Source organism: Streptomyces sp. NPDC014894 (assembly GCF_043080985.1).
Taxonomy (GTDB): Bacteria; Actinomycetota; Actinomycetes; order Streptomycetales; family Streptomycetaceae; genus Streptomyces.
The window spans coordinates 703,668-815,447 of the sequence record NZ_JBIBWD010000001.1 but is presented as its reverse complement, the minus strand read 5'-3'; the positions used below and the strand labels follow the sequence as shown (position 1 = coordinate 815,447).

103 protein-coding genes and 1 pseudogene (2 of these 104 running past the window's edge) are annotated in these 111,780 nt (G+C 73.6%); 33 read left to right on the top strand and 71 right to left on the bottom strand.

Annotated elements, in window-relative coordinates; all coding sequences use genetic code 11:
• From cobT to ACF089_RS03490, 6 genes are all read right to left on the bottom strand, one after another.
• A protein-coding gene (gene cobT, locus ACF089_RS03515) for a nicotinate-nucleotide--dimethylbenzimidazole phosphoribosyltransferase (protein WP_392021166.1) crosses the window boundary here: on the bottom strand, positions 1–1,940 show its start. It extends 1,984 nt beyond the left edge of the window; the window shows 1,940 of its 3,924 coding nt (coding positions 1–1,940); it begins with the start codon at positions 1,938–1,940; its stop codon lies off the left edge, out of view.
• Positions 1,941–2,280: 340 nt separating this feature from the next.
• Entirely contained in the window at positions 2,281–3,522 is a 1,242-nt protein-coding gene (gene cbiE, locus ACF089_RS03510; protein WP_392021164.1) for a precorrin-6y C5,15-methyltransferase (decarboxylating) subunit CbiE, read from the bottom strand.
• Positions 3,523–3,806: 284 nt separating this feature from the next.
• Positions 3,807–4,442: a GNAT family N-acetyltransferase gene (locus tag ACF089_RS03505; protein ID WP_392021162.1), complete on the bottom strand. Its 636-nt coding sequence runs from the start codon at positions 4,440–4,442 to the stop codon at positions 3,807–3,809.
• A gap of 146 nt (positions 4,443–4,588) precedes the next feature.
• Entirely contained in the window at positions 4,589–5,416 is an 828-nt protein-coding gene (locus ACF089_RS03500; RefSeq protein WP_392021159.1) for a MetQ/NlpA family ABC transporter substrate-binding protein, read from the bottom strand.
• A 116-nt stretch (positions 5,417–5,532) separates the two neighbouring features.
• The gene (gene metI, locus ACF089_RS03495; RefSeq protein ID WP_392021157.1) at positions 5,533–6,345 is read right to left on the bottom strand and encodes a methionine ABC transporter permease MetI; all 813 of its coding nucleotides are present in this window, start codon (positions 6,343–6,345) and stop codon (positions 5,533–5,535) included.
• Positions 6,342–7,406 carry a methionine ABC transporter ATP-binding protein gene (locus ACF089_RS03490; RefSeq protein ID WP_392021154.1) on the bottom strand — a complete coding sequence of 355 codons (1,065 nt, stop codon included), beginning with the start codon at positions 7,404–7,406 and terminating at the stop codon, positions 6,342–6,344. The genes metI and ACF089_RS03490 overlap by 4 nt, the downstream gene beginning before the upstream one ends.
• A 611-nt stretch (positions 7,407–8,017) precedes the next feature.
• On the opposite strand from ACF089_RS03490, the gene ACF089_RS03485 reads away from it, so the two are divergent.
• Both ACF089_RS03485 and ACF089_RS03480 read left to right on the top strand, forming a co-directional pair.
• On the top strand, positions 8,018–8,377 hold the full coding sequence (locus ACF089_RS03485; RefSeq protein WP_392021151.1) for a hypothetical protein: 360 nt from the start codon (positions 8,018–8,020) through the stop codon (positions 8,375–8,377).
• 2 nt (positions 8,378–8,379) lie between these two features.
• The gene (locus tag ACF089_RS03480; protein ID WP_392021148.1) at positions 8,380–8,934 is read left to right on the top strand and encodes a hypothetical protein; all 555 of its coding nucleotides are present in this window, start codon (positions 8,380–8,382) and stop codon (positions 8,932–8,934) included.
• Here ACF089_RS03480 and ACF089_RS03475 read toward each other — a convergent pair.
• Positions 8,931–9,437, bottom strand: coding sequence for a GNAT family N-acetyltransferase (locus ACF089_RS03475; RefSeq protein ID WP_392021145.1), 507 nt, complete (start codon positions 9,435–9,437; stop codon positions 8,931–8,933). The two genes, ACF089_RS03480 and ACF089_RS03475, sit on opposite strands and share 4 nt — an antisense overlap.
• Before the next feature lie 359 nt (positions 9,438–9,796).
• A complete protein-coding gene (locus tag ACF089_RS03470) occupies positions 9,797–11,005 on the bottom strand; it encodes a glycerophosphodiester phosphodiesterase (RefSeq protein ID WP_392021142.1) in 1,209 nt (402 codons plus the stop codon).
• Positions 11,006–11,260: 255 nt separating this feature from the next.
• Between ACF089_RS03470 and ACF089_RS03465 the strand changes: the two genes are divergently transcribed.
• Positions 11,261–11,923, top strand: coding sequence for a lysophospholipid acyltransferase family protein (locus ACF089_RS03465; RefSeq protein WP_392021140.1), 663 nt, complete (start codon positions 11,261–11,263; stop codon positions 11,921–11,923).
• A 56-nt stretch (positions 11,924–11,979) separates the two neighbouring features.
• Here ACF089_RS03465 and ACF089_RS03460 read toward each other — a convergent pair whose 3' ends face one another.
• Entirely contained in the window at positions 11,980–13,521 is a 1,542-nt protein-coding gene (locus ACF089_RS03460; RefSeq protein ID WP_392021137.1) for an MFS transporter, read from the bottom strand.
• Positions 13,518–14,072, bottom strand: coding sequence for a TetR/AcrR family transcriptional regulator (locus ACF089_RS03455; RefSeq protein ID WP_392021134.1), 555 nt, complete (start codon positions 14,070–14,072; stop codon positions 13,518–13,520). The genes ACF089_RS03460 and ACF089_RS03455 overlap by 4 nt, the downstream gene beginning before the upstream one ends.
• 777 nt (positions 14,073–14,849) lie before the next feature.
• Between ACF089_RS03455 and helR the strand changes: the two genes are divergently transcribed.
• Positions 14,850–16,997: an RNA polymerase recycling motor ATPase HelR gene (gene helR / locus ACF089_RS03450; protein ID WP_392021619.1), complete on the top strand. Its 2,148-nt coding sequence runs from the start codon at positions 14,850–14,852 to the stop codon at positions 16,995–16,997.
• A gap of 26 nt (positions 16,998–17,023) precedes the next feature.
• Here helR and argH read toward each other — a convergent pair whose 3' ends face one another.
• Positions 17,024–18,451 carry an argininosuccinate lyase gene (gene argH, locus ACF089_RS03445; protein ID WP_392021131.1) on the bottom strand — a complete coding sequence of 476 codons (1,428 nt, stop codon included), beginning with the start codon at positions 18,449–18,451 and terminating at the stop codon, positions 17,024–17,026.
• Positions 18,452–18,558: 107 nt separating this feature from the next.
• Positions 18,559–19,752, bottom strand: a complete 1,194-nt coding sequence (locus ACF089_RS03440) for an argininosuccinate synthase (protein WP_190124371.1) — start codon at positions 19,750–19,752, stop codon at positions 18,559–18,561.
• Between the two features lie 194 nt (positions 19,753–19,946).
• Between ACF089_RS03440 and ACF089_RS03435 the strand changes: the two genes are divergently transcribed.
• Complete coding sequence (locus ACF089_RS03435; protein ID WP_392021128.1) at positions 19,947–20,534, top strand: pyridoxamine 5'-phosphate oxidase family protein; 588 nt, start codon at positions 19,947–19,949, stop codon at positions 20,532–20,534.
• A 104-nt stretch (positions 20,535–20,638) separates the two neighbouring features.
• Here the strand turns inward: ACF089_RS03435 and ACF089_RS03430 are convergent, their stop codons facing one another.
• From ACF089_RS03430 to ACF089_RS03405, 6 genes are all read right to left on the bottom strand, one after another.
• Complete coding sequence (locus ACF089_RS03430) at positions 20,639–21,175, bottom strand: arginine repressor (protein WP_392021125.1); 537 nt, start codon at positions 21,173–21,175, stop codon at positions 20,639–20,641.
• A gap of 7 nt (positions 21,176–21,182) precedes the next feature.
• The gene (locus tag ACF089_RS03425) at positions 21,183–22,346 is read right to left on the bottom strand and encodes an acetylornithine transaminase (protein ID WP_392021617.1); all 1,164 of its coding nucleotides are present in this window, start codon (positions 22,344–22,346) and stop codon (positions 21,183–21,185) included.
• Positions 22,347–22,381: 35 nt separating this feature from the next.
• A complete protein-coding gene (gene argB / locus ACF089_RS03420; protein ID WP_392021122.1) occupies positions 22,382–23,308 on the bottom strand; it encodes an acetylglutamate kinase in 927 nt (308 codons plus the stop codon).
• Positions 23,305–24,459: a bifunctional glutamate N-acetyltransferase/amino-acid acetyltransferase ArgJ gene (gene argJ, locus ACF089_RS03415; RefSeq protein ID WP_392021119.1), complete on the bottom strand. Its 1,155-nt coding sequence runs from the start codon at positions 24,457–24,459 to the stop codon at positions 23,305–23,307. Before argJ ends, argB begins: the two co-directional genes overlap by 4 nt.
• The gene (gene argC, locus ACF089_RS03410; protein WP_392021116.1) at positions 24,456–25,484 is read right to left on the bottom strand and encodes an N-acetyl-gamma-glutamyl-phosphate reductase; all 1,029 of its coding nucleotides are present in this window, start codon (positions 25,482–25,484) and stop codon (positions 24,456–24,458) included. The genes argJ and argC overlap by 4 nt, the downstream gene beginning before the upstream one ends.
• A gap of 329 nt (positions 25,485–25,813) precedes the next feature.
• Positions 25,814–26,137, bottom strand: coding sequence for an ArsR/SmtB family transcription factor (locus tag ACF089_RS03405; protein ID WP_392021113.1), 324 nt, complete (start codon positions 26,135–26,137; stop codon positions 25,814–25,816).
• Between the two features lie 122 nt (positions 26,138–26,259).
• Here ACF089_RS03405 and ACF089_RS03400 point away from each other — a divergent pair, with 122 nt between their 5' ends.
• Positions 26,260–27,459 (top strand): MFS transporter, encoded by a 1,200-nt coding sequence (locus ACF089_RS03400; RefSeq protein ID WP_392021111.1) that lies wholly within the window; start codon positions 26,260–26,262, stop codon positions 27,457–27,459.
• A gap of 41 nt (positions 27,460–27,500) precedes the next feature.
• Here ACF089_RS03400 and ACF089_RS03395 read toward each other — a convergent pair whose 3' ends face one another.
• Positions 27,501–28,076, bottom strand: a complete 576-nt coding sequence (locus ACF089_RS03395; protein ID WP_392021108.1) for a CGNR zinc finger domain-containing protein — start codon at positions 28,074–28,076, stop codon at positions 27,501–27,503.
• 82 nt (positions 28,077–28,158) lie between these two features.
• On the opposite strand from ACF089_RS03395, the gene ACF089_RS03390 reads away from it, so the two are divergent.
• Positions 28,159–29,331, top strand: a complete 1,173-nt coding sequence (locus ACF089_RS03390) for an epoxide hydrolase (RefSeq protein WP_392021106.1) — start codon at positions 28,159–28,161, stop codon at positions 29,329–29,331.
• 86 nt (positions 29,332–29,417) lie between these two features.
• On the opposite strand, the gene ACF089_RS03385 is transcribed toward ACF089_RS03390, so the two are convergent.
• Entirely contained in the window at positions 29,418–29,942 is a 525-nt protein-coding gene (locus tag ACF089_RS03385) for an ATP-binding protein (RefSeq protein ID WP_392021103.1), read from the bottom strand.
• 235 nt (positions 29,943–30,177) lie between these two features.
• Between ACF089_RS03385 and ACF089_RS03380 the strand changes: the two genes are divergently transcribed.
• A complete protein-coding gene (locus tag ACF089_RS03380) occupies positions 30,178–30,789 on the top strand; it encodes a hypothetical protein (RefSeq protein ID WP_392021100.1) in 612 nt (203 codons plus the stop codon).
• 779 nt (positions 30,790–31,568) lie between these two features.
• On the opposite strand, the gene ACF089_RS03375 is transcribed toward ACF089_RS03380, so the two are convergent.
• Positions 31,569–31,964, bottom strand: coding sequence for a DUF5997 family protein (locus ACF089_RS03375; RefSeq protein ID WP_392021096.1), 396 nt, complete (start codon positions 31,962–31,964; stop codon positions 31,569–31,571).
• Positions 31,965–32,022: 58 nt separating this feature from the next.
• Between ACF089_RS03375 and ACF089_RS03370 the strand changes: the two genes are divergently transcribed.
• Positions 32,023–32,802 (top strand): LysR substrate-binding domain-containing protein, encoded by a 780-nt coding sequence (locus tag ACF089_RS03370; protein WP_392021093.1) that lies wholly within the window; start codon positions 32,023–32,025, stop codon positions 32,800–32,802.
• 94 nt (positions 32,803–32,896) lie between these two features.
• Here ACF089_RS03370 and ACF089_RS03365 read toward each other — a convergent pair whose 3' ends face one another.
• On the bottom strand, positions 32,897–33,535 hold the full coding sequence (locus ACF089_RS03365; RefSeq protein WP_392021090.1) for an SAM-dependent methyltransferase: 639 nt from the start codon (positions 33,533–33,535) through the stop codon (positions 32,897–32,899).
• A gap of 157 nt (positions 33,536–33,692) precedes the next feature.
• On the opposite strand from ACF089_RS03365, the gene ACF089_RS03360 reads away from it, so the two are divergent.
• Complete coding sequence (locus ACF089_RS03360; RefSeq protein WP_392021088.1) at positions 33,693–34,295, top strand: helix-turn-helix domain-containing protein; 603 nt, start codon at positions 33,693–33,695, stop codon at positions 34,293–34,295.
• Between the two features lie 39 nt (positions 34,296–34,334).
• On the opposite strand, the gene ACF089_RS03355 is transcribed toward ACF089_RS03360, so the two are convergent.
• A complete protein-coding gene (locus ACF089_RS03355; protein ID WP_392021085.1) occupies positions 34,335–34,595 on the bottom strand; it encodes a DUF6225 family protein in 261 nt (86 codons plus the stop codon).
• Between the two features lie 380 nt (positions 34,596–34,975).
• Here ACF089_RS03355 and ACF089_RS03350 point away from each other — a divergent pair, with 380 nt between their 5' ends.
• Positions 34,976–35,263, top strand: a complete 288-nt coding sequence (locus ACF089_RS03350; protein ID WP_392021081.1) for a hypothetical protein — start codon at positions 34,976–34,978, stop codon at positions 35,261–35,263.
• 15 nt (positions 35,264–35,278) lie between these two features.
• Here the strand turns inward: ACF089_RS03350 and ACF089_RS03345 are convergent, their stop codons facing one another.
• On the bottom strand, positions 35,279–36,109 hold the full coding sequence (locus ACF089_RS03345; RefSeq protein ID WP_392021080.1) for a S1 family peptidase: 831 nt from the start codon (positions 36,107–36,109) through the stop codon (positions 35,279–35,281).
• Positions 36,110–36,419: 310 nt separating this feature from the next.
• Here ACF089_RS03345 and ACF089_RS03340 point away from each other — a divergent pair, with 310 nt between their 5' ends.
• Positions 36,420–36,773, top strand: a complete 354-nt coding sequence (locus ACF089_RS03340; RefSeq protein ID WP_392021078.1) for a YciI family protein — start codon at positions 36,420–36,422, stop codon at positions 36,771–36,773.
• Positions 36,774–36,924: 151 nt separating this feature from the next.
• On the opposite strand, the gene ACF089_RS03335 is transcribed toward ACF089_RS03340, so the two are convergent.
• Entirely contained in the window at positions 36,925–37,836 is a 912-nt protein-coding gene (locus ACF089_RS03335) for an NAD(P)-dependent oxidoreductase (RefSeq protein ID WP_392021075.1), read from the bottom strand.
• Between the two features lie 64 nt (positions 37,837–37,900).
• On the opposite strand from ACF089_RS03335, the gene ACF089_RS03330 reads away from it, so the two are divergent.
• Positions 37,901–38,335: a MerR family transcriptional regulator gene (locus ACF089_RS03330; RefSeq protein ID WP_392021072.1), complete on the top strand. Its 435-nt coding sequence runs from the start codon at positions 37,901–37,903 to the stop codon at positions 38,333–38,335.
• A gap of 119 nt (positions 38,336–38,454) precedes the next feature.
• On the opposite strand, the gene ACF089_RS03325 is transcribed toward ACF089_RS03330, so the two are convergent.
• The 3 genes from ACF089_RS03325 to ACF089_RS03315 all read right to left on the bottom strand — a co-directional run bounded on the left by ACF089_RS03325 (position 38,455) and on the right by ACF089_RS03315 (position 41,613).
• On the bottom strand, positions 38,455–39,360 hold the full coding sequence (locus tag ACF089_RS03325; RefSeq protein WP_392021070.1) for an LLM class F420-dependent oxidoreductase: 906 nt from the start codon (positions 39,358–39,360) through the stop codon (positions 38,455–38,457).
• A 143-nt stretch (positions 39,361–39,503) separates the two neighbouring features.
• The gene (locus tag ACF089_RS03320) at positions 39,504–40,640 is read right to left on the bottom strand and encodes an acyltransferase (protein ID WP_392021069.1); all 1,137 of its coding nucleotides are present in this window, start codon (positions 40,638–40,640) and stop codon (positions 39,504–39,506) included.
• A complete protein-coding gene (locus ACF089_RS03315; RefSeq protein WP_392021067.1) occupies positions 40,633–41,613 on the bottom strand; it encodes an alpha/beta hydrolase in 981 nt (326 codons plus the stop codon). Before ACF089_RS03315 ends, ACF089_RS03320 begins: the two co-directional genes overlap by 8 nt.
• A gap of 979 nt (positions 41,614–42,592) precedes the next feature.
• On the opposite strand from ACF089_RS03315, the gene ACF089_RS03310 reads away from it, so the two are divergent.
• Entirely contained in the window at positions 42,593–44,026 is a 1,434-nt protein-coding gene (locus ACF089_RS03310; RefSeq protein WP_392021066.1) for an NAD(P)/FAD-dependent oxidoreductase, read from the top strand.
• Between the two features lie 197 nt (positions 44,027–44,223).
• On the opposite strand, the gene ACF089_RS03305 is transcribed toward ACF089_RS03310, so the two are convergent.
• Entirely contained in the window at positions 44,224–46,443 is a 2,220-nt protein-coding gene (locus tag ACF089_RS03305; protein ID WP_392021063.1) for an NADP-dependent isocitrate dehydrogenase, read from the bottom strand.
• A 402-nt stretch (positions 46,444–46,845) separates the two neighbouring features.
• Positions 46,846–47,286: a hypothetical protein gene (locus ACF089_RS03300; protein WP_392021060.1), complete on the bottom strand. Its 441-nt coding sequence runs from the start codon at positions 47,284–47,286 to the stop codon at positions 46,846–46,848.
• A 94-nt stretch (positions 47,287–47,380) separates the two neighbouring features.
• On the opposite strand from ACF089_RS03300, the gene ACF089_RS03295 reads away from it, so the two are divergent.
• Positions 47,381–47,836 carry a carboxymuconolactone decarboxylase family protein gene (locus ACF089_RS03295; protein WP_392021058.1) on the top strand — a complete coding sequence of 152 codons (456 nt, stop codon included), beginning with the start codon at positions 47,381–47,383 and terminating at the stop codon, positions 47,834–47,836.
• Here ACF089_RS03295 and ACF089_RS03290 read toward each other — a convergent pair.
• Positions 47,802–49,202, bottom strand: a complete 1,401-nt coding sequence (locus ACF089_RS03290; RefSeq protein WP_392021056.1) for an MFS transporter — start codon at positions 49,200–49,202, stop codon at positions 47,802–47,804. The genes ACF089_RS03295 and ACF089_RS03290 overlap by 35 nt on opposite strands.
• A gap of 56 nt (positions 49,203–49,258) precedes the next feature.
• On the opposite strand from ACF089_RS03290, the gene ACF089_RS03285 reads away from it, so the two are divergent.
• Entirely contained in the window at positions 49,259–49,924 is a 666-nt protein-coding gene (locus tag ACF089_RS03285; protein ID WP_392021053.1) for a CGNR zinc finger domain-containing protein, read from the top strand.
• A 10-nt stretch (positions 49,925–49,934) separates the two neighbouring features.
• Entirely contained in the window at positions 49,935–50,345 is a 411-nt protein-coding gene (locus ACF089_RS03280) for a PPOX class F420-dependent oxidoreductase (protein ID WP_392021051.1), read from the top strand.
• 4 nt (positions 50,346–50,349) lie between these two features.
• Here the strand turns inward: ACF089_RS03280 and ACF089_RS03275 are convergent, their stop codons facing one another.
• Positions 50,350–50,925: a histidine phosphatase family protein gene (locus ACF089_RS03275; RefSeq protein ID WP_392021049.1), complete on the bottom strand. Its 576-nt coding sequence runs from the start codon at positions 50,923–50,925 to the stop codon at positions 50,350–50,352.
• Between the two features lie 197 nt (positions 50,926–51,122).
• Positions 51,123–52,565 (bottom strand): PLP-dependent aminotransferase family protein, encoded by a 1,443-nt coding sequence (locus ACF089_RS03270; RefSeq protein WP_392021046.1) that lies wholly within the window; start codon positions 52,563–52,565, stop codon positions 51,123–51,125.
• Between ACF089_RS03270 and ACF089_RS03265 the strand changes: the two genes are divergently transcribed.
• Both ACF089_RS03265 and ACF089_RS03260 read left to right on the top strand, forming a co-directional pair.
• Positions 52,564–53,475, top strand: coding sequence for a DMT family transporter (locus ACF089_RS03265; protein WP_392021043.1), 912 nt, complete (start codon positions 52,564–52,566; stop codon positions 53,473–53,475). The genes ACF089_RS03270 and ACF089_RS03265 overlap by 2 nt on opposite strands.
• 143 nt (positions 53,476–53,618) lie before the next feature.
• Positions 53,619–53,810 (top strand): DUF1918 domain-containing protein, encoded by a 192-nt coding sequence (locus ACF089_RS03260; RefSeq protein ID WP_392021040.1) that lies wholly within the window; start codon positions 53,619–53,621, stop codon positions 53,808–53,810.
• A gap of 156 nt (positions 53,811–53,966) precedes the next feature.
• Here ACF089_RS03260 and ACF089_RS03255 read toward each other — a convergent pair whose 3' ends face one another.
• The gene (locus tag ACF089_RS03255; protein WP_392021039.1) at positions 53,967–55,214 is read right to left on the bottom strand and encodes a glycoside hydrolase family 10 protein; all 1,248 of its coding nucleotides are present in this window, start codon (positions 55,212–55,214) and stop codon (positions 53,967–53,969) included.
• A 171-nt stretch (positions 55,215–55,385) separates the two neighbouring features.
• On the opposite strand from ACF089_RS03255, the gene ACF089_RS03250 reads away from it, so the two are divergent.
• A complete protein-coding gene (locus tag ACF089_RS03250; protein ID WP_392021036.1) occupies positions 55,386–56,246 on the top strand; it encodes a 3-hydroxybutyryl-CoA dehydrogenase in 861 nt (286 codons plus the stop codon).
• A gap of 31 nt (positions 56,247–56,277) precedes the next feature.
• On the opposite strand, the gene ACF089_RS03245 is transcribed toward ACF089_RS03250, so the two are convergent.
• The 10 genes from ACF089_RS03245 to infC all read right to left on the bottom strand — a co-directional run bounded on the left by ACF089_RS03245 (position 56,278) and on the right by infC (position 67,945).
• Positions 56,278–56,808 carry an NUDIX hydrolase gene (locus ACF089_RS03245; RefSeq protein WP_392021035.1) on the bottom strand — a complete coding sequence of 177 codons (531 nt, stop codon included), beginning with the start codon at positions 56,806–56,808 and terminating at the stop codon, positions 56,278–56,280.
• 97 nt (positions 56,809–56,905) lie between these two features.
• On the bottom strand, positions 56,906–58,246 hold the full coding sequence (locus ACF089_RS03240; protein ID WP_392021032.1) for a transcriptional regulator: 1,341 nt from the start codon (positions 58,244–58,246) through the stop codon (positions 56,906–56,908).
• A gap of 291 nt (positions 58,247–58,537) precedes the next feature.
• Positions 58,538–59,656: a PP2C family protein-serine/threonine phosphatase gene (locus ACF089_RS03235; RefSeq protein WP_392021029.1), complete on the bottom strand. Its 1,119-nt coding sequence runs from the start codon at positions 59,654–59,656 to the stop codon at positions 58,538–58,540.
• A gap of 675 nt (positions 59,657–60,331) precedes the next feature.
• Positions 60,332–62,866, bottom strand: a complete 2,535-nt coding sequence (pheT, locus tag ACF089_RS03230) for a phenylalanine--tRNA ligase subunit beta (RefSeq protein WP_392021026.1) — start codon at positions 62,864–62,866, stop codon at positions 60,332–60,334.
• Complete coding sequence (gene pheS, locus ACF089_RS03225) at positions 62,866–63,987, bottom strand: phenylalanine--tRNA ligase subunit alpha (RefSeq protein ID WP_392021024.1); 1,122 nt, start codon at positions 63,985–63,987, stop codon at positions 62,866–62,868. The genes pheT and pheS overlap by 1 nt, the downstream gene beginning before the upstream one ends.
• Before the next feature lie 212 nt (positions 63,988–64,199).
• On the bottom strand, positions 64,200–65,321 hold the full coding sequence (locus ACF089_RS03220) for an ATP-binding protein (protein ID WP_392021021.1): 1,122 nt from the start codon (positions 65,319–65,321) through the stop codon (positions 64,200–64,202).
• 140 nt (positions 65,322–65,461) lie between these two features.
• Complete coding sequence (locus ACF089_RS03215; protein ID WP_392021018.1) at positions 65,462–66,298, bottom strand: TrmH family RNA methyltransferase; 837 nt, start codon at positions 66,296–66,298, stop codon at positions 65,462–65,464.
• Positions 66,299–66,426: 128 nt separating this feature from the next.
• Complete coding sequence (gene rplT / locus ACF089_RS03210) at positions 66,427–66,813, bottom strand: 50S ribosomal protein L20 (RefSeq protein ID WP_190124401.1); 387 nt, start codon at positions 66,811–66,813, stop codon at positions 66,427–66,429.
• 119 nt (positions 66,814–66,932) lie between these two features.
• A complete protein-coding gene (gene rpmI, locus ACF089_RS03205; RefSeq protein WP_153480691.1) occupies positions 66,933–67,127 on the bottom strand; it encodes a 50S ribosomal protein L35 in 195 nt (64 codons plus the stop codon).
• A 125-nt stretch (positions 67,128–67,252) separates the two neighbouring features.
• Positions 67,253–67,945, bottom strand: coding sequence for a translation initiation factor IF-3 (gene infC, locus ACF089_RS03200; RefSeq protein WP_392021614.1), 693 nt, complete (start codon positions 67,943–67,945; stop codon positions 67,253–67,255).
• Positions 67,946–68,250: 305 nt separating this feature from the next.
• Here infC and ACF089_RS03195 point away from each other — a divergent pair, with 305 nt between their 5' ends.
• Complete coding sequence (locus tag ACF089_RS03195; RefSeq protein WP_392021014.1) at positions 68,251–68,649, top strand: DUF1844 domain-containing protein; 399 nt, start codon at positions 68,251–68,253, stop codon at positions 68,647–68,649.
• An 18-nt stretch (positions 68,650–68,667) separates the two neighbouring features.
• On the opposite strand, the gene ACF089_RS03190 is transcribed toward ACF089_RS03195, so the two are convergent.
• The 3 genes from ACF089_RS03190 to ACF089_RS03180 form a co-directional block, all read right to left on the bottom strand.
• Positions 68,668–69,396 (bottom strand): SseB family protein, encoded by a 729-nt coding sequence (locus ACF089_RS03190; protein ID WP_392021013.1) that lies wholly within the window; start codon positions 69,394–69,396, stop codon positions 68,668–68,670.
• A 125-nt stretch (positions 69,397–69,521) separates the two neighbouring features.
• Positions 69,522–70,700 (bottom strand): type VII secretion-associated serine protease mycosin, encoded by a 1,179-nt coding sequence (mycP, locus tag ACF089_RS03185; protein ID WP_392021011.1) that lies wholly within the window; start codon positions 70,698–70,700, stop codon positions 69,522–69,524.
• Complete coding sequence (locus tag ACF089_RS03180) at positions 70,697–71,674, bottom strand: hypothetical protein (protein ID WP_392021010.1); 978 nt, start codon at positions 71,672–71,674, stop codon at positions 70,697–70,699. Before ACF089_RS03180 ends, mycP begins: the two co-directional genes overlap by 4 nt.
• A gap of 1,567 nt (positions 71,675–73,241) precedes the next feature.
• On the opposite strand from ACF089_RS03180, the gene ACF089_RS03175 reads away from it, so the two are divergent.
• Positions 73,242–74,444, top strand: a complete 1,203-nt coding sequence (locus ACF089_RS03175; RefSeq protein WP_392021008.1) for an amino acid deaminase/aldolase — start codon at positions 73,242–73,244, stop codon at positions 74,442–74,444.
• Between the two features lie 89 nt (positions 74,445–74,533).
• On the opposite strand, the gene ACF089_RS03170 is transcribed toward ACF089_RS03175, so the two are convergent.
• From ACF089_RS03170 to ACF089_RS03155, 4 genes are all read right to left on the bottom strand, one after another.
• Positions 74,534–74,992 carry a pyridoxamine 5'-phosphate oxidase family protein gene (locus ACF089_RS03170; protein ID WP_392021005.1) on the bottom strand — a complete coding sequence of 153 codons (459 nt, stop codon included), beginning with the start codon at positions 74,990–74,992 and terminating at the stop codon, positions 74,534–74,536.
• A gap of 73 nt (positions 74,993–75,065) precedes the next feature.
• Entirely contained in the window at positions 75,066–75,848 is a 783-nt protein-coding gene (locus ACF089_RS03165) for a 3-oxoacyl-ACP reductase (protein ID WP_392021002.1), read from the bottom strand.
• A gap of 6 nt (positions 75,849–75,854) precedes the next feature.
• Positions 75,855–77,243, bottom strand: a complete 1,389-nt coding sequence (locus ACF089_RS03160) for an aldehyde dehydrogenase family protein (protein ID WP_392020999.1) — start codon at positions 77,241–77,243, stop codon at positions 75,855–75,857.
• Between the two features lie 69 nt (positions 77,244–77,312).
• A complete protein-coding gene (locus ACF089_RS03155) occupies positions 77,313–78,677 on the bottom strand; it encodes a glutamine synthetase family protein (protein WP_392020997.1) in 1,365 nt (454 codons plus the stop codon).
• A 79-nt stretch (positions 78,678–78,756) separates the two neighbouring features.
• Here ACF089_RS03155 and ACF089_RS03150 point away from each other — a divergent pair, with 79 nt between their 5' ends.
• From ACF089_RS03150 to ACF089_RS03135, 4 genes and pseudogenes are all read left to right on the top strand, one after another.
• A complete protein-coding gene (locus ACF089_RS03150) occupies positions 78,757–79,479 on the top strand; it encodes a FadR/GntR family transcriptional regulator (RefSeq protein WP_392020994.1) in 723 nt (240 codons plus the stop codon).
• A 91-nt stretch (positions 79,480–79,570) separates the two neighbouring features.
• The gene (gene eat / locus ACF089_RS03145; protein WP_392020992.1) at positions 79,571–81,028 is read left to right on the top strand and encodes an ethanolamine permease; all 1,458 of its coding nucleotides are present in this window, start codon (positions 79,571–79,573) and stop codon (positions 81,026–81,028) included.
• Positions 81,029–81,036: 8 nt separating this feature from the next.
• Positions 81,037–81,756, top strand: coding sequence for a gamma-glutamyl-gamma-aminobutyrate hydrolase family protein (locus ACF089_RS03140; protein WP_392020989.1), 720 nt, complete (start codon positions 81,037–81,039; stop codon positions 81,754–81,756).
• A gap of 66 nt (positions 81,757–81,822) precedes the next feature.
• A pseudogene (locus tag ACF089_RS03135) lies at positions 81,823–82,586 on the top strand (IS5 family transposase); the annotation flags it as partial.
• A gap of 130 nt (positions 82,587–82,716) precedes the next feature.
• Here the strand turns inward: ACF089_RS03135 and ltrA are convergent.
• The 3 genes from ltrA to ACF089_RS03120 all read right to left on the bottom strand — a co-directional run bounded on the left by ltrA (position 82,717) and on the right by ACF089_RS03120 (position 86,477).
• Positions 82,717–84,147 carry a group II intron reverse transcriptase/maturase gene (gene ltrA / locus ACF089_RS03130; RefSeq protein WP_392020987.1) on the bottom strand — a complete coding sequence of 477 codons (1,431 nt, stop codon included), beginning with the start codon at positions 84,145–84,147 and terminating at the stop codon, positions 82,717–82,719.
• 676 nt (positions 84,148–84,823) lie between these two features.
• Complete coding sequence (locus ACF089_RS03125) at positions 84,824–85,414, bottom strand: dihydrofolate reductase family protein (RefSeq protein WP_392021612.1); 591 nt, start codon at positions 85,412–85,414, stop codon at positions 84,824–84,826.
• Positions 85,415–85,529: 115 nt separating this feature from the next.
• A complete protein-coding gene (locus tag ACF089_RS03120) occupies positions 85,530–86,477 on the bottom strand; it encodes a LysR family transcriptional regulator (RefSeq protein ID WP_392020985.1) in 948 nt (315 codons plus the stop codon).
• A gap of 71 nt (positions 86,478–86,548) precedes the next feature.
• Here ACF089_RS03120 and ACF089_RS03115 point away from each other — a divergent pair, with 71 nt between their 5' ends.
• On the top strand, positions 86,549–87,655 hold the full coding sequence (locus tag ACF089_RS03115) for a C4-dicarboxylate ABC transporter (RefSeq protein WP_392020983.1): 1,107 nt from the start codon (positions 86,549–86,551) through the stop codon (positions 87,653–87,655).
• Here ACF089_RS03115 and ACF089_RS03110 read toward each other — a convergent pair.
• The 4 genes from ACF089_RS03110 to ACF089_RS03095 form a co-directional block, all read right to left on the bottom strand.
• On the bottom strand, positions 87,576–88,340 hold the full coding sequence (locus ACF089_RS03110) for a helical backbone metal receptor (protein WP_392020981.1): 765 nt from the start codon (positions 88,338–88,340) through the stop codon (positions 87,576–87,578). The genes ACF089_RS03115 and ACF089_RS03110 overlap by 80 nt on opposite strands.
• Positions 88,341–88,344: 4 nt before the next feature.
• Positions 88,345–88,986 carry a helix-turn-helix domain-containing protein gene (locus ACF089_RS03105; protein WP_392020980.1) on the bottom strand — a complete coding sequence of 214 codons (642 nt, stop codon included), beginning with the start codon at positions 88,984–88,986 and terminating at the stop codon, positions 88,345–88,347.
• Between the two features lie 168 nt (positions 88,987–89,154).
• Positions 89,155–90,951, bottom strand: a complete 1,797-nt coding sequence (locus ACF089_RS03100) for an ABC transporter permease/substrate binding protein (RefSeq protein ID WP_392020978.1) — start codon at positions 90,949–90,951, stop codon at positions 89,155–89,157.
• A complete protein-coding gene (locus tag ACF089_RS03095) occupies positions 90,944–92,122 on the bottom strand; it encodes a glycine betaine/L-proline ABC transporter ATP-binding protein (RefSeq protein ID WP_392020976.1) in 1,179 nt (392 codons plus the stop codon). The genes ACF089_RS03100 and ACF089_RS03095 overlap by 8 nt, the downstream gene beginning before the upstream one ends.
• 245 nt (positions 92,123–92,367) lie before the next feature.
• On the opposite strand from ACF089_RS03095, the gene ACF089_RS03090 reads away from it, so the two are divergent.
• Together ACF089_RS03090 and ACF089_RS03085 are read left to right on the top strand one after the other, a co-directional pair.
• On the top strand, positions 92,368–93,273 hold the full coding sequence (locus ACF089_RS03090) for a 5'-3' exonuclease H3TH domain-containing protein (protein ID WP_392021609.1): 906 nt from the start codon (positions 92,368–92,370) through the stop codon (positions 93,271–93,273).
• An 87-nt stretch (positions 93,274–93,360) separates the two neighbouring features.
• A complete protein-coding gene (locus tag ACF089_RS03085; protein ID WP_392020975.1) occupies positions 93,361–94,203 on the top strand; it encodes a siderophore-interacting protein in 843 nt (280 codons plus the stop codon).
• Positions 94,204–94,445: 242 nt separating this feature from the next.
• Here ACF089_RS03085 and ACF089_RS03080 read toward each other — a convergent pair whose 3' ends face one another.
• Positions 94,446–95,087, bottom strand: coding sequence for a MerR family transcriptional regulator (locus ACF089_RS03080; protein WP_392020972.1), 642 nt, complete (start codon positions 95,085–95,087; stop codon positions 94,446–94,448).
• 104 nt (positions 95,088–95,191) lie between these two features.
• On the opposite strand from ACF089_RS03080, the gene ACF089_RS03075 reads away from it, so the two are divergent.
• The gene (locus ACF089_RS03075) at positions 95,192–96,184 is read left to right on the top strand and encodes a hypothetical protein (protein WP_392020970.1); all 993 of its coding nucleotides are present in this window, start codon (positions 95,192–95,194) and stop codon (positions 96,182–96,184) included.
• A gap of 83 nt (positions 96,185–96,267) precedes the next feature.
• Entirely contained in the window at positions 96,268–96,402 is a 135-nt protein-coding gene (locus ACF089_RS03070) for an ADP-ribosylglycohydrolase family protein (protein ID WP_392020967.1), read from the top strand.
• Positions 96,403–96,665: 263 nt separating this feature from the next.
• Here the strand turns inward: ACF089_RS03070 and ACF089_RS03065 are convergent, their stop codons facing one another.
• The 12 genes from ACF089_RS03065 to ACF089_RS03010 form a co-directional block, all read right to left on the bottom strand.
• Positions 96,666–99,494 (bottom strand): DEAD/DEAH box helicase, encoded by a 2,829-nt coding sequence (locus ACF089_RS03065; RefSeq protein WP_392021607.1) that lies wholly within the window; start codon positions 99,492–99,494, stop codon positions 96,666–96,668.
• Between the two features lie 186 nt (positions 99,495–99,680).
• Entirely contained in the window at positions 99,681–100,589 is a 909-nt protein-coding gene (locus tag ACF089_RS03060) for a diacylglycerol kinase (protein ID WP_392020965.1), read from the bottom strand.
• An 86-nt stretch (positions 100,590–100,675) separates the two neighbouring features.
• Positions 100,676–101,566 carry a twin-arginine translocase subunit TatC gene (gene tatC / locus ACF089_RS03055; RefSeq protein WP_392021604.1) on the bottom strand — a complete coding sequence of 297 codons (891 nt, stop codon included), beginning with the start codon at positions 101,564–101,566 and terminating at the stop codon, positions 100,676–100,678.
• Positions 101,567–101,673: 107 nt separating this feature from the next.
• A complete protein-coding gene (gene tatA, locus ACF089_RS03050; RefSeq protein ID WP_392021603.1) occupies positions 101,674–101,967 on the bottom strand; it encodes a Sec-independent protein translocase subunit TatA in 294 nt (97 codons plus the stop codon).
• 327 nt (positions 101,968–102,294) lie between these two features.
• On the bottom strand, positions 102,295–102,495 hold the full coding sequence (locus tag ACF089_RS03045; RefSeq protein ID WP_392020962.1) for a hypothetical protein: 201 nt from the start codon (positions 102,493–102,495) through the stop codon (positions 102,295–102,297).
• 9 nt (positions 102,496–102,504) lie between these two features.
• Positions 102,505–102,789, bottom strand: coding sequence for a hypothetical protein (locus ACF089_RS03040; RefSeq protein ID WP_392020959.1), 285 nt, complete (start codon positions 102,787–102,789; stop codon positions 102,505–102,507).
• A 97-nt stretch (positions 102,790–102,886) separates the two neighbouring features.
• Positions 102,887–104,050 carry a helix-turn-helix transcriptional regulator gene (locus ACF089_RS03035; protein WP_392020956.1) on the bottom strand — a complete coding sequence of 388 codons (1,164 nt, stop codon included), beginning with the start codon at positions 104,048–104,050 and terminating at the stop codon, positions 102,887–102,889.
• Positions 104,051–104,067: 17 nt separating this feature from the next.
• Positions 104,068–105,024: a helix-turn-helix transcriptional regulator gene (locus ACF089_RS03030; RefSeq protein WP_392020953.1), complete on the bottom strand. Its 957-nt coding sequence runs from the start codon at positions 105,022–105,024 to the stop codon at positions 104,068–104,070.
• A 233-nt stretch (positions 105,025–105,257) separates the two neighbouring features.
• On the bottom strand, positions 105,258–105,629 hold the full coding sequence (locus tag ACF089_RS03025) for an FKBP-type peptidyl-prolyl cis-trans isomerase (protein WP_392020951.1): 372 nt from the start codon (positions 105,627–105,629) through the stop codon (positions 105,258–105,260).
• Positions 105,630–105,728: 99 nt separating this feature from the next.
• The gene (locus ACF089_RS03020) at positions 105,729–106,664 is read right to left on the bottom strand and encodes an FKBP-type peptidyl-prolyl cis-trans isomerase (RefSeq protein ID WP_392020948.1); all 936 of its coding nucleotides are present in this window, start codon (positions 106,662–106,664) and stop codon (positions 105,729–105,731) included.
• Between the two features lie 241 nt (positions 106,665–106,905).
• Positions 106,906–108,267, bottom strand: a complete 1,362-nt coding sequence (gene pafA / locus ACF089_RS03015) for a Pup--protein ligase (protein WP_392020945.1) — start codon at positions 108,265–108,267, stop codon at positions 106,906–106,908.
• A 9-nt stretch (positions 108,268–108,276) separates the two neighbouring features.
• Positions 108,277–109,752, bottom strand: a complete 1,476-nt coding sequence (locus tag ACF089_RS03010; RefSeq protein ID WP_392020944.1) for an MFS transporter — start codon at positions 109,750–109,752, stop codon at positions 108,277–108,279.
• 154 nt (positions 109,753–109,906) lie between these two features.
• Between ACF089_RS03010 and ACF089_RS03005 the strand changes: the two genes are divergently transcribed.
• Both ACF089_RS03005 and ACF089_RS03000 read left to right on the top strand, forming a co-directional pair.
• Complete coding sequence (locus ACF089_RS03005; RefSeq protein ID WP_392020941.1) at positions 109,907–111,040, top strand: LacI family DNA-binding transcriptional regulator; 1,134 nt, start codon at positions 109,907–109,909, stop codon at positions 111,038–111,040.
• Between the two features lie 74 nt (positions 111,041–111,114).
• A protein-coding gene (locus tag ACF089_RS03000; RefSeq protein ID WP_392020939.1) for a hypothetical protein crosses the window boundary here: on the top strand, positions 111,115–111,780 show its 5' portion. Its footprint extends 408 nt past the window's final position; the window shows 666 of its 1,074 coding nt (coding positions 1–666); its start codon is at positions 111,115–111,117; its stop codon lies off the right edge, out of view.

The following is a 111,780-nucleotide window of genomic DNA, read 5'->3' as shown; positions in this document are numbered from 1 at the left end:
GCGACGGGAGCGGGGGCCTGCTCGGGGGCCGTCTGCCCGACGGGCTCGGGGGCCTCTTCCGCTGCGACGGCCTCCGGCTGCGCCTCGGCCGCGGGCGCGGGCACGGGCTCGGCGGCGGCGGGCTGTTCGGCCACGGCTTCCGAAGCTGCGGCTTCCGGGACTGCGGCTTCCCGGTCCGGGGCTTCCGGGACTGCGGGCGACGCCGCTTCGGTCTCGGTCGCCTGCGCGGGCTCCGGTACGGCCTCCGGCGCGGGAGCGGCGGCGGCCGGGGCCTCGGACGCGGGCTCCTCCGCAGGGATCTGCTCGGGCCGGTCCGCCTCGGCGGCCGGGACCTGCTCCGACGCGGCCTCGGGCTCGACGGCCTCGGGCGCGGGCGCGGGCTCCGGGGCCTCGGCGGGGGCGGCTGCCTCGGCCGGAATCTCCGCGGGGATCTCCGTCTGCGCGACGGGCTGAGCCTCGGGGGCCTCCGGAGCCTCGGGCTCGACAGCGACGACAGGAGCGGGCTGGCCGGCTTCGGCGGCCTCGGGCTCGGCGACCTCGACGGCCTCGGCCTCGGCGGTCTCCGGAGCCTCCGGAACCACGGCCGCGGCCTCCGCCGACGGCTCGACGGCCGCCGGGGCGGACTGCTCCGGAGCCAACGGCTCGGCGGCGGCCCCGGGCTGCTCCGCCCCGGCCGCCGGAGCCTGCTCGGACTCGGCGGCCGGGACCTGCTCGGGCGCGGTCTCGGGAGCCTCGGCCCCGGGAGCCGCCGCCTGGACCTCGGCCTCGATCTCGACCGGGACCTGAACCTCCGCGTCGGCCTCGGGAGCCACCGCCTCCGGCTCGGCCACGACGACAGGGGCGGGCTCGACGGCTTCGGCGACCTCGGCGGCCACAGCCTCGGGCTCGGGCTCGGCCTCCACGACCGGGGCCGGAGCCGCCTCGGGGGCCGCCGGGGCCGGAGCGGCCTCCGGGGCCTCGGCCACCGGTTCGACGGCCTCCGGGGGCTCGACAGCCTCCGGAACGAGGGCCTCCACCAGCTCGGTCATCACCGCCTCGGAGGGCAGCGCCACCCCCTCGGCCGGAGCCGGGGCGGCGGGCGCGGCGACGGTGCGCGGCGGCTGCGGGTCCCACGGCATGCCGGGCTGCGGCGGGATCTCGCCCAGCTGCGGCCCGGGCAGCACGGCGGCCGCGCTCTCGTGCGGCGTGTCCAGGTACTCCGGGCCCAGCACGGCGGCGGGCACCGGGTTGCTCGGCGCGACCGGCGGGTGCTGCGGCGCGCCCGCGGGACCCCGGTCGGCGAGGGAGCGCACCACTCCGCCGGAGGTGTCCGGCAGCGGCGGGCCCATGTGCAGCGGCCTGCGGGCAGGCGGCGGGGTCGGCGTGGCCGACGTCGGCGCGAACACCGGGGCGGGAGCGGGCTGCTCACCGGCGGCCTCGGGCGCGACGGGGCCCTGGGGCTGCTCCTCGGCGGCCGCGGCCACCGGGGGGACCGTGCCCTGCGCAGCCTGCTGCGCGGGCTGTTCGGTCGCCCCGGCTGCCGCGGCGGGCTGTATGCCGGACACCGGAGCGGCGAACTCCGGAGCGCCGAGATCGGTCGGCGCGGCCAGCTCGGGGGCGGGGACGACATCGGGCGCGCCGAGGTCCGCCGGGGCCTGGAACTCCGGCGCGGCGGGAGCGGCCGGCGGCGTGTACTGCTCGGGGATCGGCAGGCTCGCCGGCTGCTGGGCCGACTGTCCGGGCTGACCGGGCTGAGCCGGGTGCGGGTGGTGCCCGCCCGGCTGGCTCTCGCTCCACGCCCCCTGCGCGCCCGGCATCAGCAGCAGATCGTCCTCGACCGGGGTGTGCGCGCTGGGATCCAGGAAGGTGTAAGCACCGGTGCCGGGCATGCCCGGCTGCTGCTCCACCACGCCTGCGTTCCCCGGCAGCCCGTCGCCCGGGATCTGGCCGGTGTCAGTCATGCGTACCCCTCGCCCATCGATTGTGAATCCTTCGCCCATCGCCCCGGACGGCCGTTCGCGGCGGATCCGGCGCCCGTCCAGGAGAACGAGCGCGTGCGCCACGCGGCACGATCGCCCCACGGACTCCCAGCATTCTCGCGGCCGTCGGCGGCCATGGCGGGAAGATCCGCCACGGTCCGCTGTGGGCTGCGCCACGTCGCGCGACCCCCGGTTGCGACGTACCACATACCGGAGTCAAAGCGACACTGCTTTTCCGGCGCTCCCGGCCTCCTGGGAACGGACCGGCAGACGGCCGGGGTGCGGTACAACGATCGGCCAGCCTACCCCGGGCCACTGACAATCAGGGTCTCGGGGCGCGGTCCGGCTGCCGTCCGGAGAGCAGGAAGACCACCGACCGCTCGCGCTCGTCCCAGCCGCCGGGATCCAGCTCGACGCTCTGGAGCAGGGCGCATTCGACGGCGTATCCGCCGCCGCTCAGAGCCGCTCCGACGGCCTCGGCCTCGTCGCGGGTGGAGGCGTGGGCGACGATGCGTTCGGGGCGGCGGTCGGCGCAGGCGGTGACCACCTCCGGGCCCCCGCCCCCGATGCGTACGACGTCGGGTTCGGGCAGCCGCTCCAGCACATGCGGCGCGCGTCCGTGGACCACCTGGATGTGCGCGCCAGCGCGCCGGGCGGCGGCGTCGGTGCGGGCGCAGGCCGCCGGGTCGGCGTCCACGGCGATCACCGCGGCGCCGAAGCGGGCCGTGTCGACGGCGAACGCGCCGCTGCCGCAGCCGATGTCCCAGACCAGATCGCCGGTGCGCGGTCCGAGGCGGGCGAGCTGCACGGCGCGCAGGGGCTCCGACTCGCCCTCGCCGAGCGCCTCGGCGACCGGGCCGGAGCCGTACTCCTCCGGGGGCAGCGCCCAGCCGCGCGCCCCGGGGGGATAGCCGGTGTCGCGGCCGGCGATCCAGCCGCCGCCGGCCGCCGCGTGGCCGCCCGCGCCGCCGATCACGAGGACGACGTTGGGGTCGCGCCAGACGTGGTCGGCGACCTTGTCGGAGGTGAGGACGGAGACCTGCTCGCGGTCGGTGCCGAGTTCCTCGCAGATGACGAAGGTGCGGTGGACTCCTTCGAGCAGCAGCGCGAGTTCGGCGGGGCCCGCGCCGGGCGAGGTGAGGACGGCGACCTTGGGGTGGGCGCGGCAGACGTTGACGGCGCGGCGCAGCGTACGGCGGTGGGCGACGACGACCTGGGCGTCGTCCCAGGGCATTCCGGCGCGGGCGAAGGCGGTGGCGACGGAGGAGACCGCGGGGACGACCTCGACCTCCAGGCCGTGTTCGGGTGCGCGCAGGGTGCGGACGACGCCGAAGAAGCCGGGGTCGCCGTCGGCGAGGACCACGGCGGTGCCGCGGTGGCCCGCGATCCGGCGGGCGGCCAGGTCGACGCTGCCGAGGCGGACGCGCTCGGCGTGCGGGGGCAGCTGGGGCAGGGCGAGATGGTGGCCCGCGCCGGCCACGAGGGTGGCGGCGGAGAGGGCGGACGTGGCCGCTGCGGTCAGGGGCGACCCGTCCCAGCCGATCACCGTGACGCGGTCGGCCATCGTCGTCAGTCTCCCTGATGTCGTCGCAGGTGGGGCCGCCCACGGACGGGGCGGGCAGGCTGAGACTACCCGGAGCGGGCGGTCCGGGAGCCGGTGCGGGGAGAAGGGACGGGCGGACCGACGGCTTCCGGTCACCGCGACCGCTCGGCCCGGCCGGGCGCGGCCGTCTCTCGGCTCGGCCCGTCGCCGCGACCGCTCGGCGCGATCGATCGGTCACCGCTGGCGGGTCACCTCGGGCGGGTCACCTGGGGCGGGTCGCCTCGCGGCCCCGCGGCCCCCGGGCCTCAGCGCAGTTCGGTGAAGGAGGCGTACCCGAACTCGGCCATCCGGTCCGTGCCGCCCTCCAGATCCTCGGGCAGCAGGCTCCAGACGATCAGATCGGTGCGGATCTCGGTCCAGCGGCCGTCGTCGTTGAGGTTGCGGGCTATCCACGCGTTGCGCAGTACGCCCTCGCTGATCGCCCCGGCCTTCTGGGCGACCTGCTGGGAGGCGGTGTTCCCGGCGGCGGTGCGCAGTTCGAGGCGCTCGAAGCGCTGGTCGTGGAAGAGCCACTTGGCGGTGGCCAGCAGCGCTTCGGTGGCGTATCCCTCGCCGCGCGCCCAGGGCGCGGTGACATAGGAGGCCTCGGTGGAGCGGGTGCGCCAGTCGGTGGCGCGGAGCAGGACGACGCCGACGAGCCGCTGGGTGAGGAACTCGGTGACGGCCAGCGCGATGCCCCGGCCCCGGTTGTGCTCGGCGGGGGCGATCCGGCGGATCCAGTCCTCCGCGTCGGCGGTGGTGTACGGGTGGGGCGCGGTGGTCCAGGCGGTGACCTGCTCGTCGTTCATCATCTCGGTGTACGCCGGGACGTCGGCGTCCTCGAAGGGGCGCAGCACCAACCGCTCCGTGCTGATGGACACGTCCGGGAAGGTGGTAGTCATGCGCCGCTCCGTAACCAGGGGCCTGCCGAAAAACCCAGCATGCAGCATGGCCCGCCCGTGCCGCATCACAGGGTGGCGGAGGGGCGGCCGGGCGGCCGGGGGCCCCGGGCCCGCGCATCCGGCGGGGATGCGCGGGCCGGCGGGGATCAGAAGGCCGGGACGACCGAGCCGTCGTACTCGTCCTCGATGAACTTCTTCACCTCGGGCGAGTTCAGCAGCTTGGCGAGCTTCACGACCCGCTCGTCCTTCTCGTTCCCCTCCTTGACGGCGAGGAAGTTGCCGTACGGGTTGTCCGTGGCGGACTCCAGGGCCAGGGACTCGTTCTTGGGGCTGAGGTCGGCCTCGACGGCGTAGTTGCCGTTGATCACGGCGGCGTCGACCTCGCCCAGCGCGCGGGGCACCTGGGCGGCCTCCAGCTCCTTGAACGTCAGCTTCTTGGGGTTCTCGGCGATGTCCTTGGGGGTGGCCTCGTTGCCCGCGCCGGGCTTCAGCTTGATCAGGCCGTTCTCCTCCAGGAGCTTGAGGGCGCGCGCCTCGTTGGTGGTGTCGTTGGGCACCGCGACGGTCGCGCCGCTCTTGAGGTCGGCGAGGTCCTTGATCTTCTTGGAGTAGACGCCGAGCGGCTCCAGGTGAACGGTGGCGACGGGGACGATCGTCGTGCCGTTCTTCTTGTTGAAGTCGTCGAGGTAGGGCTTGTGCTGGAAGAAGTTGGCACCCACCTCGCCGCTCTGCGTCGCCGTGTTGGGCGTCACATAGTCGGTGAACTCCTTGACCTCCAGCTTGAGGTCTTCCTTCGCGGCCAGGTTGTCCTTGACGTAGTCGAGGATCGCGCCGTGCGGGACGGCGGTGGCGGCGACGACGAGCGGGCCGTCCGCGCTCGCCTTGGCGTCGGAGTCGGAGCCGCAGCCGGAGAGTCCGAGGGTGAGGGCTCCGGCGGCCAGGACGGCGGTGGTGATCTTGGCGGTGTTACGCACGAAAAGTGCCTTTCTCCATGAGTGGTGCGGGTGGTACGCCCCGGGCGGGGTCGGTCGGTGTCGGTCGGTGTCGGTCGGTGTCGGTCGGTACCGGTGTCGGTGTCGGTCGGTACCGGTCAGTGGGTCTTGGTGGGCGTCCCGGCGTCGGCGCTCCTCGCCCCGGGGACGGACGCGGGGTGCGCGCCGGTCCCGGGCTCGGCGTCGGCCGGGGAGCCGGCGGCGGGCTTCGGGTCGGCCCGGAGGAATCGGAGCCTGGGGGCGGGGCCGGAGCGGCCGCGCCGGTGCAGGCTCCGGGCGGCGAGGTCGCCGGCGAACTGGATGGCCGAGATGACGACGGCGAGGACGGCGACGGTGATCCACATCAGCTCGGTCTGGAAGCGCATGTAGCCGTAGCGGATGGCTATGTCGCCGAGTCCGCCCGCGCCGACCGAGCCGGCCATGGCCGAGTAGCCGATGAGCACGATGACGGTGGTGGTGGCGCCCGCGATCAGCGAGGGCAGCGCCTCGGGCACGAGCACCTTGCGTACGACGGTCCAGACGCTGCCGCCCATGGACTGGACGGCTTCGACGAGTCCGCCGTCCACCTCGCGCACGGCCGTCTCCACCAGCCGGGCGAAGAAGGGGATCGCGCCGATCGCCAGCGGGACGATCGCTCCCTCGCGGCCGATGCTGGTGCCCGCGATCGCCGTGGTGAACGGCACCAGGGCGACCATGAGGATGATGAAGGGCATCGACCGGGTGATGTTGACGAGCTGGCCGACGACCTTGTTCACCAGGACGTTGCTGAGCAGCCCGCCCCGGTCGGTGAGGACCAGGAGGACGCCGAGCGGCAGTCCGGCGACGACGGCGACGAGGCCGGACCAGCCGACCATGTAGAGCGTGTCCCAACAGGCCTGCTCCAGCAGGGGCCGCATCTCCGACCAGCTCACTTGGCACCTTCCTTGGCAAGGGCGACGCCGGCGGGGGCGACGGGGGCGGGAGCGGGGGCGGCCTCGGCCACCTCGACCTGGAGGCCGCGTTCGCGCAGGAAGCCGATCGGGACGACGTTCTCCTCGAAGGGGCCGGGCAGCTCGATGCGCATCCGGCCGACCTGGAGCCCGCCGACGGTGTCCATCGCCGCGCCGAGGATCGAGATGTCGATGTTGTACGTACGGGAGAGCTGGGAGATCACCGGCTGGGTGGCGGCGTCCCCGTGGAAGGTCACGTCCACCACCGTGCGGTCGGCGCCGGAGGGGTCGCCGCTCACCGGGAAGAGCGCGGCGGCCAGCTCGGAGCCGGGGGTGGCGAGCAGTTCGCTCACGGTCCCGGCCTCGATGATCCGTCCGCCCTCCATCAGCGCGGCGGAGTCGCAGACCGTCTTGACGACGTCCATCTCATGGGTGATGAGGAGGACGGTGAGTCCCAGTTCGCGGTTGAGGTCGCGCAGCAGCTGGAGGATGGAGCGGGTGGTCTCGGGGTCGAGCGCGCTGGTCGCCTCGTCGGAGAGGAGCACCTTGGGGTCCCCGGCGAGCGCGCGGGCGATGCCGACGCGCTGCTTCTGACCGCCGGAGAGCTGACTCGGATACGCCTTGGCCTTCTCGGAGAGGCCCACCAGGTCGAGCAGTTCGAGGGCCTTCCGGGAGCGCTCCCGGCCGGAGTGGCCGAGGATCTCCAGCGGGAGTTCGACGTTGTCCTGCACGGTGCGCGAGGACAGCAGGTTGAAGTGCTGGAAGACCATGCCGATACGGCTGCGGGCCTCCCTCAGCTGCTTGCCCGCGCGCGGTCCGCGCCCGGCGAGTGCGGTGAGGTCCCGGCCGTCCACGGTCACGGTGCCGGAGGTGGGGCGCTCCAGGAGGTTGACGCAGCGGATGAGCGAGGACTTGCCGGCGCCGCTCTGTCCGATGACGCCGTACACCTCGCCTTCTCTGACATGGAGATCGACGCCGTCCAGGGCGGTGATCTCGCGTCCTCGCGAGCGGTAGACCTTGGTGAGGCCCGTTGTGGTGATCACTGGGATGTCCGTCACTGTCGAGTGCGGGGCGAGCGTCCTCGCCGGGCACGGGGCGTTCGTCTTCCGGGCTTTCTGGTGGGAACGCGGCACGGTCGGCCGTCCGGGCGCACGGGGGCGTCGGGAGGGGATTCGGCTCATGCGCGGGGCAGCGAACGTCCGCGTCGTCGGGACGGACGGCTGCGCGGTCTCACTTCGGGGCGCGAGGTACAGGCAGGGGCCCTCAGAAGGCGCACATTCGACACATACAACGAGCACCGGGCGTCGTGATCGCCTCGGTCGCAAGGGTGCGGCTGCTCGTCGTGGTCATGTCGGCAAGTAAAGCAGACAGCCCCGCCGCCGGTTCAACGCTGTCCGCATAGCGGACGCTCTGGCTACGGCATACGGACGCGCCGGGGCCGGCCCGCCGACCCCGGTTCTCCGGGCTGACCTGCGTGGACGCAGCCGATCGGCCGGGTGCGGAGGTATCGGGCGAAGGGTTCGGAACGGCGGGATTCTGTGGTCAAGGCCACGGCGTCGGGGGCCGGACGGGGCCGGTCCGGTCCACTGGGGCCCTCCTCGCCCGCGCGGGGCCGCGCACATCGCGCCCACGGGTCCGTAATAGTCTCGGGGCCATGCTTGACGCCCTGACGGTCGTGGTCGGTGTGGCCGCGCTCGCCCTCGCAGCCTGGTGCGGTTTCGCCGCGTTCCGCGACCAGCCGACCAAGGACTGGCACTTCATCGGCATGGCCGTGGTGTCCGTGCTGGCACTGGCGCAGCTGGTGGTCGGAATCGTGCAGCTGGCGCGCGGCGAGCGGGCGCAGGACGGGACGACGACCTTCGTGGTCTATCTGGTCGGCGCGTTCGTCACGGTCCCCGCGGCGGCCTTTCTGTCGCTGACGGAGCGGACCCGCTGGGGTTCGGCGACCGTCGCGGCCGGTGCGGTGGTCCTCGCGGTGCTCGAGGTCCGGCTCTACGACATCTGGGGAGGCTGACGATGCCCGAATCCGCCGCCGAGACGGCCGGGACGGCCGACACGACCGGGGCGACGGGACCGGCCTCGCCGCGGACCCCGGCGGGGCCGGCCGCGGACGGCGCGGACGGGAAGGCGTCCGGGACGGCGCGCACCCGGCTGGTCGCGGGCCCCGGTCTGCTCCTGGTGTGGCTGTACTCGGTGATGTCGGTGGGCGCGGTGTCGCGCTCGGCCTACGAGATCGCGGTCCGTTTCGACACCGCGCCGCTCGCCCACTCGCTCTCCGCCGTCGCGGCCGTGGTGTACGCCTTCATCACGTACACCCTCGTACGCGGCGGGGAGACGGCCCGCCGGGCGGCGCTGGTGTGCTGCGCGGCCGAGCTGGCCGGAGTGCTGATCGTCGGCACCTGGACGGTGCTGGAGCCGTCCGCCTTCCCCGACTCCACGGTCTGGTCGGAGTACGGCATGGGCTATCTCTTCATCCCGGTGCTGCTGCCGGTGACGGGAATGCTGTGGCTGCGCCGCTCACGCGGTCCCGAGCCGGCCGGAAGCCGGCCCGGGAGCGGGAGCGACGCCTAGGCGCTGGTGACGAAGGCCCCGAGCGCGGCGGCCTCCTTCTCCAGCGTGACCAGGGTCAGCCGGGGGCCGACCTCCTCGCGGGCGACCGGGACATAGCCCCGGCTGCGGTAGAGCCGGAGATTGCCCTCGCTGCGGTGGCCGGTGAAGAGCCGGTACCGCTGGGCGGGGGACTCCGCGGCGAAGCGGACCTCGATCGCGTCGAGCAGCCGGCCGCCGAGTCCGTGGCGCTGCATCCGGGGGTGGACGATCAGCTTGGCGATCCGGGCGATGCCGTCCTCGCCGACCCGGCCCCGGACCGAGGCGACCACTTCGTCGCCGAGCAGCGCCACCAGGGCGTGCCCTTCCGCGATCTCCGCGCGCAGGTCCTCGAGTGACTGGGTGAGGGGCTCGATGGCGTAGTCGCCGTACAGCTCGGCCTCGTTCTGATAGCACAGATACTGCAGCTTGAGGATGTGCTCGGCATCCTGTGCCCTCGCCGCTGAGATGGTCACGCTCATGCCCATGCGCGCATGCCTCCCGCTCACCTGTTCGCTCCGGTTGTCTTATCGCTCCATTCCCCCATGTTCAGGAGCTGCAACCTCTGTCGGGAGCATTCTGCGCAGGCATCCCAGGCGACGGGAACTCACCGGCCCCAGACTTCGTTGTGATATTCCCAACTCTCCTGTGATTTCGCGGCAAGTGGGCCGCTCGGGCGGCGACATCGCAGTCAGGAGCCGGATACACACTCCCGGTGTACGGGTGGCCGGACGCGACGGCCCGTCACCGTCCGGTTCCGCGGACCACCCGTTCGGGGCACGATCGCCGTCCGGGGCCCGGCGCGCCGCCGGCCCCGGGCGTCCGGGGCCGGCGGCGGCCGTACGGCTCAGTCGCGGAAGTCCGCGGCGGCGAGCAGCCCGGTGTCCGGGTGGTCGGTGAAGATTCCGTCGATCCCCGTCGCGAGATACCGGCGGTACGCGCCGAAGACATCGCCGTACTCATTGGCCGCGGCGGCCGGGTCGAGTCCGTGGTCGCGGCGGAAGTCGGCGGGCAGGAAGCTGTTCTCGTTGCGCAGGGTGTAGGGGTGGACGAGCAGGTCCTCGCGGTGGGCGTCGCGGACCAGCGTCGTCGGCCGGCCGAGCGCCCCGTCCGCGCCCCGGGGGACGACGAGGTCCAGGGACGGCCCGATGCCCTGCGCGAAGGAGGAGATCCACCCGAGGCCCTCGGGGGTGATCAGATCGGCGACCGTGCGCGGGTCGCCCGCCTCGACGAAGTCCCAGGGCCGGTCGGCGGGGGCGGAGAGCAGGACGACGCGCGGCGAGGAGACGAGCCGGGCCATCCGCCGCATGCTGCCGGGCTCGAAGGACTGGAGGAAGACCGGGGAGTCGGCGCGGTGCCGGCCGTACCGGCGCAGCAGCCGGGCGAGCGGCTCCTCGAGGCCGAGGCCCAGCCCGCGGAAGTAGGTGGGGTGCTTGGTCTCGACATGGAGCCAGACGGGGCGGCCCCGGCGGCGGCCCTCCCGCTCGGCCCAGCGCAGCACCTCCTCGAAGGCGGGGACGGGCCAGCGGCCGTCGTAGAGCGTGTTCTTGGGGCGGTTGCGCGGGATGCGCTCGCGGGTGCGCAGGGTCTTCAGCTCGGCGAGGGTGAGGTCCTCGGTGAACCAGCCGGTGAGCGTGGCGCCGTCGACCCTCTTCGTGGTCCGGCGGTCGGCGAACTCGGGACGGTCGGCGACATCGGTGGTGCCGGTGATGTCGTTCTCGTGACGGCATACGAGATGGCCGTCCCGGGTGGGCACCAGATCCTGCTCGATGACGTCGGCGCCCATGTCGAGCGCGAGCCGGTACGCGCCGAGGGTGTGCTCGGGCCGGTAGCCGCTGGCGCCCCGGTGGGCGATCACCGTGGGCCGGGGCAGATTCCGGTACGAACCGCCCGGGCGGCCGTGCCGGGCATCGGCCGCGGCGGCCGGGGCGGCGGACGCGACGCCGAGCGCGGCCCCGCCCAGCACCGCCGCGCCGAGCACCGTCCGCCGTCCCGGCGCGCCGTCCCCGCCCCGGTCCCCGAGGCGCTCCACCCCGCCCTGCGCACCCTGTGTCATCGGGATTCCTCTCTGCTGTTCGGTGATGGCCCGTGACATCCCGTGTCCGGCGGCCGATTCCGACGCTAGGGAAGGAGCCCTTCCGAGGGGAGGACCCCGGGCGAACGTGGCGCGAACACAGGTCAACAGGGCGTATCCGAAACGTGAACCCGATGTGCGATCGGACGTGATCCGCGAGTATCGTCCTCACCTGCGCAGAACCAGGCCGCCCACCGCCGCCGTCCGTCCATGACACCGGAGGACCCGTTGTCCCGCTTGTCGCTCATCAAGGCCGTTCTAGGACCTTTCCTGCGCCTGATGTTCCGCCCCCGTGTGGAAGGCGTGGAGAACATCCCGGGCTCCGGTCCGGTCATTCTGGCCGGAAACCATCTCACCTTCATCGATTCGATGATCATGCCGCTGTCGTGCTCGCGGCCGGTCTATTTCATCGGGAAGGACGAGTACGTCACCGGAAAGGGCCTCAAGGGCCGGGCGATGGCCTGGTTCTTCATCGGGGTCGGCATGATCCCGGTGGACCGCGACGGCGCGAACGGCGGAGTGGCGGCGCTGATGACGGGCCGTCGGGTGCTGGAGGAGGGCAAGGTCTTCGGCATCTACCCCGAGGGCACCCGCTCCCCCGACGGCCGGCTCTACCGGGGCCGCACCGGGATCGCCCGGCTGACCCTGATGACCGGCGCGCCCGTGGTGCCGTTCGCGGTCATCGGCACGGACAAGCTCCAGCCGGGCGGCGCGGGGCTGCCGCGCCCGGGCCGGGTGACGCTCCGCTTCGGCGAGCCGATGGAGTTCTCCCGGTACGAGGGCATGGACCGCGACCGCTATGTGCTGCGCGCGGTCACGGACTCGGTGATGACCGAGGTGATGCGGCTGTCCGGCCAGGAGTACGTGGACATGTACGCCACCAAGGCGAAGGCTGCCTGAACCCCGCACGCCGAAGGGCCGGACCCGATGGGGTCCGGCCCTTCACGCGTTCTCGGTCAGGGGTGCTCGACGCCGTCCTCCAGACGCTGGCCCTTCAGCAGGAACCAGGCCGCGACCGCGGTGATCAGCAGCACCGCCGAGCCGACCGCGCCGGCCACGTGGAACCCGTCCGCGAACGCGCTCTGCGCCGAGGAGAGCAGCGCCTCCCTCTGCTCCTGCGGGAGGCCCTGGGTCGCCTCCGCCGCGCCGCCGAGCGAGTCCCGGGCCGCGTCCGCGACCTCGGCGGGCACCCCCTCCGGCACGGTGAAGCCCCGGTAGACCCCGGTCAGCACCGAGCCCAGCAGGGCGATGCCGAGCGCCGCGCCGAGTTCGTACGCCGTCTCGGAGACCGCGGACGCGGCTCCCGCCTGCTCCTTGGGGACGCTGGAGAGGATGACGTCGGCGGTCACCGTGAAGGCGAGACCCGCGCCGAGGCCGCCGAGGAAGAGCGCGAGCCCCATGGCCGGCGGGGCGGTCTCGGCCGTGAGCAGCACACAGGAGCCGAGCGCCAGTCCGACGGCCGTCAGTCCGCCGGAGACGGCGCTGCGCACCGAGGCCCGGCGGGCGAGATGACCGGCGAGCAGACCGGAGACGACCGCGCCGATCGCGGCGGGCAGTTCGATCAGTCCGGCCTCCAGCGGCGAGCGCCCCTGGACGAGCTGGAGGAACTGCGAGAGGAAGAAGACCAGCCCGGAGAGGCCGAGGATGGTCAGCAGATCCGCCAGGACCGCGCCGGAGAAGCCCCGGTGGTGGAAGAGCCGGACGTTCAGCAGCGGCGACGGCAGGGTCAGCTGCCGCCGTACGAACCAGAAGAGCGCGCCGATGCCGAGGACGGCCGCGCCCGCCGCGCCCGCGCTCAGTCCGTGGACCGCCAGCTCCTTGATCGCGTAGACCACGGAGACGATGCCGATCAGCGAGAGGGCCACGCTGATGAGGTCCCAGGGGCCGGGGTGGGGATTGCGCGACTCGGGGAGCAGCTTGATGCCGACGATCACCAGGACCGCCATCACCGGCAGGTTGATCAGGAAGACCGAGCCCCACCAGAAGTGCTCCAGCAGCGCGCCGCCGACGACGGGGCCGACCGCCGCGCCGGCGGAGGCGGCCGCGCCCCAGATGCCGACCGCGATGCTGCGTTCCTTGGGGTCGTGGAAGATGTTGCGGATCAGGGCGAGGGTGGACGGCATCAGGGTGGCACCGGCTACGCCGAGCAGCGCGCGGGCCACGATCATGGCCTCCGGGCTGGTGGCGTAGGCGTTGAGCACCGAGACCGCGCCGAACGCGACGGCGCCGACGAGCAGCAGCTTCTTACGGCCGATACGGTCGCCGAGGCTGCCCATGGAGATCAGCAGACCGGCGATGACGAAGGAGTAGACGTCGCCGATCCACAGCAGCTGGGTGCCGGAGGGCTTGAGATCCTCGCTCAGGAACGGGGTGGCCAGACCGAGTACGGTCGCGTCCACCGCGACGAGCAGCACGGCGAGGACCAGTACGGCGAGCGCGAGCCAGCGGCCCGGCGCGCGGACCGCCTCCTCGGGTGCCTTGAGGCCGGTGCCGGTCATTCCTTCACACTCCGTCGGGTACAGCCGCCGAGCAGCAGCTCGGCGATCATGAACTGGTAGTCGTTGGCCGCGAGCCGGCCGGTCTGCACCGACCAGGCTCCCGCGCTGATCAGCCCGTACAGGGCCTCGGTGAGCCAACTCGCGGAGAGGTCGATGCGGAAGTCGCCCTCCTCCTGGCCGCGCCGGAAGAGTTCGGCGATCCGGCCGTCGATCCGGGACCAGCCCTCGTTGAGGTCCTCGCCCTCGAAGAGCTGGTTCTCGGACGTGAGGAAGGCGAGCAGGCCGGAGGCGGGCTGGGAGGCCGTGACCAGCCGCCGCAGCGCGCCGGTCGCATCGCCCTCGTGCAGCCGCGCCGCGTCGACGGCGCTCTCGAACTCCCCGAGCCCGAAGTCCTCCAACGCCCTCACCAGCACGTCCCGCCCGGCGAAGTGCCGATGCAGCGTGGCCCGCCCGATACCCGCGGCCCGGGCGACCTCGTCCATGGTCGCGGTCGCCTTACGGGAGAGGAGGGCGCCCGCGCTTCGGAGGACCTGCTCGCGATCGACTGTCATGAGACGACCATAGACCAATTGAGACATTATTGTCTCATTGGATCCAGTGTGGTGCGCGGCGCGGGCCGCGCGAGGGGGTACGGGAGCCCCCGGGGCCGACGGCAGCCGCCGCCAACCGGCCGCGCGGCGGGAGCCGTCCGCCCGGACCGACCGGACGACACCGACGCGGCTCGGGCCAGGCCGAGCCCGAGCCTGGGAGGAAGGCCCAGGGATCCCCCGACCACCCGACCACCGAGCCGCCGACCGGGGAGGCACCCGGACGCACGCCCGCGAATCCGCCGGGCGGCCGAGACCTGGCGTCCGGCCAGCCGGCCGGGACCGGAGCGGGCGGCGGGCCGGGGTGGGCGGCGGAGGGGCAGGGGATCCCGGCTGTCGCGGGTCCGCCGGGCGGGGCCGAGGGGCTCGGGCCGGTCGGCGGTCGGCGGGAGGACGGGCCGGCCGGGCTCGGTCCGTACGGGAAAGCGCGCGGGGGATCCGTCGTGCGCGGCGAGGTGCCAGTCCGGGGAAGGGGGTGGTCCGTCAGCGGCGGACGGGGAGGGGCGAGAAGGGGGACTCACCTCTTGCCACTTTTAACTTATAGCTGATGGGGGGCCTTGCGGCAAGGCCCCCCATATGCCGCAGAATCGCCGTCCGACCCCAGATCCACGAGCCCCCGCGAGCCCGCCCCACGGCCCCGGGGCCGTGCCTGGCGGATCGCCGCCCCTCCCCCGGTCCGTACGCCTCGCCGCGCGCGAGGGCCGTGGACCGCGAGCCCGCCCCAGATCGGAGCACATGTCCGTGAGTCCCCTGACCACCAGGGCGTTCGACCTTCCCGACCGTCTCTCCGCCAAGGCCGACCCGGCGCTGATCGGCGACGACGAGCGGCACTTCGCGGCCGTCGCCGCGTGCCTGGAGCAGTCGATCGCCGAGCTGTCCGAGCGGCTCGACGCCGAGCGCCGGGCCCCCGGCGGCACCGGCCGGCAGGCGATGGACCGGGACGCGGAGATCCACCGGCTGACCGGCCGGCTGCGCGCCCTGCGGCGCTTCGGTCTCGATCTGTGCCTGGGGCACATGGTCGGCGCGGACGACGGCGAGCGGGTGTACGTCGGACGGCTCGGTCTGACGGACGGCGCGGGCCGCCGGCTGCTGGTCGACTGGCGCTCCCCGGCCGCCGAGCCGTTCTTCGGCGCCACCCACGCCGATCCGATGGGTCTGGCGAGCCGCCGCCGGTACCGCTGGACCGGCGGCCGGGTCGGCGACTACTGGGACGAGGTGTTCACCCCGGACGCGTTCGCCGGGCACGCCGCCCTCGACGACCAGTCCGCCTTCATCGCGAGCCTGGGCGGCAACCGCTCGGCGCGGATGCGAGACGTGCTCGGCACCATCCAGGCCGACCAGGACGCGATCATCCGCGCCGGATCCCGCGGCGCTCTCGTCGTCGACGGCGGCCCCGGCACGGGCAAGACCGTCGTCGCCCTGCACCGCTCCGCCTATCTCCTCCACTCCGATCCGCGGCTGGGCCACCGCAGGGGCGGAGTGCTGTTCGTCGGTCCGCACGAGCCGTATCTGGGCTATGTCGCCGACGTCCTCCCCAGCCTCGGGGAGGAGGGCGTACAGACCTGCACCCTGCGGAATCTCGTACCCGAGGGAGCCACGGCGACCGTCGAGGCCGACCCGGGGACGGCCCAGCTGAAGTCCTCCGCGCGGCTCGTGGAGGCGATCGAGCCGGCGGTGAGGTTCTACGAGGAGCCGCCCGTGACGGGGATGACCGTCATCACCCACTGGTCCGACATCCCGCTGAGCGCCGACGACTGGGCCGCGGCGTTCGAGGCGGCGGAGCCCGGCACTCCGCACAATGAGGCGCGGGAGCAGGTCTGGGAGGAGCTGCTCACGATCCTGGAGGACAAGCACGACGGCGAGGCCCCGGCCGATCTGCTGCGCAGATCGCTGACCCGGAACAGAGAGCTGGTCACGGCCTTCGACCGCGCCTGGCCGCTGCTGGAGGCGGCCGATCTCGTCGGCGACCTGTGGTCGGTGCCCGCCTATCTGCGCAGGTGCGCGCCCTGGCTGGACCGCGACGAGGTGGCCCGGTTGCAGCGTTCGGACGCCCACGCCTGGACGGTCTCCGATCTGCCGTTCCTGGACGCGGCCCGGCAGCGGCTCGGCAATCCGGAGGCGGCGCGGCGGCAGCGCCGGCACAGCGTCTCGGCCGCCGCCGAACGCGAGCACATGGCGAGGGTCGTCGACGCGCTGCTGGAGGCCGACGACGACGGCGAGGGCGTGGTGACGATGCTGCACGGCCAGGACATCAAGGACGCCCTGGTCGACGAGTCCGCGCGGCCCGCCGCCGCACCGGACGCGCTCGCCGGGCCGTTCGCGCACATCGTGGTGGACGAGGCCCAGGAGCTGACCGACGCGGAGTGGCGCATGCTGGTGCGGCGGTGCCCGTCCAGGAGCTTCACCGTCGTCGGGGACCGCGCCCAGGCCCGGCGGGGATTCGCCGAGTCATGGCGGGAGCGCCTCGAACGGATCGGGCTCGACCGGATCACCCTGGCCTCGCTGAGCGTCAACTACCGGACGCCGCAGGAGGTCATGGCGGAGGCCGAGCCGGTGATCCGGGCCGTGCTCCCGGACGCCAATGTGCCGACGTCCGTACGCTCCGGCGGCGTCCCCGTCGTCCACGGCTCCACCGCGGAGCTGGAGTCGGTGCTCGACGACTGGCTCGCCGCCGAGGCGGACGGGATCGCCTGTGTCATCGGCGATCCCGCCTTCCGGGCGAGGCCCCGGGTCCGGTCGCTGACGCCGGAGCTGTCGAAGGGGCTCGAATTCGATCTGGTCGTGCTCGTCGATCCGCAGGCGTTCGGCGAGGGCGTCGAAGGAGCGGTCGACCGCTATGTGGCGATGACCCGGGCCACCCGGCGGCTCGTCGTGCTGACCGGTCCCTGACCCCGCCCGGGGCGGGGGCGTACGCCCTACCGCCCCGCGGCCGCCCACTCGCGCTGGACCGCCAGATCGGCCTTGACCTCGGCGAGCTGGACCGCCACGGCGGAGGGAGCCGTACCGCCGCGTCCGTCGCGGGACGCCAGCGCGCCCGGGACGTTGAGGACCGTGCGGACCTCCGGCGTCAGATGTCCGGAGATCTTGGCGAACTCCTCGTCGGTGAGCTGGTCCAGCTCGATGCCCCGGCTCTCGCACTCCTTGACGCACTCGCCCGCGACCTCGTGGGCGACCCGGAACGGCACGCCCTGGCGGACCAGCCACTCCGCGATGTCGGTGGCGAGCGAGAAGCCGGCCGGGGCCAGCTCCTCCATCCGCTCCCGGTGGACGGTGAGGGTGGCCATCATCCCGGTGAAGGCCGGCAGGAGCACCTCCAGCTGGTCGCAGGAGTCGAAGACCGGCTCCTTGTCCTCCTGGAGGTCCCGGTTGTACGCCAGCGGGAGCGCCTTCAGCGTCGCGAGCAGGCCCGTGAGATTGCCGATGAGCCGGCCGGACTTGCCGCGCGCCAGCTCGGCGATGTCCGGGTTCTTCTTCTGCGGCATGATCGAGGAGCCGGTGGAGAAGGCGTCGTGGAGGGTGACGAAGGAGAACTCCTTCGTGTTCCAGATGATGATCTCCTCCGCGATCCGGGAGAGATTGACGCCGATCATCGCGGTGATGAAGGCGAACTCCGCCGCGAAGTCCCGGGAGGCCGTGCCGTCGATCGAGTTGGCCGCCGAGCCGCGCTCGAAGCCCAGATCGGCCGCGACCGCCTCGGGGTCGAGCCCGAGCGAGGAGCCGGCCAGCGCGCCGGAGCCGTACGGGGAGACCGCCGTCCGCTCGTCCCACTGGCGCAGCCGCTCGGCGTCCCGCGAGAACGCCTGGACATGGGCGAGCACATGGTGGGCGAAGAGCACGGGCTGGGCGTGCTGGAGATGCGTGCGGCCGGGCATCGCCACGTCCGGATGGGCCTCGGCGAGGCCGACCAGCGCGCCCTGGAGCTCCGCGATCAGACCGCCGACGATCCGGGCGTGGTCGCGCAGATACATCCGGAAGAGCGTGGCCACCTGGTCGTTGCGGGACCGGCCGGCCCGCAGCTTGCCGCCGAGATCGGGGCCGAGCCGCTCCAGCAGCCCCCGCTCCAGGGCGGTGTGGACGTCCTCGTCCGCGACGGTCCCCACGAACGCGCCGGAGGCGACGTCGGTCTCCAGCAGATCGAGTCCGGCGGTCATCCGGGCGAGTTCGTCGTCGGTGAGCAGTCCCGCCGAGCGCAGCACCCGGGCGTGGGCGCGGGAGCCGGCGATGTCGTACGGCGCGAGACGCCAGTCGAAGTGGACGGAGGCGGAGAGCGCCGCCAGCGCCTCGGCGGGGCCGTCGGCGAATCGGCCGCCCCAGAGCCGTACGTCACCGTTGTTGCTGCTCACTGCTGAAGCTCCTCGGACGAGTGGATGTGCGGCCGTTGCCCCTGGCCCGGCCGGGCGGCCGCCGCCCCGTCGCTGGGAGCGGGGCGGCGGAGGCGACCCGGTGCGGGTCAGGCGAGGTCGCGCCGGGCGGCGATCTTCGAGGAGAGGCCGAAGATCTCGATGAAGCCCTGCGCCTTGGACTGGTCGAAGGTGTCGCCGGTGTCGTAGGTGGCGAGGTTGAAGTCGTACAGCGACTCGTCCGACTTCCGGCCGGTGACGACGGCGCGGCCGCCGTGCAGGGTCATCCGGATGTCGCCGGTGACGTGCTGGTTGGCCTCGTTGATGAAGCCGTCCAGGGCGCGCTTGAGCGGGGAGAACCACAGGCCGTCGTAGACCAGCTCGCCCCAGCGCTGCTCGACCTGGCGCTTGTAGCGGGCCAGCTCGCGCTCGACGGTGACGTTCTCCAGCTCCTGGTGGGCGGTGATCAGCGCGATCGCGCCGGGCGCCTCGTACACCTCGCGGGACTTGATGCCCACGAGGCGGTCCTCGACGATGTCGATGCGGCCGATGCCCTGGGCGCCGGCCCGCTCGTTGAGCTGCTGGATCGCCTGGAGGACGGTGACGGGCCTGCCGTCGATGGCGACCGGGACGCCCGCCTTGAAGGAGATGACGACCTCGTCGGCCTCGCGCGGCTCGGCGGGGTTGGAGGTGTACTCGTAGACGTCCTCGATGGGCGCGTTCCAGATGTCCTCCAGGAAACCGGTCTCCACGGCCCGTCCGAAGACGTTCTGGTCGATGGAGTACGGCGACTTCTTGGTGGTGACGATCGGGAGCTGCTTCTCCTCGCAGAAGGCGATCGCCTTGTCCCGGGTCATCGCGTAGTCGCGGACGGGGGCGATGCACTTCAGGTCGGGGCCGAGGGCCGAGATGCCGGCCTCGAAGCGGACCTGGTCATTGCCCTTGCCGGTGCAGCCGTGGGCGACGATGCCGGCGTTGTGCTTCTTCGCGGCGGCGACCAGGTGCTTGACGATGGTGGGCCGCGAGAGCGCGGAGACCAGCGGATAGCGGTCCATGTAGAGGGCGTTGGCCTTGATCGCCGGGAGGCAGTACTCGTCGGCGAACTCGTCCTTGGCGTCGGCGACCTCGGCCTCGACGGCACCGCAGGCGAGGGCGCGCTTGCGGATGACGTCCAGGTCCTCGCCGCCCTGGCCGACGTCCACGGCGACGGCGATGACCTCGGCGCCCGTCTCCTCGGCGATCCAGCCGATGGCGACGGAGGTGTCCAGACCGCCCGAGTAGGCGAGTACGACGCGCTCGGTCACGGGATTCTCCTTACGGTGCATTCGGTGATGGAATAAGTATGCAAGCTTCCGCATGATTCGTCAACGCCTTCCTTCGGGGGACGGTGGCGGGCGGCGGGGCACGGGCACACGCGGGGGCGCACGCCGGAGCACGGCGGGCGACCGAAGGATGGACAGGACCGCCCCGAGCGCGGCCGCGGGCGGACAATCGACCGATGGGACAGCGCTATGAACGCATCGAGGGCCGGATCCGCGATTTCATCGAGCGGCAGCCCGTCTTCTTCACCGCGACCGCTCCGCTGAGCGGCGACGGACATGTCAACCTCTCCCCCAAGGGCCGCGCCGGCAGCCTCGTCGTCCTCGACGGGCTGACCCTCGCCTATCTCGACTTCGGCGGCAGCGGCGCGGAGACCATCGCCCATCTGCGGGAGGAGGGGAACGGGCGGATCACCCTGATGTGGTGCGCCTTCTCCGGGCCGCCCAAGGTGCTGCGGGTGCACGGCGACGGCGAGGCGGTCTTCCGGGACGATCCGCGCTGGGCCGGGCTGATCGAGCGGTTCGGGGAGGCGGACGGGCCGAGCGCGCGGGCCGTCGTCCTGGTGCGCGCCCGCCGGATCAGCGACGCCTGCGGATTCGCGGTGCCGTTCATGGACTACCGGGAGGAGCGGACGCAGCACGCGGAGCACTTCGGGCGGAAGTCGGACGAGGAGTTCGCCGCGTACTGCGAGAAGAAGGAGCATGTGGGCGTGAGCCTGGACGGGCTGCCCGCGCTGCCGCTGCCGCTGCCCCCGCGCACCGGCTGAGCGGAGGCGACACGAGGGGCCCGCACCTGGCGTCCAGGTGCGGGCCCCGTCGTACCGCCTCGGGCCCCCTCGTACCAGGTCGGGCCCGGTCGGGAGGAAAGGGCTCAGCGGTCCTTCTGCGCCAGCCCCAGCAGATGATCGGCCAGGGCCTGCCCGCCGGTCGGATCGCGGCTGATCAGCATCAGGGTGTCGTCGCCCGCGATGGTGCCGAGGATGTCGTGGAGTTCGGCCTGGTCGATGGCCGAGGCGAGGAACTGGGCCGCGCCCGGCGGGGTGCGGAGCACCACCAGATTGGCGGACGCCTCCGCGGAGATCAGCAGCTCGCCGGAGAGCCGCCGCATCCGCTCCTCCTTCGCCGACTCGCCGAGAGGGGCCTGCGGGGTGCGGAAACCGCCCTCGCTGGGCACCGCGTAGATCAGCTCGCCACCGGTGTTGCGGATCTTCACCGCGCCCAGCTCGTCGAGGTCCCGGGAGAGCGTCGCCTGGGTGACGCTCAGCCCGTTGTCCGCGAGGAGCTTCGCCAGCTGGCTCTGGGAGCGCACCGGCTGCCGGTTGAGGATGTCCACGATCCGACGGTGGCGGGCCATACGGGTCTGCGGCACCGCGGGCCCACCCTGCTCGGAGTCCTGCGCCTCGGTCATCGTCGTCTCATTCTCCGGTTAGTCCTGTCCCGTCCCGCTCGTAGACCGTGTCGAGAACGCCGGGCAGGGCCCGGAGAAACGCGTCCACGTCCGCCTCACCGATGATCAGCGGCGGCATCAGCCGTACGACATCGGGGGCCGGGGCGTTCACCAGGAAGCCGGCGCTCTGAGCCGCGAGCTGCACCTGAGGCGCGAGGGGCTCGTTGAGCACGATACCCAGCAACAGGCCCGCGCCACGGACATGGGAGACGAGGTCGTGTCCGAGAGATTCCACTCCGTCCCGGATCCTCTCCCCCGCTCGTTTGACCTGGTCGAGCACTCCGTCGGCCGCGAGGGCGTCCAGCACGGCGAGTCCGGCGGCGCACGCGACGGGGTTGCCGCCGAAGGTGGTGCCGTGCTGGCCGGGCCGCAGCAGCTCGGCGGCCGGGCCGAAGGCGAGCGTCGCACCGAGCGGCAGGCCGCCGCCCAGCCCCTTGGCGAGGGTGACCACATCGGCCTCGACGCCGTCCGCCTGGGCGGCGAACCAGTGGCCGGTCCGGCCGATGCCGGTCTGGACCTCGTCCAGGACGAGGAGCGTGCCGGTGGCGCGGGTGATCTCCCTGGCCGCCTCCAGATAGCCGGGCGGCGGGACGACGACGCCGTTCTCGCCCTGGACGGGCTCCACGATCACCAGGGCGGTGTCCGCGGTGACGGCGGCGCGCAGCGCCTCGGCGTCCCCGTACGGGACATGGGTGACCTCGCCGGGCAGCGGCAGGAACGGGTCCCGCTTGGCCGGCTGGCCGGTCAGCGCGAGCGCGCCCATGGTGCGGCCGTGGAAGCCCCCGGAGGTCGCGACCATATGGGTGCGGCCCGTCAGCCGGCCGATCTTGAAGGCGGCCTCGTTGGCCTCGGCCCCGGAATTGCAGAAGAAGACGCGTCCGGGCCGGCCGGAGAGCTGGATCAGCCGCTCGGCGAGGGCGATGGGCGGCTCGGCGGCGTAGAGGTTGGAGACATGGCCGAGGGATGCGATCTGGCGGGAGACGGCCTCGACCACGGCGGGGTGGCCGTGGCCCAGCGCGTTCACGGCGATGCCGCCGACGAAGTCGGTGTACGCGGCGCCGTCGGCGTCCACGACCCGGGCGCCCTCGCCGCTGACCAGGGCGAGGGGCGGGGTGCCGTAGTTGTCGGCCATCACGCCCCGCCAGCGCTGGGCGAATTCCTGATTGGTCACTGCTTCCCCTCCGTGACGAAACGGTCGTCGGGTACGACCATCGTGCCGATGCCCTCGTCGGTGAAGATCTCCAGCAGGATGGAGTGCGGCACCCGGCCGTCGATGACCCGGGCGGTGTTGACCCCGTTGCGCACGGCGAAGAGGCAGCCCTCCATCTTGGGGACCATCCCGCTGGAGAGGTCGGGCAGCAGCTTCTCCAGCTGGGTGGCGGTGAGCCTGCTGATCACCTCGTCGCTGTTCGGCCAGTCCTCGTAGAGGCCCTCGACGTCGGTGAGCACCATCAGGGTTTCCGCGCCAAGCGCCGCAGCGAGTGCCGCAGCCGCCGTATCAGCATTGACGTTGTAGACATGGCCGTCGTCCTCCGCGCGGGCGATGGAGGAGATGACCGGGATCCGGCCGTCCTCCAGCAGCGCCGTGACGGCGCCGGTGTCGATCCGGGTCACCTCGCCGACCCGGCCGATGTCGACCGGTTCGCCGTCGATGAGCGGCAGATGCTTGGTGGCGGTGATGGTGTGCGCGTCCTCGCCGGTGAGTCCGACGGCGAGCGGGCCGTGCTGATTGAGCAGCCCGACCAGCTCGCGCTGCACCTGGCCGGCGAGCACCATCCGTACGACGTCCATCGCCTCGGGCGTGGTGACCCGCAGCCCCGCCTTGAACTCGCTGACCAGGCCCTGCTTGTCGAGCTGGGCGCTGATCTGCGGGCCGCCGCCGTGGACGACGACCGGCTTGAGGCCGGCGTGGTGGAGGAAGACGACGTCCTGGGCGAAGGCCGCCTTCAGGTCCTCGTCGACCATGGCGTTGCCGCCGAACTTGACCACCACGGTCTTGCCCTGGTGCCGGGTCAGCCAGGGCAGCGCCTCGACCAGGATCCGGGCCTTGGGCAGCGCGGTGTGCTTGCGCGCGGGAGTCTGGGGGCCGCTCATGAGCTGTACGCGCTGTTCTCGTGGACGTAGTCCGCGGTGAGGTCGTTGGCCCAGATCACGGCGGACTCGGAGCCGGCCGAGAGATCCGCGGTGATCTTCACCTCGCGGTAGCGCATGTCGACCAGGTCCCGGTCGTCGCCGACGCTGCCGTCGCGGCAGACCCAGACGCCGTTGATGGCGACATTGAGCCGGTCGGGCTCGAAGACGGCCCCGGTGGTGCCGATGGCGGAGAGCACCCGGCCCCAGTTGGGGTCCTCGCCGTGGATGGCGCACTTCAGCAGGTTGTTGCGGGCGATGGAACGGCCGACCTCGACGGCGTCGTCCTCGGTGGCCGCGCCCACGACCTCGATACGGATGTCCTTGGACGCGCCCTCGGCGTCGCCGATGAGCTGGCGGGCCAGATCGTCGCAGACGGCCCGGACGGCCTCGGCGAAGTCCTCGTACTCCGGGACCGTGCCGGAGGCGCCCGAGGCCAGCAGCAGCACGGTGTCGTTGGTGGACATGCAGCCGTCGGAGTCGACGCGGTCGAAGGTGGTGCGGGTGGCGGCGCGCAGCGCCTTGTCGAGGTCGGCGCTCTCCAGGTCGGCGTCGGTGGTGAGGACGACGAGCATGGTGGCGAGGCCGGGGGCGAGCATGCCCGCGCCCTTGGCCATGCCGCCGACGGTCCAGCCGTCGCCCTGCCGGACGGCGGTCTTGTGGACGGTGTCGGTGGTCTTGATCGCGATCGCGGCCTTCTCGCCGCCGTACTCGGACAGTTCCTCGGCCGCCCGGCCGATGCCCGGGAGCAGCTTGTCCATGGGCAGCAGCAGACCGATCAGCCCGGTGGAGGCGATCGCGATCTCGCCGGCGCTGTGGCCCGGGAGGACCTCGGCGGCCTTCTCGGCGGTGGCGTGGGCGTCCTGGAAGCCCCGGGGGCCGGTGCAGGCGTTGGCGCCGCCGGAGTTCAGCACGACGGCCGTGACCGCGCCGCCCTTGAGGACCTGCTCGGACCAGAGGACGGGGGCGGCCTTGACGCGGTTGGAGGTGAAGACGCCCGCGGCGGCGCGGCGCGGACCGTCGTTGACCACGAGGGCCAGGTCCGGATTGCCGTTCTCCTTGATTCCGGCGGCGATGCCCGCCGCCGTGAATCCCTTCGCTGCCGTGACGCTCACGGTGCCACTCCGATCGTAGAGAGTCCTGTGGTCTCGTCGAGGCCCAGGGCGATGTTCATGCTCTGCACCGCTCCGCCCGCGGTGCCCTTGGCGAGGTTGTCGATGGCGCTGATCGCGATGATCCGGCGGGCGCTCTCGTCGTACGCGACCTGGATCTGCGCGGCGTTGGACCCGTACACGGACGCGGTGGCGGGCCACTGTCCCTCGGGGAGCAGCCGGACGAAGGGCTCGTCGGCGAGGGCCTTCTCGTAGGCGGCGCGCACGTCCTGGGCGGTGACGCCCGGCCTGGCCCGCGCGGAGCAGGTGGCGAGGATGCCGCGGGCCATGGGCGCGAGGGTCGGGGTGAAGGAGACGGTGACCGGCTCCCCCGCGACCGCGCTGAGGTTCTGGATCATCTCCGGGGTGTGCCGGTGCCCGCCGCCGACGCCGTACGGGGTCATGGACCCCATCACCTCGGAGCCCAGCAGATGCGCCTTGGGGGCCTTGCCCGCGCCGGAGGTCCCGGAGGCGGCGGTGATCACCGCCTCGGGCTCGGCGAGGGCCGCCGCGTAGGCCGGGAAGAGCGCCAGCGAGACGGCGGTCGGATAGCAGCCGGGCACGGCGATCCGCCGGGTCCCCGTGAGCGCCGCGCGTCCGCCCGGCAGCTCGGGCAGCCCGTACGGCCAGCTGCCGGCGTGCTCCGAGCCGTAGAAACGCTCCCAGTCGGCGGCGTCCGTGAGCCGGAAGTCGGCGCCCATGTCGATGACGAGGACATCGTCGCCGAGCTGCTCGGCCACGGCCGCGGACTGCCCGTGCGGCAGCGCGAGAAAGACGACGTCGTGCCCGGCCAGCACCCCGGCCTCGGTCGGCTCCAGCACCCGCCCGGCCAGCGGGGGCAGATGCGGCTGAAGCCCGCCGAGCGTCTGCCCGGCGTTGGAATGCCCGGTGAGCGCGCCGATCTCGACTCCGGGGTGCCCCAGCAGCAGCCGGAGCACCTCCCCGCCCGCATAGCCGCTCGCGCCCGCCACTGCTGCTCGTACCGCCATCGAACCCTCCTTGTCGACGGCATGACTATACGCAGGGCTGCACTTTTATGCAATGGAGTGGTGAAGGTCGGATACGGGTCCGCCGGGGCCGGGTCCGCGAGGCGACAGGGCGGGCGACCGGCGGGGCGACGGGGCCGGGTCCGCGAGGCGGCGACCGGCGGGGCCCGGCCTTCGGGACGGCCAGTGGACACAGGCCCCCCAGGACGGCGACACCGCGACGGCGGGGCGGGGCGAGCCGGGCAGGCGGGCCCGCCGCTCCGCCGAGGACCGGGCGGTGATCGCCGCAGCCCCGCCCCCCGGCCCGCGCCGGACGCCCGGACCCCGGAGCGTCAGTCGCCCACGGCGGAGCGGGCCCCGTCCAGCACCGAGTCGAGCAGCCCGGGGAAGCGCGCGTCCAGGTCGCCGCGCCGCAGCCGCACCAGCCGGGAGCGGCCCTGGACGGTGGTGAGGGTGACGCCCGCCTCCCGCAGCACCCGGTAGTGGTGGGACAGCGTGGTCTGGTGGACGTCCAGATCGCCGCCGAGGCCGTTGCAGCTGTCCTCGCCGGTCATGGCGAGCCGTTGGACGAGTTCCAGTCGCACCGGATCGGCGAGCGCCCGCAACACCTCCACCAGCTGGATCGCCTCGGTGGCCGGCTGGGGCAGCTCGCGCATGGCTTCTCTCCGTCCGTGAGGGGCCCACTCTAATCACTCATTGATACATGGACAAGCATCCATGCATCACTTACGGTGCCGGTCATCCACCTCCGCGACACTCGTGAAAGGCGGCACCATCCGTGCTGAGGAGACTCCTCCCGCCGGCCGTGGCGACGTTCGCCGTCGGCGCCGACGGCACCGTCATCGCCGGTCTGCTCCCCGCGATCGCCGCCGACCTGGACGTATCCGTCCCCGCGGCCGGTCAGCTGGTGACGGTCTTCGCGCTGACGATGGCGCTGTCGGCGCCGGTCATGGGGGCGTTCACCAGCGCCCTGGACCGGCGGTCGGCGCTGCTGATCGCCCTGACCGTGTTCGTGATCGGCAACGTCGCGACCGCGCTGGGGACCAGCTACGGGGCGGTGATGGCGGCCCGTGTCGTCACCGCCGTGGGAGCGGGCGTCATCACCTCCGCCGCCTCCAGCGCCGCGGTCGCCATGGCGCCGCCGGAGCGCCGCGGCCGAGCCCTGGCCTTCGTCCTGGGCGGCCTGACGCTGGCGTCCGCGCTGGGGCTTCCCCTCGGCGCTCTCATCGGCCGTGCCGACTGGCACCTCGCCCTGTGGTCCGTCGCCGGGGCCGGTCTGCTGGCGGCCGTCGGCATCGCCGTCGGCCTTCCCAGGATCCCGCTCCCCGCCGCCTCGCTGACCGATCGTCTGCGGCCCCTCAAGCAGGGCCGCGTACTGGCGCTGCTGGCGGTGACCTCCCTCGCCTTCCTCGGCGCCTACACCCTCTACACCTACATCGGCCCGGCGCTGCGGGGGCCCGCCGGGGGCGACGACTCACTGCTGACGCTGATCCTGCTGGCCTCGGGCGTCGGCACCCTGGCCGGGAACATCGCCGCCGGACGCCTGGTCGACCGCCATGACCCCGGCCGCGTCCTCACCGCCGCCCTCGCCCTCGCGACCCTCACCCTGGCGCTGACCCCGCTGGCGACCCGCGCCCTCGCGCCCACCGTGATCTGGGCCGTGGTCTGGGGCATGACCATCGGCGTCATCGTCGTCCCCCAGCAGCACCGGCTCGTCTCCCTCGGTTCCACCGCCGCCGCACCGGTCCTGCTCGGCCTCAACTCCGCCGCGCTCTACCTCGGAATGGCGCTGGGGGGCGGATTCGGCGGGCTGGCGCAGAAGTGGCTCGGACTCGCCCCGTCCGAACTCGGACCGGCAGCCGCCGGCGTCACCGCCCTGGCTCTCCTCTGGGACGTGGGAGCCAACCGCCGCGCGGCGGCGTCCGCCCCCGCGACACGGAAACCGGCTCCGGCCGCCCCGGAGAGGCCCGCGGCGTGACCCGCCGTGCGGCCCGCCGCGTGACCGTCGCGAGGTGGCCGTCAATCCGCCGATCCGGGGTTTTCGCGCCGGTTGGCGAGGAAGCGCGCCTTCTTCTGGCGATTCCCGCAGGTGTTCATGTCGCACCATTTGCGGGTGCGGCTCCGGCTGGTGTCGAAGAAGGCGGCCCGGCAGGTCGGCGACGCGCACAGGGCCAGCCTTCCGTCCCGTTCGCCCGCGATGACGCCGATCGCGTCGGCGGCGATCACGCCGAGGGCGTCTTCCACGCAGGAGGCCTGGCCGAGCCGCCAGCGCCGCTCGCCCCCGGGCGTCAGGATCGCCGCGGCCCGGCCCCGGGCGCTGCGGTCGTTGATGACCCGGACGGCGGACGCGGGAAGGGCGTCCCGGAGCGCGGCCGCTGTCGCGGCGGCGTGAATCGACTCCCGCAGCTCCCGGGCGAGATCGAGCTGGGCGGCGGTGCAGGAGTCCACGGCGAGGCCGCTCACGGTCAGCCAGTCGGCGAGCCGGCCGGGCGTGGGAACGCGCTCCACGGCGTCGCCATGACGCTCCGACAGAGTCCCCGTGAAGCTGGTCGCCAGCACGTTGCCGAGGCGGAAGTCAGGGAACCCAGCAAACATGGAACCACCTTAGCGGGTTGCCGTGTCGCTCGAAGAGCTGCTAGAACCGGCATAGCCGGTTCTACGATGGCCTGGAGGTCTCATGCCCCGTCCGACCAACGATGTGCGGGCGTTCGAAGCCCGCGCGACCGACGCCGACCTCGACGATCTGCGCGCGCGACTGGCCGCGGCGCGGCTGCCGGAGGCCGAGACGGTCCATCGCGCCGCGACCGGGCGCGGCCGGTGGGCGCAGGGCGTTCCGCTCGCCGACCTGGTCGATGTCGTGGACTACTGGCGCACCGGGTACGACTGGCGGTCGTTCGAGGAGCGCCTCGACCGCGTCGGCCAGTTCCGTACGACCATCGGCGGTCTGGGAATCCACTTCCTGCACCGCCGGTCCGCGCGCGCGGACGCCACTCCCCTGATCGTGACGCACGGCTGGCCGGGCAGCATCGCCGAATTCATCGACGTGGTGGACGAGCTGGCGGATCCCGAGGACGCGGACGCCCCGGCGTTCCATGTCGTGATCCCGTCGCTGCCGGGCTTCGGCTACAGCGACCGGCCGGCCGCCACCGGGTGGGGAACGGAGAGGATCGCGGCCGCCTGGGTGGAGCTGATGGGACGGCTCGGCTACCGCGAGTTCCTGGCCCACGGCGGCGACTGGGGAGGCAACATCACCACGGTTCTCGGCGGCAGGTTCCCGGCGCACGTTCTCGGCATCCACACCACGTTCGCGGAGGGGCCGCCCGGGGCGACGACGGACGGGCTGACGCCGGTCGAACGCGAATGGGCCGAGGAGACCCGCGATTTCTGGCACCGCCGCGCGGCGTACGCGAAGCAGCAGGCGACCCGGCCGCAGACCATCGGCTACTCGCTCGTCGACTCGCCGGTCGGGCTTCTCGCCTGGATCCTCGACAAGTTCGCCGAGTGGTCGGACACCGAGGACAGCCCCTTCGAGACGATTTCCCGGGACCGCGTGCTCGACGACGTCACTCTCTACTGGCTGACGCGGACCGGCGCGTCGGCGGCGCGCATCTACTACGAGAGCCACAACTCGCTCGACCCAAAGCTCCGGGTCGACGTCCCGGCGGCCATCACCATGTATCCCCGCGACATCGAGAAGTGCCCGCGCCCCTGGGCGCAGGAGCGATACCGGCGGATCGTCCGATGGGGATCGCCCCGGCGCGGAGGGCATTTCCCCTCGCTGGAGGTTCCCGACCACTTCGTCGCCGATCTGCGGGAGGGCCTCGCGGCGGTGCTGGCCGCTCGCCGGTGAGCGCGCCCCGGCGACCCGTGCGCGACGAGAGGGACCGGGTCCGCCCCCGGCCCGTGCCGGGGCCGGGGGGGCGGACGGACCGGGGCTCAGCCCTTGACGGACTCCGCGATCCGCCGCGCGGCCTGGGCGGGAGTGAGGTCAGTGGTGTCGACGACCTCGGCCTCGGCGTGCAGCCAGGTGCGGGCCGCCTCGGCGTACGGCTCCAGATACCGGAGCCGGAACGGGGAGTCGGGGCCGAGCACGGTGTCGCCCGCGATCCGCGCGCGCAGGGCGGCCCGGTCCGCGTGGAGGACGAAGTGCCGCACCGGGATGGAGTGCTGGGCGAGGCCCGCGCTGATCTCCCGCCAGTACTCCTCGACCAGGACGGTCATGGGCATCACCAGGGTGCCGCCGGTGTAGTCGAGCACCCGGCGGGCGGTCTCGACGACCAGCGGCCGCCACGGCGGCCAGTGCTGGAAGTTGTCCGTCCCCGGCAGCCCGGGCGTGATGTCCATGAGCGTCTCGCCGACCTTCTCCGCGTCGAACACCCGTGAGTCCGGGAGCAGCGCCTGCACAAGCGCGCTGGTCGTCGTCTTGCCCGCGCCATGGGTTCCGTTGAGCCATACGATCATGCGCCCGACGCTAGCCGCACACGGTGCGCGGGCCGGTGCCGACCGCGTCACAGAACCGATACGGCGACGGACCGGCAGGGACCGGTACGGCTTCGGCGTCCGGCACGGCCCAAGGGGGCCATGACCACAAGAGCCCCGCCAACCGGCGGATCCTGGCGGGCCGGTCCGGCATGGTGCCGGGCCGGGGCGCGGCGGGCCCGGATGCTGAGGGTCCTCCGACCGCGCGGGAGCCGCCATGGACGAGCCGAGCCCTCACGACGCCGGGCGAGAGGCGGCGGCGAACGCGCGCCCCGACCCGCCCGGCCAGCCCGCGGTCATCGGCATCGCGCTCGCCGCGGTGCTGACGGCCGCCTTCGCGCAGGGCTCCTGGCAATGGTTCTCCACCTACATCGGGGTGACCCTGCTCGCCCTGGTCCTCATCTTCTACCGGCTGCCGGCCCGCACGCCCGGCCCCGGATCGGCGTACGCGCGGAATCTGATCGCGTACGCGATGGTCGTCGGACTGTGCGTCGCCATCGCCCTGGCCCCCGCGCTGCAACGCCGGGCGTGGCTGTTCCCGATGCCGGGCACGCGCGACGAGTGCCCGGCGCTGGGCGCGTACGCGGCCGTCCGGGCCGAGGCGGCGCTCGGGGATCTGGCCGACCGCGACCCGGCCGCCCTGGCCCGCGCGCGGGAGGCCCAGCGGCACGAGGCCGTCGCCGACTGCCTGTCGGCCACGACGACCCTCTGGCTGCCGGTGTACGGGGCCGGGGCCGCGGTCCTGGCGGGGCTGGGCGCGTGGGCCCTGGACCGGGCTCGGACGAGGAAGGGGAAGGGGACGGCCGCTGCCCCGGGGAACGCGCCGTAGGGCTGTGCCGCCCGGCGGCCGGCGGCGGAGAACCGCGGTCCGGCCCTCGTGCGTCGGCGGCGAGCCGTCGGGACCGGCGAATCCGAGCGCTCGGCCCGGTCCGTCGGCGCGTTTCGGCCGACGACCGGTCCCGGCTCACGCCACGGGCAGGCGGGCGGGCGGGGCGAGTCGGCGCGCCCGGCCGTGACCGCCGGACGCACCCGGGCGGCGTGCCTCCGGCGGACGGCTGACCGGGGCGACTGGTCGCACGGCCGGGCCTCTCCCCCGTATCGGCGGCGCGCGTCCCGCCGCCCGGGCGCGCGTTCCCGTACGCGTGCGGCCGACCCCGGCGGTCCCGTACGCCCAAAACCGGCGAACCGCCCGTGCCCGTCGGGCACCGGCACCGCGCGAGCGGCCCGGCCGGTGGTGGGCGTGCCGCCGGGGGCACCGGGGGCCCGGCCCGTCGCGCTCGTACCGCCGGGAGCGCGGGCGGCCCGGACCGGGTGTCCTCGGGCGGGGGCCGGGGGATCGACGCGCTCGGCCTCGGCGACGGCGCGGTGCGCGGACGGCACGCCTCGCACGGTGGCCGGCGCGCCGGCCTGAACCGGGGCTTCCCCTCCCTGGGCCCCCGAAGCCCTGGGGCTCCCGGGGCGGAGACGGGCGCTGCCGGTGATCCTCGCCCCAGGGGGAGGATCACCGGCAGCGGGGCCGGCTCCGCGTGCGCGCCGGTGCGGGCGGCGTCGCGCGGGAAGGCGGAAGGAACGGGAGGCGTCGCGCGGTGAGGCGGGGAGCGGGAGACGTCAGTCGCGGGCCTCGGCGTCGCGCGCTGCGTTCTTCTCCTTGATGCGCACGGCCTCCTTGCGGACCTCGGCCTGGGTGGCGCGCTCCTTCTGGAGCCACTCGGGGCTGTCCTTCTTCAGCGCCTCGATCTGTTCGGTGGTGAGCGGCTCGGTGACTCCGCCGCGGGCGAGGCCCGCGATGGAGACGCCCAGCTTCGACGCGACCACCGGGCGGGGGTGCGGTCCGTTGCGGCGCAGCTCCTGGAGCCACTCCGGGGGATCGGCCTGGAGCGCACTCAACTCGGTGCGCGAGACGACGCCCTCCTGGAACTCGGCGGGGGTGGCCTCGAGGTACACACCCAGCTTCTTCGCCGCGGTCGCGGGCTTCATCGTCTGGGCGGTCTGGTGCGACTTCATGCTGTCCAGGGTATCGAGCGTGTGCGGCCCCGCCGACCACGACGGGTAACCTGGCGGAGTGACAGGCTCGGAAACATCCCCTTCGTTCCGGCTGGCGTATGTCCCGGGAGTCACGCCCACGAAGTGGGTGCGCATCTGGAACGAGCGGCTGCCCGACGTCCCGCTGACCCTGGTCCCGGTGACCGCGGCCGAGGCGTTCGACGTGCTGCGCGGCCCCGGCGCGGACGCCGGTTTCGTCCGGCTGCCGGTCGACCGGGCCGATCTCAGCGCGATCCCCCTCTACACCGAGACCACGGTGGTCGTGGTCCCGAAGGACCATCTCGTGGCGGCGGTGGAGGAGGTGTCCGTCGACGATCTCGCCGACGACATCGTGCTGCACCCCCTCGACGACACCCTCGGCTGGGAGCGGCTGCCGGGGAAGCCCGCGATCGAGCGCCCGGCCACGACGGCGGACGCCGTCGAGCTGGTGGCGGCGGGGGTGGGCGTGCTCGTGGTCCCGCAGTCGCTGGCCCGGCTGCACCACCGCAAGGACCTCACCTACCGGCCGGTCTCGGGCGCGCCCGAGTCGCGGGTCGCGCTGTCGTGGCCGCAGGACGAGACGACGGACCTGGTCGAGGACTTCATCGGGATCGTGCGGGGCCGGACGGTGAACAGCTCACGCGGCCGTCCGACCCCGGCGCAGCCGAAGGAGAAGTCCTCCGCCGGCGCCCGGCGGAAGCCCGCGCCCGGGAAGACGGGCGGCAAGCCGTCCGGCCGGGGTGCGGGAGGCGCCAAGGGCGCAAAGGGCGGCAAGAGCGTCAAGGGCGCCCAGCGTGGAAAGCCGCGCCGCCGGCCGTAGCGGCGATCCGCGCCCCGGCCGGACGGCCGGTCGCGTCGCCTGACCGGCTCCGCGATCCCGGGGTACGGGACGGTCGGCCCGGCCGGTGGTGCCGTCACGGGCGCGGCGGCAGCCTCCGTGCCTTGACCGTGTAGTTCGTACGGACGGCCGGCTCGCCGTCGGGGCCGGTCAGGGCGTGCTCGTGGGTGTCGCAGACGAGTACGTCCCAGGCTCCGGGCTCCAGCCGGAGCGAGGCCAGGACCTGCTCCGGAGTGGGGAACTCCACATCGGGGTGCGGGCCGGGCTGCCAGGACGGGAAGCCGGTGTGGCCGACGATCAGCAGGACGCCGCCGGGAGCGACGGCCGCCGCGGCGCTCCGCAGGACCTCTTCGCGGGGCAGCTCGGCGAGGGAGTGCAGAAACTGCGCGGAGACCAGATCGAAGACGCCGGCCGGGAACGATGTGCCGAGATCGTGGTGCCGCCAGTCGATCAGGTCCGCGACTCCGGCGCGCTCCGCGTGTCCGGCCGCGCGGCCGAGGGCGACGCGGGAGACGTCGGCGGCGGTGACGCGCCAGCCGTGCCGGGCGAGCCAGACCGCGTCGCCGCCCTCGCCGCAGCCGAGGTCGAGGACGGTGCCGGGCGGCAGTCCGGCGGTCTCCCGGACCAGGGCGGCGTTGGGCTCGCCGCTCCATATCCGGTCGCTCTCGCGGTAGAGACCGTCCCAGAAGGCTTCGGGTGAGGCTGTTTCGGTCATGGGTGAGCGCCTTTCGCCAGGGGTGGGGGCGGGCCCGCCCGTACCGGACGGCCGTGGGCCGAGGTGTCGCTCACGCGGGTCGCCGCCGGCCGGTGCCCACCCTGCGCGGGCCGGCGACGGCTTGACAAAGTTATTTGCCGGGACGGCAAATGGAGGCATGGGCGATGACAGCTTCACGGAGGTGCTGACCGGCGTCGGGCCGCGGCTGCGGGCGCTGCGCAAGGCGCGCGGGGTGACTCTGGCCGGGCTCAGCGAGCTGACGGGCATCTCCCTGAGCACGCTCTCACGGCTGGAGTCGGGGCAGCGCGAACCGGCCCTGAGGCTGCTGCTCCCGCTGGCCAAGGCGTACGGCCTCCCCCTGGACGAGCTGGTCGGCGCGCCGCAGACCGGCGATCCGCGCGTCCACCCCCGGCCCTTCACCCGGTACGGCCACACCTGGATTCCCCTGACGCGGCATCTCGGCGGTCTGCACGCCTACAAGCAGGTCCTCCCGGCGCCGCCCGAGGGCCGGGAGGCCGGCCGCGACCGGCCGGAGCAGGGCGCGCACGAGGGGTACGAGTGGCTCTATGTCCTCTCCGGCCGGCTGCTGCTCGCGCTGGGCGAGCACGATCTCGTCCTCACCGCGGGCGAGGCCGCCGAGTTCGACACCCGTACACCGCACGGATTCGCGAACGCCGGGGACCGGCCGGTCGAGTTCCTCGCCCTCTACGGGGCCCAGGGCGAGCGGATGCATGTGCGCGTCCGCCCCGGCGGCGGGTGACGCGCCGGGGCGGCGGGGCCTTTCGAGGAGCGGGGGCGGTCAGGCCGGGTCGGGGTGGTACCGGCCGGCCTTGTAGTCGGCGAAGAGGGTGTACTCCACGGTCGCGGAGCCGGTCCGCCCGGCGGTGTCCTTCTCCACCGGTTCGAGGTTCACGAGGGCGTACTCGCTGTACCCGTCGAAGTCGCCGGGACCGTCGGCGACTCCGATGTGGATGGGGGTCTCGTCCGGCAGGGTCAGGAGGGCTTCCCGGAGCCGCCCCGCAGTCCACACCGCGGGGGCGTGGTCGAAAGTGTCAGCCATGGCGCGAGGCTACCCACCGCCCGGCGCCGAAGCGCGCTCCCGCGCCGCACGCCGCGCCCGCCCGCCGAAGTCACCCGTGTGCCGCCGGGAGGCCGGGGGCCCGAGAGACCGGGGCCTCGGGGGACCCCGCCGCCGGTCTGACTATCTTGGCGGGATGCAGCCACCGCAGCCTCACAACGCCCCCGCCCCGAGCGCCGCTTCCCCTTCCCCTTCCGCATCCGGCTCCGGCTCCGGCTCCGGCTCCGGCTCCGGCTCCGGCTCCGGCTCCGGCGCGGCCCCGGCGGCGTGTCGGACCCGTCGTCGTCGCGCTGGCGGCGGGGCTGCTGGTCGGCGGCGGGGGTGTCGGGGCGGTGTGGGCGCTCGGCGACGACAGGTCTCCCGTGCCGGCGAACGGCGCGGCGGGCGACGCGCGGGACGCCTGTCAGGCGCTCGCGGGACTGGACACGGCGAAGTGGGGCCGTAAGGGCGCGGCGGGCGACATCGCCTTCAACCGGTACGCGGCGGCCGGGGTGCTCTCCACCGCGGCGGCGGCCGGGGACGCGACGTACAAGCCGCTCGCCGAGGCCGTGCGGATGTCGCAGATACACCACCGGCAGTCCTTCGACTTCGACGAGAAGACGCGGGAGAAGCTGCGGGAGGCGCGCCGTGTCTGCGAAGGGCTCTGGTGAGCGGGAGCGGCGGTGTCAGGGGGAGATCGTCCTGGCGATCCATCCCGCGTGGGCGGGCGTCAGGGTCCAGACGCCCGTGCCGGGGGCGCAGCGCGGATCGGCGTCGCCGTCGCCGGAGGTGACGCCGACGAGTTCCCAGCGGCCGTTCGCGCCGCGCTGGATCTGCGGGCCGCCCGAGTCCCCGCCGCAGGCCATGGCGTGGGGGTCACGGCCGACGGCGCACAGTTCGCGGCCGGCGTCGAGGCCGCGGCAGTCGCTGTCGGCGGCCCTGCGGGTGTCCAGTTCGCGGAGGCGTTCGGGCAGCGGTCCGGGGCCGTCGGCGACGGCGCCCCAGCCGAGGACGCGGGCGGGCGCGCCGACCGGCCCGGCGCCGCGGGCGAGGGGGACGGGCCGGTGGGCGGTGGGGCGGTCCAGGCGGATCAGGGCGATGTCGTTTCTGACGACGGGACCGCCGGGGCCGGCGGACTCCGTCTCCAGGACCCGGTCCGGGTGGGGCACGGTCCGGTCGACGGCCCGGAGGTCGCCGCCCTTCGTACGGTGGTCGCCGCCGACCCGGACCGTTCCGGCGGGCCCGCCGTGCGGGCCGTCGACGCAGTGGGCGGCGGTGACGACCCATCGGGGGCTGATGAGGGAGCCTCCGCAGTGCGCGCCGCCCTTCAGCGGGACGGAGACCATGAACGAGTACCGCTGGGTGGCCTTCTCGCCGTTGACGATCGCGGCCGCAGGGGCGGCGGCGATGAGCGCGGCGGCCAGTCCGAGGGCGGCGGCCGCGGCTCGGACCCGCCGCCCGGCCGAGGCGGACGGTCCGCGCCGGGCCGGAGTTCGGCTGCCGGGGGTGCTGGGCACGGTGGTCGTCCCTTCGTCGGGCGTACGGAGGTCCCGCGGGCGCGCGGGAGCCCCGGGTGCGCGGGAATCCGTGAGGTGTACGGAAGTCCCTCGGGTGTACGGAGCCGGCGGCCGGGCGGCCCGCGCCGGCGGCGTCCTCCTCCCCTCCGCGTGCCCGATCCGACGGGATCGACCCCCTCCGTCTCGACTCTCGGCGGGCCGCCGGAGAAATCTCCGGAGAAACTTCGGACGGGGTGTCGATCCGGCGGTCTCCCGTTCGACGCACCAGTGAGAGGCGGGGAGAGACCCCGCCCCGAATCGAGGAGACACCGTGCCGCGCTTTCTGACGATGATCCGTATCGACGAGCGGAACGCCCCCGAAGCCCCCGGCGGCGACTGCGACGAGCGGATGGGCGAGCTGCTGGAGGAGATCACCAGGGCCGGCGTGATGCTGGACACCGCCGCGCTCGCCCCGACCTCCGAGGGGACCCGGGTCACCTGGTCCGGGGGTGCGCTGAGCTACACCGACGGGCCGTTCACCGAGGCCAAGGAGGTCGTCGGCGGCTACTCGATCATCCAGGCCAAGGACCGGGCCGAGGCCGTGGAGTGGGCGAAGCGGTTCCTGGAGGTCCACGACGAGCGGTGGACCCTCACCGCCGAGGTCCGCGAGATCGCCGAGGGCTGATCCGCCGCGCGGGTGCGTGTGACCCGCGCGGGCACGCGTACGCCGCACGGCCGCACGTGCGCGTACGCGCGCAGTGACCGCCGGCGGGGGCGGGCGCTCCTCGTCCCGGGAGCGCGCGCCCCGCCGTCGCGGCCGGTGGTCCGGCCGGGGCTCATTCCGCCGGGGACGGCTTCTTGAAGACCTCGTGGACCGCCAGGTAGTTCTCCTGCCCGTGGCCGTCGGCCATCGCCCGGCGGGCGATGTCCAGCATCAGCCGGGGCTGGTCGGCGTGGACGCCCTGCTCCTTCGAGGTGCGGACGATGTGCTCCAGCGCCTGGATGTTCATGGCCAGGGTGCCCAGGTCGCCGGGGTAGTTCCCCGCGTCCAGGTCGGGGGCGCTCTGGGCGAGGGACGGGTTGACGACCACCGTCGGCATGAACCAGCCGAGGGCGAGTTCGGCGAAGTCGACCGCCGTGACGCCCGCGGAGCCCACCAGGGCGTTGGCGTGCAGATAGCCGTTCATGGTCGCGTACATCATTTCGAGCAGCGCCGTGTTGTAGAGGACCGCGAGCCCCGCGTCGGGGCCGAGGTGGCGCGGATCGCCGAGGCTCGCGAGCGTGGCCCGGTGGCGTTCGAAGAGGTCCTGGGGGCCGCTGTAGAGGAAGACGGCCCCGGGGTCTCCGACCAGCGGCGGCGGGACCATGATCGCGCCGTCGAGGTAGTCGACTCCGCGCTCCGCCGCCCAGCGGGCCGCCGCGCGCGCCTCCTCGGGCGTGCCCGAGTTCAGATTCACCAGGGTGCGGCCGCGCAGGGCGCCGGCCGCAGGGGCGAGGATCTCGTACAGAGTGTCGTAGTCGTTGACGCAGACGACGGTGACGGGGCTCGCGGCCACCGCGTCGGCGACGGTGGCCGCGAGCCGCGCGCCCCGGGAGACGAGTCCCTCGGCCTTCGCCGGGGTGCGGTTCCAGACGGTCAGGGGGTGGTCGCGGGTCAGCAGGGTCTCGGCGATCGCGAGGCCCATGGGGCCCAGGCCGACGGCGGTAACGGGGCTGGTGGACAGGGTGGTTGAAAGCTGTGGTGTCATGAGCGCCACGCTAAAGTCTCACATTGGTGTGAGAGTCAACCCGACATTCGAGGATGATCGTCAGATGCGTATCGGGGACCTGTCCCGGCGGACCGGGGTCAGCCCCCGGCTGCTGCGTTACTACGAGGAGCAGGGGCTGCTGACGCCCGTGCGGCAGCCCAGCGGGTATCGCGAGTACGCCGAGGAGGATGTGATCACCGTGCGTCATGTGCGCACGCTGCTGGCAGCCGGGCTGCCCACCCACGCCATCGCGGAGCTGCTGCCCTGCATGGTGGAGGGGCTCGGCGGGCTGGCCCCGGGATGTCCGGGCATGCTGCCCGATCTGTACCGGGAACGGGACCGGATCGACGCCGCCGTGGCCGATCTGCTGGCCGCGCGGGCGGCGCTGGACACCGTCATCACGGCGACGCCGCCCGTGGAGTGGACGGACGAGACGGAGTGCGCCGTGCCGGGCGGCGGACCGGTCGGCCCGCCGCCCGGGGGTGCGCTCAGCCGCTGAGGAGCGCGGCCGGGGGTGCGCTCGGTCGTTCGGGAACGCGGCCCGGGGGCGCGGTCGGCTGTCGGGAGCGCGGCCCGGGAGCGCTCCGGCCGTTCGGGGGCGCGGCCCGGAGAGCGCGGTCAGCCGTTCAGAAGCTCGGCCAGCCGCCGCCAGTCCTCCACCGGGAAGTTCGTGGGCATCCGCCCGGCGCCGAACGCCTCGGCGGACTCGCCGTCCCAGATCTGGAGGGCGAGATGGTCGGCGCCCGCGTCGCGGAAGGCGCGCAGCCGGGCGGCGATCGCGTCGTCTTCGCCCCAGGCGACGAGTGCGTCCACCAGCCGGTCGCTGCCGCCGTCGGCGACGTCGTCCTCGGTGAATCCGGAACGCAGCCAGTTGTTCACGTAGTTGGGCAGCGTGAGATAGACGGCCAGCCCGGCGCGGGCGATCTCCCGGGCCCTGGCCGGATCGCTCTGGGGCACCACCGTCACCTCGGGCGCCAGCAGCCGGTCCGGGCCGAGCGCCTCGCGCGCGATCCGGGTGTGCTCCGGCGTCACGAGGTACGGGTGGGCCCCCGCGGCGCGGTCCTTGGCCAGGCCCAGCATCCGGGGCCCGAGGGCGGCGAGCACCCGGCCCTCCCGGGGCGCCGGCGGGGAGGCGGCGTCGAGGGCGTCGAGGAACTCCCCCATCCTCGCCACCGGCTTGGCGTAGACGCCGGCTCCGGCGCTCGCCACGAGCGGGGCGTGGCTGACGCCGATGCCGAGCAGCAGCCGCCCGCCGTACTGCTCCGTCAGCCGGGCGTACCGCTCCGCGACCGTCTTCGGCTCATGCATCCAGAGGTTGAGGATCCCGGTCGCCACGGTGATCCTTCCGGTGGCGGCGAGCAGCGCCTCCAGCCGGTCGAAAAGGCCCTTCCCGTCCGTGTCGGGGAGCCAGAGCGCGGTGTAGCCCAGCTCCTCCGCCCGTACCGCCGCCGCCGTGGCCGCGTCCGTCTCCGCGAACCGAAATCCCGTACTCCACAGTCCTGTACCGCTCAGGGGCATCGTCATGCGCGCCAGCCTAGACCGCGCCGCCGCGCCGTTCCGGGAGATCACGGAGGGATGATCGATATCGGTCCGGCCGGGGTGACACCGGGCTCCGAGAGGGGGCGCCGGGCCTCACCGGGGCGGGCCCGGCGGCCCCGGGATCGGCCTCACCGAGGCGGGCCCGGCGGGCGGAGCGGGCCTTTCTCGCAGCCGCGGAACGCCGCCCAGCAGACCGCCAGGGCCAGCGCGAACACGGGGAGCCAGGCGAGGCGGGCGAGGACCCAGCCGGCGGTGTCGGGCGGGGTGTGCAGGCCGGGGAGAGGGACGCCCGCGAGGAGGCCGAGGGCGGTGACGGCGATCATGGCGGTCTGGTGCCAGAGGAACACCGTCATCGCGGAGAGGTTCACCAGCGCGACCGCCGCCCAGAGGCGCGGACCGTTCAGCGCCCGTCGCAGCGGGCCGAGCAGCAGCAGGGCCGCGCCGCACTGGGCGAGGCCGAAGGCGACGGCGGCGAGGGTGGGCGGGCTCAGATTGGAGGCGCCGGCCCCGGGCACCCCGACCATGGCGGCCGGGTATCCGGCGAGGAGCACCAGGGCCGAGGCGGCGAGCGCGCCGCCGGTCAGCAGGGCCCAGCCGGTCGCGCGTCCGGGCGTTCCGCGGCGCGCCCACCGCGCGCCCAGGCAGTACGGCGTCAGCCAGGCGGCCACGAGATTGATCCAGCCGGACTCGGCGGGCCCGTCGAGTCCGTACCGGAGGAGGTCCACGAGGACGACGGCCGTCAGCGGCCACCCCGCGGGCGTCCGGGCGGCGAGCGGGGTGAGCACGGTGAGCGCGGCGAGGACCAGCAGGAACCAGAGCGGGGCCAGGACCAGCCGGACCAGGGCGTACACGGTCTCGTGGGCCGTTCCGGACGCGAGCATCGCGGCCGCCGCCGCGACCCATACCGCGAGGACGGCGAGCAGCGGGCGGAACAGCCGCTTCAGCCGGTTCGCGAGCCACTTCCGGTACGGCGTGCCCCGGGCGCGGGCGCGGTTCAGGCCGCGGGCGCTCAGCACCCCGGCGACCAGGAAGAACACGGCGAGGGTCTGGAGCGCCCAGGAGACCGGGGCCAGTTCGGGGAGCGCGGCCAGCGGGCTGGCGGTGCGGACGGCGCCGCTGTCGGCGACCAGTGCGGTGACCAGCCAGTGGCCGAGGACCACGCCGAGGACGGCGAACGCGCGCAGGGCGTCGAGGGCGCGGTCCCGGCCGGGCGGGGCAGCGGCCTCGATCCGGCGGACGAATCCGGGCAGGGCTCGGTCAGACATGGCCGGCCCGGCCGGAGGGGAGGGGGCGGGCGACGATCCGGGCGATGCTCCGCAGGGGCACGGAGCCGGGTCGCAGATAGTCGCCGTGGCCGCCGGAGCCCGCGTCGAAGATCCGGGCCCCGAACTCCTCGGACACCGGGTCGGTCCCGAATCCGACGGTGACGAACGGCAGACGCAGCCGGAGGTCGGGCACCTCGGCCACCCAGTCGCCGGTGGACCGGCCGGCCCAGACGGCGGCCCCGCCGCCCAGCCGGGCGGCGCGGTCGCCGTCGCCGCCGGTGCCGGGGCTGCCGTAGAGCACGATGTCGTCGACGGGCAGGCCGGGGGCGGCCCGGGCGCAGACCACCGAGCCGTACGAGTGGCAGAGCAGCGCGGTGCGGGCGGCGGGCAGGGCGGTGACCAGCTCCCTTACGAACCGGCGCAGTTCCGGGGCGGCGGCGTCGGCGCGGCCGGTGGTGAGCGCTTCGGGGCCGACCGTGGCCGGGGTCCGGTAGCCGAGCCAGGCGACGACGGCGGCGCGGTCCCCCAGCTCACGGCTGAGGGCGAGGGCGTCGGCCCGGAGCCGCCAGTAGTCGTCGAGGCTGGTGTCGGCCCCGGGGACCAGGACCGCGATCCGGTCGGCGGCCGCCGGTTCGCCGAAGACCTCGGCGCTGCGGCCGCCGTCGCGTCCGTCGAACGAGAGCAGCCTGCGCTCCGGTGCGGCCAGCGCGCGCAGCGCGGCGGCCCGGCGGTGGTCGCCGTGTCCGGCGGCCGTCCGCTCGGCGGCGCGGACGGCGGCCCGGTTGACCGCGTACCGCTCGCGCAGCGCCTCGGGGGTCGCCGCCGTCAGCGGCGCGAGCACGGGCGGCACGGGAGCCGGCACGGCACCCGGCCGCGCCGCCCCCGACACCGGCACGGCCACCGACGCCGCCAGCAGCGCCGCGATCAGAGCCCGCCGCGAACGGGCGAGACGGGGACGGGTACGGGACGCCATGAGTGGTCCTTCCATGCCGGAGCGGCTCTCGCCGGTGACGGACCCGAAGTTATGAACCGGCCCGCCTGGTCCGCGTCCCGCTGGGGAGCCCATCCGGGGGTGGCTCCGGGGTATGAGGGGTAGGGGGGCCGCCGCCTGGGGCGGGGGCTTCGCGCCCGGGCGGGCGACGGGGCGGGGCGGGCGACGGGGCGGCGGGCCCGCCGGGGGCCGGCTTCGGGGTGACGGTCCCGGGTCGGGGCGCCGTCTCCAGCCGTCGCGAGGGCGGTCGGGCGGCCGCGCGCGGACATCGCGTGCTCCCGCGGAGAAGCCTGCCGGGCGAAGCGGGCGAAGCGACCGCCGTATCCGGACCACGCGCCGGACGGGCGGGCGGCCCGGCCCCGGGCGGTCGGCCGAGGGCCGGGTGGTGCCGGGGCTCCACGGGGACGGGACGGATTCGCCGTCGATCCTGCCGGTCGGGTCGTGGACTCCCTTCGTACGCAAGGCAGTTGACGGACACCGGCAGGCTCGCCGGATCGCTGACCCGTGGGCCGTAGGGGCACTAGGGTTCCGGTGGCGGCGCGGCGGAGCGGGCGTCTGCCGGTGCGTCGGCGGGGCGGCGAGCGGGGGGACGGTGGACGGAGGCGGGCGGGGGGGCCGAAGGGAGCGGGGCCGGTCATGGCCGGCGCCGGGCGCTGTGGGACGGGCGCGCGCCCCTGGGCCGATCCGCCCGCCCGGCCGGCCGGGGACGGCGTACGGCTCGGCGGGGGCGCGGCCGCCCGTCCCGTACCGCACGCGCGGACCGGGCCGGGGCCGGACGGGCCGGACGTCCGGCGAGGGGCTGAGCGATCATGGACGGATGCATCATGATGAACCCTCAGGTTCCGCTGTCGGCACCCCTGTTGGCCCCGTGGCCGCCGCCGCTTTCTCTGCCGCGCGGGCGGCCTCCCCTCCTGTCGTCGAAGAAGCCCGCCCCCGGGCGGCCCGGTAGAGAGCAGGCATCATGACCGACCCCAAGAGAGTCAGTGCGGACGCGCGTGGGCGCCGGGCCGTCGTCATCGGCGGAGGGCTGGCGGGCATGCTGGCGGCGGCCGCGCTGCGCGGTCTGGCGGACGACATACGCGTGATCGAGAGCGACGCCCTGCCGGACGGCCCCCTCCCCCGCAAGGGGCTTCCGCAGGCGGGCCATGTGCATCTGCTGTGGAGCGGCGGGGTGCGGGCGGCGGAGTCGCTGCTGCCCGGGGTGACCCGCCGGTGGCTGGCGGCGGGCGCGCGCCGGGTGCCGATCCCGACGGGGATGGTGGGGCTGAGCCCGCAGGGCTGGTTCCGGCGCTGGCGGCGCGAGACGCACTTCCTGATCGCGTGCAGCCGCGATCTGCTGGACGCGGTGGTCCGCGAACAGGTCCTGGAGGACCGGGCGGTGCGGGTGGTGGAGCGCACCCGGGCGGAGGGTCTCGTCGGCACGGCTACACGTGTCACCGGCGTCCGGGTGCGGGGCGAGGACGGCGCGGTACGGGTGATCGAAGCCGACTTCGTGGTGGACGCGAGCGGGCGCGGCTCCCGGACCCCGCGGTTCCTGGAGGAGCTGGGGGTGGCCCCGGCCGACGGGCGGACGGTGGACCCGGGGCTGGTGTACGCGAGCCGGCTCTTCCGCGCGCCCGCCGGGGCGGACACGTTCCCCGTGGTGAGCGTGCAGGCCGACGCGCGGGCCTCGCGCCCCGGGCGGAGCGCGGTGATCCTGCCCGTCGAGGGGGGCCGGTGGCTGGTGACGGCCTCCGGGACCCGGGGCGGCGAGCCCACCGAGCGGGCCGAGGACTTCGAGGACTTCAACCGGGGCCTGCGCCATCCGGTGGTCGGGGAGCTGATCTCGCACCTGGAGCCGCTCGGCGGGGTGACGATCAACCGCAGCACCCTCAACCGGCGGCGGTTCTTCGAGCGGGTCCGGGACTGGCCCGAGCGGTTCGTGGTGATCGGCGACGCGGCGGCGACGTTCAACCCGGTCTACGGGCACGGGATGTCGGTCGCCGCGCAGAGCGCTCTCGCCCTGCGCGAGCACGCGGCGGACGGCGGGGTCACGGCCCCCCGGCTGGCCCGGCGCGTCCAGGGCGCGGTGGCCCGGCGGGTGTCGGCGGCCTGGGACCTGGCGGTCGGGCAGGACGTCTTCTACCCCGGTGTACGGGGCGGCTCCCCGAGCCGGACCGACCGGGTCGCCGCCCGGTATGTGGACCGTCTGATCAAGACGTCCACCGGCAGTTTCGTGATGACGAAGGAGTTCACCGACGTCACCTCGCTCGAAGCCCCGCTGCGGACCCTGGTGAAGCCCCGGGTGCTGCTGGCGGCCGCGCTCGGGCCACGGCAGGAGCCGCTCGGCGCACCGCCGCTGACGGAGGAGGAGTTCGCCGTGGTCGCCGGCGCGGGCCGCGGCGCCCGGGGCTGAGCGGACGAGGCCGGACGGCACCGGCCTGACCGGACGGCACCGGCCCGAGCGGACCGGGAGCCTGAGCGGACCGGGGCTCGGCCTCCCGGGGGCCCGGGGCCCGGCGACGACGCGGGCGCGCCCCGGCCGGTGGGATGTCACCGGCCGGGGCGCGCCCGTTCTCAGCTCGCCCGGGTGCGGATCCCGGGCCCCGGCTGTCAGCCGAGCGAGGCGATGGCCTGGTTGAAGGCCGCCGACGGACGCATCACGGCCGCGGCCTTGACCGGGTCGGGCTGGTAGTAGCCGCCGATGTCGACCGGGGAGCCCTGGACCGCGACCAGCTCGGCCACGATGGTCTCCTCCTGCTCGGAGAGCGTCTTGGCGAGCGCCGAGAACGCCTCGGCGAGCTGGACGTCGTCGGTCTGCGCGGCCAGCTCCTGGGCCCAGTAGAGCGCCAGGTAGAAGTGGCTGCCGCGGTTGTCGATGCCGCCGAGGCGACGGCTGGGCGACTTGTCCTCGTTGAGGAAGGTCGCCGTCGCGCGGTCGAGGGTGTCCGCGAGCACCTGGGCGCGGGCGTTGCCCGTCGTCTGGGCGAGGTGCTCGAAGCTGACCGCGAGCGCGAGGAACTCGCCCAGGCTGTCCCAGCGCAGGTAGTTCTCCTTGACCAGCTGCTGGACGTGCTTGGGCGCGGAGCCGCCGGCGCCGGTCTCGAAGAGGCCGCCGCCGTTCATCAGGGGCACCACCGAGAGCATCTTGGCGCTGGTGCCCAGCTCCAGGATCGGGAACAGGTCCGTCAGGTAGTCGCGCAGGACGTTGCCGGTCACCGAGATGGTGTCCTCGCCCCGGCGGATCCGCTCCAGGGAGAAGTTGATCGCGTCGACGGGGGCCTTGATCTCGATCTGGAGGCCGTCGGTGTCGTGCTCGGGCAGATAGGCCCGGACCTTGCCGATGAGGCTGGCGTCGTGGGCGCGGGTCTCGTCCAGCCAGAAGATCGCCGGGTTGCCGGTCGCGCGGGCGCGGGTGACGGCGAGCTTGACCCAGTCCTTGATCGGGGCGTCCTTGGTCTGGCACATGCGCCAGATGTCACCGGCGCCGACCGCGTGCTCCAGCACGGCCTCGCCCGCGCCGTTCAGCACGCGCACGGTGCCGGTGACCGGGATCTCGAAGGTCTTGTCGTGGCTGCCGTACTCCTCGGCCTTCTGCGCCATCAGACCGACGTTGGGCACCGAGCCCATGGTGGCCGGGTCGTACGCGCCGTTGGCCCGGCAGTCGTCGATGGCGGCCTGGTAGATGCCCGCGTAGCTGCTGTCGGGGATGACCGCGAGGGTGTCGGCCTCCTGGCCGTCGGGGCCCCACATATGACCCGAGGTGCGGATCATGGCGGGCATGGAGGCGTCCACGATGACATCGCTCGGCACATGCAGGTTGGTGATGCCGCGGTCCGAGTCGACCATCGCGAGCGCGGGGCCGTCGGCCAGCTCGGCCTCGAAGGACGCCTTGATCGCGGCGCCGTCGGGCAGGCCCTCCAGGCCCTTGAGGATGCCGCCGAGCCCGTCGTTGGGGCTCAGTCCGGCGGCGGCGAGCGCCTCGCCGTGCTCGGCGAACGTCTTCGGGAAGAAGACGCGCACCACATGGCCGAAGATGATCGGGTCGGAGACCTTCATCATGGTGGCCTTGAGGTGGACGGAGAAGAGCACGCCCTCGGCCTTGGCGCGGGCCACCTGGGCGGCCAGGAACTCGCGCAGCGGTCCGACCCGCAGCACGGCGGCGTCCACGACCTCGCCCGCGAGGACCGGCACCGACTCGCGCAGCACGGTGGTGCTGCCGTCGTCGCCGGACAGCTCGATGCGGAGGGTGTCCGCCTCGGCGACGACCGCGGACTTCTCGGTGGAGCGGAAGTCGTCGGCGTCCATGTGGGCGACGTTGGTCTTGGAGTCCGCGGTCCACGCGCCCATGCGGTGCGGGTGGGTCTTGGCGTAGTTCTTGACCGACGCGGGGGCGCGGCGGTCCGAGTTGCCCTCGCGCAGGACCGGGTTGACGGCGCTGCCCTTGACCTTGTCGTAACGGGCGCGGACGTCGCGGTCCTCGTCCGTCTTCGGGTCGTCCGGGTAGTCCGGAAGCGCGTAGCCCTGCTCCTGAAGCTCGGCGATCGCGGCCTTCAGCTGCGGGATCGAGGCCGAGATGTTGGGCAGCTTGATGATGTTGGCGCCGGGAGTCTTGGCCAGTTCGCCCAGCTCGGCGAGTGCGTCGTCGATGCGCCGGCTCTCCTCCAGACGCTCGGGGAAGCTCGCGATGATCCGGCCCGCCAGGGAGATGTCACGGCTCTCGACCCTGACCCCGGCCGTCGAGGCGTAGGCCTCGACCACGGGGAGGAGCGAGTGCGTGGCCAGGGCTGGGGCCTCGTCGGTGTGCGTATAGATGATGGTCGAGTCAGTCACCGGGTGCTCCGCTCCACGTCTGCAACATTGCTCGACATCAAGATATCCCGTCCGTGCCGCCCTCTCGAAAGGGCCCTCCTCCCGGATCGGCGGCGGCGCGGCGCCCGCCCGGGGCGACGCCCCGGAGCCGCGCGAAGGCGACGCTCGGCGCGCGGGTCCCGCCGTCCCCGGCGCAGGCCCGGAGGGGGCTGGACGCCGGTCTCCCGGACGGCGTCCAGCGGGCCCCGGGACGTCCGCCGCGCGATGTCGCCGTGTCCGCGAGGGACGCGGTGCCGGTGTGGCGACGACGCCGACGGACGGCGGGGTCTTCACGGGCACGGACCGCGCGGCGCGGCGGCCACGGGCGGACGGCGGGCGGTCACCGGGCGGGGGGCGGAGGGTCACCGGGTGGACGGCGGGCGGTCACGCCTCCACGGTGACCTCGAGCGGGGTGAGGTCGGCGGTGAAGCGCACGGCGGGCCAGTAGCCGTCGAGGAAGTGCCCCTCGCCGATCTCCTCGTAGTGGAGCGCGAACTCTCCCGAGGCGTCGACCACCAGGCTGGTGGGGGCGTTCTCGGCGAGGAACCGGGCCCGTTCGGCGGCCGGTTCCGTACCGTCGGCCCCCCACTCCCAGAGGAAGGCGACGGCCTCGTCGCGGAGTCCTCCGAACGCGGCCAGCACCGCGCGGGCGTGCGGCAGCAGCGCGCCGATCGTCTCCGCGGTCGGCTCGCCGACATCGAAGCTCAGCGATATCTCCTGGTCAGCGGCGTGCACGAGCACATACCGCGCGCGGACGACATCCTCGGCGGTGAACCCGCCGACGCCCCCGCCCCGGCCCGTTCCCTGGTCGTCACGATCGTGCACATCACCCTCCCGCGCGCAGCGTGTCACATTCGCGGGCCGCGATCCGTCAGTGAAGTGAGCAGGACAGCCGATACGGATCACGAAGGAGCCCGTCATGCACGCGCGTATGAAGAACCCGGCCGAGGTCATCCCCGCCGCGTACCCCGCCCTGATGAAAGTGGCCGAGGCGGCCCGGCAGGGCGGGGTGGAGCCGGCCGTGCTCCATCTCGTCCACCAGCGCGCCAGTCAGATCAACGGGTGCGGTTTCTGTGTGGTGGGCGGGGTGGCCGGGGCGAAGAAGGACGGCGAGAGCGACGAGCGGCTGCACGCGGTGGCCGTCTGGCGGGACGCGCCGTACTTCACCGACGCGGAGCGGGCCGCGCTGGCCCTGACCGAGGCGATGACCCGGCTGAGCGACTCCTCGGACCCGGTGCCGGACAGGATCTGGGACGAGGCGGCCGACCACTTCGACGAGAAGCAGCTCGCGTCGATCGTCCTCACGGTCGGGCTGACCAATCTCTTCAACCGGATCAATGTCACCACCCGGCAGGTGGCGGGCCCGACCTGGTAGTCGGGACGTCGGCCGCGGACCGCGCCGGGCCGATCCGCGCGGGCCGTCCGCGACGGCGGGCCGCGCAGCACAGGGCGGCGAGGAGCTGGACGGCCGCGGCCGCCAGGAGGGCGCCGGGCGGCGACTGGAGGACGAGGGGCCCGCCGATCCCCGCGCCGACGGCGAAGCCGGTGAGTTTCAGGCTCGCTCCGGTGGTGAAGATCTGGCCGCGCAGCCGCTCGGGCGCTTCCCGGTGGCGTATCGCGAAGACGGCGGCGAGCTGCGGACCCTGGCCCAGCCCGGCGAGGACGACCGCGACGGCGAGGAGTACGGGGCCGCCCGGGGCGGCCAGGGCCATCGCGGCGGCCGACAGGACGGCGCTGCCCGCGATCACCGCCTCGGGGCGCGGCCGGACGGGGGCGCGGGCGAACAGGGCTCCCGCGGCGAGCGCCGCGGCGGCGACGGCGGCGAGCAGCAGCGCGCCGTGGCCGGGGCCGCCGAGGTCCCGCTCGCCGAGCGCCGGGGCGCAGACGACGAACAGGCCCTCGCCCGCGCAGGAGACGGTGGTGGCGGCGGTGGCCCGGGCGAGCGGCCCGTTGCGGACGATGGCACGCGGCCCGGCGGCCAGTTGGGCACGGAGCCCGGGGACCGGGTCGGTGCGAAGCCCGGCGGCCGGGTCGGTGCGAAGCCCGGCGGCCGGGTCGGCACGGAGCCCGGCGGCCGGATCGGTGCGGAGGCCGGTGCGAAGCCAGGCGGCGGGCCGGGACCACCGGGGCGCTCCCGCTCCCCGTACCGGCTCCGCGCCGGGCCTCTCGCTCCGGCGCGGCAGCCGCAGGGCGGCGGGGAGCGCCAGGGAGATCAGCACGGCGGCGACGGCCACGGCGGTGTGCGCGCCGGCGAGCTGGGCGGTCGCGCCGGCCAGCGCGGGTCCGGCCAGTGCGGCGGCGTTGAAGGTCATGGCGTCGAGCGCGGTCGCGCGGGGCAGTTCCCTGGCGGGTGTCACGGCGGGGAGCTGGGCGGACCAGCCGCCGGCCAGGGCGGGGGCGAGGAGGCCCACGGCGACGGCGATCAGCAGGGTCCAGCCGAGCGGGATCCGGCCGAGGCTGACGAGGACGGCGGTGAGGGCGAGGGCGTGCCCGGCGAGCGCCGCGGCGAGCAGCCGGCCCGGCGCGGGCGAGCGGTCGAGCAGGGCCCCGAGGAGCGGGCCGCCGAGCGCCGTCGCGGCGGTGATCCCGGCCAGCAGGGCCGAGCCCGAGGCGGCCGAGCCGGTGATCGCGGGGCCCGCCAGGAGCAGGGCGGGCCCGGACATCTCGTCGCCGGTACGGGCGGCGGCGGCCCCGGCCGCGTACCCCGCCGGAAGGCCGCGTTGGCGGTAACGCTTTCTCATCTGGATCACGTTACGCAGGTAACTCAAAGACGCGCCAGATGCGTTACATTCGATGGATGGTCACCTCTGACGGCTCCTGGTCCGCCCGGCACTCCGTGGACGCCGTCGCCCGGCGCACGGCGGCCCTGGTCAATGTGCTGACCGGCGAGGAGGCCCCCTCGGCCGCGGCCGTCGCCGCGGTGCTGCGCGCACACGGCGAATCCGGCGAATCCGGCGGGTCCGGCGGGTCGGGCGGCGGACCGGGCCTCGAACTGCCGGAGCGCGAGGTCGCCGGGATGCGGACGGCGGCCCTGATGCTGCGCGAGGTCTTCGCGGCGACCGGGACGGACGAGGCCGCCGAGCGGCTCAACCGGCTGCTGCCGCTGAGCACCGGGACGCTGCGGCTCACCTCGCACGGCGGCTCCTCGCCCTGGCATCCGCATCTCGACAGCCACGACGACGCCCCCTGGGGCGAATGGCTGCTCGCCTCCTCCTCCCTGGCGCTGACCGTGCTCGTGTGGGACCGCCAGCGCCCGCCCGGCGGGGTGTGCGCCTCGGACGGCTGCCGGAACGTCTTCCTCACCCAGGGCAGCGGGCCGGAGCGGCGCTACTGCTCACGCCGGTGCGCGACCCGTGAGCGGGTGGCGGCCCACCGGCGGGCGAAGAGCCCCGGCGGACCATCACCACGCGATCACGCTCCCCAAAATCCTTCCGGCTCGCGGCAGTTGGGGGACGGCGGTTAGGCTCGCCGGTATGTCTTCCCCGCTCAGCGACGCCAAGCGACAGATTCTCGACGCCCCGAACTTCGGCGTCCTCGCGACCCTGCTCCCCGACGGCAGCCCGCAGACCTCGGTCGTCTGGCTCGGTCTCGACGGGGACGAAGTGGTCATCTCCTCCCAGCAGGGCCGCCGGAAGGTCACCAACATCGCGGCCGACCCCCGGGTCAGTCTGACCGTGTACGACCGGAACGACCCGGGCCGCTATGTCGAGCTGCGCGGCACGGCGTCGATCGAGGAGGACACCGGCCGCCGGACGGCCGTGCTGCTGGCGGAGAAGTACGAGGGACCCGGCGCGGGCGACGAGTATCTGAACCTGCCGCCCCAGGCCCTCCGCGTCGTCCTGCGGATCACGCCCCGGCGCGCGATCGGCTTCCAGGTCGACTGACCGGTCAGGCCACGGCCTGGAGGCAGAGGCTCCAGCACCCCGCCCGGCCGTTGAGGACCAGGGTGGAGAGCGGGCGCGCCTCCACGCCCCAGTAGGCGTACGGCGGGGCCTTGAGCGCGTACACCAGCGCGGCCCGTACGACGGAGGGCTCGGCGACGGCGACGACGGAGGAGCCGTCCCCCGCCGGCCGGGTGTCCAGCCAGCTCCCGACCCGCCGGATGAAGGCGAGCAGCGACTCGCCGCCGTGGGGCGCGGAGCGCGGATCGGAGAGCCAGGCGTCGACCGCGCCCGGCTCCACCGCGCTCACCTCGACAAGGGTCCGGCCGCGCCAGCGCCCCATGTCGCAGTCGCGGAGCGCGGGCTGGGCCATGGGCGCGAAGCCGAGCGCCCGGGCGGTGTCGCGGCTGCGCGGGCTCGGCGAGCAGTAGCGCAGCTCGGCGGCGTTGAGCGGGACGAGGGCGGGCGCGGCGAGCCGCACCTCGTGCCAGCCGGTCCCGTCGAGCGGCCGGTCGTCGTCGAAGCGCTCCGCGAGCAGGGAGGAGCTGCGAGCGGCAGCCACCATCGTGATCCGGACACTCATGGCCAGATGGTGTGCCTGTGGGGCCGGAGCGTCAAGGGACAGAACGGTCCACTCCGGTACGGGCGGCCAGAGGTTCGCCGGAAATTCGCCGGACGGACACCCTCCACCGCCCCGACAGGCCGGACCCCGTCGTCGTCCCGACAGGCCGATCCCGGTCGTCGCCCCGACAGGTCAATTCCGGCCGTCGCCACGGCAGATCAGCCCCGGCCGAGCACCTCGTCCGCCGCCGTGCGCAGCCTCCGCACCCCCTCGGCGATCTCCGGGGCGCCCGCCACCCCGGCGAAGCTGAGTCGCAGACGGCCGGCCGGGGGCTCGGCGGAGAAGTAGGGGCGGCCCGGAGCCACCGCGACGCCCGCGCGCAGCGCCGCGGCGACGAGCAGGGCCTCGTCCGCGCCGTCGGGCAGGCGCAGCCACAGGTGGTAGCCGCCGGAGGGGATGTACGGGAGGGCGAGTTCCGGCAGCCGGCGGCGGAGGTCGGCGGCGAGGATGTCGCGCCGGGCTCCCAGCTCGGCGGCCACCGTCCGCAGATGGCGGCCCCAGGCGGGCGAGCCGACCAGCTCCAGGGCGGCTTCCTGGAGGGGGCGGGGGACGAAGAAGTTGTCCACGACATGGATGGCGCGCAGCCGCTCCAGCACCGGCCCGCGCGCCGCCAGCACGCCCACTCGGAGACTGGGCGAGGCGACCTTGGTCAGTGAGCCGACGTGGACGACCACCCCGTCGCGGTCGTCGGCGGCGAGCGGCGCGGGGGGCGCGTCCGCGCCGGCGTGGACCAGCCGGCGGGCGAAGTCGTCCTCGATCACGAAGGCCCCGGCCTCGCGGGCGATGCGCAGCACCTCCGGGCGGCGGGCGGGCGACAGCACCGCGCCGGTCGGGTTCTGGAAGAGCGGCTGACAGACGAAGACCCGGGCCCCGGTGGCGCGGAAGGCGTCGGCGAGGAGTCCGGGGCGGACTCCGTCGGCGTCCAGCGGTACGGGTACGGGCCGCAGGCCGGCCGCGCGGGCGATGGCCAGCATGCCGGGGTAGGTGGGCGATTCGACCAGGACGGGCGCGCCGGGCGGGGCGAGCGCGCGCAGCGCGGTGGTCAGGGCGGACTGGCCCCCGGCGGTGATCAGCACATCGGCGGCGGCGACGGCGGGGCCGATGCCCTGGGCGAACCAGGCGCGGAGTTCGGGCAGTCCTTCCGAGGGCGGCCGGCCCCAGGCCCCGGGGCGGCGTCCGGCGCGGGCGAGGGCGGCGGCCATGGCGCGTTCCGGCTGGAGCGAGGGGTGGAGATAGCCGCCGTTGAACTCGATCACGCCCGGCGGCGGCGCGGCGAGGGTGACCAGCACCCCGGAGGCGTCGACGGTGCGCGGTACGGCGTCGGCCGAGGCGTCCGCGCTGAGGGCGACCTCCTGCCAGGAGGTGTCGCCCAAGGCCGCCGCCTCGGGCCGGGGTTCGGCGCGGAAGGCCCCGGAGCCGGGGCGGGTGACGACCAGCCCTTCGGCGGTGAGCCGGGCGAGGGCGCGGGAGACGGTCACCGGGGAGACCCGATGGTGTTCCACCAGCGCCCGGCTCGATGGCAGTTTCTCACCCGAAGAGTAGCGGTTGAACTCTTCTCGCAGGATCATGGCCAGTTCAGCAACGCTGCTACGCTTGTGCATGACAGTACAGAATAGCGCTATCGCCCAGCGATCGATAGCGATCGCCGCTCTGGCGCCGCGCCGCGGGGTCCTGCTCGCGGCGCTCGGCGTGGCGGCCTTCTCCCTCACCTTCCCGTCCACGGTCTGGGGGCTGGAGTCCTTCGGCGTCTGGTCGCTGGTCTCGCTCCGGAGCACCCTCGCCGCGCTGATCGCGGGCGGCTTTCTGCTGGCGCTGCGGGTCCGGCTCCCCGAGCGCCGCCACTGGGCCTCCCTCGCGGTGGTCGGCGCGGGCGTGGTCGTGGGCTTTCCGCTGCTCACCACGCTCGCCCTGGAGACCTCCACCAGCGCGCACGCGGCGGTGGTCGTGGGGCTGCTGCCGCTGACCACCGCCGTCCTCGCCGCCCTGCGGACCGGCCGCAGGCCCTCGCGCGCCTTCTGGCTGGCGGCGGTGGCCGGGGCAGCCGTGGTGATCGTCTTCACCGTCGCGGAGAGCGGCGGCTCGCTGCGGCGCGGCGATCTCTATCTCCTCGGCGCGCTGCTGGTGTGCGCCGCCGGATACACCGAGGGGGGCCGGCTGGCCCGGGAGATGCCGGGCTGGCAGGTGATCGGCTGGGCGCTGCTGCTCTGTCTGCCCCTCGCGCTCGCGGGCACGGCGGCGGCGCTGAGCGTGGAGCCGGTCGAGCTGACCGCCCGGGGGGTGACCGGCCTGGTCTGGGTCGCGGCCGGTTCGACCTTCTTCGGGCTGTACGTCTGGTATCGCGGGATGGCCGAGATCGGGATCCCCCGGGCGAGCCAGCTCCAGCTGGCGCAGCCGCTGCTGACGCTGGTGTGGTCGGTGGCGCTGCTGGGCGAACGGCTCTCCCCCGCCGCGCCGCTCGCGGCGGCCGGGGTGCTGGTGTGCATCGCGGTCACCCAGCGGGCCAGGAGCTGACCGGACCGCCCGGCTGCCGGAAGCCGCGGCTCCCCCGCCGGGGGCGGGGCTCCCGCCGGTCGCGGGTGCGGTCCGCGCCCCGGCCGTAGACTCGACACCACGGACCACCGCCGCACACGAACCGCCGCGAGGAGGTCACCGCGATGCATGCAGATGTGGGCGACAAGCTGCTGGTGCACGGCAGGACCGTGGGCCTGCACGACAAGGTCGCCGAAGTCGTCGACGTACTGGGGCGGCGGGGCGAGCCCCCGTACCGCGTCCGCTTCGAGGACGGGCACGAGACCCTGGTGTCCCCGGGGCCGGACTGCGTGGTCGTGCCGCACGAGCGCGTCTGACCGGCCCGTCCGCCGGGCCGCCCGGCCGGAGCGACTCCGGACGGGCGGCCGCCTTGCCCGGACGGCCCGACGACCCCGCCGCCGCGAATCCGCGGCGCCGGGGTTCGGAGACCGCCCGGGGGCACGAGCCGGCCGGGCCCGTGCGCGGTCACGGCGTCAGCGGGGCGGCGGCACCCGGCCCGGATAGTGGTCCGCCACCACCCGCGCCATCGCGCCGTTGCGGTCCGCGCCGACCTCCTTGGCCGAGAAGAAGAAGTGCCCGCGCACCTCGCCGTACCCGGCCGCGAGCGTGAGATGCCGGGACAGCTCGGCCGGATCCTGCCAGGCCGCCGGCTGCGCCGGGTCGCCCGCCTTGTAGAGCGCCTCGCCGATGCAGAGCTGGACGCCCGTGCCCCGTACCGTCTCGTTCCACCACGGCAGGAGCTTGGCGTAGTCCGCCGCCGCGAAGCCGATGTGCCAGTACACCTGCGGGACGACATGGTCGATCCAGCCCCGCCGGACCCAGGTTCGGGTGTCGGCGTGCAGATCGTCGTACGTCTGCACCCCCGCCCGGGTGTCCGAGCCGCTCGGGTCGGTGGCGGCGTTGCGCCAGACCGCGAAGGGGCTGATTCCGAAACGGACGCCCCGCCGCGCCGCCGGGATCCGCACGGACATCTCCCGCACCAGCCGGTCGATGTTGTCGCGCCGCCACGCCGCCTTGTCGGCGAAGCCCCCGCCGTACGTCTCGAAGGTCTCGTCGTCGTCGAAGGTCTGGCCCGCCACCGGATACGGGTAGAAGTAGTCGTCGAAGTGGACGGCGTCGATCTCGTAGCGCCGCACCGCGTCGATCATCGCGTCCTGGACGAAGGCCCTGACCTCGGGGATCCCGGGGTTGTAGTAGAGCTTCCCGCCGTACGGAAGGACCCACTCCGGGTGCTGTCGCGCCGGGTGGGCCGCGACCAGCCGGGACGGATCGGTGTGCAGCGCGACCCGGTACGGGTTGAACCAGGCGTGCAGCTCCAGCCCCCGGCGATGGGCCTCGGCCACGGCCGTGCCCAGCGGGTCCCAGCCCGGATCCCGGCCCTGGACGCCGGTCAGATACTGCGACCACGGCTCGTACGGCGACGGCCACAGCGCGTCCGCCGCCGGTCTGACCTGGAGCACCACCGTGTTCAGCCGGCGGGCGACCGCCGTGTCGAGATGGGCGAGCAGCTCCCGGCGCTGCTGCTCCGCGGTGAGCCCCGCCTTCGAGGGCCAGTCCCGCTGGGTGACGGTCGCCAGCCACATCGCGCGGAACGCCCGGTGCGAGGTGTGCCGCGCCTCCCGCGCCGCACCCGGCATGGCCGCCGCGTCCCCGGCCACCCCCAGCCCGGCCAGCGCCCCGGCCGCCGTCGCCACGAATCCCCGTCTCCCGATCCGGCCCATGTGCCACCTCGCGTCTCTCGGTGTGTGCGACCAGCATGCCCGCCCCTGGCCGTCGGCCACACCCCTGTGCGGAGTAACGTCAGAGGGTCGCGGCGGCGGCCCCTCCCCGGTGGCGGCCGCCCGGCACCGGACCAGCACTGGATCAGCGAAAGGCACGAGGTGACGGACTCAATGGCCGACATTGCACGCGTCGGAGTGGTGGGCTGTGGCCAGATGGGCGCGGGCATCGCGGAGGTGTGCGCCCGCAGCGGCCTGGAGGTGACGGTCGCCGAGACCACGGGCGAGGCCCTGGAGATCGGCCGGACCCGGCTGTACAACTCGCTCGGCAAGGCCGCCGAGCGAGGCAAGATCACCGCCGAGGAGCGGGACGCCACGCTGGAGCGCCTCAGCTTCACCACCGACCTCGGGGAGTTCGCCGACCGCGATCTCGTCATCGAGGCCGTCGTGGAGAACGAGCAGGTCAAGACCGAGATCTTCCAGGTGCTCGACCAGGTGGTGACCCGCCAGGACGCCATCCTCGCCTCGAACACCTCCTCCATCCCGCTGGTGAAGCTGGCGGTCGCGACCTCGCGCCCCGACCAGGTGGTCGGCATCCACTTCTTCAACCCCGCCCCGGTGCAGAAGCTGGTGGAGCTGATCCCGGCGCTGACCACCTCCGAGGAGACGATTCTGCGCTCCGAGGCCATGGTCGAGAAGGTGCTCGGCAAGCACGCCATCCGGGCCCAGGACCGCTCCGGCTTCGTGGTGAACGCGCTGCTCATCCCGTATCTGCTCTCGGCCGTCCGGATGTTCGAGTCCGGCATCGCCAGCCGTGAGGACATCGACAACGGCATGGAGCTGGGCTGCGCCCATCCGATGGGCCCGCTGAAGCTCGCTGATCTGATCGGACTGGACACGGTCGCCTCGGTGGCGGACTCGATGTACGACGAGTACAAGGAGCCGCTGTACGCCGCGCCCCCGCTGCTCCAGCGGATGGTGGACGCGGGACGCCTCGGCCGCAAGACGGGCTCGGGCTTCTACCCGTACTCCTGAGCCGCCGGGGCGCCCCGGCGCGGAGCGGGCTCTAACCCAGCCTGAGGTGGTGCAGCATCAGCAGCCCGGCCGCCATATTGGCGGCCGGGACCTCACCTCGGGCTATCAGATCGGGCACCAGCTTCAGCGGGATCCACTCCCGCCGCGAGGACTCGAAGTCGTCCTCGGGGTGGCCGGTGTAGGTGGCGCTCTCGGACCAGTAGAGGTGGTGGCGGGCGTCGGTGAGGCCGTTGGAGGGCTCGACGCTCAGCAGCGGCTGGAGGGGGCCCGGGCGCCAGCCGGTCTCCTCCTCCATCTCCCGGGCGGCCGCCGACGCGATGTCCTCGCCGTCCTCGACCACGCCCGCGGCCAGCTCCCAGCCCCAGCTGTCGGTGATGAAGCGGTGCCGCCACAGGAGCAGCACCTCATTGGCCTCGTTGACCGCGGTCGCGACCGCGACCGGGCGCATCCGGATCACATAGTGGTCCAGATGCCGTCCGTCCGGCAGAACGACATCGGCGAGATTGACGCTGAACCAGCGGTTCTCATACACATTCTGTTCGTCTAAGTTCGTCCACTGCACGTTTGGTGCCACCTTTCGACCAGTAGGTGGCAACATCGCAGCAGTGCCCGGTAGGGCGGAAAAGGCGTCGGCCGGGCATCGGAAACGCGTCACGGCCTCACAGGGGCACGCGCAGGGCCCCGTCGATGAGTTCGGTGGCGTCCTTGGCCCGGGACGAGCCGCTGGCCACCAGATGTTCGCGCACCGCGCGCAGCCGGTCCCGCAGCCGCTGCGACTCCATGCCCCGGACCTGGACGGCCATCTCGGCGGCCCGGTCGGCGGCCCGGTCGGCCTCGCCCTGGCGCAGCTCGATCTGACAGAGCATCGCGAGCCGGTGGACCCGGCCCCGGTCGTGCGCGGGGGAGCCGACTGCGGCCGCCGCGTGCTCATGGGCGGCGGTCAGATCCCCCAGGCTGAGCAGCGCCTCGGCGACCTGCACATTGACCAGCCCCGGCTGGACATAGCCGGTCTCGTCCGGCTCGTATCCGCGCTGGATGCGCTCGGCCTCCTGCTCGGCGCGCCGGATACAGCCCAGGGCGGCGGCCCCGTCGCCGAGATGGGCGTACGCCTTGGCCTGCATGGCGTGCAGATCGGAGGCGAGCGCCGGGGTGATCCGGCCGCCCGAGGCCCGCAGCGCCGCCTCCGCGAACGCCACCGCCTGCCGGTACTCGGCCATGTACAGCGACTGGTTCACCAGCAGCGCGATCACATAGGCGCCCAGACCCCGGTCGCCGCTCGCCTTCGCCAGGCGCAGCGCCTGGTGGAAGTAGCGCTGGGCGAGGCCGTGGGCGTCGGAGTCGTACGCGCAGATCCCGGCGACGGCGACCAGCCCGCCGGTCGCCCGGTGCAGCTGGCGGCCGAGCGCGTCGTCGTAGGAGCCGCGGAGCAGGGGCGCGGTCTCGGTGTTCAGGAATCCGACGATCCGGGTGCGGGTGACCATGCCGCCGGCCCGCCGGTACATCAGCTCGTAGTGCGCCCTGGCGGCCCGCAGCATGCCGATGTCGGCCATGGAGACGCTGGTCCGGCCGGTGCGGGAGACATCGGCGTCCTCGGGCGGGTTCTCCCATTCCCAGACGGGCATCACGGCGGGGGTTCCGGTGACGGCGGGGGCGTCGATGATGTGGCGTCGCTGCTGCTCGTCGGAGCGCCAGAGCGCGGCGGCCCGCTCCACGAAACCGGAGAGCGGGGAGCCGGGCTCGCCGACCGTGTCCCGGTTGACCCCGAGGCCGATGTCGCCGAGCGTCAGGGCCCGTCGCAGCCGGGCGGCGAGCACCTCGCATATCAGGTCGGGCACTTGTCCGCGCGGGCGCTGGCCCTTCAGCCAGCGGGCCACGGCGGTGTGCTCGTACCGCAGCGTCAGTCCTCGGGAGCGGCCCGCCTGATTGACCCGGGCGGCGAGGCCCGCGTGGGAGAAACCGGCCTCGTCGAGCAAGGCGTCGAGCAGGGTGTTGGGCTGCATGGCCCCTCCGGGACTCTGTCCGTTCAGCGTAGTGGAAGGGCGTTCGCACGGGGTGTGAAGCGAGTGCCCCGATCCGGGCCGCGCGCGCTCTGCCCCCGGTACGGGCCCGCGTGTTGACTGAAATGCCTCTCACAGAGGCGGCCGGACCACCGGGCTCCCCCTCGTTCAGTGCGGTGGTCGCCGTGAGCGTCGTCCGTCCTGCCGAATCTGCCCGACACTCCGCGGCAGGGCGGGCGCCGTCGGCCGCAGGGCAGTCCTCCGCCCGCCACAAAGGGCGCACGACCCACGCTGCTAGCGGGTGGAGGGCTGCCGTCGGGTCCGGCGCGGTGTTTCCCCACACCGCGCCGGGGCCCGAGCCCGGTCGTCGCGCACCACGAGCAGGGCCACATCGTCGGCGAGCCGTCCGCCGGTGTGACGCAGCAGCTGGGAGCCGACGGACTCGATCAGACCGGCGGGGGCGGGGCAGGGGCCGGTGACCGCCTCGGCGAGCACGGCCTCCAGCGGAAAGAACCGCCCGGCCGCGTCCCGGGCGTCGGCCGCGCCGTCGGTGTGCAGAAAGAGCGTCTCCCCGGGCCGCAGCCGCGCGCAGCGGCGCACGGACAGCTCGGCGGGGAGCGGGAAGAGCCCGAGCGGCGGCAGCGGTTCGGCGCTCGCCAGCGCCCGGACGCCGCCGTCGCCGCCGAGCCGGTACGGCCAGGGGTGGCCGCAGTTGAGGGCGAGCAGGCAGCCGTCCGCGCCGATCTGGAGCAGCAGTACGGTCACGAACTCCTCGCCGTCGTCGGCGGGCCGGCGCTCGGGCTCCCGCAGATGCCGCTGTACGGAGCGGTCCAGCCGACGCAGTACGCCGCCGAGGCCCGGTTCGTCGTGGGCGGCCTCCCGGAAGCTTCCGAGGACCGTGGCGACGGTGGCGAGGGCGGGCAGTCCATGGCCCCGGACGTCGCCGATGAGCACACGGACGCCGTGCGGGGTGGCCACCGCCGCGTAGAGATCGCCGCCGACGGAGAGCGGGCTCGCGGCGAGGCTGAGGCCGCCGAGGCGCGGGGGCAGCGGGCGCAGCAGCGCCCGCTGGGCCGCGTCCGCGACGGCGCGGACCCGGCGCAGTTCGCGGCGGAGGCGGCTCCGCGCGCCCATGACCAGTCCGCTGCCGAGAGCGAGCAGCACGACACCGGCGACGATCCGCTCGCCCAGGCTCTCGGGGTGCTCGTCCGGCAGCCCGACCCGCCACGTCAGCGCCGCGGCCCCACAGGCCACCGGCAGCCCCAGCGGCAGCATCCCGCGCACCCTCCGCCCGCGCACCGGCTTCCGCCACCGCTCCCGAATCCGCCGCAGCGAGCCCCCTCGCGGGGCGCCCCGCCGGGCGGCCGCGCTGTTCACGGCCGGGAGCGGGCGTATCGCCCTGATGCGCATCATGCCGTGGTCCCCTCGTAGGCCCTCTCCGGCGTCTCGGGCCGCCCAGGCAGCCGGTTCGATTCTTTCGACCGAACGGCCGACGGACCGCAAACGCTTACTGTTCTCACCCGAAAGAGTGATCCGAGGGACCCCTGCGCCTCCTGATCCCACCCACCAAACCCGGAATCAAGCCCCGCCGGCAGGCATCCGGCCGACTCAAGCCCCACCGACGACACCAGCAAAACCAAGCCCCGCCGGCGGGCATCCGCCGACCCAAGCCCCACCGACGACACCAGCAAAACCAAGCCCCGCCGGCGGGCATCGGCCGACCCAAGCCCCGCCGGCGATTGAGGCGCCGGGGCTCGGGGGCAGCGCCCCCGACAACGGCCCGCACCACACCCAGCCCCGCCGGCAGGCATCGGCCGACCCAAGCCCCGCCGCCGGCATCAGCAAAACCAAGCCCCGCCGGCGGGCATCGGCCGACCCAAGCCCCGCCGGCGATTGAGGCGCGGGGGCTTGGGGGCAGCGCCCCCGACAACGGCCCGCACCACACCCAGCCCCGCCGGCGATTGAGGCGCAGGGGCCCGGGGGCAGCGCCCCCGACGACAGCCCGCACCACACCCCGCGGGCGCGCGAAACAGGCGCAGGGGCGCACCCGGGAATCGGGTGCGCCCCTGCGCCGAGGGGTGTCGGGGATCAGGCCCCCCGGAGCACCGCCCCGGTCCGCCGCGCGGCGACCTCCACCGCCGCGTCCCGCGCGGCCGAAGCCTCCTCCACGGTCAGCGTCCGATCCCCCGCCCGGAACCTCAGCGCGTACGCCAGCGACTTCTTCCCCTCACCGAGCTGCTGCTCCCCGGTGAAGATGTCGAACAGCCGGATCGACTCCAGCAGCTCCCCCGCCCCGTCCGTCAGCGCGCTCTCCACCTCGGCGGCCGGCACCCCGGCGTCCACGACGAGCGCCACGTCCTGGGTGGCCACCGGGAACGTGGAGATCCGCGGCGCGGCGAGCGTGCTGTCGCCCGCCTTCTCGACCAGGTCCAGATCCAGCTCCATGGCGCAGGTGCGCTCGGGCAGCCCCAGCGCCTTGACCACGCGCGGGTGCAGCTCTCCGGCGTGTCCGACGAGCGTCTTCACCCCGTCGACGGAGACGGAGAGCGCGGCGCAGCGGCCGGGGTGCCACGGACCGTACTGCGCCTGCTCGGAGGTGAGCGCGGCCCCCGACTCGCGGGCGACGATCCGGGCGGCCTCGATCGCGTCGGCCCAGTCCGCCGGGTGCCCGGCACCCCACCAGCCGGCCCGCTCACGGGCTCCGGTGAGGACGACGGCGGCGTGCCGCGGCTGTACGGGCAGCGCGGCGTCGAGGACGGCGATCTCCTCGTCGGTGGGCCTGCGGTCCACCGGCAGCGACAGCGGCCGGCTCTCCCCGGCGGCCGGGTGGAAGACCAGCCCGGTCTCGAAGAGCGCGAGGTCGTGGCTGCCGCGCCCGGCGTTGCGGCGCAGCGCGCCGAGCAGTCCGGGGAGCAGCGTGCTGCGGAGCGCGGGCTCCTCGTCGGAGATCGGGTTGACGAGTGTGACCAGCCGGCGGGCGGGGTCGTCCGCCGGGAGGTCGAGCTGGTCGAGGACCTTCGCGCCGATGAAGGGGTAGTTCAGCGCCTCGACGTAGCCGGCCCCGGCGAGCGCGCGGCCGACCCTGCGGTGCAGCCGCTGTCCCTCGGTGAGCCCGCGTCCGGCCGGCGGCCGGGGCAGCGTGGAGGGCAGGTTCTCGTACCCCTCCAGCCGGATGACCTCTTCGGCGAGGTCGTTGGGCTCGGTGAGGTCGGGACGCCACGAGGGGACGGTGACGACCAGCTCGTCCTGGCCGTAGACGTCGCAGCCGACCTCCTGGAGGCGGCGTACGACGGTCTCCCGGCCGTACTCGACGCCCGCGACCCGGTCGGGGTGGGCGGCGGCCATCGACACCGTGCGCGGCGCGGACGGCGAGATGACGTGGGTGACCCCGGCCTCGGCGGTCCCGCCGGCGAGCAGCACCAGCAGATCGACGGTGCGCTGCGCGGCGGCGGCCCCGGCCAGCGGGTCCACTCCGCGCTCGAAGCGCTTGGAGGCCTCGGAGGAGAGCTTGTGGCGGCGCGCGGTGCGGGCGATGGAGACCGCGTCGAAGTGCGCGGCCTCGATGACGACCTCGGTGGTGCCCCGGACGGCGCCGGTCTCCGGGTCGGGGGCGGCGTCGGCGATCTCGGTGTCGGCGCCGCCCATGACGCCCGCGAGGCCGATCGGCCCGCGGTCGTCGGTGATGACGAGGTCCCCGGCGTCCAGGGTGCGGGTGACGCCGTCGAGGGTGGTGAGCTTCTCCCCGGCCTCGGCCCGGCGGACGCCGATGGTCCCCTCGACGAGGGTGCGGTCGTAGGCGTGCAGCGGCTGGCCGAGTTCGAGCATCACGTAGTTGGTGATGTCGACGGCGAGCGAGATCGGGCGCATGCCGGCCTTCTGGAGGCGGCGGCGGAGCCAGATCGGGGAGCGCGCCTCGGGGTCGAGCCCGGTGACGGTGCGCGCGGTGAAGCGGTCGCAGCCGATCGGGTCGGCGACCTTGACGGGGTAGCCGTGCGCGTTCGGCCCCGGCACGTCCAGCAGCGCGGGGTCGCGCAGCGGGATCCCGTAGGAGGTGGCGGCCTCGCGGGCGACGCCGCGCAGGGAGAGGCAGTACCCGCGGTCGGGGGTGACGGCGATGTCGAGGACCTCGTCGTACAGCTCCAGGAGCACGGTGGCGTCGGCGCCGATCTCGGTCTCGGGCGGCAGGACGATGATGCCGTCGCTGCCGTCGTCGCCCATGCCCAGCTCGTCGCCGGAGCAGATCATGCCGCGGGACATCCGGCCGTACGTCTTGCGCTCGGCGATCTGGAAGTCGCCGGGCAGCACCGCGCCGGGCAGGGCCACGACGACCTTGTCGCCGACGGCGAAGTTCCGGGCGCCGCAGATGATCTCCTGCGGGTGGTCGGGGCCTCCTCCGGCCCGGCCCACGTCCACCAGGCAGTGCCGGATGGGCTTCTTGAACTCGGTCAGCTCCTCGATGGCGCGGACCTGTCCGACCACCAGCGGGCCCTTGAGCCCGGCGCCCAGTTCCTCGACGGCCTCGACCTCGAGGCCGGCGGCGACGAGCCTGGTCTGTACGTCACGGCCGGTCTCCGTCGCCGGCAGGTCGACGTACTCCCGCAGCCATGAAAGCGGGACCCGCATCAGATCTCCATCCCGAACGGCCGGGTGAACCGGACGTCGCCCTCGACCATGTCTCGCATGTCCTCGACGTTGTGGCGGAACATCAGCATCCGTTCGATGCCGAACCCGAAGGCGAATCCGCTGTACTTGTTGGGGTCCACCCCGCAGGCGACCAGCACCTTGGGGTTGACCATGCCGCAGCCGCCCAGCTCGATCCAGCCCTCGCTGGAGCAGGTGCGGCAGGGCCGGTCCGGATTGCCGACGGACGCGCCGCGGCAGACGTAGCAGACCATGTCCATCTCGGCGGACGGCTCGGTGAAGGGGAAGAAGTTCGGCCGCAGCCGGGTCGTCACGCCTTCGCCGAAGAGGGCCTGCACCATGTGGTCCAGGGTGCCCTTGAGGTCGGCCATGGTCAGGCCCTCGTCCACGGCGAGCAGCTCGACCTGGTGGAAGACGGGGGTGTGGGTGGCGTCCAGCTCGTCGGTGCGGTACACGCGGCCGGGGCAGATGACGTACACCGGCGGCTCGCGGTCCAGCAGCGAGCGGATCTGCACCGGGGAGGTGTGGGTGCGCAGGACGACCCCGGAGTCCGCGGCGCCATCGGGGCCGGCCACGAAGAAGGTGTCGGCCTCGCCGCGCGCGGGGTGGTCGGGGCCGATGTTCAGCGCGTCGAAGTTGAACCACTCGGCCTCGGCCTCGGGGCCTTCGGCGACCTCGTAGCCCATGGCGACGAAGACGTCCTCGATGCGCTCCGAGAGGGTGGTGAGCGGGTGGCGGGCGCCCGCCGGGACCCGGTCGTACGGCAGGGTGACGTCCACCGCCTCCTCGACCAGCACCCGGGCGTCGCGCTCGGCCTCCAGCTCGGTCTGGCGGGCGGCGAGCGCCTTGCTGACCGCGCCGCGGGCCTGGCCCACGCGCTTTCCGGCCTCGGCCTTCGCCTGCGGCGGCAGCGCGCCGATCTCACGGTTGGCGAGCGCCAGCGGCGAGGTTCCGCCGGTGTGCGCGACCTTCTCGTGGGCGAGCGCGTCGAGGTCGCCCGCGGCGGCGAAGGCGGCGAGCGCCTCGTCCCGCATGCGCTCGATCTCTTCCGGTTTCAGTGCCTCGACCTCGACAGGGTCGTACGACTTGTTCGGTGCCGACATCTCTTCCCGTGCTTCCGATTGGCTGATGCTGCGCTGAATGCTGCGTGTACCGGGGGACACCCCCGGACCTTGGTGCCCGGCTCGACGTCCGCGGGCACGAAGGTGCCAAGGGCCGAGTCTAAAGGGCGTGCGGGGTACACCGGTCCGTGGGACGGTCCCCGCGCACCCCGCCGGGGCGGTGTCACGGCGGGTGCGGGAAGCCCGTGGGGGGCTCAGGCCAGATAGGCCGGGGCGCCCACGGGCAGGATAAATCGGAACTCGGCGCCGCCCCCGGGGCCGCGGCCGACGGTGATGGCGCCGCCGTGGGCCTCGACGATGCCCTTGACGATGTAGAGGCCCAGGCCGGTGCCGCCGCGCTTGCTCCCGCGCCAGAAGCGGGTGAAGACGCGGCTCATCGACTCCTCGGGAATGCCGGGGCCCTCGTCGCTCACGGTGACGGCCGTGCCTCTCTCGTCGTCCTTCGCCGCTGCCGGCGCCACCTCGATGGTGACGGTTCCCGCGCCGTGGCGCACCGCGTTTTCCAGCAGGTTGCCGAGGACCTGGTCGATTTTGTCGGGATCGGCCCACAGGGCGGGCAGCTCGCGGCGGACGCGGACGAAGAAGCGGTCGGGGCTCTGGCCCGCGGCCATGTGGGCCTGGACGTGGCGGCCGACGGCGGCGGCGATGTCGACGGGCTGGCGGCGCACCTCCAGCCGTCCGGAGTCGATACGGGAGATGTCGAGCAGCTCGGCGATGAGCCGGGTGACGCGGTTGGCGTCGGCGTCGACGGTCTCCAGCATCAGCCGCTTCTGGTCGTCGGTGAACCGTTCCCACTTGGCGAGCAGGGTGGCGGTGAAGCCCTTGACGGAGGTGAGCGGGGAGCGCAGCTCGTGGGCGACGGTGGCGATCAGCTCGGCGTGGCTGCGCTCGTTGCGGCGGCGGGCCTCGGTGCCGCGGAGGCTGATGACGAGCCGGCGTATCGGGCCGGTGGGGCGCTCGCGCACATAGCGCGCGGAGACGAGGACCTCGCGGCCGCCGGGCAGCAGGAGATTGCGCTCGGGCTGGCCCACCCGGGTGGAGAGGCCGCCGTAGGGGTCGGTCAGGGTCCACCAGCGGCGGCCCTTCAGGTCTTCCAGGGGCAGCGCCCGCTCCAGGGGCAGTCCGAGGGCCTCGTCGCGGTCGACGGCGGTGATCCGGGCGGCGGCGGCGTTGAAGCAGACGATCCGGCCCCGCTCGTCGGCGACGACGAGTCCGTCGGGGAGGTCGTCGGGATCGACCCCGAGCGCGCCGGGATCGCCGACCGGGCACAGCAGTACGTGTGTCGTCTCCATGGACCTGCTCGTCCCGACTGCCATCCCCGTAATCCCCACCTCTCGGCCGGCGCTCAGTGGGCCCCCGAGCCCGTCACCCTACTAGCTGAATGTGACAGTGCGGAGCCCCTGAGCGAGTGCGCTCCCCCAGTGAGCCCCGCCGCTCGCCGAGGGCCCGCGTCGCTTCAGCGCGCGCCCCCGGCGCGCTGGGCGCGCGCTGAGGCATAGAGGCATACGGCCGCGGCGGTCGCCAGGTTCAGACTTTCGGCCTTTCCGTGGATCGGCACCCGGACGACGGCGTCGGCGAGGGCCCGGGTCTCCTCGGGCAGTCCCCAGGCCTCGTTGCCGAAGATCCAGGCGGTGGGACCGCCCATGGCGCCCGCGTCCAGTTCGTCGTCGAGGTCGTCCTCGCCCGCGCCGTCGGCGGCGACGACGCGGACGCCCGCGTCCTTGAGGGCGCGTACGGCCAGCTCGACGGGTACGCCGACGGCGACCGGCAGATGGAAGTGGGAGCCGACGGAGGCGCGGACGGCCTTGGGGTTGTAGAGGTCGACGGAGGCGTCGGTGAGCACCACGGCGTCGGCCCCGGCCGCGTCGGCGCACCTGAGGACGGTGCCGGCGTTCCCGGGGTCGCGCACGTTGGCGAGGACGGCGACGAGTTTCGGCCGTGCCGCCACGACGGCCTCGAAGGGCGAGTCCAGGAAGCGGCAGACGCCGACGAGGCCCTGGGGGGTGACGGTGGTCGAGATGTCGGCGATCACCGTCTCGTCGGCGAGATGGATCTGCGCCCCGGCGTCGCGCGCCGCGCCGATGATGTCCGCGTACCGCTCGGCGGCCTCCAGAGTGGTGAACAGCTCCACCAGGGTCGCCTCGCCTCCGGTCCGGTGCCGGGCGGCCTCCCGTACGGCCTGGGGCCCTTCGGCGAGGAACAGCCGCTCCTTGCCGCGGAAGTTCCGCTTCGCGAGCCGGCGGGCCGCGGCGACACGGGAGGAGCGCGGGGAGATCAACTCGGGGGCGGCCATGAACTCACTTTCGCTGCACGGGGTTCTTCGGGGGCTCGGCCGGGACGAGGTCACCGGACCGGCAGACGCACGCGGACCCGCAGGCCAGGGGCCTGCGGGTCCGGAAAGCACACATCTGGGCGCGAGGCTCAGGCGGCGGCCTTCGGCGCGTTGACGTCGGCCGGCAGAGCCTTCTGCGCGACCTCGACCAGCGCGGCGAACGCGTTGGCGTCGTTGACGGCCAGCTCGGCCAGGATCTTGCGGTCCACCTCGATGTTGGCGGCCTTCAGACCCTGGATGAGGCGGTTGTACGTCATGCCGTTCTCGCGGGCAGCGGCGTTGATGCGCTGGATCCACAGCTGACGGAAGTCGCCCTTGCGCTTCTTGCGGTCGTTGTAGTTGTAGACCAGGGAGTGGGTGACCTGCTCCTTGGCCTTGCGGTACAGACGCGAACGCTGACCGCGGTAGCCCTTGGCGGCTTCGAGGATCGCCCGGCGCTTCTTGTGGGCGTTGACTGCCCGCTTGACGCGTGCCACTTGTTAACTCCTTGTAGCGGGGCCGCGGTGATACCCACACGGCCCGAATTCGATGAGGTCCCGGTCCCGACGTCGTTCCGCCCCCGTCCCCGTCACCGGGGGCGAAGACAGAGCGGACGTCACTTGCCGAGAAGCTTCTTGATCTTCTTGGCGTCGCCCGGAGCCATCTCCGCGTTGCCCGAGAGGCGACGCGTCAGCGTGGACGGCTTGTGCTCGAGCAGGTGGCGCTTGCCGGCGCGCTCACGGAGCACCTTGCCGGAGCCGGTGATCTTGAAGCGCTTCTTGGAACCGCTGTGCGTCTTGTTCTTCGGCATAGCGCCGTTATCTCCTCGTCAGTGGCGCTCCCCCGGCACACGGGGTACCGGCATGCGTGCGGGAGCGTCAGATCTTGGTTGTGGATCCGGGCGGGACCGGGGGCGCCTCGCGGCAGCCCCTCGGGTCACCCCTCGGAAGGCGTCTCCGCCGCGGGCGCGTCGGCCTGGGCCTTCGCGACCTCACGGTCGGCCTTGCGGGCGGCCTGGGCCTCGCGTGCCTCGGCCATGGCCTCGGTCTTCTTCTTGTGCGGGCCGAGGACCATGATCATGTTCCGGCCGTCCTGCTTCGGGTTCGACTCGATGAACCCGAGGTCCTCGACGTCGGAAGCGAGACGCTGGAGCAGGCGGTAGCCGAGCTCGGGCCGGGACTGCTCACGACCGCGGAACATGATCGTGATCTTGACCTTGTCACCCTGCTTGAGGAACCGGACGACGTGACCCTTTTTGGTGTCGTAGTCGTGCGGGTCGATCTTCGGGCGGAGCTTCATCTCCTTGATGACCGTGTGCGCCTGGTTCTTGCGCGCCTCACGGGCCTTCATGGCCGACTCGTACTTGAACTTCCCGTAGTCCATGAGCTTGCACACGGGCGGCCTCGCGGTCGCCGCGACCTCGACCAGATCGAGGTCGTACTCCTGAGCGAGCTCGAGGGCCTTGGCAAGCGGGACGATCCCGACCTGCTCGCCGCTGGGACCGACAAGCCGCACTTCCGGAACGCGAATCCGGTCGTTGATGCGGGGCTCGGCGCTGATGGATCCTCCTCGGTAGCACTGCGCGGCCGACTGGCAGACAGCCGCGCAACGTCTGTTTGGTAAGACCAACCGCGCCGGAACATGAAAAATGCCCCGGACGGGACACAGGCGGGAGCTCCAAAACCGGAGCACCGCCGCGGCCAGCCGCAGGGCGCACATCGGGCGATTTCCATCGTCCGTACGGAACGATGGGCATCACCTGACCGGTGACCCGCCGTCCCGGAGGACGGTCAGGTGGGAGATCGGAGCCTCCACTTGTGGGCCGGACACAGATATGTCCAGCCGGTCGTCACACAAGGTTAGCAGTTCCGCGCCCCGGCCGCTAACCGGTGGCCCCGGCCGGGTCGCCGGCGGCGGGGCATATCGTGTGCGTCATGAGCGACACCTCCCCTTCCGCCGGCACGGCCGGCCCGACCGACACGACCGGCGCCCCCGGATCGCCCGACTTCGACTCGATGGCCCGCGACATCGCGGAGGTGCCCGCCGTCGAGGTGATCGTCACCGTCGCGGTGAATCTGATGAGCGCCGCCGCGGTCAAGCTCGGTCTGACCGAGGAGGGCGACGAGCACAAGGACCTGGACGAGGCGCGGAAGCTGGTGCACGCGCTGGCGGGTCTGCTGGACGCGAGCACCACCGAGATCAGCTCCTTCCACGCCGCGCCGCTGCGCGACGGGCTGAAGTCGCTCCAGCTGGCCTTCCGCGAGGCGTCGCTGGTGCCGGACGAGACGGGCAAGGGCCCGGGCGAGAAGTACACCGGCCCGGTCTACGGCTGACGGCTGACGGCCGTCCGCCTACCGTACGAAGAGGGGCTCGCCCGGAGGGGTGGCCTCGGCCGGCAGCAGTGCCAGGTCGAGGCCCCGCACCAGGCGGGCCCTCAGTACGTCGTGGCCCGCCAGGGCCTCGGCGAGCCGGCGGACGGCCGGTCCCGGGTCCGTGCCGGCGGCGAGCACCAGGGCGAGCGTGCCGTCCGCGCTGCCCGGCCCCAGATGGGCGCGGACCACGGCGGACTCGGCGGCGACCACGTCCCGTACCGCTCCGGTGACGGCGGGGTCGCCCAGCGGGTCCGTCCGGGTGCGGCCCTCGGCGAGGGCGAGCAGCGCGGGGCCGCTGAGCTGGTACGTCACGGGCCCGGCGAGATCCAGTACGAGGGTGTCGGCCCGCTCGTGGGCGGCGGCCCGGAGGGCCTGGTGGAGGGGGACGGCGACCGGGCGGGCCGCGGGGTCCCAGCGGGCGAGGGAGTCGATCGAGGTGAAGGCGGGCAGGGCCCGGCGGTCGCCCGCGGTGAGGGTGGGCACGGCCATGTCGCTGGTCTTCTCCCGGCGGAGCCCGTTCTCGTCGGTCTCCACCTCGCCGAGGACGGCGACCACGGGGACCAGCAGCCGGGCTCCGAGGAGCGCTTCGAGCACCGGCCCCTCGGCGGCGCGGTCGCGGGACCAGGCCGCGAGGGCCGCGGCGAGCCGCGGGTCGGCGGTGCCGTCGTCGTCGGAGAAACCGGGGTCGGGAATGTTCTTGAGCGCCACGCGACGAGCGTAGTTCGTCGCGTGGCGGGCCCGGCGCGCGGGGCGGGCGGCCGGGGGGCGTGGGGCTGGGCCCGGGCCTGGTCGGCGCGGGGCTTCGGGGGCCGCCCGGGGCGCGGGGGCGGGGCTCAGGAGCGCGCGGTCCCCCGCGTACCCCTCCAGAGCACCATCGCGCCGGCCAGCACCAGCGCGCCGGCGCCGCCCGCCACCGGGGCGAGCCAGTCCGCGGGCTCCTCGGCGGCCTCCACCCGCTGGGGTCCGGGGCCGAAGTACTGCCGGCCGTACCCCGCCGTCGCCGCCTTCGGGTCGGCGGGCCGCAGCTCCGACGCCGCCTTGATCGCGGCGGCCGGGTCGACCATTCCGTACCCCTTGGCGTCGTCGCGGCCGTTCGCGGGGCTGTTCCGGGCGGTGTCCGTGAGGAGCTTCTTGATCTGGGCCGGGGTCAGCTCCGGGTGCGCGGAGCGTACGAGGGCGACCGCGCCGGAGACGAAGGCGGCGGCCGCGCTGGTGCCCCAGCCCTGGTAGTACTTGCGGTCCGGGTCCGGGATGACCACGTCGACGCCGGGCGCGTTGACGGTGGCGTACCAGCGCTGGGTGGAGAAGGCGGCGTGGGTGCCGAAGCGGTCGACGGCGGTCACGGCGATCACTCCGGGGTAGGCGGCGGGGTAGGAGACCCGGTCGCCCTTCTCCCCCCCGTTGCCCGCCGAGGCGACGACCACGGAGCCCTTGGCGAGCGCGTACTGCACGGCGGCGTCCTCGCCGGCCTCCGCGTGGGCGGACTCGCTGTCGTCGCCGAGGGAGAGGTTGATGATGTCCGCGCCCTGGTCGGCGGCCCAGCGGATGCCCTCGGCGAGGGCGGTGCCCCGCGAGTTGCGGGCCTTGTCCCGGGCCGCGTCGCCGCTTTCGAGGATGACGCGGACGGGCAGGATCTTGGCCCCGGGCGCGATGCCCATGACCCCGTCCTCGCCGCCCGGGCCGTGGCCGTGGGCGGCGATGATGCCCGCCATGGCGGTGCCGTGGCGGGCCCAGGCCCGGTCGCCCCGGGTCGCGCCGAAGCCGATGAGGTCCTTGCCGGGCAGCACATTGCCCATCAGATCGGCGTGCTGGTCGTCCACGCCCGTGTCGAGCACGGCGACGGTGACGCCCTCGCCCTTGGTGGTGCGCCACGCCTCCTCGGTGTTGAGGGCGTCGAGCCCCCACTGCTGCGGCCTTATCCCGTCCGCGTGCGCCGGGAACGCGGGCAGCAGGGCGAAGGCGGTGGCCGCGAGGGTGGCGGCGATACGGACGCGGCCGCGTGCTCTGGTCATGTCCCGGGCTCCATCGCCGTGCTGAGACTTCTGCGCAGTCCCCGTTCGACGCCGTCGGCGATCCCCTCGGCCTCATGGCCGAGGCCCGACTGCGCGGGGGCGGAGGTGGCCCCCTTGGCCTGGGCCTCGGCGGCGGGCCTGGGGTCGGCGACGGCCCGGCCGTCGGCGAAGCCGGAGACGGAGAAGACGACGACCGGCGCGTCGGTGAGGACGCTGACGCGCCAGCTGGCGCGCTGGCGGTCGCCGAAGCGGGCGGCGACGGTGCCGGGGCCCCGGAGGGCGCGCGGCATCAGATCGCGGCGCTTGTCGAGGCCCTCGGCCCGGAAGCGGGTGTCGAGCGCCCGCATGGCCTGGGCGTCGCCCTTGGTGAAGACCAGTCCGACGGTGGTGACATGGCTGGAGGTGGCGTCGGTGTAGGTGGCGCGCAGCACCCGGGCGCAGCCGACCGGCTCCAGCGCCCGGGTGAGGAGCGGGTCGAGGCTGGTGGCGCAGTCGCCGTCGGGCGCGACGACGATCCGGGTCCAGACCCGGTCGGCCCCGCCGGGGCCCGCTCCCTCGCCGTCGAGGGTGCGGGGGAAGAACGTGTCGACGGGGAGGCTGTGCCAGAGGGTGCGGCCCTCGGAGTACGCGGTGTGGGCGGCGGCGTCGGCGCTGGAGTCCCCGGTCAGCCAGCTCCCGGTGGCCGCGCCGCCGATGAGCCCGAGGCCGAGCACCGCGCAGGTGAGGGCGGCGGCGGTGCGTATGGGGTGGCGGGCGCGGACGGGGCGCAGCCGGGCGGTGGTCTCGGCGGGGTGCTCGGGCGGCGGCCAGGCGTCGGCGGGGCGGGGGCCGGGGAGTTCGCCGACGGGGCGCAGCCGCGCGGTGATGTCGATGGGCGTCTCGTACGCCGCCGGCCGCCGGGGCGGCCGCTCCCCCGCGTCGGTCCCCTGCCGGGGCACGGGGCCCGGCGGGGGCACGGCGGGACGGGCGGGCACGCCCGGGGTCGGGCCCGGGCCCTGACGGGGCGGCGCGGGGCGGCCGGGTGCGCCGGGGAGGTCCTGGCCGCTCCGAGCGCCGGGGTGGTCCCGCCGGACGGGTGTCGCGGGCCGGCCCGCGAGCGGCGACGACGGCGCGCCCTCGCGGGGCGCTTCGCCGGGCCGGCGGGAGTCCGCTTCGGTACGGGCGCGGGCGTCCGCGCGCGCCGGGCCGCCGGCGGGCGCGGGCGGGACCCGGTCCGGCGCGGTCGTTCGCGGGGGCCGCCCGGCCGGGGCCTCGGCGGGCGCGGCCGGTGCGCCCGGGCCCTGGCGGGGCGGCGCGGGGCGGCCGGGTGCGGTGCCGGGAAGATCGCGCCGATACCGCTCACCGGCCCGCTCCGGCGCGCCCTCGCCCTGCGCGGGCCGCGCGACACGACCGGGCGCGGAGCCGGGGCGGGGCGGGGGTACGGGGGCGTTCCCGGCCGGACGGGCCGGCGCGGCCGAGTCCCGGACGGGCCGGCCGGCGGAGTCGGGGCGGGGCGGGGCGGCCGAGTCCGGCGCGGGTCGCGCGGCGCTGTCGGAGCGGGCCGGGGGCAAGAGGGGACTCCCCGCCGGGCGGGGCGGGGCGGCGGCGGTCGGGGTGTCCGGGCCCTGCGCGGGCTTCGCGGCGCGGTCGGACGCGGCGCCCGGGCCGGCCGAGGGCTCGGCCGGGCGGGCGGGGGCGGCCGGAGGGCCGGAGGGCCCCGCGCCGCCCGCGTCCCGCGCGGGACGCGCCGTACGGCCGGGCGCGGTATCGGGGCGCGGCGACGGGACGGCGGGGTCTCCCGGCGGCCGCGACGGCGGCACGGCGGGACTTCCCGAAGGGCGGACGGACTCCGAGGCGCGGATGGGACCCGAGGCAGGGACGGGGTCCGAGGCGCGGACGGGACCCGAGGCGCGGACGGACTCCGAGGCAGGGACGGGACCCGAGGCGCAGACGGGGTCCGAGGCGCGGACGGGGTCCTGGGAGAGGCGGGGGCGCGGGAGGTCGGCGGGGCGGGCGGCCGGGTTCTGGCGGGGCGGGGCGGGCGGGCGCGGGGGCAGGGGCGGGGCGGGGCGCTCCTCGGCGGCGGCGGAGGGCCCGGGCCAGGCGGCCCTGGGGTCCTGGGCGCGGGGCGCGGGCTCCCGTCGCAGCGACCGGGTGTCGGTGTCCCCGGGGCGGTCGTCCGCGGGGTCCCGGCGCGGGGCGGGCGGGGCCGGGTCGCGCTGTTCGGCGCGTACGAGGTCAGCGAGGCCCGAACGCGGCGGTTCCGTCGGGGGTTTGGGGGGAAGCAGCGCTTCCGAGGCACGGGAGGGAGGTGGCAGAGGTTCGTCGTCGGGGGCCGGGGAGCCTGGGAGGGGAGGGCGTTCTGCCTCCGTGCTCATTCCGCCCCCCGTATCTCGTCCCCGTGAACGGCGGTTCCCCTTTCAGCGGGCACCCCGTCCATCACCGCGTCTGCGTCACTCTACGGGTTGGCGCGCGTCCCACGGGACCGTGACCCCGGCCTCGTGGGGATCTGCCCAAAACGTCCCCCTACCCAGCGGTAATCCGGTCTGGCAGGCTCGGCCCATGACGTCACGCGCCGCCGACCGGGCCCGCTACGACCGGGCCACCGCCCATCTCGACGCGCCGTTCGCGGTGGTCGACCTCGACGCCTTCGACGCCAACGCGGACGATCTGGTGCGCCGGGCGGGCGGCAAACCCGTCCGGGTGGCGAGCAAGTCCGTCCGCTGCCGGGCGCTTCTGGAGCGGGTGCTCGCCCGGGAGGGGTTCTCCGGGGTGATGTCGTTCACGCTCGCCGAGTCGCTGTGGCTGGCGCGGTCGGGGTTCGACGACGTCCTGCTGGCTTATCCCTCCGTGAACAGGGCGGGTTTCGCCGAGTTGGCGGGCGATCCCAAGCTCGCCGCCGCGGTGACCGTGATGATCGACGACCCGGCGCAGCTGGACTTCGCCGACCGGGCGCGGGCGGGCGGCCGGGAGGAGATCCGGGTCTGTCTGGAGCTGGACACCGCGCTGCGGCTGCTGGGCGGCCGGATACGGATCGGGGCGCGCCGCTCCCCGCTGAGCGAGCCGGACCAACTGGCCGCCCTGGCCCGGTCGGTCGCCCGGCGGCCCGGGTTCCGGCTGGTGGGGGTGATGGCGTACGAGGGGCATATCGCGGGCGTCGGGGACTCCTGGGACGGCGCTCCGCTGACCTCGCGCGCCGTACGGCTGATGCAGCGGGTGGCGCGGGCCGATCTCGTCCGGCGGCGGGCGGAGGCGGTGCGCGCGGTGCGGGCGGTCGCCCCCGAGCTGGAGTTCGTCAACGGCGGCGGCACCGGGAGCGTGGCGCAGACGGCGGCCGAGGCGGCGGTGACCGAGGTCGCGGCTGGTTCGGGGCTGTTCATGCCGAGGCTGTTCGATCACTACAGCTCGTTCTCGGGGCGGCCGGCGGCGCTGTTCGCGCAGCCGGTGGTGCGCCGTCCGGGGGTGGGCGCGGTGACGGTGCTCGGCGGCGGCTATCCGGCGTCCGGCCCGGCGGGCCGGGACCGGCTCCCGGTCCCGTATCTCCCCGAGGGGCTGCGGTACGACCCGAGGGAGGGCGCGGGCGAGGTGCAGACCCCGCTGCTGGGGCCGCCCGCCGACGATCTGCTGATCGGGGACCGGGTCTGGTTCCGGCACGCGAAGGCCGGGGAGATGTGCGAGCGCTTCGAGACGCTGTGGCTGATCGAGGGCGACCGGGTGACCGACGGAGCCCCGACCTACCGGGGCGAGGCCCGCGCCTTCCTGTGAGCCGTACGGGCGGGCCCGCCCGGCCCCGGCCTCCTCGGGAGAGCGGGGCGAGCGGCCGCCCGGGGCCGGCCGGACGGGTCCCGGGAGCCTCAGTCGCTGACGTCGATCACCGCCCCGTACAGCCGGTTCACTCTCAGCCGCACCACCACTCGGCGCTCGGCCACCATCTGCTCCAGGAAGCCCTGTTCGTCGGCGGGGCGGGCGGCCTCGGGGAGCAGCGCGAGCAGTTCGCGGCCGACGGCGTCGCCGGGCTCGGCGGCGATCTCGGACAGCTCGGCCTCTCCCTCGGCGACGGCGAAGGACCACACGTCGTCGCCGCGCACATGGAGCGCGGCACGGGGGTCGCGGCGCAGCTGTCTCACTTTGACGCGGTCGGCGGTGGTGGAGAAGCGGACGACGCGGGCGTCGGGGTCCCAGCCGTAGACCATGGTGGTCAGATGGGGGTGGCCGCCCTTTCCGAGGGTGGCGAGGACTCCGAACTGCTGGCCTGCCAGCAGTTCGGAGAGGGTGTCGTCGGAGAGGGCGCGCGGCCCCGGCTTCTGTGTCATACCCCGCTCAACTCCCCTCCCCCGTAACGGTGTTCCCGTGATATCACCGCGGGCCGGGGAGTCCGGCGGTGCTCTACAGGGGGGTGACGTACGCCCCGGAGAGCCCTCCGTCCACCAGGAAGTCGGTGGCGTTGACGAAGGAGGCGTCGTCGCTCGCGAGGAAGGCGACGGCCGCCGCGATCTCCTCGGCGTGGGCGAAGCGGCCGACGGGGATGTGCACGAGGCGGCGCGCGGCGCGCTCGGGGTCCTTGGCGAACAGCTCCCGGAGCAGCGGGGTGTCGACGGGGCCCGGGCAGAGCGCGTTGACGCGGATGCCCTCGCGGGCGAACTGGACGCCGAGTTCGCGGGACATGGCGAGGACGCCGCCCTTGGAGGCGGTGTAGGAGATCTGCGAGGTCGCGGCGCCCATGCGGGCGACGAAGGAGGCCGTGTTGATGATCGAGCCGCGGCCCTGGCGGCGCATATAGGGGAGGGCCGCCTTGCAGCAGAGGTAGACGGAGGTGAGGTTGACGTCCTGGACGCGCTGCCAGGCCTCCAGGCCGGTGGTGAGGATGGAGTCGTCCTCGGGAGGGGAGATTCCGGCGTTGTTGAAGGCGACGTCGACGGAGCCGTAGGCGTCGTACGCCGTCCTGAAGAGCGCTTCGACCTGGTCGGCGTCGGTGACGTCGGTCTGGACGAAGAGTCCGTCGACGGCTTCGGCCGCGGCCTTGCCGGCCGTCTCGTCGATGTCGGCGCAGACGACGTTCGCGCCCTCGGAGGAGAGCCGGTGGGCGGTGGCGAGGCCGATGCCGCTGCCGGCTCCGGTGATGACTGCGGTGCGGCCGACGAGGCGGCGGCAGACGGGTGTCTCGGTCATGGGTGTTCAGGCCTCCGTACTGAAGAACACGTTCTTGGTCTCGGTGAAGGCGGTGAGGGCGTCGGGGCCGAGTTCGCGGCCGAGGCCGGACTGTTTGAAGCCGCCGAACGGCGTCCCGTAGCGGACGCTGCTGTGGGAGTTGACGGAGAGGTTGCCGGCCTGGATCGCGCGGGAGACGCGGACGGCGCGGCCGAGGTCGCGGGTCCAGAGGGAGCCGGAGAGTCCGTAGTCGGTGGCGTTGGCGAGCCGGACGGCGTCGGCCTCGTCCTCGAAGGGGAGGACGACGGCGACCGGTCCGAACACCTCCTCGCGGGCGACGGGGGCATCGGGCGCGACCCCGGTGAGGACGGTCGGGGGGAACCAGAAGCCGGGTCCTTCGGGGGCGGCGCCCCGGATTCCGGTGAGGTCGTCGGGGACATGGCCGCGGACGCGGTCGAGCTGATGTCGGGAGATCAGCGGGCCCATCTGGGTCTTCTCGTCGGCGGGGTCTCCGACGACGACGGCCTCGATCGCGGGGGCGAGCAGCTCCAGGAAGCGGTCGTACACGGTGCGCTGCACCAGGATGCGGCTGCGGGCGCAGCAGTCCTGGCCGCTGTTGTCGAGGAAGGACATGGGGGCGGCGGCGGCCGCGGCGTCGAGATCGGCGTCGGCGAAGATCACATTGGGGCTCTTGCCGCCGAGTTCGAGGGTGGCCGGTTTCATCTGTTCGGCGCAGCGGGCGGCGACGGACCTGCCCACGCGGGTGGAGCCGGTGAAGACGATCTTGGCGACGCCGTGGTGGTCCACCAGGGCCCGTCCGGCGGTGTCGCCCGCGCCGGGGAGCACCTGGAAGAGGTGTTCGGGCAGACCGGCCTCCAGGGCGAGTTCGGCGAGGCGCAGCGCGGTCAGCGGGGTGGTCTCGGCGGGTTTGAGGAGTACGGCGTTCCCGGCCGCGAGTGCGGGGGCGGAGCCCCAGGCGGCGATGGGGAGGGGGAAGTTCCAGGGGGCGATCACGCCGACGACGCCGAGCGGTTCGAGGAGGGTGATGTCGAGGCCGCCCGCGACGGGGATCTGCCGGCCGGTGAGGCGTTCGACCCCGCCGGCGGAGTAGTCCAGCAGATCGCGGACGTTGCCGGCCTCCCAGCGGGCGTTGCCGATGGTGTGTCCGGCCTGGCGGACCTCCAGGCGGGCGAGTTCCTCGATGTGTCCGTCGACGACGACGGCGAAGCGGCGCAGCAGCCGGGCGCGGTCGGCGGGGGCGGCCGCGGCCCAGTGCCGCTGGGCGGCGGCGGCCCGCGCGACGGCGGCGTCGACCTCGGGGGCGGTGGTGGCGGGGACGGTGGCGACGGTCTCGCCGGTGGCGGGGTTGAGGACTCGGTGGTGGGTGGGGTGCACGGTCTTCCTCGCAGTCGTCACGGTCGGGCCGTCGCGGTCGGCGCGGTCGGCGCGGTCGGCGCGGTCGGCGCGGTCATCCCTCGCCCGCCCTCAGAGTCGTTCGAAGGAGCGGCGCAGCTCCCAGTCGGTCACGGCGGCGTCGAAGGCGGTGAGTTCGACGCGCGCCATGTTGCTGTAGTGCGCGACGACCTCGTCGCCGAAGGCGGCCTTGGCGACGGGGCTGTTCTCCCAGAGTTCGGCGGCTTCGCGGAGGGTGGCGGGGACATGGGCGTACTCCCCCGTATAGGCGTTGCCGGTGCACTCGTCGGGCAGTTCCAGTCCCTGTTCGACGCCGTGGAGTCCCGCCGCGACGAGGCCGGCGACGGCGAGGTGGGGGTTGACGTCGCCGCCCGGCAGCCGGTTCTCGAAGCGGGTGGAGCGGCCGTGTCCGACGACGCGCAGGGCGCAGGTGCGGTTGTCGTGGCCCCAGGCGACGGCGGTGGGGGCGAAGGAGCCGGGCTGGAACCGCTTGTAGGAGTTGATGTTGGGCGCGTACAGCAGGGAGAAGTCCCGCAGCGCGGCGAGCTGCCCGGCGAGGAAGCTGCGCATCAGCGGCGACATTCCGCCGGGCCCGTCGTCCGCCATGGCGTTCTCGCCCTGGGCGTCGGTGAGGGAGAGATGGATGTGGCAGGAGTTGCCCTCGTGCTCGTCGTACTTGGCCATGAAGGTGAGCGCGTAGCCCTCCTGGGCGGCGATCTCCTTCGCGCCGGTCTTGTAGACGGTGTGCTGGTCGCAGGTGACGAGGGCTTCGTCGTAGCGGAAGACGATCTCCTGCTGGCCGGGGCTGCACTCGCCCTTGGCGGATTCGACGGTCAGCCCGGCGGCGGCCATCTCCCGGCGGATCCGGCGCAGCAGGGGTTCGACGCGGCCGGTGCCGAGGACGGAGTAGTCGGTGTTGTACTGGTTCACCGGGGTGAGGCCCCGGTAGGCGCGGTCCCAGGCCTCCTCGTAGGTGTCCTTGAAGACGATGAACTCCAGCTCGGTGCCGACCTGGGCGGTGAGGCCGAGGGCGGCGAGCCGGTCCAGCTGGCGGCGGAGGATCTGGCGGGGGGCGGCCGGCACGGGGGATCCGTCGCTCCGGGCGAGGTCCGCGACGAGCAGGGCGGTGCCCTCGTTCCAGGGGACGCGGCGCAGGGTGGCGAGGTCGGGGCGCATGGCGAGGTCGCCGTAGCCCCGGTCCCAGGACGACATCTCGTAACCGTCGACGGTGTTCATCTCCACATCGACGGCGAGGAGGTAGTCACAGCCCTCGGAGCCGTGCTCCAGCACCTCGTCGAGGAAGAACGGCGCGGCGAACCGCTTGCCCTGGAGCCGCCCCTGCATATCGGGGAAGGCGAGCACCACGGTGTCGATCTCACCGCTCGCGACGAGGGCGCGCAGCTCCTCGACGCCGAGCGGGGGTGTGCGGTCTGCCACGGGACGTACGCCTCCTTGGATCAGCCGGAAGCCATAAGGTATTGCCGGAGACCATTGATACGGAAGAGGAAACGTCGGCGTGGCCACCACTGATGACCCGAATCGGCTGGAACCCGTACTGCGTCCGGTGCGCGCGGGCAACGGCTTCGAGGAGGCGCTGGAGCAGATCCTCCAGCTGCTGCGGCTCGGGCTGGTGCCCGCGGGGCGGCGGCTGCCGGCCGAGCGCGAGCTGGCCGAGCGGCTGGGGATCAGCCGGGTCACCCTGCGCGAGGTGCTCAAGGTCCTCGCCGATCAGGGGCTGGTGGAGAGCAGGCGGGGCCGGTACGGCGGCACGTTCGTACGGGACCGGCCCGACGCGGGCGAGGCGGAGCTGCGGCGGCGGCTGGCGGGGGTGGACGTGGAGGACACCCTGCGCTTCCGCGAGGTGCTGGAGGTCGGGGCCGCGGGGCTGTGCGCGGCCCGGCCGCCCGGCGAGGCGGACGCCCGGCGGCTGCGCGCGGCGCTCGCGGCCACCCATGACGCGCCGCTGGCCGAGTACCGCAGGCGGGACACCCTGCTCCATCTGACGCTGGCGGAGCTGGCGGGCTCCCCGAGCCTCACCGCCCAGTACGCGGCCGTCCGCGCGACCCTCAACGACCTGCTGGACTGCATTCCGCTGCTGGTGCGGAATCTGGAGCACTCCCAGCACCAGCACACGGCGCTGGTCGAGGCGGTGCTCGACGCGGATCCGGAGGGCGCGCGCGAGGTGATGCGGGAGCACTGCGAGGGAACGGCGGCGCTGCTGCGCGGCTTTCTGCCCTGACCGATTCCCGGCGGCGCCCGCGCGGGGGCTTGCGCGACCCGGCACCGATCGCAAAGGTGTTCCTACAAACCTTTGAACGCCAGGAGCTTCCATGGCCGAAGGCACCACCGACCGCGTCCTCTCCCCCGCCGACGCCTCGCCCCACGATCCGTATCTCAGCCGGCGCGCCCTGCGCCGGGGCAGCGCGGGGTGGCTGCTGCTCACCGGGCTCGGGGTGGCCTATGTCGTCTCCGGGGACTTCTCGGGATGGAACATCGGCCTCGCGAAGGGCGGTTTCGGCGGGCTGGCGATCGCCACTGTGCTGATGGGCGTGATGTACGCCTGTCTCGTCTTCGCGCTCGCCGAGCTGTCGGCGATCCTGCCCACGGCGGGCGGCGGATACGGCTTCGCCCGCCGGGCGCTCGGCGTCTGGGGCGGATTCCTGACCGGTACGGCGATTCTGATCGAGTACATTCTCGCGCCCGCCGCGATCTCCCTCTTCATCGGCGACTATGTCGAATCCCTCGGGCTCTTCGGTCTGACCTCGGGATGGCCGGTGCTGCTCGCGTGTTTCGCGATCTTCATCGGGATCCATCTCTGGGGCGTCGGCGAGGCGCTGAGGTTCAGTCTGATCGTGACCGCGATCGCCGTCGCCGCGCTGCTGATCTTCGCCGTCGGCGCGTTCACCGAGTTCAGCGCGGACCGGCTCGACGACATCCCGGTGGATCCGGAGGCGTTCGGCGCGAACTCCTGGCTGCCGTTCGGACTGCTGGGGATCTGGGCGGCGTTCCCCTTCGGCATGTGGTTCTTCCTCGGCGTCGAGGGCGTCCCGCTCGCGGCCGAGGAGGCCAAGGACCCGGTGCGCTCGATGCCCCGGGCGCTCGCCCTCTCGCTGGGCGTCCTGGTGCTCCTCGCCGCCCTCACCTTCCTCGCCGCCACCGGCGCACGCGGCTCGGCGGCCCTCCAGGAGGCCGGGAACCCGCTGGTGGTCGCGGTCCAGGACGGGGACCGGGCGACGGCCCTGAGCCGCTTCGTCAACTACGCGGGGCTCGCCGGGCTGGTGGCGTCCTTCTTCTCCCTCATCTACGCGGGCTCCCGCCAGCTCTTCGCCCTCTCCCGGGCCGGCTATCTGCCCCGCTTCCTCTCCCTCACCAGCCGCCGCAGATCGCCCTACCTCGGGCTGCTGGTGCCCGGCGCGATCGGCTTCACCCTGGCCGCGTCCAGCGGCGACGGGGCCCGCATGCTGAACATCGCCGTCTTCGGCGCGACGATCAGCTACGCCCTGATGTCCCTCTCCCACATCGTGCTGCGCCGCCGCGAACCGGAACTCCCCCGGCCCTACCGCACCCCCGGGGGCGTGCTCACCTCGTCCACGGCGTTCGTCCTCGCCCTCTCCGCGCTGGTGGCGACCTTTCTGGTGGACACCGGGGCGGCGCTCATCGCGCTGGGGCTGTACGCCGTCGCACTCGCCTACTTCGCGATCTACAGTCGACGGCATCTGGTGGCCAGGGCTCCGGAGGAGGAGTTCGCGGCGCTCGCGGCGGCCGAGTCGGAACTCAAGCGCACCTGAACGGAGCCATGGTGACCAAGCCGCTCATCGGGGTCACGACCTATCTCAGCCCGGCCGCCTGGGGGCTGTGGAGCATGCCCGCCGCGCTGCTCCCGGCGCGGTATCCCGCCCTCGTACAGCGGGCGGGCGGGCTGGCCGCGATGCTTCCGCCCGACGCCGGACCCGGCTCCGCGCCGGCCGTGGTCGCCCGGATGGACGGGCTGGTCGTCGCGGGCGGGGCGGATGTGGAGCCCGTACGGTACGGGGCCGAGCGCGATCCCCGCACCGGCCCGGCGACCCGGGACCGGGACGCCTGGGAACTGGCCCTGATCCACGCGGCGCTGGCGGCGGGGGTGCCGCTGCTGGGGATCTGCCGGGGGATGCAGCTGCTGAACGTGGCGCTCGGCGGGACGCTGGTCCAGCATCTGGACGGGCACACCGGGGGCGAGGGCGTCTTCACCTCCCACACGGTCAAACCCGTACCGGGCACCCGTTACGCCTCGATCGTCCCCCACGCGGCGGAGGTGCCCTCCTACCACCACCAGGCGGTGGACCGACTGGCCCCGGGGCTGACGGCCTGCGCGTACGCGGAGGACGGGACGGTGGAGGCGGTGGAGACGGAGTCCGGGTGGGCGGTGGGGGTGCAGTGGCATCCGGAGATGGGCGGGGATCTCGCGGTGATGGGTGCGTTGGTGGAGGCGGCGCGAGGGGGGCGCGGGCGCGGGCACGCGAAGGGCGCGGGCCCCTGAGCGGGGCTCGGACTGACGGCGGGCGCTAGGCCGTTTCTTTCGGATCATCTGATCGTTGGTTGATGTGTGTCGTTGACTGACGCGCAGTGGGCGCGTATCGAGCCGCTGCTGCCGGACCGGTCGCCGAGGCGGGGTGGTCGGTGGCGTGATCACCGGGAGGTGATCGGCGCGATCGCGTTCAAGTACCGCACCGGGACGCCGTGGATGGACCTGCCCGAACACTTCGGCTCGTGGAAGGGCGCCCACAACAGGCTGCGCAAGTGGGCTGCCGACGGCACCTGGGAGAAGGTCTTCACCGCCCTGTTGGCCCGGGCCGACGCCGAGGGCGACCTCGACTGGATGGTCGCGGTCGACTCCACGATCGTTCGGGCGCATCAGCACGCCGCCGGGGCCCGTCAAAGGGGGCCCCGGCCGGCGAGCCGGACGACCATGCCCTCGGACGCTCCCGCGGGGGACTGACCACCAAGATCCACCTCGCCGCCGACGGCCGCTGCGGACCGCTCGCTTTCGTCGTCACGCCCGGCCAGGCCGGAGACGCACCCGCATTCGAGCACGTCATGGCACGGATCCGGGTGCCACAGCCCATCGGGCGCCCACGCACGAGACCGGACACGATCCTTGGGGACAAGGCGTACTCGTCCCGCGCCATCCGATCGCACCTGCGCCGTCGCGGGATCCGGGCGGTGATCCCGCAGCCCGCCGACCAGGCCGCCAACCGCAAACGGCTCGGCAGCCGAGGCGGCCGCCCGCCGACGTTCGACCGCCAAGCCTACAAACAGCGGAACACGGTCGAACGGGCCATCAACAAGATCAAGCAATGGCGCGGCCTGGGTGAGGTCGACTCGGGGCGCCCTGCCGATGTCTCCACCAGCGGGTTTCCCCGAGCCGCCTCCCGAACCCGGCGTGCCCGTCTCCGGGCACCGGGCTCTCCACAAATCCCGTTTCGAGATGCTCAGTTCCTCATGCCGCAGTGGGCCACGGGGTCGGGATGAGTGTTCCCCGGTATCGGTATCTGGTCGTGCTCACCTTTGCCGGGTTGAACAGTTCCGCTTCCTCCGTGGCAGGCCACCAGCCACCGCCGTAATAGCGTCGACGGAGCTGCTTCCAAGTGATCCCGGGATGCTTGCGCCGGATCCATCGCGTCACCCTCATCCACGCGTAGTGGCTGAGGTAACAGAAAGCGACATTCGACACTCCGGGACGGAAGTACGCACACCATCCCCGCAACACCAAGTTCAGCCGGTGGAGCAAGGAATCCAGCGACAAGCCGACGTTCTGCCGTCCGGTCAGTTCCTTCACCTTGCCAGTTGCGGAACGCACTGACTTCCGTGCCGGATAGGTGTAGATGTACTGCCGGTCAGTGCCCAGTTTCCGGTGGCGCTGGATGCGCCATCCGAGAAAATCAAGGCCCTCGTCAATGTGCGTGATCTTTGTCTTCTCCACCGACAGGCGAAGGCCCATCGGCTTCAACGCCCCCGCGACCTCGTCGCGTAATTCCTCGGCATGCTCACGACGCCCGAAGACAAGCACGAGGAAATCATCCGCATACCGGACCAGCCGATAGTTGGGCAATCCCCGGCGCCGTCTCCTGCGCCGATCCTCGGAGGTGCTATCTGGCCCTCCAAGCCCCTGGGCGATGTTCTCGTCCAGGACCGAGAGCGCGATGTTCGCCAGCAGCGGCGACAGGATCCCACCCTGCGGGGTCCCGGTGCGTGTGTCCGTGAAGGCTCCGTCCCGGGACAGGATCCCGGACTTCAAGAACGCCTTCACCAAGGACAGCACCCGCTTGTCTCCGATTCGATTCCTCACCCGCTCCATGAGAGCCGGGTGCGAGATCTCATCGAAGCACGCCGTGATGTCGCCCTCCACCACCCACTCGTATCCGTGGCTGGCGAGGTAGCGGGTCTCGGCGATCGCGTCATGAGCCCGGCGATTCGGTCGGAACCCGTAGGAACACGGGAGGAAATCCGCTTCGAACACCGGCTCCAGCACCAGTTTCAAGGACGCCTGGACCACTCGGTCCGCCACGGTCGGTATTCCAAGGCGACGGAGTTTGCCATTCGCCTTGGGAATCATCCGCTCACGCACGGGAACCGGCCGGAAGCTACGGTCTCTGATCTGAACTCGCAGCCTGCCGAGAAACATCTCGACTCCCTGCCCGGCCTCGATGGAGCGGGCGGTCTTCCCGTCCACTCCGGCCGTGCGGGCACCCTTGTTTCCCCGGACACGGTCCCACGCCACCAACAGGAAGGCGGGATCGGCCACGAGGTTGAACAGATCGTCGAACCTGCGATGAGAATCATCAGCAGCCCAACGGTGCAGCTTGGTCTGGATCTCCAGTACCCGGCGTTCGGCCTTCATCAAGGCCCATTCCAGCTCGTCGGAATTCACCGGCGACCACCTCCTGGCATTCCAGCATCCTTACTGCCGACTTGCTGGCCCCCTTCCCCATGTGGCCGGCTTTCCCGGCCTCGGAGTACTACGGAGCCTCCGTCCTGCCCGACGGCCATCAGCCGGCGATGGGCCTGCCCTCCACCGGACTGGAGATCCGGCATCGGGCGACCGCGGGCAGTTCCCACGTTCACCACGGAATCGATTGACGGGTGAGGTGCCCAGCTCTACCCCGGCAGCATCGCCACGCTTACGCCGCAGGCTTTCGGCGTGGCCTCCCCACCGGTAGGTAGATCCGGCTTCGGAGTCGGCCGCCGACCATCGGCAACCGTGCACTGCATCCGGCCCGCATCCGCCAGGTTGGAGCCGGTGTCGTAATTACGGGGCGTCAAGCACTGATTCCTCGCGTGCACCTTCCCGTCTCACTAGCCGGACCCGGACCGTCTGGCAGTGCCAGCCCGTCCCGACGTTGTCGGGGCTGCTTACCGCCCGGCTCGGCATCCCCCGAGCCGAACTGCCCCCCAATTTCAACCAGGTTGCTGCGACAACCCGGCGGTGAAGGTCTCTCACCTCACTCGATTCCATAGCGCCTCGTGGCGCACCCACCCGCTACGACAAGACCGCCACCATCTACCTCGCCGCCATCCACATCTGGTCGGCGAGGTGATCCGAGACCTCAACCTTCCGCACGGCGCCGGTAGGTGTTGATCAATACGCCGGACGGTGTCGGCCGCGTGGCGGTAAGCGTCAGGCGGCGAGGGCTCTTGCCGTCGGCGAAGAGCTGCTTCCCGCTACCCAGGACGAGAGGAAAGACCAGCAGCCGGTACTCGTCAACGAGGTCGTACTCGATCAGAGCCCCGAGCAGCCCCCCGCTGCCCAGCACCACCGTCTCGCTCTCGGACGCGGCCTTGATACGGCCGACCTCCGCCGCCAGATCCGCGCCGAGCACAGTGCTGTTCGCCCAGCCTGGATCCCTGAGCGTGCGGGAGACCACGTACTTGGGCATCGCGTTCATCGCGGCCACCGCAGGGTCGTTCATGTCGGCGTACGGCCACGTGGCGGCGAAGATCTCGTACGTCCTGCGGCCCAGGAGCAGGGCCCCGGCACCAGCCGTGGCCTCGCTCATGAACCGCTCCACCACTTCGTCGACATAAGGCAGCACCCAGCCGCCCTGATCGAACCCACCCTCCCGGTCCTCGTCGGCCGAGAGAACCGACTGCACGACACCGTCCAACGAGACGAAGTTGACCACGACCAGCTCACCCATGCGCTGCTCCCATCCGTGTGCTTGCACCATCGAGATCGACTCCACGCAGGAGCAGGACTCATCGGTCACGGCGGCACCCGCATCTTGGGCAAGGCGTTGATCCCGAAGAAACGGCCTAGTCGGGGTTGTGGGTGGAGGTGAGGGAGAGGAGGTCGCGGGCCGGACCGGTGGGGAGTTGGGAGCGGCGCCAGACGGCGCGGAGGGCGCGGTGGAGGGGGATGCCGTGGAGGCGGACCTCGCTGAGGCGGCGGGCGGCGAGTTCTTCGGTGACGGCGAGTTCGCTGAGGACGGCGGGCCCCGCGCCGCTCATCACCGCGGCCTTGACCGCCGTCGTCGAGGCCAGCTCCAGAAGAGGTTCGGCGGGCCCCCCGCACCCCGCCAGCGCCGCGTCCAGCACCTGGCGGGTCCCCGATCCCCGCTCCCGGAGGATGAGGGGCGCCCCGGCCAGCTCGGCCGCCGTCAGCGGCGATCCCCGCCGCGCCCAGGGGTGCCCGGGCGCGGCGACGACCACCAGCCGGTCGTGCCCGATGACGGCCCCGTCCAGCCCCTCGGGGACGGCGAGCCCTTCGACGAAGCCGAGGTCCGCCTCGCCGGAGAGCAGCCGCTCCGCGACCGCGGCGGAGTTCCCGGCGTGCAGCGAGACCGCGGTGCCGGGCCGGGCGGCGCTCAGCGCGACGAGCCAGCCGGGGAGCAGATACTCGGCGATGGTCATGGACGCGGCGACCCGCAGCCGTGAGTCGCGCCGCCCCCGGAGCGCCTGTGTCCCCGCGTCGAACGCCTCGGCCGCCTCCACGACCCGCCTCGCCCATTCGGTGACGAGCGCCCCGGCCTCGGTGAGCCGGGAGCCGCGCGGCGAGCGGTCGAGGAGGGCGACGCCGAGCTGGCGTTCCATGGAGCGGATCCGTCCGCTGGCGGCGGGCTGGCTGATGCCCAGCTCGCGGGCGGCCCGGCCGAGGCTGCCGTGACGGGCGACGGCGAGCAGCAGCTCCAGGGCTCCCAGCTCGGGCACCCGGTGCCCGAGCGGCACCCTTCCCGTACCCGTCGCCTCGCGATGCTCGCTCATAAGCGCAGCCTATGACCCCATAGCCCGGGGGCTCCTGGCGCGGTGACGGCGCGGGAGCCGAGAGTGGGGGCATGAGCACCGTCGTACGCACCGGCCCAGGCCGCCCCCGGGCGGATTCCGTACGAAGTCCGGCGCTGCGCCATCTGGCTCCGAACTGGTACTCGACCGTCATGGGCACCGCCGTGGTGGCTACGGCGGGCGCGGCCCTGCCCGTCCCGGGCGCGGGTCCGGCCCTGGCGGCGGTATGGGCGGCGGCCGCGGTTCTGCTGGTGCTGGTGGCGGCGGCTCGCGCGGCGCACTGGCTGCGCCATCGCGATCAGGCGCGGGCGCATCTGCTGGATCCGGCGGTGGCCCCGTTCTACGGCTGTCTGCCGATGGCGCTGCTGGCGGTGGGCACGGCGGGGCTCGGCGCGGGCCGGGAGCTGATCGGGGAGCCGGCGGCGGTGGCGCTGGCGTTCGCGCTCTTCACGGCGGGCACGGCGGGCGCGGTCACGGTGGCGGTGGGCGTGCCGTATCTGATGGTCGTACGCCATCGGATCGCGCCGGGTTCGGCGTCGCCGGTGTGGCTGCTGCCGGTGGTCGCGCCGATGGTGGCGGCGGCGTCGGGGCCGCCGCTGGCGCCGTATCTGCCGGCGGGGCCGGGCCGGGAGGCGTTGCTGCTGCTGTGCGGGGCGCTGTTCGGCATGAGTCTGCTGGCGACGCTGCTGATGCTGCCGCTGTTCTTCGCCCGGCTGGTGCATGAGGGCCCGCTGCCGCTCGCGACGACTCCGGCGCTGTTTCTGGTGCTGGGCCCGCTGGGCCAGTCGACGACGGCGCTGAGCAACGCGGCGGCGGTCTCGTCGGACGCTCCGTACGGTTCGGCGCTGACGGTCCTGTCGGTGGGTTACGGGGTGCCGGTGATGGGGTTCGCCCTGCTGTGGCTGGCGCTGGCGGGCGCGATGACGGTGCGGGCGCTGCGGCTCGGCATGCCGTTCTCGCTGGGGTGGTGGGCGTTCACGTTCCCGGTGGGCACCTGTGTGACGGGGCTGGCGGGCCTGGCGGACCGTACGGGGCTGGCGGCCTTCTCCGTGCCGGCGGCGGCGCTGTACGGGCTGCTGGTCACGGCGTGGGCGGTGGCGGGGTGGCGGACGGTGCGGGGGGCGGCCGGCGGAGCGCTGTTCGCAGCGCCGCGCCGATGACGTCGGGGGCCCGGCCGAGGGAGGGCCCGTACCAGGTGAGATGCCGGCCGCTGAGCAGCGCCGGGGGCAGGCCGGGGAAGGCCTCGGGCCCGTCGTCCGCGGTGAAGCGGTAGGGCTCGTCGGGGAGGATCACGAGTCGCGCGCCGCGGGAGCGGAGTTCGCCGAGGGGGATGCGGGGGTAGCGCTCGGGGTGGTCCGCGTAGAGGTTGCGGACGCCGAGCCGGGCGAGCAGGTCCCCGGCGAAGGTGTCGCGGCCGAGGACCATCCAGGGCCGCCGCCAGATCGGTACGACGGCGGCGGGCGCGGTTTCGAGGGGCCGGACGGCGTCCCAGGCCCGCCGGGCGTCGTCCAGCCAGCGCGGTCGGGCGAGACCGCAGCCGTCGACGAGCACGCGTTCGAGTTCGCGGAAGGCCTGGTCCAGGTCGCGCACCTCGGTGACGAGGACGTTCGCTCCGGCGGCGCGCAGGGCGGCGAGGTCGGGCTCCCGGTTCTCCTCCTCGTTGGCGATCACCAGATCGGGGCGGAGGGCGAGGACGGCGGGGATGTCGGGGTTCTTGGTGCCTTTGACGCGTACGACGTCGAGAGAGGCCGGGCGGTCGCACCAGTCGGTGGCTCCGACGAGCAGCCCGGGGGCGCTGACGGCGACGGCCTCGGTGAGGGAGGGCACGAGCGAGACGACCCGCACGGCGCTAACTTCCGGCCGGGGTCTCGATGTGGTCGGCGACGGTGACGACGATGACGCGGGTCTCGGGGACGGTGGCGCGCCACCGGTGCCGTACGCCGCCGGAGAGGAACAGGGTGTCACCGCGGCCGAGGCGGTGGGCGCGGCCTTCGGCCTCGACCTCGACCGCGCCGTCGGCGACGTACATCATCTCGTCGTTGCGGTGCTGGAACTCGCCCTCGGTGTCGTACTCGCCGGTGAATTCGAGGGCTTCGAGCTGGTGGCGGCCCCGGACGAGCCGCCGGGTGCGCCGCGCGTACGGCTGGTCGCGGTCCGTGTCCGTGTCCGTGCGGGACGGCCGGCCGGTGCCGGAGCCGGGATCGGTCTCGGTGTCGGCGGGGGCGCGGACGACGGCGATGGTGCGGGCGGCGTCGGAGGCTTCGACGAGCCGTCCGACGGTGGTCTCCAGGGCGTCGGCGACCCGCTGGAGGGACCGGGTGCTGGGGCGGGCCCGCTCGTTCTCCACCTGGCTGAGGAAGGGCACGGAGAGGCCGCTGCGCTCGGCGACGGCCGCGAGCGTCAGATCGAGCGCGCGGCGGCGTCTGCGCACGGCGGCGCCCACCCGGAGACGCTCGGTCTCCTTCGGGTCCTTGCCGTCCTTCTCGTCCATCAGCCGGGCTCCCCTTCCTGGTCCTGTCTCACCATACGCAGCTTCCGGGTCCGGCCGCGCGCATACGGCCGACCGGTCCCGGGGCCCGGGGGCGCGAAGCAGGACGGGGCGGCCCCCGCCGGCGGCGGGGGCCGCCCCGTCACGGAGGCGGGTACGGGAGCCGTGGGGTCACTCCGGGGCCATCTGGGCCTCGACCTCGGGGTTCTCCTTGAGCCAGGTGCGGACGGCGTCCTGCTCCTTGCCGGTTCCGGTCCGCTGGATCTGCGCCTCCAGGCCGGTCAGCTGCTTTTCGGTCATCTTGAAGTCGCCGAGCCAGCGGCCGATCTCGGGGTGGTCGGCGGTGAAGCCCTTGCGGGCGATGGTGTGGACCCCGTCGCCCTTGCCCCAGGCGTCCTGGGGGTCCTTGAGCTTCTTCAGGTCGTAGGTGCTGTAGGCCCAGTGCGGCGACCAGAGGGTGGTGAGGACGGGCTCCTTCTTCTGGTACGCCCGCTTCAGCTCGGCGAGCATACCGGGCGTGGAGCCGTCGACGACCTTGTACTCGCCCTTGAGGCCGTAGGCGTCGAGGACCTTGTCGTTGAGCAGGCCCATCATTCCGGCGCTGGGCTCGATGCCGATGATGCGGCCCTTGAAGCGGTCGGACTGGCCCTTGAGGTCGTCCAGGGAGTCGATGCCGTCGACGTAGGAGGGCACGGACAGCTCCAGGGAGGTGGGTCCGTACCAGGAGCCGAGGTCTTCGAGCCGGTCGCCGTACTTCTTCCAGTACTGGGCGTGGGTGACGGGCAGCCAGCCGTCGGTCTGGAAGTCGATCTGCCCGCCGGCGAGGCCGGTGTAGAGCGCTCCGGCCTCCAGCTGCTTGGTCTCGACCTGGAAGCCGCGCCGTTCCAGCACTTCCTTCCAGAGGAAGGTGGAGGCGATGCCCTCGTCCCAGGGGATGTAGCCGATGGTGACCTCGCGGCCCTTGCCGATGTCGGCGGCGCCCGCGGGGCGCTCGGACTTCTCGGCGCCGAAGACTCCCATGCCGCCGGCGACGAGCGCGAGGACGAGGGCTCCGGCGAGCGCGACGGCCGGCTGGGGGCGGTGGTCCCTGATCCTGGGCCGTCCGGCGAGCGCCTTGGCGCGGGCGGCGGCGCGGCGGCCGAGCGGGGAGACCTGGCGGCCGAGTTCGCCGGTGATGCGGTCGAGGTACATGGCGAGGATGACGATGGAGACGCCGGCCTCGAAGCCGAGGCCGATGTCGACATTGCCGATGGCCCGGTAGACCGCGCCGCCGAGTCCGCCGCCGCCGACCATTCCGGCGATGACGACCATGGACAGGCCGAGCATGATGACCTGGTTGACCCCGGCCATGATGGTGGGCAGGGCGAGCGGGAGCTGTACGCGCGTCAGGGTGTCGCGCGGGGTGGTGCCGAAGGCTTCGGCGGCCTCGACGAGTTCCTCGTCGACCTGGCGGATGCCCAGTTCGGTCATGCGCACGCCGGGCGGCAGGGCGAAGACGATGGTGGCGATGATGCCGGGGACCACGCCGACGCCGAAGAAGATGATGCCGGGGATGAGATAGACCATGGCGGGCATGGTCTGCATGAAGTCCAGCACGGGCCGGACGATCGCGCTGACGGTCTTGGAGCGCGCGGCCCAGATGCCGAGCGGGACGGCGATCGCCAGGGTGACGACGGTGGCGACGAGGACCAGCGAGAGGGTCGACATGGCGTCGTCCCAGAGTTCGATGGAGTCGATGAGCGCGAAGCCGGCGAAGGCGAGGACGCCGGCGAGGAGTCCGCGCAGCCACCAGGCCCCGACGGCCAGGACACCGGCGAAGAGCAGGGGTTCGGGCGCGGAGAGGGCGGCGTCGATGCCGTCGTACATCCCGGTGACGACGGAGGAGATGGCGTCGAACAGCCACGCGAGGTGGAGGCGGAGCCAGTCGACGGCGGTGTCGACCCAGTCGCCGAGGTTGATCCTAGGCACGGGCCACCGCCTTGGCGACGCCCTGATCGTCGGCGTCGGCGTCGGTGGTACGGGCGGTCCTCGCCGCTGCGGGGGCCGCCGACGGGGTCATCGGCTCCCCGAGGACGGCGAGCAGCCGCGAGCGGGGTACGACGCCGATGAGCGAGCCCCGGTCGTCGACGACGGCGACGGGTGACTCGCTGGTGGAGCACGGGGTGAAGAGTTCGATGATCGGGGTGTCGGCGGGTACGACGGCGGGCGCGGCGGCGAGGACGTCCCGCGCGCTCGCGCCGTCCGGGCCCTCGCCGGAGGAGCCGCCGGGGGCGGTGCCGGGAGCGGCGTCGGGAGCGGCGTCGGCCATGATCGCGCCCGCTGTGAGCACCCGGGAGCGGTCGACGTCCTGGGTGAAGGAGGCGACGTAGTCGTTGGCGGGGGTGACGAGGATGTCCTCTGCGGTGCCCATCTGGACGATCCGGCCGTCCCGCATGACGGCGATCCGGTCGCCGAGGCGCATGGCCTCGTTGAGGTCGTGGGTGATGAAGACGATGGTCTTCTTCAGGGTCTTCTGGAGCTGGAGGAGCTGGTCCTGCATGTCACGGCGGATCAGCGGGTCGAGCGCGCTGAAGGACTCGTCCATGAGCAGCAGGTCGGCGTCGGTGGCGAGCGCGCGGGCGAGGCCGACGCGCTGCTGCATGCCGCCGGACAGCTCGTCGGGCCAGGAGTTCTCCCAGCCGGCGAGACCGGCCAGGGCGAGCGCCTCGGTGGCGCGGTGCTCGCGCTCGGCGCGCGGGACGCCCTGCACCTCCAGGCCGTAGCCGGCGTTCTCCAGCACGCTGCGGTGGGGGAAGAGCGCGAAGTGCTGGAAGACCATGCTGATCTTGCGGGAGCGTACGGCGCGCAGCTCGCCGGCGGTCAGGGCGGTCAGGTCCTGTCCGTCGAAGAGGACCCGGCCCGCGGTGGGGTCGAGGAGTCCGTTGAGCATGCGCAGCAAGGTGGACTTGCCGGAGCCGGAGAGGCCCATGACGACGAAGATCTGTCCTGGCTCGACGGTGAACGAGGCGTCGATCACGGCCGCGGTCGTGCCGTCGGCGCGCAGTTCGTCGCGGTCGGCGCCCCCTTCCAGCCGCTGGATCGCTTCCTCGGGTCGTCTTCCGAACACTTTGTACAAGTGCTCGGCCTGGAGCCTGGACACATACACCTCACGCGTAGAAACGAGAACGGTCCGCCTCTCCCCCTGCCGGCGGACCGCGGAGCCCGGCGGGTTCCGCCCGCACACCCCGAAAAGTCGTTGAAAAGAGAACGGGGTTCGCTCCGGATCCGCGCCTGCCCCCGCCTTCACAGGTCAAACACAACAGTGATCCACCTCACTCCGGCGGGGTGTGCGCCGGGGTGACTGTCCGAGGGGTGCGGCATGATCGGAGGGTGACCCGACGCCTGATGCTCCTCGACACCGCCTCCCTGTACTTCCGCGCCTATTTCGGGGTCCCCGACTCGGTGCGCGCCCCGGACGGCACCCCGGTCAACGCGGTCCGCGGGCTGCTCGAATTCATCACGCGGCTGGTCCAGGACCACCATCCGGACGATCTGGTGGCCTGCTGGGACAACGACTGGCGTCCGCAGTGGCGGGTCGATCTGATCCCCTCGTACAAGGCGCACCGGGTCGCGGCCGAGACGGAGACGGGTCCGGACGAGGAGGAGACCCCGGACACCCTCGCGCCCCAGGTCCCGGTGATCGCGGCCGTGCTGGACGCGATCGGCGTGGCCCGGGTCGGGGCCGACGGCTATGAGGCGGACGATGTGATCGGCACGCTCACCGCCCGGGCCGACGGGCCGGTGGACATCGTCACCGGCGACCGCGATCTGTTCCAGCTGGTGGACGACGCGCGCGGCCGGCGGGTGCTCTATCCCCTGAAGGGGGTGGGCACGCTCCAGACGACGGACGAGGCGTGGCTGCGCGAGCGGTACGGGGTGGACGGGCCGGGCTATGTGGATCTCGCGCTGCTGCGGGGCGATCCGAGCGACGGGCTGCCGGGCGTTCCGGGCATCGGCGAGAAGACGGCGGCGAAGCTGCTGGACGCGTTCGGCGATCTCGCCGGGATCATGGCGGCGGTGGACGATCCGGCCTCGCGGCTGACACCCTCGCAGCGGCGGCGGCTGGACGAGTCCCGGGAGTATGTGGCGGTCGCGCCGACGGTGGTACGGGTGGCGTCCGACGTGGCGCTGCCGGCGTTCGATCCGGCGCTCCCGAAGGGGCCGCGCGATCCGGCGGCGCTGGAGGAGCTGGCCGCGCGCTGGGGGCTGGGAGGCGCGCTCCAGCGGCTGCTGACGACCCTGCGCGGATGAGTTGGCTGGTTTCCCTGAGCAGAGGTTGAACTCAGGTGGTGCTAACTTAGGTAAGCCTAAGCGAGACACGAATCCAGGGAGACCGCCGTGGCAGAACGACCGGCTCGCACGACACCGACGTCCTTCGAGGGCCGGGTGGTCCACACCGAGCGGCTCACCCCGCACATGGTGCGGGTGGTGCTGGGCGGTGAGGGGCTGGACGGGTTCGCCGTCGAGGGCTTCACCGACAGCTATGTGAAGCTGCTGTTCGGGCAGGAGGGCGTGAGCTATCCGGCGCCCTTCGACGTGGACCGCGTCCGGGCGGAGTTCCCGCGCGAGCAGTGGCCCGCGAACCGCACCTACACCGTACGGAGCTGGGACCCGGTCCGCGGCGAGCTGGCGATCGACTTCGTGGTCCACGGCGACGAGGGGCTGGCCGGCCCCTGGGCCGGGCGCGCCCGGCCGGGTGACACCGTGTGGATCCTCGGCCCGAGCGGGGGGTACGCGCCGGACCCGGCGGCCGACTGGCATCTGGTGGCGGGCGACGAGAGCGCGCTTCCCGCGATCGCCGCCGCGCTGGAGAACATGCCGGAGGGCGCGCTGGTGCACGCCTTCGTCGAGATCGAGGACGCCGCCGACGAGCAGAAGATCGTCACTCCGGACGGCGTCGGGATCACCTGGCTGCACCGCGCGGGCCGCCCGGTCGGCGAGGCGCTGGTGGCGGCGGTGACCGGACTGGAGTTCCCCGAGGGCCGGGTGTGCGCCTTCGTCCACGGCGAGGCCGGTTTCGTGAAGGAGCTGCGCCGTCATCTGCGGCTGGAGCGGCAGATCCCGCGCGATCAGCTCTCGATCTCGGGGTACTGGCGACTCGGCAAGACCGACGAGGCCTGGCGCGAGGTCAAGCGCGCGTGGAACGACCAGGTCGAGCGCGAACAGGAGCAGGCCGCCTGACCCGCGCCCTCTCCCGCCTCCGAAGAGCCCCCGCCCGCACGCCGGCCGGGGGCTTCCTCGTGCTCCGGGGCCTTCGGCGTGGTGCTCCGGGGCCCTCGGCCCGGCGGGGCCCGCCGCAGGAGACTCGCGCGGCCGCCCGGCCAGAGGTCCGGGCGCCCCGGCGAGCCGTGACCAGGGGCGGCCCGCGCGAAACGGAGCCCGCGCGCCGCACCGCGCCCCCCCACTCCCCCGCGCCGCGCCCCCTACTCCCCCGCCCCGCCCCCGTACCGCCGGGACGAGAGATCGACCTGGGCCAGGTGGCGCAGGGCCTCGAAGAGGGCCTCGCCCAGCACGGTCCCGACGACCGCGCGTTCGACCACTCCTTCGACCCCGGCGGTGCCCGCGACATACGCGAGGTCGACCTGGGCGACCAGCTCGGCGGCGTCCGCGTAGGTCTCCAGCGTCTGGGCGAACCCCTTGTGCCCGATCCGCTCCAGCGCGGCCAGCGCCGCGGCGAGCGCCTCCCGCCCCGGGCAGTCGGCGTCGACCTGCCAGCCGCGCCGCTCCACCAGCCCGGCGACCCGCTCGCGCGCGTCGAGCAGCGCGACGTCCGGCTCGCCCTCGGCATAGCGCGGCACCAGGAGATCCGTGGCGGCGCCCAGCACCGTGTGCACGGAGCGGCCGGAGTCGTCCACCGCCGCCAGGACCTCCGAGATGGCCGCCACCTTCAGTCCGCCGACGTCGAGCAGCGCCCGGATCAGCCGTAGCCGCTGCTCGTGGGAGTCGCCGTAACTCGCCTGGTTGGGGCTGGTCAGCTCCCCGGCCGGGAGCAGCCCCTCACGTACGTAGTACTTGATCGTTGGTACCGGAACCCCAGTCCTCCGACTCAACTCGCCCATGCGCACGGCTCGTTCATCCTCTCCGCCCTTGCCCCGTCCACGCTCATCATAGATAGTGGCGCTAGCAGATAGCAGACAGCTCCACTATCTATAACTAACGGGGAACCTTCATGCCTTCTTCCTGGCGTTCATGGCATCGGCCGTTACTCGTCCTCGCCGCCCTGATGGCGGGCGCGGCGGTGGTCTCCGCCGCCGGCGTCGTCCTCGACGGACGGACGCTCGTCGGTTCACCCATATGGCTGAAGCCGTTCAAGTTCGCGGTCTCCCTGATGATCTACGGCCTGTCACTGGCCTGGATGCTCTCGCTGAGCACCCGGGCCCGCCGGACCGGCTGGTGGGCGGGGACCGTCGTCGCCGTGGCCTCGGTGATCGAGATGGTGATCCTCATCGCCCAGGTGATCCGCGGCAGACGCAGTCACTTCAACCTGGAGACCGAACTCGACGAGACGCTCTTCAGCGTCATGGGCAACACCATCGTCGTCCTGTGGGTCAGCTCCCTCCTCATCGCCGTCCTCCTCTTCCGCTCCGAACTGGCCGACCGCGCCTCCGCCTGGGCACTGCGGCTCGGCGCGGCGCTCGCGCTGATCGGGGCCGCGCTCGGCTTCCTGATGACCATGCCCACCTCGGACCAGCTCGCGGCCGAGAAGCGCGGGGAACGGGTCGACACCCTCGGCGCGCACTCCGTCGGCGTGCCCGACGACGGGCCCTCGATGCCGCTGACCGGCTGGTCGACCACCGGCGGGGACCTGCGCATACCTCACTTCTTCGGCATGCACGCGCTCCAGCTGCTGCCGCTGCTGCTCCTCGCCCTGCTGCTGCTCGCGCCACGACTGCCGCGACTGCGCGACGAGGGCGTGCGGCTGCGTCTGATCCTCACGGCGGCGGGCGGATACAGCGGGCTGCTCGCCCTGCTCACCTGGCAGGCCCTGCGCGGCCAGCCGCTCCACCGCCCGGACGCCGCCACCCTCACCGCCCTGGCCGCGATCCTCCTCACCACCGCCGTCGCCGCCCGCCTCTCCCTGCGCCCCTCCCCCGCCCGGACCCGGGCTCCTTCCCCGACGCCGGCCCCAGAACCGCTCCCCGACCGCGAGCCCGCGCCCTGACCGAGCCGTATCGAGGGAGCCGACCCGGCCGAGACGCTGTCCGCCCCGAGCCGATGAGAGACAGCCACCGCGCGGAACGGGTCATGGGCACGGTCATCGGCTCGGCCGTCGGCGACGCACTGGGCGCACCCTTCGCATTCCGCGAACCGGGCGTATGCGCGGAAGAGTTCGGCGCCGGGCCGGGCGAGACGCGCGGCGGCGATCGATCCGGGCGGTGACACCGAGACGGCGGCGGCGGTGACGGGGATGCTCGCGGGGGCCGTCCCCGGGGTCTCGGCCGTGCCGGGGCGGTGGCGGGAGGCGCCGCGCGTGCCGCGGCCCGGCTTCGGGGGCCGGACTCCGCGCTCGGGCGACCCGGCGCTTCTCGCGGAGCGGCCGGCGTTCTGACCGGCCGGTCCGCCCGGCGCTCGGCCCGGCGCGAGGGGCGGTCCCGTGCCGTGCCCCGGAAAGCGCCGGGGCACGGCACGGGACCGAGAGCCGGTCAGCCGACCGAGCTGTACGCCACCACGCCGCGCAGCAGCGCGTCCACCGCGCGGCGGGCGTTCTTCGCCACGGTGGAGCCGTCGGACGGGGCGGCGGCGGCGATCTGGCCGAGGACGTCGATCACCTGCTTCGTCCAGCGCACGAAGTCACCGGCGGGCATCTCCGCCTCGCGGAGCACCTCGTCCAGGCTCTTGTCCGACGCCCATTGGTACGCGGCCCAGGCGAAGCCGAGGTCCGGCTCGCGCTGGCCCACGCCCTCCGCCTGGTTGATCTTGAAGTCCTCCTCCAGCGCGTCCAGCCGGCCCCAGATGCGGACCATGTCGCCGAGCGCGGTCTTGGCCTTGCCGCCGGGGACCTTGGGGGCCACCGCGTCGTCCGACTGACGCGCCTCGTACACCAGGGCCGAGGCGCAGGCCGCCAGCTCCGCCGGGCTCAGCCCCTCCCACACGCCCTCGCGCAGACACTCGCTGGCCAGCAGATCCAGCTCGCCGTAGAGCCGGGCCAGCCTTCTGCCGTGCTCGGTGACCTCGTCGGCGCGGAGATAGTCCATCTCCGTCAGCAGGGCGACGATCCGGTCGAAGGTGCGGGCGATGGTGTTCGTCCGCCCCTCGATCCGGCGCTCCAGCTGCCGGGTGTCTCGCTGGAGGCGGTGATACCGCTCGGCCCAGCGGGCATGGTCCTCGCGCTCGTCGCAGCCGTGACAGGGGTGCGCGCGCAGCTCCGCCCGCAGCCGGGTGATCTCCCGGTCGTCGGCGGCGGCGGACCGGGACTTGCGGTGCCGGTCGGGCACGATGTGCCCGGCCTTGGTCCGGAGCGCCGAGGCCAGATCGCGCCGTGACTGCGGCGCCCGCGGATTGAACGACTTCGGGATCCGCATCCGCTCCAGCACCTCCACCGGCACCGGGAAGTCGATCGACGCCAGCCGCTTGACCTGCCGCTCGGCGGTGAGCACCAGCGGCCGGGGGCCGTCGTGATACTCGAAGCCGCGATGGCCGCCGGTCCGCCCGGCCGGCACCCCCGGGTCGAGCACGAGCGCGAGCCCGGCGAACTTGCCGGTGGGGACGTGGATGACATCGCCGGGCTTGAGCTTCTCCAGCGAGTCCGCGGCGGCGGCCCGCCGCTGCGCCGCGCCCTGCTTGGCCAGCTCCGTCTCCCGGTCCTTGAGGTCGCGGCGGAGCCGCGCGTACTCCTCGAAGTCGCCGAGGTGGCAGGTCATGCCCTCCCGGTACCCCTCCAGACCCGCCTCGTTCTTCTGCACCTGGCGGGAGATGCCGACGACCGACCGGTCCGCCTGGAACTGCGCGAACGACGTCTCCAGCAGCTCGCGCGAGCGATGCCGGCCGAACTGGTGCACGAGATTGACGGCCATGTTGTACGACGGGCGGAAGCTGGAGCGCAGCGGATACGTCCGGGTCCCGGCCAGTCCCGCGAGGGCCGTCGGGTCCATCGCCCGCTGCCACAGCACGACCGCGTGGCCCTCGACGTCGATGCCGCGCCGCCCGGCCCGCCCGGTGAGCTGGGTGTACTCGCCGGGGGTGATGTCCGCGTGCTGCTCGCCGTTCCACTTGACGAGCTTCTCCAGCACCACCGAACGCGCCGGCATGTTGATGCCGAGGGCGAGGGTCTCGGTGGCGAAGACGGCCTTGACCAGGCCGCGGACGAACAGCTCCTCCACGACCTCCTTGAAGGTCGGCAGCATTCCGGCGTGGTGCGCGGCGATCCCGCGCTCCAGGCCCTCCAGCCACTCGTAGTAGCCGAGGACGTGCAGATCCTCGGTGGGGATGGCGGAGGTGCGCTCCTCCACGATCTCGCGGACCCGCAGCCGCGCCTCGTCGCCGTTGAGCCGCAGCCCGGCGTGGAGACACTGCTGCACGGCGGCCTCGCAGCCGGCCCGGCTGAAGATGAAGGTGATCGCGGGGAGCAGGCCCTCCGCGTCGAGCCGGTCGATGACCTCGGGCCGCGCCGGGGTCCAGATCCGGCCGCGCTGACGGCGCTCGCGCTCCCGGTCGGCCTCGCGGACCATCTTGCCGCGCCGCCGGTCCCGGGGGTTGTAACCGCGCTGATTCTCCATCCGGGCGAGCCGGACGAGATCGGGATTGACCTCGCGCCGGGAGGTGCCGCGGCCGCCGTGGTCGCTCTCCTCCTCGAAGAGGTCGTACATCCGGCGGCCGGCCATGACGTGCTGCCAGAGCGGCACGGGCCGGTGCTCGGAGACGATCACCTCGGTGTCGCCCCGGACGGTGTCCAACCAGTCGCCGAACTCCTCCGCGTTGGAGACGGTCGCCGAGAGCGACACCAGGGTCACGGACTCGGGGAGGTGGATGATCACTTCCTCCCAGACCGCGCCCCGGAAGCGGTCGGAGAGATAGTGCACCTCGTCCATGACCACGTATCCGAGGCCGCGCAGCGACTGCGACCCCGCGTACAGCATGTTCCGCAGGACCTCGGTGGTCATCACGACCACCGGCGCCTCGGAATTGACGCTGTTGTCCCCGGTGAGCAGGCCGACCTTGTCCGCGCCGTAGCGCTTGGCGAGATCGGTGTACTTCTGGTTGGAGAGCGCCTTGATGGGGGTGGTGTAGAAGCATTTGCGGCCCTGCTGGAGGGCCAGGTGGACGGCGAACTCGCCGACGATGGTCTTGCCGGAGCCGGTGGGCGCGGCGACGAGCACGCCCCTGCCCGCTTCCAGGGCCTGACAGGCTTCGATCTGGAACGGGTCCAGGTCGAATTCGTACATCTCGCGGAAGGGGGCCAGCGCGGTGGCCTCCTCTGCGGCGCGGATGCGGGCGGCGGCATAGCGCTCGGCGGGGGAGAGATCTTCGGTCATCTTGCTCACGAGCCTACCCAAGAGGTACGACAGTCAGCGCGGAGTTATCCGCCCGGAACAGCGGAGACGTCCGGGGGAAGGGGCCCGCCGGGGCGCGCGGCGCCCCGCCCCCGGGCCCGTACGTCTCGCCACGGGGCGCACGCCCCCCGGGCCCCGCGAACCCGCCGCCCGCGCGGGACCGGCCCGTCACCGCGCCCCGGCGGCCGCCGGGGCCAGCACCCGTATCGCGCCGGGGACGCACTCGGCGGTCAGGGGCAGCGCGCCGAGCGGCTCCCCGTCCGCGTAGCCCGTGGTCCCGGACGCGTGGAGCGTGACGGAGCGGGCCCGGTGCACGCTGACGCGCGGATGGCCGAGGTGCGTGCCCCGGTAGACCCGCGGAAAGACCCGGAGCAGAGTCGTCCGGTCACAGGCGGCCACCACCGTGACATCGAAGAGGCCGTCGTCCATCTCGGCCCCGGCGCACATCCGCATGCCGCCGCCGTAGGAGGGTCCGTTGCCGACGGCCACCAGCGTCGCCTCGATCTCCCGGACCGGTCCGCCGTCGAAGGAGATCCGGTACGGGATCGGCCGCAGCGCCGCCAGCTCGGCGAGCATCGCCAGGTCGTAGCGGAACCGGCCGCCGGGCAGCCGCATCCGGTTGCCCCGGTCGTTCACTCGCGAGTCGAAACCGGAGGCCAGTATCGTGCCGAACCACTTCGCCCCCACCCGCCCCAGGTCTGTCTCCCGTACCGTTCCGGCCGTGAGCGCCTCGGCGGCCAGCCGGCCGGCCCGCGCGGGGTCCCGTATCGGCAGTCCCAGTGAGCGGGCGAAGTCGTTGCCGGTGCCGACCGCGATCACCCCGAGCGGGGTGGCGGTCCCGGCGACCGCCTGGAGCGCCAGCGACACGAGCCCGTCGCCGCCGACGGCCACCAGCGCTCCGGCGCCGGCCCCGACAGCCTCCCGGGCCCGGCGCAGCGCGTCGGCGGCGTCCTCGCCGAGGACGGTCCGTACGGAGAATCCGGCGTCGCGCAGCGCCCGCGCGGCGGGCGCCGCGGCCCGGGCGCCCCGGCCGCGTCCGGCGGTGGGATTGACGAAGAGGGTGATCTGGCTGGTCATCCGCGGGACGTTACTGCACCGGCGCGGCGCGGCCGGGGGAACGGAGGCGCTGGGCGCTCCGCTCCCCCGGCCGGGGACGCGGTGGATCAGGTGATGTCGTCGTAGCCGTTGACGCGGTGCGAACGTCCGCCGTCCGCCGTGCCGTTCGCCTGCGCCGGCACGGAACGGGAGGCGCCGACCGGCTCGATCCCCTCGTCGAGGTCGAGCGGGGCCGCCTCGTCGTCGTCGAGCGCGGCGTCGGGGTCGTGGCGCGCCCGGCGCTTGTCGTTGAGCAGGGAGAATCCGACGGCGCCGAAGTAGAGCACGACGATCGGCCCGGAGAGGGCGATCATGCCGATGGGGTCCGTGGTGGGGGTGGCGACGGCGCCGAAGACGAAGACGCCCATGACCACACCGCGCCACCAGCCCATCATGCGCCGGCCGGTGACCATGCCGACCAGATTGAGCATGATCAGGACCAGTGGCAGCTCGAAGGCGAGACCGAAGACGAGCACCATACGGACGGAGAAGTCGAGGACGTCGTCGAGTTCGAGCAGGTTGCCCGCCGCGTCCGGGGTGATCTTCAGCAGCATCTCGAAGCTGATCGGCATGACCAGGTACGCGAGATACGCGCCGGACAGGAAGAGCGGGACGGCCGCGGCGACGAAGTAGTACGTGTACTTCCGCTCGCTCTTGTGCAGGCCGGGCGCGACGAACGCCCACAGCTGGTAGAGCCAGACCGGGCAGGACAGCACCACGCCGGCCAGCAGGGTCACCTTGATCGTGGTGGTGAAGGGCGACAGCAGCTTGTTGAAGACGATCTCGGCGCACTGGCCGCCGGCGTTGGACTGGCCCTTCTCGCAGGCCGGCACGGGCGCGGCGAGGAAGTCCATCAGCTGCTTGTTGTAGAAGGCCGCGACGATGCTCATGACGACGATCGCCAGCAGTCCCTTGGCGAGCCGGTTGCGCAGCTCACGCAGGTGCTCGGCGAGCGGCATCCGGCCCTCGGGGTCCTTCGCCGAATTCTTCGAGCGGGCAGGCTTGAGCAACCCACGTCCTCATCTCGTGCGGCAGACCGCCCTGACGGCGGAAGCGGCCTGGGTGGTCAGCGCTGGGCGGAGTCGGTGCTGGGCTCGGCGACGGGGCGGGCGCTCTGCACATCGCCGGGCGCGGCCTGGATGGTGCGGGGGGCCGGCTGGACCGGCGGCTCCTGCTCCTTGGGCTCCGCGGGCGCGGCGGCGGGCGTCCCCTCGGACTTCATCTGCCGGGCCTCGCTCTTCAGGATGCGCGCCGACTTCCCGAGGGAGCGCGCCATGTCCGGGAGCTTCTTGGCCCCGAAGAGGAGGATGACGACGAGGAGGATGAGAACAATCTCCAACGGACCGAGGTTCGGCATAATTCTGGTCTACCTTCTCACCGAGGCGGCATGGGACTGGACTGCGGGCCGCGGCACACGAGGTGCACACCACAGCCAGAGCGATCGTAACTCTCACGGGTGAACGCACGGCAATCACCGTGCGGACGCTCGCCGGCGGTCGGTGCCTCACTCACCTGTGCCGCCGTACATCAGAGTACCGGTCGGCCGGACGGCGCAGCAGGGTGCGAGAGCGATCATCTGTACGCGCCACGCATGTCCGGGGGCGGGGCGGGGCGGCCGGGTTCCGGCGCGAAGGGGCCGGGGCCGGAGCGGACGAACAGCTTCCGCGGGCTCGCGGTGTGCCCCGGGTCAGGGCCGCAGGGTCTCGCCGCTGCGGGCCAGGCGGGTCGCCGCGTGCTCCAGATCCTCCGCCGCGCGGTTGATCCGGCCCGTGGTGCGGGCGACCTCCCGCCCCAGCCGCTGTGCCTCGACGAACACCCGGACGCCGAGCACGCCGAGGACGGCGATGCCGAGGAAGCCGAGGGCGATGGCGAGCATGGGCCAGAGCATGGGGAGAACCTAGACCGTTCCGGGGCCGGGGGTGAGACGGAGGGTGCGCACCCCGCCGCCGGTGAGCAGTTCCACGATGCGCTCTCCGGCGGGCTTGCGTACGGCGGAGCCGCACTCGGGGCAGGTGAAGGAGTAGAAGGTGGTACGGCTGCTGCCGCCGATCGCCAGCCGCAGCGACTCGGCGGACAGCTCGAAGCGGGCGCGGCAGTCGGGGCAGGCGGCCTTGAAGAGCACGGCCTCCGTCGTGGCGGCGGCTGAGGCGGCCGTGGCGGCGATCTCCGAGATCAGCGACATATGACGTGATTCTCCCTCTTCCCGCCCGGAGCGGGCGGAACCTGTCCGGTCGGCACGAACCCCGCACTCCGGGCGGGAGGCCGCGTACGCCCCGCCATCAGCCGCGCGCCCCCGCGCCGGGGAGCGCCCGCCCCGCGCCGGTCTCCGGAGCGCCCGCGACCGCGTCCGGACCGCCCGCGCCGACACCCGTATCCATATCCGTACCCGTGTCGGCACCGCCCGAGCCGACACCCGTACCTGTACCCGTACCCGTATCGGCACCGCCCGCGCCGTCCGCACCGGCGTGCGAGCCGTCCGTATCGGCGTCCGGGCTGTCCTCGTAGGCGGCGAGGGCCCGGCGCGCCGCGTCCCGGGCGCTCTGCGCCAGCTCGGCGGGCGCGACGACCCGCCCGTCCTGGCCGAGCCGCAGCGCCAGCCGCCGCAGCAGCACCGGGGACGGCGTCCGCAGCGTGATGCGCAGACCGCCGTCGGGCAGCTCCTCGGCGCTGTCGTGCGGGTAGTACTCCGCCACCCAGCGTCCGGCCGGACCCACCTCGACCACCACCTCGGGATCGTCGGCGGCGGGCTGGACCAGCCCCTCGGACAGATCCCGCAGCTCGACCTCGGGCGGCGCGGAGGGGGCGTCCAGCAGCCGGATCTCGGCGACCCGGTCCAGCCGGAAGGTGCGGCGCGCCTCCGAGAGCCGGCACCACGCCTCCATGTAGGTGTGCCCGACGGCGAAGAGCCGGATCGGGTCGACCTCGCGCTCGGTCAGCCCGTCGCGCGCGGGCGAGTAGTACCGCAGCCAGAGCCGGCGCCGCTCCGAGATGGCGCGGTCCACCTCGGCGAAGACCCCGCCCTCGGACTCGAAGGTCACCGAGAGCCGGGCGGAGGCCCCGGCCGCCTCGCCCGCCGCCGTCTCCAGCTTGGCGGTGGCGCGCAGCAGCGCCTCCCGGTCGCCCTCGCGGAGCCCGGGGAGGGTGGCCACCGCGCGCGCGGCGACCAGCAGCGCGGTCGCCTCGTCGGCCGCGAGCCGCAGCGGCTCGGCGACGTCGTCGGGGTTGTGCCACCAGATCCGGTCGCCGTCGGTGTCGATGTCGAGGAGATCGCCGCCGCGGAAGCTGGTCCCGCACATCGGCAGCACATCGAGATCGGAGATCAGCTCGTCCTCGGTGATCCCGAAGGCCCGGGCCACATCGCCCACCCGGGCTCCGGGGCGCTCGCGAAGATAGGTCACCAGCGACAGCATCCGCCGGGTCTGGTCAATGGCATTGGCGGCCATGGTCGTCCGACTCCCCCTCAGCCCTTGGCCACGGCACGCAGCCGGTCCACCACGTCGGCCCGCAGATCAGCGGGCTCCACGACCACCACATCGGGGCCGAATTCCACCAGCCAGGCGTCCAGGCCGTGGCCGTACGGGATCTCCAGCTCGTCCCAGCCGCCGTCCAGCTCGCGCACCGAGCGGGCCCGGGCGCGCAGCGGATAGCCGCAGCCGGCGCGCAGCCGGATCCGCGCGGTGCGGGTGGCGGTCTCGCCGGCCCAGCTCTCCACGGTCTCCCGGACGGTGACCACATCGGGCACGGGCGCGGTGAAGGCGCCGGCGCGGGAGCGGACCCGGCCGGTGATCCGGGAGAGCCGGAAGACGCGCTCCGCCCCCCGGTCGCGGTCCCAGCCCGCCAGATACCAGTGGCCGCGCCAGCACTCCAGCGTCCAGGGCTCGACCTGGCGCTGCTCGGGGCGGGCGGCGGTCGCCTTGCGGTAGTCGAAGTTCACGGGCCTGCGGTCGCGGCAGGCGAGCATCAGCGGCTCGAAGGCCGCCTCGTGCACGGGGATACGAGGCTCCAGGGCGCTGTAGGGGACGTCGTACGCGTCCTCCGCCTCGGGCATCCCGGCCGCGCGCAGCTTCTGGAGCGCGCCGCTGGCGGCCCCCGCGAGCCTGGCCTGCTGCCACACCCGGGCCGCCAGGCCCAGCGCGGCGGCCTCTTCGGCGTCGAGGGTGATCGGGGGGAGCCGGTTGCTGTCGCGGCGGGCGAGATAGCCGACCTCGCCGTCGAGATTCTCCACGGTGGCGATGACCAGACCGAGTTCGCGGAGATCGTCCTTGTCGCGCTCGAACATCCGGTTGAAGGCGTCGTCCGAGGCGGCTTCCAGATAGGCCTCGATGGACCCGCGCAGCTCTCGCTTGCTGAGCGGGCGGCGCGTCCCGAGCAGGCACAGCGCCAGATTCATCAGCCGCTCGGCCTTGGCAATGGCCATCGACGCTTCGCACCTCTTCTGCTTGAGTCGCACCCGCACCGCCGACCGTACCGCCCCGGGGTGTCGGGGCAAAAGCCGAGGCCCGCGCTCCCGGAGGAGGGCGGGCCCCGGCGGGCCGTGATCGGCCCGGATCGCACCGGGCCGGAGGGCGGCCCCGCGTCGGCCGGACGCCGGTCAGATCCCGATCACTGGGCGATGGGACCGGACGGCGGCCGGGCCGGACGGCGAGCGGTTCAGACGGCGATCAGGTCGACGACGAAGATCAGCGTCTCGCCCGGCTTGATCCGGCCGCCCGCGCCGCGGTCGCCGTAGGCGAGGTGCGCGGGGATGGTCAGCCGGCGGCGGCCGCCGACCTTCATGCCCTGGACGCCCTTGTCCCAGCCGGCGATGACCTGGCCGGCGCCGAGCTGGAACTTGAACGTCTGGCCGCGGTTCCAGGACGCGTCGAACTCCTCGCCCGTGGAGAAGGAGACACCCACGTAGTGGACGGTGACGAAGTCACCCGCCTTGGCCTCCGCGCCATCGCCCTCCCAGAGATCCTTGCTCTCCAGGTCGGCCGGCGGCTCGCCTTCCGGGAAGTCGATCTCGGGCTTCTCAATGCTCACTGATACTGCTCCTCATAACGATGTACGGGCAACCGGGACAGTCTCGCACCCCGCCCGGCCCCGGTCCGAGTCCGGCGGGGCGTCACCGCCCGCGTCGGATCAGGCCTTCGCCAGCAGATCCACCGCGAAGACCAGGGTGGAGTTCTTCGGGATGCCGTTCTGCTCCTTGTCGCCGAACGCCTTCTCGGAGGGGATCACCAGGAGCACCCGGCTGCCGACCTTCTTGCCGATCAGACCCTCCTTGAGGCCCTCGACCGTCACCTGGGCCAGCGGCCAGCTCACGGTCGAGTCCGCCTTGTAGGTGCTGTCGAACTGCTTGCCGTCCTTCCAGACGTACGCCTCGTACTTCGCGACGACGGTGTCCTTGTCGGTCAGCTCGGGGCCCTTGCCCTCCAGCACGTAGTTGGAGACGAGCTTCTTGGGCGCGTCCGTCTTGGGGATCGTCACCGAGGGGGCCTTGCCGTCGGTGTTGACGCCGACCTTCGGCAGCGCGGCGTCGTCCTGGGCGACCTCGGCACCCTTGGCGGAGGCCGGGATCGTGGTGCCCTTGACGATGTCCATGACGAAGACCAGCGTCGCGTTGGCCTTGATGTCGCCCTGGCCCTGCGCGCCGTAGCCGAGGTCCGGCGGAATGGCGACCTCCAGACGGCTGCCGACCTTCTGGCCCTTCAGGGCCTCCTGCCAGCCCTGGATGACGCCCTGGCCGCCGATGGCCACGTCGAAGGGCTGGCCTCGGTCGAAGCTGTTGTCGAAGGGCTTGTTCTCGTCCCACTCCTGGCCGAGGTAGTTCACCTGGGCCTGGTCGCCCTTCTTGAGGACGGCGCCCTTGCCCTCGCTGATGACCTCGACCTTCAGCTTCTTCGGCGGAGTCCCCTCGCCCTTGGCCAGCGTCGGCTTCTCGCCGAACTTGGCGCCCTCGGTGATGGCGGGCAGCCCGCCCTGGGAGGAGATGGAGTCGGAGCCCTTTTCCTCGCTGCCGCAGGCCGCTGTCAGCAGCAGTGCGGGCACGACGAGAAGGCCGGCGATTCGGCGCACGTGTTTCCTCAGATCTCAGACGTCAGGTGGGGGAGGGGGTGTGGGGGGGGGGGGGGGGGGGGGGGGGGGGGGGGGGGCCGCGGCCCCCCCCCCCCCCCCCCCCCCCCACCCCCTGGAGTCCCGGACACTCTAGGGCGTGCCAAGGGCCCCGCACGAGCAACGTACGGGGCCCGGGTGACGTTCCGGCGACCGATGGGCACTCCTGTGCGGCCATCGGTCCGGCCGCCCTGGGATCGGCCGGCTACATGCCGGCGATCAGCTTCTCCACCCGGTCGTCCACCGAGCGGAACGGGTCCTTGCACAGCACCGTGCGCTGCGCCTGGTCATTGAGCTTGAGGTGCACCCAGTCGACGGTGAAGTCCCGCCGCTGCTCCTGGGCGCGGCGGATGAAGTCGCCGCGCAGCCGCGCCCTGGTGGTCTGCGGGGGCACCGACTTGCCCTCGAAGATCTTCAGGTCGTTGCAGATCCGCGCGGCCTGGCCCTTGCGCTCCAGCAGGTAGTAGAGCCCCCGCCGGCGGTGGATGTCGTGGTACGCGAGGTCTATCTGCGCGACCCGGGGGTGGGACATGGTCATGTTGTGCTTGGCCCGGTACCGCTCGATCAGCTGGTACTTCATGACCCAGTCGATCTCGGTGCCGATCCGGTCCAGGTCCTCCGCCTCGATCGCGTCGAGGGTGCGGCCCCACAGTTCGAGGACCTGCTCGACGGTGCCGGTGCGGATGCCGCGCCGCTCGACGAAGTCGACGGCCTTCTCGTAGTACTCGCGCTGGACCTCCAGGGCGGAGGCCTCTCGCCCGCTGGCGAGGCGCACCTTGCGCTGCCCGGTGATGTCGTGGCTGACCTCGCGGATGGCCCGGATCGGGTTCTCCAGGGTCAGATCGCGCATCACGGTGCCCGCCTCGATCATGCGGAGCACCAGATCGGTCGCGCCGACCTTGAGCAGCATCGTGGTCTCGGACATGTTGGAGTCGCCGACGATGACATGGAGCCTGCGGTAGCGCTCGGCGTCGGCGTGCGGCTCGTCCCGGGTGTTGATGATGGGACGCGAGCGGGTGGTCGCCGAGCTGACGCCCTCCCAGATGTGCTCCGCGCGCTGGCTGACGCAGTAGACGGCGCCGCGCGGGGTCTGGAGCACCTTGCCCGCGCCGCAGATCAGCTGCCGGGTGACGAGGAAGGGGATGAGGATGTCCGCGAGCCGGGAGAACTCTCCGTGGCGGGCGACGAGATAGTTCTCGTGGCAGCCGTAGGAGTTTCCCGCCGAGTCGGTGTTGTTCTTGAAGAGATAGACGTCGCCCGCGATTCCCTCCTCGTGCAGGCGGCGTTCGGCGTCGACGAGCAGACCTTCGAGAATCCGCTCTCCGGCCTTGTCATGAGTGACCAGCTCGGTCACGTTGTCGCATTCCGGTGTCGCGTATTCCGGATGCGAACCCACGTCGAGGTAGAGGCGGGCGCCGTTCCGCAGGAAGACATTGCTGCTGCGGCCCCATGAGACAACTCGGCGGAAGAGGTAGCGCGCCACTTCGTCAGGTGACAGTCGGCGCTGTCCCCTGAACGTGCACGTGACGCCGTACTCGTTCTCCAGCCCGAAAATGCGGCGGTCCATGTCTGAACATTACGCCTCACGGCCTGAGCTGAAACCGGGTTCGGCGGCACCATTCCGATCATTTTCGGCTGATCGACCGGCCGGGTCCGGAACGGGGCGGCCGGGGTCCGGGCCCCGGCCGGGACCGGCGAGGATCCGCTGAGTGCTCATCAGAACGAGCAGCGCGGCGATTCCCCCGGCCCCGGCGACCGCGAAGCTCCACGAGGTCGAGGCCAGCTCCACGACGGGTCCGGCGACGGCGGTGCCGGCCGCCGCCCCCACCCCGAAGGTGGTCACGAGCCAGGAGAACGCCTCGGTGACGGTGCCGCGCGGGGCGTGCCGGTCGACCACGACGAAGGCGCAGGCGATCGCGGGGGCCAGGAACAGCCCGGACAGGGCGGCGAGCGCCGTCATGGCGGGGACGCCGGGGGTGAGGGCCAGGGGCAGATAGCCGAGCGCGAGCAGGGCGACGATGACCGTGAGCCGGCGCTCCGGGGTCCCGGTCCAGCGGCGGGCCCCGTAGAACACCCCGCCGACCAGCGCGCCGAAGCTCAGCGCGGCCATCAGCCAGCCGTAGACCGCGTCCCGGCCGTGGTCGTCGGCGTAGGCGACCCCGGCGACGGTGATGGACCCGAGCGCGAGGCCGACGAAGAAGAAGGACCCCAGCAGGGCCAGCAGTCCGCCGGAGCGCAGGGCGCCCAGCCAGTGGGCCTCCCGGGGCGCGGAGCGCCAGACGCGGGACGGCTCGCTGAGGACGACGACGAGCGCCCCGAGCACCCCGATCGCGTTGATCACCAGCAGCGCGGCCCCGGCGGACCAGAAGGAGACGATGAGGGTGATCAGCAGCGGTCCGACGGTGAACATGATCTCCTGGGCGACCGCGTCCAGGGCGTAGGCCCGGTGGACCCGGTCCTCCCGGCCCAGCACGCTCGGCCAGAGCGCCCGCAGCCCTCCTTCGAGAGGCGGGGTGAAGAGACCGGCGATCACGACCCCCGCGTACGCGAGCGGCAGCGAGCCGATCCCGGCGGCGGCCAGCAGCACCATCCCGAGCGCGGAGATCACGGCGGCGGGGAGCTGGACCCGGAGCTGTCCGCGCAGGTCGACGGCGCGGCCGAGGAGCGGCTGGCCGATCGCGGTGGCGATGCCGTACGCGGCGGCCAGCCCGCCGGCCAGGCTGTAGCCGCCGCCCTCGGCGCGGGTGAACAGCACGATGGCGACCGGTCCGGTGGCATGGGGCAGCCGCCCCACCAGGGTGCCGGTGAGCAGCCGTGCGGCGTACGGGGCCCTGAGGATGTCCCCGTACCCGGTCTCCTCCGCGTCGGCCGGGCCCCCGGCGTCCCGGGCGTCCGTGACGGCCCCGGCGAGGTCCCCGGCGTCCTGTACGGCCCCGGCGGCTCCCGTGTCCCGTACGGCTCCGGTGTCCCTCGCGCCTCCCGCCGCTCCTGTGCCTCCGGCGCCGCCGGCAGTCCCTGATGACCCTGATGTTTCCGATGTCCCTGAAGTCATGTTCCGCCCCCTCTCCCCCGGCCCCGCCGGGGTGTTACGTATAACGTCGGGCTCATACGTACCATGTCGACAGTCCGCGGGTCCACAGCGCCGCCACACCGCGGACCCGCGCCCGGCGCGGACGGCGGCGGCAGCGGCAGCGGAGGACGGCACCATGACAGACGGGCACCGCGGACTCGCGCCCGGCGGGAGCGGACCGCGCGGGGACGGGACGGACCGGGCGGCGGGGGCGGACCGGGCAGACGTTTTCGCCGGGCCCGCCGACGACTCCGGCTTCCCCGCCCCGCCCCGGCCCACCAGCCGCGACGTGGCCCGCGCCGCCGGGGTCTCGCAGGCCACCGTCTCGCTGGTGCTCGGCGACAAATGGCGCGGCCGGGTCTCCCCGCGCACCGCCGACCTCGTGCGGGACACCGCGCGCTCCCTCGGCTACCGGCCCAATCTCGCCGCCCGGAATCTGCGGCTCGGCCGCACCAGGACCGCGCTGCTGGTCGTCCCCGCGCTCACCAACGAGTTCTTCGCCCGCGTCTACACCGGGGCGGCCGCCGTCGCCGAACAGCACGGCTTCGGCGTCGTCATCTACCCCTCCCCCGACGGCACCGGCCCCGCCAAGGACCCCTTCGCCTCCGCCCGCGCGGCCCTCGACGGCGTCATCGCCTCGTCGATGGCCACCACCGCGCTGTCCGCGCTGCACGGCTCGGGCCTGCCGCTGGTGATGCTGGACAGCGACCCGTCCGACGCCGACGCCGCCGCCCACGTCAATCTCGCCATCGGCGACGGATTCCGCCAGATCGCGGAACATCTGCTGGCCCTCGGCCACCGCCGCTTTCTGCACCTCGCCCCGGCCGTCGACTCCTGGACCTTCGACGTCCGCGCCCGGGCCCTCGCGTCCGCGCTCTCGGCCGTGCCCGGCGCGACCGCGCGGACCGTGCGCGCGCCCTTCTCCGTCGACGCCGCCCGCGAGGCCGCCCACCGGGCCCTCACCGCCCCCGGGCCCCGGCCCACGGCCGTCGTCTGCGACGGCGACATCCTCGCCGCCGGGGCCTGCAAGGCGGCCCGCCGGCTCGGTCTGCGGGTCCCGGAGGACCTCTCGATCACCGGCTTCGACGACCTCGCCCTCGCCACCGCCGTCGAACCCGAGCTGACCACCGTGAAGCTCCCCGCCGAGCAGGTCGGCGAGCGCGGTATGCACGCCCTGCTCGCGGTCCTCGGCGGCCGCGCGCCCGCCCAGGACGACCTCCCGGTGCGTCTGGTCGTCCGCGAGTCCACCGGACCGGCGCCCGCGATCTGACCCGGCCCGGCCCCGCGGCCGCGGCCATGAGACGGCCCTTGAGCCCGCCGGGCCTCCGTGGAACGATCGCGATCATGACGAGTACGGCGGAGACGCCGATCGACGCGGCCCTGCTCGGCACCGTCCGCGCGCCCGGCCCGGTGACTCCGCTCGCCGGCGGACTGCTCGCCGTCACGGGCGACGACCGGCTGGAGATCCACGACGCGGGGGCCTTCCTCTCCGGTGCGCTCGCCCCCGTACGGACCGTGCCCCTGCCGCCGCACTCCACCGCGGCGGCGCTCGGCGACGGGGCCGTCGTCTGCGAGCCCGACCGGATCCGCCGGGTCGGCCCGGACGGAGCCACCCTCTGGGAACTCCCCCACGCCCCCTGGCACGGCTGTCACGACGAACCGCGACCGCCGGGGCCGCCCGCGCCGCACCCCGGGGGCGGCCTCGTCAGCGCCCTCGTGCCCACCCTCGCGGCCGCCGGCGCGGACCCGGCCGGGGAGCGCGAGGGACCGCCCGGGACGGCCTTCGGCAATGACACGCTGGTGCTGCTCGACGCCGTCTCCGGCAAGGTGCGGGCCCGGCGGCCGATCGGCGGGGTCTCGTCCGTCGCCACCCAGCGCTGGCACCCGGACGGCACCCTGCTCGCCCTCTCCTGCTGGACCGCCTGGTACAGCTGGACGAGCTGGTGGATCGAGCCGCGCCGGGACGGGCTCCACATCCGCGGCACCACCACGATGCGCGAGATCATCGAC

Excerpts from the sequence above, each read along its gene's own strand:
- ACF089_RS03065 (WP_392021607.1), bottom strand. The coding sequence starts at position 99,494 with ATGACCGAAGATCTCTCCCCCGCCGAGCGCTATGCCGCCGCCCGCATC.
- ACF089_RS03485 (WP_392021151.1), top strand. The coding sequence starts at position 8,018 with ATGCTTGACGCCCTGACGGTCGTGGTCGGTGTGGCCGCGCTCGCCCTC.
- ACF089_RS03125 (WP_392021612.1), bottom strand. The coding sequence starts at position 85,414 with ATGGGTGAGCTGGTCGTGGTCAACTTCGTCTCGTTGGACGGTGTCGTG.
- pafA (WP_392020945.1), bottom strand. The coding sequence starts at position 108,267 with ATGGACCGCCGCATTTTCGGGCTGGAGAACGAGTACGGCGTCACGTGC.
- ACF089_RS03285 (WP_392021053.1), top strand. The coding sequence starts at position 49,259 with ATGGTCACCTCTGACGGCTCCTGGTCCGCCCGGCACTCCGTGGACGCC.
- cbiE (WP_392021164.1), bottom strand. The coding sequence starts at position 3,522 with ATGGCCGACCGCGTCACGGTGATCGGCTGGGACGGGTCGCCCCTGACC.
- ACF089_RS03035 (WP_392020956.1), bottom strand. The coding sequence starts at position 104,050 with ATGGCCGCCAATGCCATTGACCAGACCCGGCGGATGCTGTCGCTGGTG.
- ACF089_RS03395 (WP_392021108.1), bottom strand. The coding sequence starts at position 28,076 with ATGTTTGCTGGGTTCCCTGACTTCCGCCTCGGCAACGTGCTGGCGACC.
- ACF089_RS03325 (WP_392021070.1), bottom strand. The coding sequence starts at position 39,360 with ATGACGATGCCCCTGAGCGGTACAGGACTGTGGAGTACGGGATTTCGG.
- ACF089_RS03040 (WP_392020959.1), bottom strand. The coding sequence starts at position 102,789 with ATGTCGCTGATCTCGGAGATCGCCGCCACGGCCGCCTCAGCCGCCGCC.
- ACF089_RS03260 (WP_392021040.1), top strand. The coding sequence starts at position 53,619 with ATGCATGCAGATGTGGGCGACAAGCTGCTGGTGCACGGCAGGACCGTG.
- rpmI (WP_153480691.1), bottom strand. The coding sequence starts at position 67,127 with ATGCCGAAGAACAAGACGCACAGCGGTTCCAAGAAGCGCTTCAAGATC.
- ACF089_RS03235 (WP_392021029.1), bottom strand. The coding sequence starts at position 59,656 with ATGATGCGCATCAGGGCGATACGCCCGCTCCCGGCCGTGAACAGCGCG.
- ACF089_RS03405 (WP_392021113.1), bottom strand. The coding sequence starts at position 26,137 with ATGCGCGAGCTGCCCCAGCCGGCCACCGAGGCGATCCAGCTGGTGGAG.
- ACF089_RS03270 (WP_392021046.1), bottom strand. The coding sequence starts at position 52,565 with ATGCACAAGCGTAGCAGCGTTGCTGAACTGGCCATGATCCTGCGAGAA.
- ACF089_RS03090 (WP_392021609.1), top strand. The coding sequence starts at position 92,368 with ATGCTCCTCGACACCGCCTCCCTGTACTTCCGCGCCTATTTCGGGGTC.
- ACF089_RS03310 (WP_392021066.1), top strand. The coding sequence starts at position 42,593 with ATGACCGACCCCAAGAGAGTCAGTGCGGACGCGCGTGGGCGCCGGGCC.
- ACF089_RS03250 (WP_392021036.1), top strand. The coding sequence starts at position 55,386 with ATGGCCGACATTGCACGCGTCGGAGTGGTGGGCTGTGGCCAGATGGGC.
- ACF089_RS03470 (WP_392021142.1), bottom strand. The coding sequence starts at position 11,005 with ATGACACAGGGTGCGCAGGGCGGGGTGGAGCGCCTCGGGGACCGGGGC.
- ACF089_RS03425 (WP_392021617.1), bottom strand. The coding sequence starts at position 22,346 with ATGGCCGACAACTACGGCACCCCGCCCCTCGCCCTGGTCAGCGGCGAG.
- ACF089_RS03070 (WP_392020967.1), top strand. The coding sequence starts at position 96,268 with ATGGGCACGGTCATCGGCTCGGCCGTCGGCGACGCACTGGGCGCACCC.
- ACF089_RS03390 (WP_392021106.1), top strand. The coding sequence starts at position 28,159 with ATGCCCCGTCCGACCAACGATGTGCGGGCGTTCGAAGCCCGCGCGACC.
- ACF089_RS03010 (WP_392020944.1), bottom strand. The coding sequence starts at position 109,752 with ATGACTTCAGGGACATCGGAAACATCAGGGTCATCAGGGACTGCCGGC.
- argC (WP_392021116.1), bottom strand. The coding sequence starts at position 25,484 with ATGGCGGTACGAGCAGCAGTGGCGGGCGCGAGCGGCTATGCGGGCGGG.
- ACF089_RS03295 (WP_392021058.1), top strand. The coding sequence starts at position 47,381 with ATGCACGCGCGTATGAAGAACCCGGCCGAGGTCATCCCCGCCGCGTAC.
- ACF089_RS03220 (WP_392021021.1), bottom strand. The coding sequence starts at position 65,321 with ATGGCAGTCGGGACGAGCAGGTCCATGGAGACGACACACGTACTGCTG.
- ACF089_RS03365 (WP_392021090.1), bottom strand. The coding sequence starts at position 33,535 with ATGACCGAAACAGCCTCACCCGAAGCCTTCTGGGACGGTCTCTACCGC.
- ACF089_RS03375 (WP_392021096.1), bottom strand. The coding sequence starts at position 31,964 with ATGAAGTCGCACCAGACCGCCCAGACGATGAAGCCCGCGACCGCGGCG.
- ACF089_RS03355 (WP_392021085.1), bottom strand. The coding sequence starts at position 34,595 with ATGGCTGACACTTTCGACCACGCCCCCGCGGTGTGGACTGCGGGGCGG.
- ACF089_RS03455 (WP_392021134.1), bottom strand. The coding sequence starts at position 14,072 with ATGACAGTCGATCGCGAGCAGGTCCTCCGAAGCGCGGGCGCCCTCCTC.
- ACF089_RS03475 (WP_392021145.1), bottom strand. The coding sequence starts at position 9,437 with ATGGGCATGAGCGTGACCATCTCAGCGGCGAGGGCACAGGATGCCGAG.
- ACF089_RS03255 (WP_392021039.1), bottom strand. The coding sequence starts at position 55,214 with ATGGGCCGGATCGGGAGACGGGGATTCGTGGCGACGGCGGCCGGGGCG.
- ACF089_RS03320 (WP_392021069.1), bottom strand. The coding sequence starts at position 40,640 with ATGTCTGACCGAGCCCTGCCCGGATTCGTCCGCCGGATCGAGGCCGCT.
- ACF089_RS03075 (WP_392020970.1), top strand. The coding sequence starts at position 95,192 with ATGCCTTCTTCCTGGCGTTCATGGCATCGGCCGTTACTCGTCCTCGCC.
- ACF089_RS03335 (WP_392021075.1), bottom strand. The coding sequence starts at position 37,836 with ATGACACCACAGCTTTCAACCACCCTGTCCACCAGCCCCGTTACCGCC.
- ACF089_RS03140 (WP_392020989.1), top strand. The coding sequence starts at position 81,037 with ATGGTGACCAAGCCGCTCATCGGGGTCACGACCTATCTCAGCCCGGCC.
- ACF089_RS03380 (WP_392021100.1), top strand. The coding sequence starts at position 30,178 with ATGGACGAGCCGAGCCCTCACGACGCCGGGCGAGAGGCGGCGGCGAAC.
- ACF089_RS03105 (WP_392020980.1), bottom strand. The coding sequence starts at position 88,986 with ATGGACGAGAAGGACGGCAAGGACCCGAAGGAGACCGAGCGTCTCCGG.
- ACF089_RS03045 (WP_392020962.1), bottom strand. The coding sequence starts at position 102,495 with ATGCTCTGGCCCATGCTCGCCATCGCCCTCGGCTTCCTCGGCATCGCC.
- ACF089_RS03175 (WP_392021008.1), top strand. The coding sequence starts at position 73,242 with ATGACGTCACGCGCCGCCGACCGGGCCCGCTACGACCGGGCCACCGCC.
- ACF089_RS03170 (WP_392021005.1), bottom strand. The coding sequence starts at position 74,992 with ATGACACAGAAGCCGGGGCCGCGCGCCCTCTCCGACGACACCCTCTCC.
- ACF089_RS03030 (WP_392020953.1), bottom strand. The coding sequence starts at position 105,024 with ATGGCCATTGCCAAGGCCGAGCGGCTGATGAATCTGGCGCTGTGCCTG.
- ACF089_RS03430 (WP_392021125.1), bottom strand. The coding sequence starts at position 21,175 with ATGACCGAGGCGCAGGACTCCGAGCAGGGTGGGCCCGCGGTGCCGCAG.
- pheS (WP_392021024.1), bottom strand. The coding sequence starts at position 63,987 with ATGTCGGCACCGAACAAGTCGTACGACCCTGTCGAGGTCGAGGCACTG.
- ACF089_RS03275 (WP_392021049.1), bottom strand. The coding sequence starts at position 50,925 with ATGAGTGTCCGGATCACGATGGTGGCTGCCGCTCGCAGCTCCTCCCTG.
- tatC (WP_392021604.1), bottom strand. The coding sequence starts at position 101,566 with ATGCCGCTCGCCGAGCACCTGCGTGAGCTGCGCAACCGGCTCGCCAAG.
- ACF089_RS03330 (WP_392021072.1), top strand. The coding sequence starts at position 37,901 with ATGCGTATCGGGGACCTGTCCCGGCGGACCGGGGTCAGCCCCCGGCTG.
- ACF089_RS03360 (WP_392021088.1), top strand. The coding sequence starts at position 33,693 with ATGGGCGATGACAGCTTCACGGAGGTGCTGACCGGCGTCGGGCCGCGG.
- argB (WP_392021122.1), bottom strand. The coding sequence starts at position 23,308 with ATGAGCGGCCCCCAGACTCCCGCGCGCAAGCACACCGCGCTGCCCAAG.
- ACF089_RS03215 (WP_392021018.1), bottom strand. The coding sequence starts at position 66,298 with ATGGCCGCCCCCGAGTTGATCTCCCCGCGCTCCTCCCGTGTCGCCGCG.
- ACF089_RS03060 (WP_392020965.1), bottom strand. The coding sequence starts at position 100,589 with ATGACCAGCCAGATCACCCTCTTCGTCAATCCCACCGCCGGACGCGGC.
- ACF089_RS03265 (WP_392021043.1), top strand. The coding sequence starts at position 52,564 with ATGACAGTACAGAATAGCGCTATCGCCCAGCGATCGATAGCGATCGCC.
- ACF089_RS03435 (WP_392021128.1), top strand. The coding sequence starts at position 19,947 with ATGGGACAGCGCTATGAACGCATCGAGGGCCGGATCCGCGATTTCATC.
- ACF089_RS03460 (WP_392021137.1), bottom strand. The coding sequence starts at position 13,521 with ATGACCGGCACCGGCCTCAAGGCACCCGAGGAGGCGGTCCGCGCGCCG.
- ACF089_RS03005 (WP_392020941.1), top strand. The coding sequence starts at position 109,907 with ATGACAGACGGGCACCGCGGACTCGCGCCCGGCGGGAGCGGACCGCGC.
- ACF089_RS03385 (WP_392021103.1), bottom strand. The coding sequence starts at position 29,942 with ATGATCGTATGGCTCAACGGAACCCATGGCGCGGGCAAGACGACGACC.
- ACF089_RS03280 (WP_392021051.1), top strand. The coding sequence starts at position 49,935 with ATGTCTTCCCCGCTCAGCGACGCCAAGCGACAGATTCTCGACGCCCCG.
- ACF089_RS03165 (WP_392021002.1), bottom strand. The coding sequence starts at position 75,848 with ATGACCGAGACACCCGTCTGCCGCCGCCTCGTCGGCCGCACCGCAGTC.
- ACF089_RS03315 (WP_392021067.1), bottom strand. The coding sequence starts at position 41,613 with ATGGCGTCCCGTACCCGTCCCCGTCTCGCCCGTTCGCGGCGGGCTCTG.
- ACF089_RS03290 (WP_392021056.1), bottom strand. The coding sequence starts at position 49,202 with ATGAGAAAGCGTTACCGCCAACGCGGCCTTCCGGCGGGGTACGCGGCC.
- ACF089_RS03195 (WP_392021014.1), top strand. The coding sequence starts at position 68,251 with ATGAGCGACACCTCCCCTTCCGCCGGCACGGCCGGCCCGACCGACACG.
- ACF089_RS03120 (WP_392020985.1), bottom strand. The coding sequence starts at position 86,477 with ATGAGCGAGCATCGCGAGGCGACGGGTACGGGAAGGGTGCCGCTCGGG.
- ACF089_RS03505 (WP_392021162.1), bottom strand. The coding sequence starts at position 4,442 with ATGACTACCACCTTCCCGGACGTGTCCATCAGCACGGAGCGGTTGGTG.
- ACF089_RS03240 (WP_392021032.1), bottom strand. The coding sequence starts at position 58,246 with ATGCAGCCCAACACCCTGCTCGACGCCTTGCTCGACGAGGCCGGTTTC.
- ACF089_RS03115 (WP_392020983.1), top strand. The coding sequence starts at position 86,549 with ATGAGCACCGTCGTACGCACCGGCCCAGGCCGCCCCCGGGCGGATTCC.
- mycP (WP_392021011.1), bottom strand. The coding sequence starts at position 70,700 with ATGACCAGAGCACGCGGCCGCGTCCGTATCGCCGCCACCCTCGCGGCC.
- pheT (WP_392021026.1), bottom strand. The coding sequence starts at position 62,866 with ATGCGGGTCCCGCTTTCATGGCTGCGGGAGTACGTCGACCTGCCGGCG.
- eat (WP_392020992.1), top strand. The coding sequence starts at position 79,571 with ATGGCCGAAGGCACCACCGACCGCGTCCTCTCCCCCGCCGACGCCTCG.
- ACF089_RS03480 (WP_392021148.1), top strand. The coding sequence starts at position 8,380 with ATGCCCGAATCCGCCGCCGAGACGGCCGGGACGGCCGACACGACCGGG.